The sequence below is a fragment of the Caulobacter sp. CCUG 60055 genome, assembly GCF_022750545.1.
Classification (GTDB): Bacteria; Pseudomonadota; Alphaproteobacteria; order Caulobacterales; family Caulobacteraceae; genus PUIC01.
Genome location: NZ_PUIC01000003.1, coordinates 276,171 through 386,084, shown reverse-complemented (window position 1 = coordinate 386,084; position 109,914 = coordinate 276,171). Strand labels below are relative to the sequence as shown.

Here is a 109,914-nt window from a genome sequence, read left to right as displayed (position 1 = left end):
GAAAGCCACGGCCAGGGCCACTTCTTCGCCGGCCCGCAGGAGATGATCCTGCTGCTGCTCACCGGGCCGATCACCGTCGTGCCGCTGGCGCTGTTCGCCTGGGCGGCGCGGCGACTGCCCCTGACCACCATCGGCTTCCTGCAGTTCATCGCCCCCACCCTGCAGTTCCTGTCGGGCCTGTTCCTGGGCGAGACCTTCACGCCGCTCCGGGGGGTCTCGTTCGCCTTCATCTGGGCCGGGGTGGCGGTGTTCGCCTGGGCGGCCTGGCGCAAGACCCGGGCGGTGCGCGCGGCCGCCGCCGCTTGAGCCCCTCCTTGGGCGGCGCCATGCTGGCGGCATGAGCGCCAATCAGAGGCTCCCTTGCGACCAGGGCCTGGCCCTCGGCGTGCGCCGGCCTTCGGCGGCGCCGCTGCTCACGGCCGCAGACAAGCGGCTGGCCCTGGCCGCCAGCATCGTCGGTTCGGGCATGGCCTTCATCGACGGCTCGGTGGTCAATGTCGCCCTGCCGGCGATCCAGAAGGCCTTCGCCGCCGACGCGGCCGCCGCCCAGTGGGTGATGAACGCCTACATGCTGCTGCTCGGCGCCCTGGTGCTGATCGGCGGGGCGGCCGGCGACCTCTATGGCCGGCGGCGGATGTTCCTGGCCGGCGTCGGCCTGTTCACCGCCGCCTCGTTAGGCTGCGCCGTCGCGCCGGGCGTCGGCTGGCTGATCGCCGCCCGCGCCGTCCAGGGGGCCGGGGCGGCCCTGCTGACCCCGGCCAGCCTCGCCCTCCTGGGCGCGGTGTTCGACGAGAAGGAGCGCGGCAAGGCCATCGGCGCCTGGGCCGGCTTCGCCTCGGTGACCGCCGCGGCCGGGCCGGTGATCGGCGGCTGGCTGACCGACGCGGCCTCGTGGCGCGCCATCTTCCTGATCAACGTCCCGCTGGCCATGGCCGCCGTCTGGCTGACCCTGCGCGCCGTGCCGGAAAGCCGCGACCCCGCGGCGCGGGCGCTGGACTGGCGCGGCGCGATCCTGGCCGCCGCCGGCCTGGCCCTGCTGACCTGGGCCCTGACCGAGGCCGCTCCGCGCGGGCTGAAGGACCCGCTGGTCGCCGGCGGCCTGGCCGCCGGGACGGCGTTGCTGGCGGCCTTCGTCCTGGTCCAGGCCCGCTCGCCCACGCCGATGATGCCGCTGGGCCTCTACCGGTCGGCCGATTTTTCGGGCGCCAACGGCCTGACCTTCCTGCTCTATTTCGCCCTCGGCGGCGCCTTCTTCTACCTGCCCTTCGCCCTCATCCGCCTGGACGGCTACAGCGCCGCGGCGGCCGGCGCCGCCCTGCTGCCGTTCTCGCTGGTCATGGGCCTGTTCTCCCCGGCCGCCGGCGCCGTCGCCGACCGGTTCGGCGCGCGCGGGCCGCTGACCGTCGGCCCGATCCTGGCCGGCCTCGGCTTTGGCCTGCTGGCCTCGGCCGAGCCGGGCGGCTCCTATTGGACCGGCGTGCTGCCCGGCCTGGCGGCGCTGTCGGCCGGCATGACCATCGCCGTCGCCCCGCTGACCGCCGTGGTGATGGGGGCCGCGGGTCCCGGCCGCGCCGGGGTCGCCTCGGGGATCAACAACGCCGTCGCCCGCGTCGCCGGCCTGCTGGCGGTCGCCGCCCTGGGGGCGGTGTTCGCCAAGGTCTTCGCCGGCGCCCTGCCCGCCGCGAGCCAGGCCGCCGCCGCTCGGACCCTGGGCCGGGCGATGGCGGGCGAAGCCGCAGACCCGGCCGCAAGGGCGGCCTTCGCCCACGCCTATCGCGCGGTGATGCTGATCGCCGCCGCCTGCGCCGTCGCGGCCGGCGGCGTCGGCTTTCTCAGCATCAGGACGCCGCGGCGCCCTCAGAGCGCGGCGTAGACCGCGTCGATCAGGCGGCGGGCGCGGAAGTCGCCGATCAGGTCGGCCGACTGCCGGTTCATGACATAGGCGCCGGAGACGCCCCGGTCCGGGTCGGCGAAGGCGCACGAGCCGCCCCAGCCGGAATGGCCGAAGCTGTTCGCGCCGGTTCCATAGATCATGTTCGGGACGTTGCGCATGAAACCCGCGCCCCAGCTGATCTCGTAGGGCAGCACCAGGTCGCGGCCGCGGACGCGCTCGGCCGAAGCCCCGGCGGCCATGCCCGGCGACAGCACCCGCGCGCCGTCGAGCCGGCCGTCGCAGGCCAGCGCGCCCATCAGCCGCGCCAGGGCCGGGGCTGTGGCGTGGCCGTTGGCCGAAGGGATCTCCGCCCGCCGCCACTCGGCCGCGCCGCGCCCGCCCGGCGCCGACCACTTGGTCAGGAAGGCGGCCCGGATCACCGGCGTGATCTCGCCGAAATCGGGCATGTTGGGCGGGCGCATCAGGTCGGCGGCCCGGCCATGCTCGGCGTCGGGCAGGCCGATCCACAGGTCGAGGCCGAACGGCTCGGCCAGGTCCTGCCGCAGGGCCGTCCCCATGGTGCGCCCGTCGACGCGGCGGAAGATCTCGCCGGCCAGGTAGCCGAAGGTGATCGGGTGATAGCCGCTGGCCGTCCCCGGCGGCCACATCGGGGCCATGGCCGCCAGCTTGGCGCAGACGGCGTCCCAGTCGAACCACAGGGCCGGGTCGATCTCGTCGGGAAAACCCGGCAGGCCCTCCTGGTGCGACATCACCTGCTCGACGGTGACCTGCGCCTTGCCGGCCTCAGCGAACTCGGGCCACACCTCGGCGACCGGCTGGTCGTAGGCCAGGCGCCCCTGGTCGACCAGCCGCGCGATCAGCAGCGCGGCGATCGCCTTGGTGGTCGAGAACACCGGCGTCAGGGTGTGCTGGTCGAACGGGCGCGTGCGCTGGCGGTCGGCGAACCCCGCCCAAAGGTCGACCACGACCTCGCCCTCGATCGCCAGGCTGAAGCGGGCGCCCAGTTCGCGGTCCTCGGCGAAGTTGGCGGCGAAGGCCTCGCGCACGGGCGCGAACTGCGGCGGGCAGACGCCGGAAATCTCGGCGGCGGAAACGGCGGCGGCGGTCATGGGCCGAAGGTGGCGAAGCCGAGGCCCCAGGGCAAGCCGCGATCGCGCGGCGCCGGGGCCTATCGCCCTTGCGGGGGTCCCGAAGGCCCGCTTGTGGGCGCGCGCCGCGCTGCTATCGTCCCGCGCGGAGGGGCTCCGACCAAGCCCCGGACGTCGGGGGCGGCCAGCCGCATCGCCGACGGAGCCGACGGGACGACTTCGCCATGACAGCCGACAACCGCATCGTCCTCTCCAGCGACCACGCCGCCATACAGCTCCGGCAGGTCGTCGCCGCCCATATCGCCATGCGAGGCTGGGCGGTGGTCGACATCGGGCCGACGACGCCGGAGAGCACCGACTATCCCAAGCATGGCGAAGCGGCGGCGCGGCTCGTCGCCTCCGGCGATTGCCGGTTCGGCGTCGTCCTATGCGGCACCGGCCAGGGCGTCATGATGGCGGCGAACAAGGTCAGGGGCGTCCGCTGCGGCGTCTGCGCCGACACGTTCTCGGCCCGCATGATCCGCCGGCACAACGACGCCAACATGCTGTCGATCGGCGCGCGCGTGGTGGGCGAGGGGCTGGCGCTCGACATCGTCGACGCCTTCCTGACCGCCGAGTTCGAGGGCGGCCGGCATGCGGCGCGGGTGGAGATGATCAGGGCGCTGGAGGAATAGCCTCGCCGCTCCGGACCGCCTTCCAGCCATCCGGCGGTGGCGTTGGACGAGCCGTCGGGGACGGCGCGTCGCGCGCTATGGACTTGGCCGAGCCGCCGATCAGGCCAGAGTGAGGATCAGCGGCCCCCGGCGGGTGGCGACGAGGGTGTGCTCGTACTGCACCGTGGGCTGATGGCGGGGCGGGCGGAGCGACCAGCCGTCGTGCTGTTCCTCCACCCAGTCCGCGCCGAGCGACAGGAAGGGCTCGATGGTGAAGACCAGGCCCTCGCCGATCGTGCGCCTGTCCCGCGGCTCGTACCAGGTCGGGATTTCGGAAGGCTCGTCGTGCAACGACCGCCCGACCCCGTGGCTCGCCAGATTGCGCACCAGGCTGTAGCCGTTCCTTCGGGCGAAGCCTTCGACGGAGCGGCCGACCTCGTTCAACCGGCCGCCGGGCTTCACCGCCCTGATCCCGGCCCACATCGCCCGCCGGCCGTCGCGACAGAGCCGTTCGATGCGAGGCCGGGCCGGCGGAACGGCGAAGCTCGCGCCGGTGTCGCCGAAATAGCCGTCCAGCTCGGCCGAGACGTCGATATTGATCAGGTCGCCCGCCTTCACCGCCTTGCCGTCCGGGACGCCGTGCGCGCAGTCGGGGCCCACCGAGATGCAGGTCGCCCCGGGAAAACCGTAGGTGAGCTCGGGCGCGGAGCGCGCGCCTTCCTTTTCCAGGAGGGCGCGGCCGAGGTCGTCCAGCTCCTTGGTGGTCATGCCGGGCTCCAGCGCCTCGCCCATGGCCGCCAGGGTGCGGGCGACCACCCTGCCGACGGTCCGCAGCTTGTCGAGCTGGTCCTCGTTTTCGATCGTCATCGGGCGCCTCCATCGGCCGCCGGCGCACGATGTCAGCGGCCGCGCGCCGCCGCAACGTCCGCGAACCGGATCGGGCCGCAACCATCCGGCGTTTTAACCGTTCGTAACCAATCCGAAACGGGCTGAGGGATCTGCGCCATGTCCACGTCGGAGTTCAGCGTCTACGGCCAAATGGCGGTTCTGTGGGCGCCCCGCGTCCTGGCCGCCCTCGTCATCCTCCTCGTCGCCTATCTGGCGGGCCGGGCCCTGAAATGGGCCCTGGCCAGCGGCATCAACCGCATCCCGGTGATCGCCCGACAGAACGCCGCCGCCGCGCCACGCGAGACGGTCGGCGGCCAGCTCGGCCAGCTCGGCTACTGGCTGGTGCTGCTGGTCGGCCTGATCGCCGCCCTCGGCGTCCTCGGGCTGCAGGGCGTGGTCGCCCCGCTCAACGCCCTGGTGGTCGGGGTGACGTCGTTCATCCCGCGCCTGATCGGGGCCGGGGTTATCTTCTTCGTCGGCCTGCTGCTGGCCGGCATCGCCCAGCGTTTCGTCGAATCGGCCCTGAGCGTCGCCCAGGTCGACCGGTGGCTGGAGAAGAGCGGGATCGGCAAGCTGACCGGCGCCGGCGGCCTGTCCAAGACCCTTGGGGTGCTGGTCTTCGTGCTGATCATCATCCCGGTCGCCGTGGCCGCCCTCGAACAGCTCGGCGTCAAGGCCATCTCCGAGCCGGCGGTGGCGGTGCTGAGCACCGTGCTCGACGCCCTGCCGCGCCTGATCGCCGCCGCCATCCTCCTGGCCCTCGCCTATCTGATCGGCCGCTGGGTGGCCGGGCTGATCGAGCAGATCCTGCCCTCGCTCGGCTTCGACCGCAGCATCCAGGCCCTGGGCCTGCGCGAGACGTCGAGCCCCGAAGCCGACGCCAAGACCGAAGCCGGGGCGCCCGCCCCGGCCGGCCTGGCGCCGTCCAAGATCGTCGCCAACCTGGCCCTGGTGGCCATCATCCTGTTCTCGGCCGTCGAGGCGGCGCGGCTGCTGCAGTTCGCCGCCGCCGCCCAGATGCTGGAGGAGGTGCTCAAGCTCGGCTCGCGGGTGGTGTTCGGCGGGGTGATCGTCACCGCCGGCGTGCTGCTCGGCGACCTGCTGGCCCGGATCATCGGCCGCTCGGTCGGCGGCGGCGACCGCTTCGCCGCCACCCTGGTGCGCTGGGCGACCATCGCCCTGGCCGCGGCCATGGGCCTGAGGTTCATGGGGCTGGCCGACGAGATCGTCATCCTGGCCTTCGGCCTGATCCTGGGATCGGCGGCGGTGGCGGCGGCCCTGGCCTTCGGGCTCGGCGGGCGCGAGGCGGCGCAGCGGCTGCTGCGGCGCTGGCTCGACAAACAGGACGGCTGAGGCGGCGGGATCAGCCCAGGCGCTCGACCTTGACCAGGGCCGAGGCCAGCTTCAGCCGGCTTCCCACGCCGACGATCGGCAGTTCCGGCGCGCTCCAGGCCTCGGCGGCGACCAGCGTCTCGACCAGGCCGCCGACGGCGCGGGCCAGGGCGTGGGCCGGCGGCTGGTCCTCGACCAGGGCGGCGGCGAACAGGGCGGTGAGCAGGTCGCCCGTGCCCTTGGGAACCGAGGCGAGGCGCGGGTGGACGGCCATCCAGGCCTCGCCGCCGCCGGCGTAGACCACGCCGATGTCGTCGCGGCGCGGTATCGACGAGACCAGCACCGGCTTGCCCAGGCGGCGCGCCGCCTCGACGGCGGAGGCGGCGTCCTCGACCGGCTCGCGGCTGAGCCAGGCCAGCTCCCAGGCGTTGGGCGCCACCAGGTCGGCGCGCGGGATCAGCTCGGCGGCGACGGCCTCGGCCACCTCGGGCTTCACATAGAGGCCGGAATCGGCGTCGCCGATCACCGGATCGACGACGACGCGCAGCGCGGGCGTGGCGGCGTTGGGATCGCGCTCGGCCTCGCGCGCGGCGTCGATGGCGGCGGCGGCGAGCCCGATCTGGTCGGCGTCGGCGAAATAGCCGGTGATCACCAGGTCGAGACGCGAAAAGTGGCCGTTGTCCTCGACGCCGTCGAGGACGCCCTGGAAGGTGTCGGCCGCGACGGCCGCGCCGCCGGGCGGTCCCCAGCCGGGATGGCGGCCGAACAGCACCGTGGGGACGAAGACCGGATCGATCTTGAATTGGCTGAGGGCCAGCGCCTGGGCGAACCCGCCGACGCGGCTCGACGCGACATGGCTGGAGAGAACCAGGGCGAGCGGCATGGGATCAGCATGCACCCGCCCCCGGATTCGCGCCAAGGGAGATTTCGCCCTGGCGCACCGCCACCCCGGACGACCTGAAGGCCGATCCGGGATGACGCCGGACAGACCTTAGTAGCGATAGTGGTCCGGCTTGAACGGGCCGGCCTGCGGCACGCCGATATAGTCGGCCTGGTCCTTGTTGAGCTGGGTCAGCTTGGCGCCCAGCTTGGCCAGGTGCAGGAAGGCGACCTTCTCGTCGAGGTGCTTGGGCAGGGTGTAGACCTCGTTCTTGTAGGCCGAACGGTTGGTCCACAGCTCGATCTGGGCCAGGGTCTGGTTGGTGAAGCTGGCCGACATCACGAAGCTGGGGTGGCCGGTGGCGTTGCCCAGGTTCACCAGGCGGCCTTCCGACAAGAGGATGATCTTCTTGCCGTCCGGGAACTCGACGTGGTGGACCTGCGGCTTGATCTCGTCCCACTTGAAGTTCTTCAGGCCGGCGACCTGAATTTCCGAGTCGAAGTGGCCGATGTTGCAGACGATGGCGTTGTTCTTCATCCGCCGCATGTGGTCGACGGTGATGACGTCCTTGTTGCCGGTCGCCGTGACGTAGATGTCGCCCGAGCCGGCGACGTCGTCCAGGGTCTGGACCTCGTAGCCTTCCATCGCCGCCTGCAGGGCGCAGATCGGGTCGATCTCGGTGACGATGACGCGGGCGCCGCCCTGGCGCAGGCTGGCGGCCGAGCCCTTGCCGACGTCGCCGTAGCCGCAGACCACCGCCACCTTGCCGGCCAGCATCACGTCGGTGCCGCGACGGATGGCGTCGACCAGGCTTTCACGGCAGCCGTACAGGTTGTCGAACTTCGACTTGGTGACGCTGTCGTTGACGTTGATGGCCGGGAACGGCAGCTCGCCGCGCTGGGCCATCTGATAGAGGCGGTGCACGCCCGTGGTGGTCTCTTCCGACACGCCGGTGACCGCGTCGCGGATGGCCGAATAGAAGCCCGGCTTCTCGGCCAGGTACTTCTTCATCACCGCGAACAGGGCTTCTTCTTCCTCGTTCGTGGGGTTGGCGATCACCGAGGGGTCCTTCTCGGCCTTGGGGCCGAGCACGCACAGCAGGGTGGCGTCGCCGCCGTCGTCGAGGATCAGGTTCGGATAGCCGCCGTCGCCCCACTCGAAGATCTTGTGGGCGTATTCCCAATACTCGATCAGGTTCTCGCCCTTGAAGGCGAACACCGGCGTGCCCTTGGCCGCGATGGCGGCCGCGGCGTGGTCCTGGGTCGAGAAGATGTTGCAAGAGGCCCAGCGCACGTCCGCGCCCAGGGCCTGCAGGGTCTCGATCAGCACCGCGGTCTGGATGGTCATGTGCAGCGAGCCGGCGATGCGCGCGCCCTTCAGCGGCTGGGCCGCGCCGTACTCCGCGCGCACGGCCATCAGGCCGGGCATCTCGGTCTCGGCGATGGCGATCTCCTTGCGGCCCCAATCGGCGAGCGTGATGTCCTTGACGATGTAGTCGGCCACGAGCGGCTCCTGTCGGTGGAATATCTTGCCCGACCTATAGCCGCCGCGCCGCCCGCGGGCAACCGGGATATAAAGATATCCTTATATAAGACTCAGCCGCCGCCCGGCGCCGCTACCAGAACGGTTCGGCCTTGGCCAACGCGTCGCACGCGGCCTGGGCCGCGGCCAGCAGGCGAGGTTCGTCCCCGGCCTTCGCCCCCGCCAGACGGCCGGCGGCGAAGGCGGCCTCGACTTCGCCGCCCTCCAGCGCGACGCCCTGGGCCAGGCCGGCGGAGAAGGCGAGGTCGTTGGCCGCGCCCAGGGCGTCCTGCACCGCCTTCACGGCGGCGACGAAGCGGCGGCGGCGTTTGGGATGGCTTGGAAACAGGCCGGCGAAGTCCTCGGCGGCGTAGCGCAGCTTCTTGGCGGCGATGCGCAGGCGGTGGCGAGCCTCGGCGTCGAGCCCGGCCAGATCGCGGCCGCGCCGGACCACGGCGTCGCGCCGACGCGTCAGCGCCTGGGCGGCGAAGACGGCGGCCGGCGCGTCGCGCTCCGCCGCCGACGGCGCGGCGGCGGCGGTCCAGGGCCCGACCTCCAGCCAGGCGGCCGCCTCCAGAAGCAGGGCGCGGAAACGGGCGGAAGAAACGGCCTCGGCCACCTGGACATAGGCGCGGGTCTGGGCGGCCAGCAACGCCCGGCCGAAGGCCGCCAGGCCGGCGCGGTCTTCCGGCGCTGCGACGCCGCGGCGCGCCTGCGGCGCCCAGACCTCGCCGATGAAGACATCCAGATTGCGCGCGGCGTCCAGTTCGCGCGCCAGCCATTTCAGCTCGTCCGCCACCGCCGCCCGGCCGGCGTCGCCGGCGACCGGCCTGAACAGGGACAGGGCGCTGCGCAGGCGGCGGGCGGCGACCCGCGCCTGGTGCACGCCTTCCGGGCCAGGCCGGACGCGCAGGCTCTCGGCGTTGGCGGCCAGGGCGGCGAGGCCGGCCCGGCCGACGGCCTGGAACGCCGCGCCGGCCGACATCGCCTCGGTCAGGACCGGCGCCGGCGCGGGCGCGCGGGGGGCGGGGGCCAGGCCGTCGAGCAGGGCGAAGCCCCGGTCGGCCTTGCTGGCGAAGGCCAGGGTCATGGGCGCGATTCGGGCCAGGTCGCGGGCCAGGTCGAACAGGGCCGCCGTCGGACCCGACCTGAGCTCGAGCTCCAGCTCGCACAGTCCGCCGCCGTGCGCGCCGGCCTCGACCGCGCCCTGGTCCAGGGCGGCCTCGATCGACGCGCCGCCGCGCTCGACGAGGCGGACGCGGCGCGAGACCTGGATGCGGAACCGCGGCGACGGCGCCGCCTCCCCCAGAAACGCGCCCGCCGGCGTGCCGGCGACGAAATCGGGATCGGGCGCGTCGCCGGCCGCCGGGGCCTCCCATTCGCCGCGGCCGAACACGCCCTCCAGCGGCGCCAGCGACTTGACCGTCTGCACTCCCTCGCGCAGGCGCAGGCTGAACCCCGCCCGGCGCAGCGCCTGGTCGTCGGTGTCGAAATAGGTGGAGACCAGCGTGCGCGCCGCCTTGTCCGTCCCCGGCGGCAGGGCGTCGAACAGCGCCCCGGCCGCCCCGGGATCGACCAAGAACTTCAATTCGGTCTCACGCGCCGCGGCGTCGGTCATTCGTCACGGTCCAGAACAAGAGCTCGTCAGACCATGCCGCAGACCGGCCGATCGGCCAAGCGAACGCCGCCGAAGCGCGAAGCCGGCTTGGCGCGGGCGCTTCCAGTTGCTACGCCGCGCACCGCAAGCAGGAGATCCGCGCCGATGACCGTTCGCGAAACCGCCGCCGCCGCCGTTCAGGACCGTTCCACCCCGCGTCACGACTGGACGCTGGCCGAGGTCGAGGCCCTGTTCGAGCTGCCCTTCGCCGAACTGGTGTTCCAGGCCGCCAGCGTGCACCGCCGCTGGTTCGACCCGTCCGAGGTGCAGATCTCGCAACTGCTGTCGGTCAAGACCGGCGGCTGCGCGGAGAACTGCGGCTATTGCAGCCAGTCGCAACACTTCAAGACCGGCGTCGGCGCCTCCAAGCTGATGGACGCCGAGGCGGTGATCGCCAAGGCGGCCGAGGCCAAGGCCGGCGGGGCCCAGCGCTTCTGCATGGGCGCGGCCTGGCGCGACCTCAAGGACCGCGACCTGCCCAAGGTGGCGGCGATGATCACGGGCGTGAAGGCCCTGGGGCTGGAGACCTGCGTCACCCTGGGCATGCTCAACGGCGAACAGGCCAAGGCGCTCAAGGCCGCCGGGCTCGACTACTACAATCACAACCTCGACACCGGTCCCGACTATTACGACAAGGTGGTCACCACCCGCACCTATCAGGACCGGCTCGACACCCTGGAATTGGTGCGCGAGGCCGGTCTCTCCACCTGCTGCGGCGGCATCGTCGGCATGGGCGAGACCCGGCGCGACCGCGCCGGCCTGCTTCAGCAGCTGGCCACCCTGCCCGCCCACCCCGACAGCCTGCCGATCAACGACCTGATGCCGATCCCCGGCACGCCGCTCGGCGGCTCGGCGCCGGTGGACGGGCTGGAGTTCGTGCGCATGATCGCCGTCGCCCGCCTGGTCTGCCCCAAGGCGGTGGTGCGGCTGTCGGCCGGGCGCGAGCACATGAGCCGCGAACTGCAGGCCCTGTGCTTCATGGCCGGCGCCAATTCGATCTTCGTCGGCGGCAAGCTCCTGACCACGCCCAATCCCGACCGGGACGACGACGCGGCCCTGCTGCGCGAGCTCGGGCTGCGGCCGATGGGCGTCGCCGCCCCGACGCCGGCCCCGGCGGTCATCGCCGCCGAATAGCCCGGCATTTCGCAAGTTCCCCGCGCGCGCCGGACGTGCTGTCCTGCACCGTCCGGTTGCGTCGAGGGGATCTCTCATGAAGCGTCTGTTGTCGTCGGCGGCGGTCGCCGCCGTGCTCGCCTGTTCCGTCGCCGGCCCCGCGCCGGCCGCGCCGCGGGCGTCCGAGCCGACGCCGGCGGCCCTGCCGGCGCTCGACATCCCCTATTCCAGGTTCGTGCTCGGCAACGGCCTGACCCTGATCGTGCACGAGGACCACAAGGCCCCGATCGTCGCGGTCAACATCTGGTACCACGTCGGCTCGCGCAACGAGCCGCCGGGCAAGACCGGCTTCGCCCACCTGTTCGAACACCTGATGTTCAACGGCTCGGCGCACGTCAACGACGACTGGTTCAAGGCGCTGGAGAAGCTCGGCGCCACCGACATGAACGGCACCACCAACGAAGACCGCACCAACTATTTCGAGAACGTGCCGGTCGGCGCCCTCGACCAGGTGCTGTGGCTGGAGAGCGACCGCATGGGCCATCTGGCCGAGGCGATCGACAAGGCCAAGCTCGACGAACAGCGGGGCGTCGTCCAGAACGAGAAGCGCCAGGACGAGAACCAGCCCTACGCGGCGGCCGGCGAGATCATCACCGAAAGCACCTATCACCGCGACCATCCCTACGGCCACACGGTGATCGGCTCGATGGCCGACCTGGACGCGGCCTCGCTGGAGGACGTCAAGGCCTGGTTCGCCAAGTACTACGGCCCGTCCAACGCCGTCGTCGTCCTGGCCGGCGACATCACGGCGGCGGAGGCCAAGGCCAAGGTCGAGAAGTATTTCGGCGACATCCCGCCGGGGCCGCCGCTGGCCCGCCAGACCGTCTGGCCGGCCAGGATGACCGGCGAGCACCGCGCCGTCATGCAGGACCGGGTGTCGCAACCGCGCCTCTACAAGGTCTGGAACGTCTCGGCCTACGGCGCGGCCGACACCGACTATCTGGACCTGCTCAGCGACGTGCTGTCCTCGGACAAGACCGCCCGTCTCTACGAGCGGCTGGTCTATCGCGACCAGATCGCCACCGAGGTCGGCGCGGCCGTCAGCGGCAACGAGATCGGCGGCCAGTTCGTCGTCACCCTGACCGGCAAGCCGGGCGTCGATCCGGCCCGGCTGGAGGCGGCCCTCGACGAGGAGATGGCCCGCCTGCTGCGCGACGGGCCGACGCCGGCCGAGGCGGCCAAGATCAAGACGGCGCGGCTGGCCGCCTTCGTGCGCGGGGCCGAGCGCATCGGCGGCTTCGGCGGCAAGTCCGACATCCTGGCCCAGAGCCAGGTGTTCGCCGGCTCGCCCGACGCCTACAAGCAGGGCCTGGAGCGGGTGCGGACGGCGACGCCGGAGCAGCTGCGCGACGCCGGCCGCCGCTGGCTGAGCGACGGCGCCTTCTCGCTGACGGTGACGCCCTTCCCCGACTACGCCCCGGCCGCCACGGGCGCCGACCGCTCCAAGCCGCCAGCGGCGGCCGAGATCGCCGCGCCGCGCTTCGACCCGGTGCGCCGCGCCACGCTATCCAACGGCATGGCCGTGCTGCTGGTCGAGCGCCACGCCACGCCGACGGTGCAGGTGTCGGTGTCGTTCGACACTGGGCGGCGCGACGTCGCCGCCGGCAAGGCCGGGCTCGCCGACCTGACCTTCGCCATGCTGGACGAGAGCGCCGGCGCCCGCGACGCCCTGGCCCTCAGCCGACGGCAGAGCGAGCTGGGCGCGGCGCTGAGCGCCGAGGCCGGCGCGTTCCGCTCGACGGTGTCGCTGGCCGCGCTGACCGCGCGCCTCGACCCCTCGCTCGACCTTCTGGCCGACGTCGCCCTCAGCCCCGCCTTCCGCCAGGACGACTTCGACCGGGTCAAGGCCCTGACCCTGGCCGACCTGAGGCGGCAGCGGGAAAGCCCGGAGAGCGTCGCCTTCCGCCTGGCCCCCGCCGTGGTCTTCGGCCAGTCCCACCCGCTGGGGCGCCTGGCCACGGAGGCGTCGGTGACCGGCCTGGAGCGCAAGGACGTCGAGGACTTCTACGCCGCCCACGTCAAGCCGCAGGAGGCCGCGATCCTGGTCGTCGGCGACACCACCCTGGAGGCCATGCTGCCCAAGCTGGAGGCCCGCTTCGGCGGCTGGCGGCCGCCGGCGCCGGCGGCCCGCCCGGCCGCCCCGGCGGCCGCGCCGTCGCGTCGCGTGGTCTATCTGGTCGACAAGCCCGGCGCCGAGCAGTCGGTGATCCTGGCGGTCAATCCGGCCCCGCCGCGCAACGAGGCCGACGAGCCGGCGATCGAGGCCTTCAACGACATCTTCGGCGGCGCCTTCGTCTCGCGCCTGAACATGAACCTGCGCGAGGCCAAGCACTGGTCCTACGGCGCCTCCAGCTTCACCCTCGGCTCGGCCGGGCCGCGCGGCTTCGGGGCCTATGCGCCGGTGCAGACCGACAAGACCGGCGAATCCCTGGCCGAGGTCCGCCGCGAGCTGGCCGACGTGGTCGGCGCGTCGCCGCCCACCGCCGACGAACTGCAAAAGGCCAAGGACGACCTGATCCGCACCCTGCCCGGCTATTGGGAGACCGCCGCCGCCGTGCGCGGATCGCTGGGCCAGATGGTGCTGCTGGGCCTGCCGGCCGACCACTACGACCGCTACCCGCAGGCGGTCCGGGCCCTGACCGTCGCCGACGTGGCGCGCGCGGCGCGGACGATGGTGAGGCCCGACGAGACGGCGTGGATCGTGGTCGGCGACCGGGCCAGGATCGAGAAGACGGTGCGCGGCCTGAACCTCGGCGAGGTCCGCGTCGTCGACGCCGACGGCGAGGCGGCGCGTTAGGCTGAGACCGCCCTCGCCGCTCCGTGAGAAGCGGTCAGCGTTCCTCGTCGAAGCGGGCCTCGACCAAGTCGGCCAGGGCGACCACCGCCTCGGACGCCTCGGGACCGACGGCCTCGATCTCGATGTCGCAGCCGGGACCGGCGGCCAGCATCATCAGGCCCATGATCGAACGGGCGTCGACGGTCTGGTCGTCGCGGGTGACGCTGACCTCGGCGTCGAAGCTGGCGGCCAGCTTGACGAACTTGGCGGAAGCCCGGGCGTGGAGGCCGCGTTCGTTGCAGATGTTGACGACGCGGCGCGCGCTCACTTTTCCCCCGCCAGGACGTAGGACGCCACCGAGATGTATTTGCGGCCCGCCTCCTGGGCGTGGGCGACGCAGGCCTGCAGGCTCTCGCGCTGGCGCACGCTGGCCAGCTTGATCAGCATCGGCAGATTCAGCCCGGCGATCACCTCGGCCTTGGTCTGGTCCATCACCGAGATGGCCAGGTTCGACGGCGTGCCGCCGAACATGTCGGTCAAGAGGATCACCCCCTGGCCGTCGTCGACCTCGGCGCAGGCCGCCAGGATGTCGCGGCGCCGCTGCTCCATGTCGTCCTCCGGACCGATGCACACCGCCCTCAAGGCGGTCTGCGGTCCGACGACATGCTCCATGGCGAAGACGAATTCCTCGGCCAGCCGCCCGTGCGTGACAATCACGAGCCCAATCATGCCCCAGCTACGCCTAACGTCATGCCTGCTTCTCTTCGACCCCCGTCGACCCCGCCCCGGGCGGGGCGCCGCCGCCGCCGGACGGCACGCTTGATACGCTTGTTAAGGGCGGACTCCAAGATGAGTCCGCGCTTTCGCCGGGAGGCCTCGCGCGCAAGATGCACGCATGGAGGGTTCCGATCAGGATATTCCCGCCAGACGATCAAAGGCCAGCGCGAGCTTGACCGGGGCCGACGGCTCCAACGGGGCCAGGCGGATCAACGGAACCTCTATGCCCAGCACGGTTTCGGTCTCGGGATCGGGCAGGCGTTCGGCCGGCTCGCAGCGCACCGCCAGGACGATCTCGCAGAACCGCACGGCCGGAGCCGGCAGCACCCCCAGGCCCCGCGCCTCGACCAGTCCGGCCAGGGCGTCGGGGGCCCGGCCGAACAGCCGCCCGCCGGAGCGCCACAGCAGCACCCTGTCGTCGGCCGCCAGGCGCAGGCCGTGGGCCGTGGCCCGCAGCGCCAGGTCGCTCTTGCCGGCGCCGGACGGCCCGAGGATCAGCGCCCCCCGCCAGGTTCCGCCGATGCGACGGGCCGACAATCCGGCGTGGACGATCATCCGCGATGCTCCGGCAGGCTGACCAGGAAACGGGCGCCGACCACGGCGCCGGTCTCGTCGGCGCGGTTCTCGGCGCGGATGCGGCCATCGTGCGCCTCGACGATCTGCCGGGCGATGGACAGGCCGAGGCCGGAATTGGCGCCGAACACCGCGCCCTTGGGCCGCGAGGTGTAGAACCGCTCGAACACCGTCTCCAGGTTCTCGGGCGGCACGCCCGGCCCGTCGTCCTCGACCGCCACCACCGCCTGGCCGTGCGAGCGGGCGAGGCTCACGCGCACCTCGGGCCTGTCGGCGCCGGTCGACAGCGGCGTGAACGAGCGGGCGTTGTCGATCAGGTTGCGGAACACCTGGCCGAGCGGCCCCTCGCGGCCCATGACCATCACCGGCTCCAGGCCCATCGGCTCGACGAAACGGATCGGCGGCTCGTTCGGCCGGGCCCCCGCGTCGTACATGCTGCAGATGTCGCCCAGGAGCTTGGCCAGGTCGAAGGCGCGCGGCCGCTCGCGCGACAGCTCGGCGTCGAGGCGCGAGGCGTTGGAAATGTCGGTGACCAGCCGGTCGAGCCGGCCGACGTCCTGGTTGAGGATGGCGATCAGGCGTTCGCGCTGGGCCGGCTCCTTGACGATGTCCAGGGTCTCGACCGCCGAGCGGATCGAGGTCAGCGGGTTCTTGATCTCGTGGGCCACGTCGGCGGCGAACCGTTCGATGGCGTCCATCCGCTCGGACAGCGAATGGGTCATGGTCTCCAGCGAGCGGGTCAGGTCGCCCAGCTCGTCGTCGCGGGCGGCGAGGTCGGGCAGCGAGATGGCCCTGGCCTGGGACAGGCGCACGCTGTCGGCGGCGCGGGCCAGCCGCAGCACCGGCCGGGCCACCACCCGCGTCAGCAGGAAGGACGAGGTCAGGGTCACGCCGATGGCGATCAGGATGAACGGCGTCAGCGCCCGGCGCTCGGCGGCGATGATCTCGTCGACGTCGCCGGCCTCGAGCGTCAGCACGCCCAGCACGGCCTGGACGTGCTGCAGCGGGATCGACACCGACACCACCCGGTCGCCGTTCTCGGCGATGCGCACCCCGGCCACGGCCTCGCCCTGCAACGCCCGGCGCACCTCGGCCTGCAGCGCCGCGCGGGCCTCGGGCAGGACCTTGGGCTTGGCGTCGGCGTCCTGGGGCTTCCAGCCGAAGCGCATTTCGCCGGGCTTGCGGACCGGCGGCAGAGGCTTCCACTCGACCCGGTCGGCGATGACGTAGCTGTCGGCGATCATGTCGCCCTTGGCGTTGAACAGCCGCGCCCGCTGCGAGCGCGGAATGAACAGCAGCTGCAGGGTGTCGGCGGCCCGGGTGGCCTCCAGCATCGGCTCAGGCTCGCCCTGGGTGGCGGCCTTGTCGATGACGTTGGCGATGAACTCGCCCTGGGTGGTCAGGCTGTCGATGCGCGAATTGATCAGGCCCCGGCGCAGCTCGTTCAGCACCAGGGCCCCGACGATCAGGATCGCCAGGCCGAGCAGCTGCAGCGCGATGATCAGCCGGCCGAGCCTCGAGCCCGGCAGCCGCCACCGGCCGCGCCGCGGCTTGCGCCCGGCCTCAGATTTCGCGGTAGCGGTAGCCGACGCCATAAAGGGTTTCGATCGCGTCGAACTCGGAGTCCACCTGGCGGAACTTCTTGCGCATCCGCTTGATGTGGCTGTCGATGGTGCGGTCGTCGACATAGACCTGATCGTCGTAGGCCGCGTCCATCAGGTTGTCGCGGCTCTTCACGAAGCCGGGCCGCTGGGCCAGCGACTGCAGCAGCAGGAACTCGGTGACCGTCAGCTTGACCGGCCGGCCGTCCCACAGGCAGTCGTGCCGGGCGGGGTCGAGGGTCAGCCGGCCGCGTTTGATCGCCTTGGCCGCCGCCGCCGCTCCGGCGGCCGGGGTCGCCTCCTCGCCGCCGGCGCGGGCGCGGCGCAGCACCGCCTTGACCCGCTCGATGAGCAGGCGCTGGCTGAACGGCTTGTGCATGTAGTCGTCGGCGCCGAGGTTGAAGCCGAGGATCTCGTCGATCTCCTCGTCCTTCGAGGTGAGGATGATCACCGGCAGGTCCGACGACTGGCGGAGGCGGCGCAGCACCTCCATGCCGTCCATGCGCGGCATCTTCACGTCGAGGATCGCCAGGTCCGGCGGGTCGCTCTCCAGGGCGGCCAAGCCCGAGGCGCCGTCGTAATAGGCCTTGACCGTATGGCCGTGGCTCTCGAGCGCCAGGGACACCGAGGCGACGATGTTCTCGTCGTCATCCACCAGGGTGATATTCGCCATCGTTCGTCCGTCGCGGTCCTTCTCAGCGGCATAGCTATGCGTTTTCGCGCGCGGTGGAAACCGATCCGCCGTCTGCATAACGCATCGCCGCGCCCTTGGATCAAGCCGTGAGGGCGAAACTGAGGCGGGAGCGGGGCCCGCGCCTCAACCGGCTCTTAAGTCCTATGGCTCAAGCTCGTCCGCCATGGACAAGGCCCAAGTGCATTACGAGGTGTTCGCGCGGCGCAAGGCCAACGCCGGCTGGACGCTGGAGATCGCGACCGAGAACCGCGCCCACGCCGTCGAGCAGGCCGAGGACATGCTGGCCGAGGGCCGCGCCGTCGGCGTGCGGGTGTCCAAGGAGACGCTGGACGAGGAAACGCGCGAGTTCCGCAGCCTGGTCATCCTCACCCTGGGCGCGGTCGACAAGGTCAAGGCCAAGAAGCCGCGCGACGACCAGCAGCCCCTGTGCGTGACCCCGTCGGACCTCTACAGCATCCACGCCCGCGAGCGCATCGGCCGCCTGCTGGATTCCTGGCTGACCCGCGAGCAGGCCACGCCGTTCGAGCTGCTGCACCGGCCCGACCTCATCGAGCGGCTCGACGCCTCGGGCATGGAGCTGCAGCACGCCATCCAGAAGATCGCCATCCCCGAGGCCCAGGAGCGCGGCGTCGGCGTCCACGAGGTGATCCGCACCTTCCAGCGGCTGATCAAGTCGGCCATCGAGCGGGTGCTGGGCGACGCCCGCAAGGGCAAGCTGCCCGACGTCGACCGCGACGGCTTCGCCCAGACCGCCGAACGCCTGACCCAGCAGCCCGACCGGGTCTACCTGCTGGGCGCAGGCGTCGCCGCCACCCTGTCGCGCGGCGACGGCTGGAGCGAGAAGGTCAACCGCCTGCTCGACCTCGCCGACGCCGCCCCGCAGTCGCCGGCGGCGCGGGCCCTGGCCTTCGAGGTGCTCGGGCAGCCCCTGGCCGAGATCCTGGGCTCGCGGGCCGGGCTGGCCGACCTGCTGGGCGGATCGCAGATGGACCTGGGCCAGACGCTGGCGGCCATGACCCGGCTGGCCGCCGCCGAGGAGGTCGAGCTGCTGATCGGCATCGAGCCGGCGGTGGCGCGGGTGATGCCGCCGCTGGAGGGCCCGGCCGCCCGGCTGGCCAACTGGCTGGACGGACCGCATTTCGAAGGCGTGCGCGGGGCCATCGCCAAGCGCGTCCTGGGCGAGCTGAACGGTCCGCGCCGCCTGCGCCCCGACGACGCCGAGGGCGAGATCCACGTCCTGCGCGCCCTGGCCATGGCCCTGACCGCGGCCTCCGGCCGGCTGACGCCGCTGGAGCTGGTGCAGGAAGCCTTCATCGAACGCTCGCGCATGCTGGTGCGCGGCGACTTCGTCGAGGCCTATCTGGGCGCCGGCCGCTCGGCCATCGGCGAGGTCGAGGCCCTGCTCTGGCTGGCCGAGAACGTCACCGGCGGCGCCAACAAGCGCGCGGCGGCCCGCTGGATCAGCGCCGTCATCGACGCCCTGCGCTTCGAGAAGGAGATGCGCTACGGCCCGGACTCGCCGGCCGCCAAGCTGGCGGCGCTGGCCGACCTGCAGATCGCGGTCAAGCGCGCCGGCTTCGTCGAGGAGGAGGCCGCCCCCATCCGCGAGAAGATCGGCCTGGTCGGCGGCCTGGTCGAGGCCGACGCCAAGCTGGTCGCCGCCGTGGTCAAGGCCGGCGCGCCGGTGCTGCACCGGCTGACCCTGCTGCTGCGGCTGGCGGCCGGCGAGGCCGCGCCGATCGGCCCCGCCGCCGACCGCGCCCGCGTCGAGGCGGTGCGGATGATGCGCTCGCCGATGGTCCGCGCCGAACTGGCCGCGACCCCGGACGCGGTCGAGCCGATCCGCGACCTGATGCAGACGGTCTGGCTGGCCGCCTGAGGCGGCCGACGATCCGGCCCCCGCCCCGGCCTAGTGGGCTTCGTCCCAGTTGGCGGCGGCCCGCGCCTCGACCACCAGCGGCACCGAGATCTGCACGGCCGGCTCGGCCGCCCGCTCCATCACCCGGCGGATCACGGCGGCGGCCGCCTCGGCCTCGGCCTGCGGCGCCTCGAACACCAGTTCGTCGTGCACCTGCAGCAGCATGCGCGTCGCCAGCCCGGCCTGGACCAGGGCGTCCGGCATGCGGATCATCGCCCGGCGCATGACGTCGGCGGCCGCGCCCTGGATCGGGGCGTTGATCGCCGCCCGCTCGGCGAACTGCCGCTGGCCGACCGACTTGGCGCGGATGTCGGGGATGTTGACCTTGCGGCCGAAGATGGTGGTGACGAAGCCCTGCTCGCGCACCAGGGCCTTGGTGCGGTCCATGTAGTCGCGGATGCCGGGGAAGCGTTCGAAATAGGTCTTGATGTAGGCCGCGGCCTCGCCCTGGTCGATAGACAGCTGGTTGGCCAGACCGAAGGCCGAGATGCCGTAGACGATGCCGAAGTTGATCGCCTTGGCCCGCCGCCGGATCATCGGGTCCATGCCCTCGACCGGCACGCCGAACATCTCCGACGCCGTCGAGGCGTGGATGTCGAGGCCGGCCTCGAAGGCCCGCTTGAGCTGGGGGATGTCGCCGATGTGGGCCAGCAGGCGCAGCTCGATCTGGCTGTAGTCGGCCGAGATCAGCACGTGGCCCGGCTCGGCGATGAAGGCCTGGCGGATCTTGCGGCCTTCCTCGGTGCGGATCGGGATGTTCTGCAGGTTGGGGTCGGACGAGGACAGCCGCCCGGTGGTCGTCGAGGCCAGGGCGAACGAGGTGTGCACCCGGCCGGTGCGCGGCGAGATCGCCGCCACCAGGTTCTCGGTGTAGGTGCCGCGCAGCTTGGACAGCTGGCGCCAGTCGAGCAGCACGCGCGGCAGGTCGTGACCCTGGGCCGCCAGCTCCTCCAGCACCGAGGCGTCGGTGCCCCAGGCCCCGGTGGCGGTCTTCTTGCCGCCGGGCAGGCCCAGCTCGCCGAACAGGATGTCGCCGATCTGCTTGGGGCTGCCGAGGTTGAACGGCCGGCCGACGATCTTCTGGGCCTCGGCCTCCAGCTCGGCCATGCGCAGGGAGAAGTCGTGGCTGAGCCGGCGCAGGCGCTCGGGGTCGACCTTGACGCCCGCCCGCTCCATGTCGGCCAGCACCGCCGGCATCGGCCGCTCCAGCGTCTCGTAGACGGTGAGCAGGTTCTCGCGCGGCAGGCGCGGGCGCAGGTGGCGGTGCAGCCGCAGGGTGACGTCGGCGTCCTCGGCGGCGTAGGCCGTGGCCGGCTCCAGCGGCACGTGCTTGAAGCTCTTCTGCGCCTTGCCGGTTCCGGTCACCGACTTGAAGGGGATCGGCTCATGGTCGAGCCACAGCCTGGACAGCTCGTCCATGCCGTGGCCGTGCAGGCCCGCCTCCAGCACGTAGGAGACCAGCATGGTGTCGTCGATCGGACCGACCTCGATCCCATAGCGGCCGAGGACGGCGATGTCGTACTTGGCGTTCTGCCCGACCTTGAGCACCGCCGGGTCCTCGAGCAGCGGCTTCAGCCGGGCGATGGCCGCCTCCAGCGGGATCTGGTCGATGGGCTGGACCGCCTCCAGCAGCAGGCCGCCCTCTTCCGGCGCATGGCCGACCGGAATGTAGCAGGCCTCGCCCGGCGCCGTCGCCAGCGAGACCCCGCACAGGTCGGCGTTGGCCGACGACAGGGCGTCGGTCTCGGTGTCGAAGGCGACGACGCCGGCGGCGCGGGCCTTGTCGATCCAGGCGTCGAGCGTGGCCAGGTCGCGCACGCAGACATAGGCGGCGGTGTCGACCTGGGCCGGCGCCGTCGGGGCCAGAACCGCCGTCTCGCCGCTCATCGGGCGGGGCTTTAGGGTCGGGGCGCTGAGCGGTCGGGGCGTCCCGGCCGCCTTGGCCTCGGCCGCCGCCGCCACGCCGCCCGACACCCGCCGGGCCAGCGACCGGAACTCCATCAGGTCGAGGAAGGCGCCCAGGGTCGGGCCGTCCGGGTCGGCGACGGCCAGGGCCCCGACCGGCTCGGGCAGCGGCGTCTCGCAGTCCAGCCGCACAAGCTCGCGCGACAGGCGGATCTGGTCGGCGAAGTCGATCAGGGTCTGGCGGCGCTTGTCCTGCTTGATCTCGGACGCCCGCGCCAGCAGCGTGTCGAGGTCGCCGTACTCGTTGATCAGCAGGGCGGCGGTCTTGATCCCGATGCCCGGCGCGCCCGGCACGTTGTCGACCGAATCGCCGCACAGGGCCTGGACGTCGACCACCTTGTCCGGCGTGACGCCGAACTTCTCGAACACCTGCTCGCGGCCGATCTTGAGGTTCTTCATGGTGTCGAGCATCGACACCCGGTCGCCGACCAGCTGCATCAGGTCCTTGTCGGACGAGACGATCACCGCCTCGCCGCCGGCGTCGCGGGCGGCGCAGGCGTAGGCGGCGATCAGGTCGTCGGCCTCGTAGCCGGCCAGTTCGATCGCCGGCACGCCGAACGCCCGGGTGGCGTCGCGCACCAGGCCGAACTGCGGGATCAGGTCCTCGGGCGGCGGCGGGCGGTGGGCCTTGTAGGCCGGATAGAGGGCGTTGCGGAACGTCTTCTCGGAATGGTCGAAGATCACCGCCAGGTGGGTCGGCCCCTCGGGGTCGGCGCGCATGTCGACCAGCAGCTTCCACAGCATGTTGCAGAAGCCCTGCACCGCCCCCACCGGCAGGCCGTCCGACTTGCGCGTCAGCGGCGGCAGGGCGTGGTAGGCGCGGAACAGGTAGCCCGAGCCGTCGACCAGATAGAGCCGAACGCGCGGCCCGTCCTGGGCGGTCTCGCGCGGGGTGTCGTCAAGGGCGGCGGAAGCGGCGGGCGCGAGGGCGTCGGTCATGGCGCGAAGATAGGCTCTCCGCCCGTCCCGGTCACCCGTCAGCGGGCGGTGAAAAGCGCGTTGTAGTCGAACGGCCCGCCGCCGGCCGCCGCCAGGACGTCGGAATCGCCGTCCGCCAGGAAGGCCGCCGCCGCCGCCCGCGTCGCCGCCAGGGCCGCCCGCGCCGGGCCGGTGGCCGCGCTGAGCCGGCGCACGCCCAGGTCCTTGAGCGCCGCCGCCGCCGGCAGGCCGCCGAGGGCCATGACGTTGACCGGCAGGGCGACGCCCTCGACCACCCGCCGGATCTCCTCCGGCGCCGCGATCCCGGGAACGAACAGGCCGTCGGCGCCGGCCTCGGCGTAACGGCGGCCGCGCGCGACGCTCTCGGCCGCCGCCGCCTCGCCCTGGGCCAGCCGGCGCAGATAGACGTCGGTGCGGGCGTTGACGAACAGGGCCACGCCCTTGCGGTCGGCGACGGCGCGCACCGCCTCGATCTTGGCGCACAGGAGGTCGGGCGCCTGGCCCTGGTCCTCCAGGTTGACGCCCACAGCGCCGGCGTCGATCAGCCGGCCAACGTTCTCGGCCGCCGCCCGGGGATCGTCGTCATAGCCGCCCTCGGCGTCGGCGGTGACGGGGACGTCGACCACCCGCACGATCTCGCGCACCGTCGCCGCCAGGGCCTCGATCGGCAGGGCGTGGCCGTCGGCGTAGCCGTGCGACCAGGCCACCGCCGCGCTGGAGGTGGCGATCGCCCGCGCCCCCAGCGAGGCGATCAGCCGGGCGCTGCCGGCGTCCCAGGCGTTGGCGAGGATCAGCGGGTCGGGCCCGGCGTGGAGAGCGCGGAAGGCTGCGGCTTGGGTCATGCCGACAAGATAGTGGGGGAACGGCGATACGCCAGCGCGCGGCGTCAAGCATCCTGCAAGGCTGCCGCCACCCGCGCCGCGAAGCGGCGGGGGGTCGGCCCGCCGGCGCGCCTAGTGCCCGCCGGCGCCTTCGTAGACGCCGGGGGCCAGTTCCTCGTTCTCGTGGCCGTCCGCGCCGTGCGCCAGCACGAAGCGGCGGTCGCAATAGGGGCACTCGACGAAGTCTTCCTCGCCCATCTCCAGCCACACGCGCGGGTGGCCGAGGGCGCCGCCGACGCCGTCGCAGGCCACGCGGCGCGAGCGCACCGCCACCACTTCGGGGGCGGCGGCCGGGGCCTGGGCCTGACCGTCGGTGATCAGCGCGCGGCGGGCGGGTGTTTCTTCGGGATCGAGCGGCATGAACGGGGCTCGCGTCTTGGCAAGGGGTTTCGCCGCGCATACCTATGCGCCGGGCCGGACAGCGTCAATTCGGCCGTCGGCGCGACGCGCTTCAGCAGGACGCCGCAGACCATCCGGATCGAGCCCTCATGGACCTTCCCGAATTCGCCATCGAAGCCAAGGGCCTCGTCAAGACCTATCCGGCCACCAAGACCATGCCGGCCAAGCAGGCGCTGAAGGGCGTCGACCTGCAGATCCCGCGCGGCTCGATCTTCGGCCTGCTGGGCCCCAACGGCGCCGGCAAGTCGACCTTCATCAACATCCTGGCCGGCCTGGTCCGCAAGACCTCGGGCGAGGTCAGGATCTGGGGCCGCGACATCGACCAGCGGCCGCGCGACGCCCGCGCCGCCATCGGCGTGGTGCCGCAGGAGCTGGCCGCCGACGTGTTCTTCACCCCGCGCGAATCGCTGGACGTGCAGGCCGGCCTCTATGGCGTGCCCAAGGGCGAGCGGCGCACCCAGGAACTGCTGGGCGCCCTGGGCCTGGGCGACAAGGCCGACGCCTATGTGCGCCAGCTGTCGGGCGGCATGAAACGGCGCCTGATGGTGGCCAAGGCCATGGTCCACCACCCGCCGGTGCTGATCCTCGACGAACCCACCGCCGGCGTCGACGTCGAGCTGCGCCGCCAGCTGTGGAACTATGTGGTCGGCCTGAACCACCAGGGCGTGACCGTGGTGCTGACCACCCACTATCTGGAAGAGGCCCAGGAGCTCTGCGACACCATCGCCATCGTCAACCGTGGCGAGGTGGTGGCGTGCGAGCCGACCGGCCAGCTCCTGCGCCGGCTCGACACCCGCACCGTGGTGGTCACGCCCCAGGAAAGCCTGGCGGTCGTGCCCAATCTCGGCCCGTTCGAGGGTCGGCTGCGCCACGACGGGCGCCTGGCGGTGTCGTTCAAGAGCGGCGACGCCAGCGTCGAGGCCGTGCTGCAGGCGGTGCGCGCCGCCGGCGTGTCGATCAAGGACCTGGCCACCGAGGACCCCGACCTGGAGGACGTGTTCCTGGCCCTGACCTACGACAATCCCGACGCCCTGGACCCGACCCGCGACTGACCGGCCCTCGCGCCCGCCGCCCCGCCGACAGGCCGGCGCGGCCCTGGCCCACGAAAGGCGCCGCGCCTTGATTGCGCCGGCGCGGCCTTTCCGCTAGAAGGCCTGCCTCCGCCTCGCGGCCATGCACCCGTAGCTCAGCTGGATAGAGCGTTGCCCTCCGAAGGCAAAGGTCACACGTTCGAATCGTGTCGGGTGCGCCATAACATCCTGAACCGGACTATTTCAGCTTCAACTCGACCCTCGACCGCCCGGCCTCGGGCGTCGCGGCCGTTTCGGTCAGCATGAACACCCGGGCGGGGTCGATGCTCCCGCTCTTGAGCAGGGCGTCGCGAATGGCGGCGGCGCGGGTCGCCCCCAGCGCAGTCAGTTCGGCCGAGGACGGGTTGAAGGCGATCCGCAATTCCGACCGCATCTGCAGGGCCTCCTGCAGCTTGCGGCGATCCTTGTCCTTCAGCTCGGGACCGCCCTCGGCGGTCGCCGGCGCGCCGGCCGCTTCCGGCGCCTTGAAGGCCGGCTTCCGTCCCAGCTTGGCCTTGTAGAGGTCCTTCAGGCGGTCGTAGCGCTCGTCGGGCTTCAAGGCGGCCGGATCGCCCGGGCCGCCCTTCTTGATCTCCTTGGCCATCAGCGCCGCGTCGATGCGGGCGTCCGCCATTGCGGTGGCGTCGTCCTTGGTTCCCGCGCCGGCCGGAATGTCGAGCTTGAGTTCCGGCCGGTCCGCCAGGGCCTTGCCCAGCGCGCCCAGCGCCTCGCCCGCCCCCGCCGGCAACGCCGCCGAGCCCGGCGCGAAGTCGACGTACTGGGCCTTCTCGGCCCCGGCCGCCAGCGAACCGATCAGGCGGAACGGCGCGGTGATCGCCCGCTCGACCAGATTGCCGACCACCTTCCAGATGATCGGCCAGACCCGGAACTTGGGATCGTCCAGCGAGCCGGTGATCGGAACATCGAGGTCGATGACCCCGTCCTTGTTCTTGAGCAGCGCCGTGGCCAGCCGGACCGGCAGCGGCACCTTGGCCTTGCTCTCGGTCGCCTCGCCCCACTGCAGCTGGTCGATGACCACGTGGTGGTCCGCCTTCAGCGCCCGGTTCTCGATCTTGTAGCTGAACTCGGTGCTCAGCTTGCCCTTGGCGATGGCGTAGCCGGCGTAGCGTCCCGAATAGGGGTTGAACACCGGCAGCTCGATATTGCGGAACGCCACCCGCATGTCGGTGTGGCGGTCATAGGCCAGAACGTTCATGTCGCCCTTGATGGCGACGGGCGAATACGGGTCGATCACCTGGCCGGCCAGATCGAGGGTCGCCGCTTCGCCGGGGACGTTCGAGATATTGGTGACCGTGCCATGCAGCGCGTCGATCCGGGCCTGGAAATTGGGCTCGATCGAACGGTCGGCGAAGTTCAGCGAGCCGCCTTCGATGTCGAGGCGATGCAGGCGCACCATCATCGCCGGCCCCGCCGACGGCCCGGACGCGACGCGGCGGGGCGACGCCTTGGCCGCTGCCTTGCCCCGCCGCAGGACGTTGTCGAGGATCGGCGTCGCGGCCTGCGGCGCGGCGGCCGTCACCGGCTGTTCGCCGTCGGGGCCGAGCAACGGCGCGAAGTTGAACCGCCCCGTGGGCAGCACGGCGACGCTGCCCTGGGGACCGATCAGGTCGCCGCGAGCGACATCGACCTTGCCGGAACGGTAGTCGAGGCCGGTCAGCCTGAAGGCGCGCCAGGCCACCAGCGAGCTGTTGGTCACGGTCTCGGTGACGTTGAGATCGTCGATCGCCGCCTGTCCCCGGAACCGCGCCGCCGACACGTCGCCCCCCTTGAGATGCAGCTGGCCGGCGGCGCTGAGGCTGCCCGACTGCAGATCGAGTTGCGGATGCGGCGGCAGGTAGGGCAGCCCGGCGCGCAGCGGCAGGCCGGCCGCCGCCACCTTCAGGTCGGCGACGCCGGTGGCCGGGGTCGCCACGCCTTCGCCCCGCACCGTGGCCTTGCCGTCGATGCGGGCGTCGAAGCGCAGATCGACCGCCTGGGTCAGGTCCGTGCCGAGATTGCTGGCCGAGATGTTGATCGGCGTGACCTCGAACCGCGCCGCCGGGGTCGTCGCGCGGTCGTCGAACCGCAGGCGCGCCGAGGTCAGCGAGAACTTGGCCAAGCGCACGCTCCAGGGCGGCCCGGCCTCCTGCTTCAGTGCTGGCTTCGGACCGGCAGCCGGCGGCGGCGCCAACTGCATCAGGTTGATCCGCCCGTCGCGCTCACGGCGGACCGGCAGTTCAGCCTTGTCGATGGTCAGGGCGCCGAGGGTCACCGCGCGGCCGTTCAGATCGAACTTGGCGTCCGTCAGCTCCACGGCTGAGGTTCCGATCGCCTCGCCCGCCGCCGCCCCGGCGGCCGTCAGCCGCAGGCCGCGCAGGGTCAGTCGCGGGGCGCTTCCCCGCATCCGCCGCACGGCGCCGCCCTCGCTGGCGAAATCGACATGGCTCTGGTCGAGGTCGATCTGCTCGACCTTGGCCGCGCCGCGGAACAGCCTCTTGCCGTCGAGGGCCAGCCCGGCCAGCGACAGCTTGGGAACGTCGAGGTTCAGGCGCAGGCCCTCGCGGCCGTAGGCGAAATCGTAGGTCGCGCCCAGGTCGACGCGGCCGCCGGTCAGCGCGACCGGCAGGTCCGCGCCCAGGAAGTTCTGGATCGTGTCGCTCTGCAGCCCGGCGACGGTCAGGCGGCCGCGCGAGGCGATCGGGGCCATCGATAGGCCGCCCGTCCAGGCCAGGCTCTCGCCGCGCTCGCTGCGGGCGTTGAAGGTGAACTCGCCGCCCTTGGCCTGGTTGGTCTGGAAGTCCTTCAGGGTGAAACTGATCGGGGCGAGGATCTTTTCCGGCTTCTGCGCCAGGCTCTGGTCGGCGTAGACGACCTTGCCGCGATCGACGGCCAGGGTGGCGATCTGGACGGTCGGGCTCGGCCCCTTCGACGGCTTGCGCGACTGCAGTTCGGCGAGGTTCAGCGTCCGGTCGGGGCGGACCACCGCATGGACGTAGGAGCGCTCGATCCGGACCTCGTCGAAATGATAGACGCCGCGCAGCAGCCACAGCGGCGCGAAGCGCACGTGCAGATGGCCGACCGCCACCATCGGCCGCCCGGATTCCGGCAAGGCGAGGTCGCCGATGTCCAGGGTGAAGCGGAACGGATTGAACCGCACCTCGCCGATGGCCAGCGACTTGTCGAGATTGGTCCGCACCCAGCCCTGGGCCTGCGAGCGGACAAGCTTGGGGACCAGATAGAACCCCGCCAGCGTATAGGCGCCGAACAGCCCGGCGACCACGAGCCCGGCCAATATCCATTTGCGATACGGCGGGGACATGGGCGGCCTCATCTCGACACGACTTGCGCTTCAGGCAAGGGACGAAACCGACCGACCCTTCCGCAACGGCGGGGCGCTGACCGCCCATGGTCGACGATTCGACCACCCGCCCACAAGGGCGTCGGCCGCGAGCGCCGCCCTAGGGCCCGGACTCAATTGAGCCAGTAGGCGACGGTGGCGACGATGACGCCAGCCCGATCATCCACCGCGCCCTGGCCGGCCTGGGCGCGGGAGCCTCTCACAGGCTGGGCTGGCTCGCGAAGGTCCGGCGGAACAGCTCGAGTTCCTTGAGGTCCATGTCGGAAACCGCCCAGAACTCCAGCCCGCCGGCCGTCCAGCGCACCAGGCTGTAGCCGTCGTGCTTGGCGGCGACGCCGACCGGGAGCGTCAGGGCGCCGGCGGGCCGCACGAACAGGTTGATGGCGTGCAGCCGCCGCTTATAGACGATCACCGCCACCTCGCGCCCGTCGACATAGTCCAGCCGCCCTCCGACAAGGGGAAAGCCGAACGCGGCCAGCTCGGGGACGGGCGGCGCGAAGTCGATCTTGCCGTTGAACCAGGGCTTGACGACATGGCGGTTGGATGTCGCGACATCGACGAGATGGCTGTCGAGCGAGAGCGAGCGGACATGGCTGGCGACGAACTGGTCTTCGCTGTCGATCCCGGTCGTCCGCGGCAGGACGAGGACCGCCGCGGCGCTGAGGGCGAGCCCGGCGACCAGGCCTCCGCCCCAGCTCCGGCCGAACGCCATCGCCCCGCCCGCGAGACCGGCCCCGCGTCGTCGCGGGCGCGGCGAGGCGGGCTCCGGCGCCTGGCGCGCGGCGGCTTCACGCGCCGCCTCGGCGTCGATCATCGCTTCGATCCGCTCACGCAACGCCTCCGGCGCGGGGTGATCGAGTTCGGGGGCGGCGAGCAGGGCGCGCAGCGCGTCGATCCGGGCCAGCTCTTCGGCGCAGGCCGCGCACGACCGCAGGTGCGCCTCGAGCGCCAGCGCGTTGGCGGCGTCGAGTTCGCCGTCGGCGTGGGCCTGCAGCAGCAGCGACTTGTCGGGACATGCGGTCATGACTGGGCCTCCCACCGGTCTGCGCTCGACGGGAGCAGAAGCGCGCCCAGCATGGCGCGGGCGCGGGCGAGGCGCGACATCACCGTGCCGATCGGAACCTCGGTGATCGCGGCGATCTCCTTGTAGCTCAGCTCTTCCAGCTCCCGCAGGATCAGCGTCTCGCGGAACGGCTCGGGCAGGTCCTCTATCGTCTGTCGCAACATGGCGGCGTCCTGCCGTCTCGCCACCCCGTCCTCCAGCGACTCGGCCTGCGACATGGCCGCGGCGCAGTCGTCGGCCGCTTCGATCGGTTCGGCGCCGCGCAGCGGATCGCGGCGGCCGCCGACCATTTCGAGATGGCAGTTGCGCACGATCGCCAACAGCCAGGCCTTGGGATTGTCGCCGCGCCAGCGGTCGAACCCGCGAATGGCCCGCACGAAGGCGTTCTGCGCGATGTCCTCGGCGGCGGCGGCGTCGCGCGACAGATAGCGCGCGTAGCTGTAGGCGGCGTCCATGTGCGGAAGCATGATCCGCCGAAACTGATCGGCCTGGGTCCGGGCCTGGATCGGCTCGTCGCCGCGCGGACCCTCGCGCGAGCCGGACACCAGGCGGGGGCGGAAGAATCCGCGGCCGCTCATCGGGGTCCAACCTCGCGCTTCCACATCGTGGTCAACCTGCCTTGACGACGATCTTGCCGGTCATGTGCGGATGAAGCGAGCAGAAATAGGCGTACTCGCCGGGCTTGGTGAAGGTGAAGGTGAACTTGTCGTCGGTGTCCAGCGCCGCCGAGTGGAAGCTCTTGTCGTTGGCGGTCACCGTGTGGGGGTCTTCGTCGACGTTGGTCCAGGTCACCGTCGTCCCAGGCGCGACCGTCACCACCTGCGGCGTGAAGGCGAAGCCCTTGATCGCCACGGCCTGGACCTTGGCCGGCGTCGCGGCCTCGATCTTGGCCGTGGTGAACGCAACAGCGGGAACCGTCAGCGCCGCGACGAGGGCGGCGCGGCGCAGGATTGAGAACTTGAGGCGCATGGGCGGCTCCTGAGGAAAATGGGGGTCAGGCGAAGGCCTGGTCGATCAGGGCGATCGGCTCGCCGCCGCGCACGAAGCGGGCGGTGCGGATGCCGAGCATTGAAGGAAGCTGCTCGGCGGGCACCTTGAGCGGGCCCGGCGAGGGCGCCGCGCCCGGCGCGGGCTGGGGATAGGCGGTGGACCGCGCCGAGTGGAAGGAGACATTGCCTTCCACCTTCTGGATGACCTGGTGGATGTGGCCGTTCAGGACGGTGACCGAGCCGAAGCGCCGCAGCAGCGCCAGCGCTTGCGCGCTGTCGTCGGTGCCCCAGCCCCAGGCCTCGTAGACGGTCCAGAGCGGGATATGGCCGAACACCACGATCGGCGTGCTGGAGGCCTGGCCCGCCAGGTCGCTTTTCAGCCAGGCCAGCTGCTCCTCGCCGAGATGGGCCATGCCGCCGGGCTTCAGGTTGGCGACGTTGTTCAGCGCGACGAAGTGCACGCCGTCGTGGTCGAAGCTGTACCAGCCGGTTCCGTGCGCGCCCTTGCCGTAGCGCGCCAGGAAGGCCTTGCCCTGGCCCTCGTCGAGGAAATCGTGCTCGCCCGGCACATAGAAGACCGGCGCGCCGAGGCCGGACAGGATCTGCGCGGCGTCGTCGAACTGGGCGTCGGTCGACAGATGGGTGATGTCGCCGGTGTGGATGATCAGGTCGGGCTTGTCGGCCAGCGCCTTGATCTTCTCCACCGCCTCGATGGCGGTTCCCCGCGCGTTGGGGTTGGCGGCCTTGTCGAAGCCGATATGGGTGTCGCTGATCTGAAGGAAGGTGAACGGCCTGGCGCCGCCGGCTCGCTTGGGCGCGGCCAGCGCCGCGTCGAGGCTGATCGACGAAGCGACCCCGCCGGTCATGGTGTAAAGCGCCCCGGCCCCGGCCCAGCCGGCGCAACGGCCCAGCAGGCGGCGGCGGCTCATCCCGTCATCAAGATCGTCGGTCATCGGCTCGTTCCCCATAAACATGGCGTCCAAAGAGAAAGATCGGCCGCGGCGGCGGGCTATTCCCGAAAACGGCGAATTTATTTGCGAAGGGGTCGCCGGCCGGCCGGAAGCATCGTTCCCAGCACGCCGTCGCGCAGGACCAGGCCGTGGAACAGCGCGGCGCAGGCGTGCAGCCCCACAAGGATCAGCAGCACCGTAGCGCTCGCCTCGTGGACCGCATGAAACAGGTGCGACAAATCCTTGTCGCGGGCCATGACGGCGGGGACGGAAAGGCCGAGCAGCGGGAAAGGCTTGCCGCGCGCGACGCTCTGCACGAACCCGGTGACGGGCTGGACCGCCAGCAGCAGATAGAGCGCGTATTCGTTGGCGCGCGCGGCCCATCGCTGCATGCGCGGCGTCGACGACGGCAGGGCCGGCGTCCGGCCGCCCCTCACCTTCCAGGCGAGGCGCGCGAGCGTGACGGCCCAGACCAGCGCGCCGGCCGAACGGTGGATGGTCAGCAACGCCAGGGCGGCGTCGCCGTCGCTGGCCCGTTCCCGCGCCCAGATCGCTCCGAACAGCACGATCAGCAGGCCCAGGGTCAGCCAATGCAGCGCCATCGACAGGCCGTCATAGCGCGGCGCCCCCGAGGCGACGAGCGGGGCTCGGGGCGTTTCGGCATGGTCCATCGCGTCCTCCGGCTGAAGCGCGGACGTCCGCATCTGGGGCGAAGCGGCCATCCCACCGCCTTCAGGACCGTATCGAGCGGATTTTTATTCCCGCCGTCGCGCCCGATCGCCTGCCTGATCGGGCTCATGCCCGCCAGCCTCTTCGGGTCGCTTCAGCCGTACGCCAGGGCCCGCCGCATCATCCGCCATCTGAAAGATGACGCCGGCGGCCTCAAGCGCGCGGCGCACGGCCTCGACGTTGTCGACCGAGCTGCGGCCCGGCCCCACGGCGCTTTCCATTCGTCGGATCGTCGGCAGCGACAGACCAGCCGCTTCCGCCAGCCGTGGTCCGCTCCAGTCGACGAGGGCGCGCGCAGCCCGGATTTGAGCGGCCGTCAGCACGGAATGTTACTATTAGTAAAGTTCACGATATTTTTCGCTTGCCTAATAGTGTCGTGGATGATACTAAAGGAATAATACATGCTCTGGATCATAAGTCATGAGCTCACGTCGCAAGGCGGGGGATGCTGTTGCGCGCACGTCGCAGCCATCAAGACGCGCCGTATTTGTTGGCGGTTCGGCGATACCTGCGTTTGCAGTCAGCGCTGGCGCCGATCTCTCCATCGCCATCTGCCGTCGGTGGCTCATCGTCGAGGTTGAGCAGCGGCGTCTCCAGGCGGAATGGAGCAACCACGAAGCATGGCTGATAAAGCGGCGACGCTGGTTCCAACTGTCAAAGTCCGAACAGGCCACATTACCTGATGGCGCGAGACTCGCCGAGATCGATGCTCGGCTCGATGTGCTGGAAGCAGAAAGCCAAGCCCTGCTGAAGGCCATGCCGCCCACGCCCGCGGCCAGCTTCGAGGCGATCATCGCCAACCTGTCGGTCGCGGCCAAGCTGGTGTTCGAAGAAGACCACCCCCAAGCCCATGGCCTGATCACCCGCGCGGTCCGCGATCTCGCTGTCCTTTCCGGTCGGACGTGACTTGTCCTCCTGCGCGGACGGAGCGCTACAGGCGCGCGGGCAGGTCGGCGTCCGCGCCGGTGACCGCGACGGTCACGCCGTCCGCGTCGCGCGAGAGGAAGGTCAGGGTCCGCCCGTAGATCGGCACGGCGCGCGGAAAGTCGTGGTCGCCGATGGAGATGGCCGGCAGGCACCCCCGGCCGACGGCCTTGTCCCCCCAGATGTTGCGGTTGTCCGGCTGGAGCACGCACAGCTCGAACCGGCTGACCCCGGTCAGTTCGGCCCGGTTGCGGTAGAACAGGACCATGCTCACCGGCTCGCCGCCTGCCGGCGCGGTCGAGGCCGAGGCCGGCGACAGCGACAGCGGGCCGATGGCGCGGTCCTTGGAGCGCGGCTGGCGGAAGGCGGAGAACAGGAAGGGGTTGGCGTGGTTGAGATCGAAGAAGGTCTCGAACCGGCCGTCGCCGTCCTTGTCCTCGACGCAGCCGATCAGATAGCCGCCGCGCGGCCGTTCGAGCTCGCACGCCAGGCCGGGGCGGCCGGCCATGCCGACCATCCGCGTCCCCGCCGCCAGCAGCGTCTTGCCCTTGGCGGCGTCGACGGCGGGGCTGTCCAGCACGAACACCGTTTCGGGGCGGAAGCGGACCACGGGCGCCCATCGTCCTTCCGCGATGCGCGTCTCCTTGCCCGCCGGCTCGGCGACGGCGACCCAGGCCGCGAAATAGTTCGGCTTGTCCTGGGCGGTCGCGACGGCGGGGACCGCCGCCGCCCAGGCCAGGACGGCCATGAGCGCCGCGAGCCCCGAGCCGCGCGGGCCCCGAACCCCTCGCCGATCCGCAGGACGCCTCGAAAAGCCCATGCCTACCCCCTGAAATCCTGGCTTCGCTTCGGACAAGCGCCCCAGCCGCCGTCCGGAGATGCAGAGCAGCCTCCGGCGACCAGCCCGGCCATGCCCCCACGTCGCCGCCTTGCGCCCAGGCGCAACCTATCTTCCCGCCGGGGCGGCGGAAAGACGCGAACCGCGAAGGGGCCCTTGGAAGAAGCGCCCCGCCGCTCAAACGGACCTACCCAACCTGTCCCCCAGCGAGATGGGGCGATCGGCGATGAGACCCAGCAGACGTCCTACCGCCGCCGGACGGCGTCGATCTCGGCGGGGATCGCCTTGATGAAGTCGGGGTGGGGCTTGACGAAGCGGGGGTCTGGGCACGCCTGCTTGGCGATGGGGTCGTAGACCTTGTTCTGGTCGGCCAACTTGCCGCTGAACGCCCCGTAGCGGGTGTAGACGAAGCCGGTCGAGCCCAGCGCCAGATCGCCCTTCACGCCGCCGGGAAAGGGACGCACCCCCGGGGACGTCCTGCCTCTTATCGGCCGCGTCAGCACGGCGTTGAGGTTGCGGATCGCCTGGTCGATCTGGAGGACGAGCCCGGCGAGCTCCACAGGGGTGTTGGGATAGATGACGCAGGCCTTGCCCGCCGCGCCGTCGCCATGCCCGGGGCTGATGAGCTGGTAGGCGGCGTAGCCGGCGCTCTGCTTGTTGTAGGTGTCGACCGGCGCGAACTTGTGCGCCACGGTCTTGAGCAGCGGGCTGAGCGCCACGAACAGGCCCTCGATCTCGCCCGGCTGCACGCAGACATGCAGTTTCCAGCCCTGGACGTCATGCTTGGTGTCGCGGAATTCCCCGGGGATCTCTCCCTCCGCCCAGCCGGGGCCGCCGCCGTCGTCCGGGAAGATCGACTTTGCGGGCATGTCGGCGCCCATCCAGAACCACCAGCCCATCGCTTCATAATAGCCGAGCGGCGTCATCGCATCGCCTCCTTCCCTCGCCGCCTTCGCGCCGCGCAGACGGCGGGCGGCCAAAGCCATCGGAAAAACAGACGCGTCCCGCCCGGACATCGAACGCACGTCCGAGCTGGCGCCGCATGGCGGGCCGCCGGATCGACGGGACGTCTTGCAACCTATGGGACCCGCCGCCGGGTTTCCAGCCCACGGGACGCACGAGCTCTCCAGCGCGGACCTGCGCATTTGATTTTCCGATAGGCGAATCACCGTGCGCGGCCTCGTCCCGGGACGGCGGCGGCGACGGGATCGCGGGCCGCCCGGATATCGTTGGCGAAACGGGTTGCGGCGGGCCCGACGGCGACCGCGGCGGCGCCGCCGCGCCGCGACGCATGTTTCGTATGGTCCCATCTGGCCTATAATGGCCTGGTCGTCCCGACCGGACGGCGTCGAAGATGGACCGGGAATGCCCAGCAAGACCAAAGGATCGGCCGCGAACCTCGCCGACGAGGCGACCGAGAGCCCGCACCTGCGGCGCCTGGGCGACGCGCTGAAGCAGCTGCGCAAGCGCAACGGCTGGACCCTGGCCGAGATCTCCCGCAGATCCGGCCTGTCGATCTCGGCCCTGTCCAAGGTGCAGAACGGCCAGATGTCGCTGACCTACGACAAGCTGGTCGCCCTCAGCGCCGGCCTCGGCGTCGACGTCACCTACTTCTTCTCGCCCGAAGCCGCCGAGGCCGCCGCCGAGCCGGGGGGGCGGTCGATGGTGACGGGCCGCCGCAGCGTCCACCGCGAGGGCGACGGCGCCCGGGTCTCCACCCCGGTCTACGACCACACCTACCTGGCCTCGGAGCTGTCGCACAAGCTGATGGCCCCGATCCTGGTCGACCTCAAGGCGCGCACTCTCGAGGAGTTCGGGCCGCTGATGCGCCACCCGGGCGAGGAATTCACCGTGGTCATGGAGGGCCGCGTCGAGGTGTGCACCGAGTTCTACGCCCCGGTGGTGCTGGAGAAGGGCGACGGCATCTATATCGACAGCACCATGGCCCACGCCTACCTGGCGGCGGACGAGGGCCGCTGCCGCGTCCTGTCGGTCTGCACCTCGTCCGAGACCGAGATGAAGGAGGCGCTGATAACCCATGGCGACGACGCTCCCGGGCCGCGGGTGACGCGGGCGCCCCAGAACGCCGGCTAGGCTTTCCGCCGCCCGGCGCGCAGGATCGCGCCCGCTGGCGCAAGGGCTCAATCTTTCCTTCAAGGCTTGACGGGAGGATCGCCGAAGGGCCGAAAGCGAAGGGCGTTCCATGGCGGCTGCAATTCCGACGGGCCGTGACGGACCGGTGTGGTGGCGCAGCATCCTCGCATCGGCGCGCGACGTGCTGGCCGTCTCGCCCAGGCAGGCGCGCGGCCTGGGCGCGCGGCTGATGTTCTCCGGCGTGGTGTTCGCCGCCGCGCTTCCCTACGTGCCCTGGCCCATCCCGTGCGGCTGGATGGCGGTGATGGCCGCCCTCGCCGTCGCCGAACGCGGCGGCGGCCGGCCCGGCCTGTTCGCCTGGCTGCAGAGCGCCGGCTACGCCGTCGCCGGCTTCTACATCACCTTGGTCGAGACCGGCGCGGCCCAGACCTTCGGCGTCACGCTCTACGGCGTGGTGATGTTCGAGATCCTGGCCCACGACTATGTCCGGCCCAGGCGGCTGGTCACCAACCTGACGCCGATGCTGATCTCGATGGCGCTGATCCAGTCGGCCGCCTGCGTGTTCATGCTCGAGCGCCGCCAGCCCTGGCAGATCGTCACCGTGCTGGCCAACTCCTATCTGGTGTTCCGGGCCTTCCGCTCGGTGCAGATCGACCTGCTCCAGTCGCGCGACGGCATGGTCGAGGCCTCGGCCCGCGCCCTGGCCGACGCCCGCAGGATCCGCGAGGCCCACCGCGTCGCCCTGATGGCCGAGACCATGGCCGGGGTCGGCCACTGGCGCGTCGACATGGCCAGCGGCGTCATCACCTGGTCCGAAGGCGTCTATCGCATCTACGGCCTGGAGCCGGCGGCCGAGGCCCCCAGCCTCGACGACCAGCTCGCCCACTACGACCCGCCGGAACGCCGCGAACTGCGGGCCCGGCTGAAGGCGGCCGCGACGACGGGCGAGCCCTTCGAGCTGGAAGGCCGGCTGAGGCGGGCCGACGGCGCGGTGCGCCACGTCATCTGCCACGGCGCCGCCGAGCTGGGCGCGAGCGGCCAGGTGGAGACCATGTTCGGGGCCTTCATGGACGTGACCGAGGCCCACGCCCGCGAGGAGGCCTTGCTGGACGCCAAGCTGCGGGCCGAGGCCGCCGCCGAGGCCAAGGCCGAGTTCCTGGCCAATATGAGCCATGAGATCCGCACGCCGCTCACCGCGATCAACGGCTTCTCCAGCCTGCTCAGCGACATGGACGGCCTGCCGCCGCCGGCCGACGTCTATGTCCGGCGGGTGAACGCCGCCGGCCTGACCCTGCTGGCGGTGGTGAACGACATCCTCGACTTCTCCAAGCTCGAGGCCGGGCATGTCGCGCTCGATCCCAAGCCGTTCGCCCTGGCGCCGTTCTTCGACGACCTTGTCGCCATGTTCGCCGAACAGGCGCGGGCCAAGGGGATCGCCCTGCGGCTGGACATCGCCCCGGAGACCCCCGCCGTCCTCGCCGCCGACGCCGACCGGCTGCGGCAGGTGATCGTCAATCTGGTCGGCAACGCCGTCAAGTTCACCGACCACGGCGAAATCCGGGTGGCGGCCTCCTATCGCCCCGGGCAGGACCGGCTGGACGTCGCCGTCTCCGACACCGGCGTCGGCGTGCCGCCGGACAAGCAGGCCCGGCTGTTCCAGCGGTTCTCGCAGGTGGACGGCTCGGTCAGCCGCCGCCACGGCGGCACCGGCCTGGGCCTGTCGATCTGCAAGGGCCTGGTCGAGCTGATGGGCGGCGACATCGAGATGGCGCCCTCGCCCGGCGGCGGCTCGACGTTCCGCTTCCATGTCCTGGCCCCCCCGGCCGCGCTGGAGCCGTCGGCCGACGCCGCCGGCGCGGAGGCCGAGGCGCGGACGGACGTCGCGCGGGTGCTGGTGGTGGACGACCTCGCCGTGAACCGCGAACTGGTCCGCGCCATGCTCCAGGCGGTCGGCCACGAGGTCTTTGAGGCCGACAGCGGCGCGGAGGCCCTGCGCCTCGCCGCGGAACGGCGGTTCGACCTGATCCTCATGGACCTGCAGATGCCCGGCATGGACGGCTTCGCCGCCGCCCGGGCGATCCGCGGCCTGGCCGGCGGCAACCGGCGCACGCCGATCATCGCCCTGAGCGCCGACGTGCTGCCCGAACACATCCTCGCCGCCGGCGACGCCGGCATGAACGGCCATATCTGCAAGCCGATCTCCGTCGCCGAGCTGATCGGCGTCGTCGACCGATGGTCGCGGACCCGTCTCGACGACGACGCGGCGGCGACGGCCTGAGGCCGCGACGCGGCGACCGTCAGGCGGCCCGGGCCCTGGCCGAGCCGATCAGGCGCGCCAGGCCGAGCGTCATCAGCGGCAGGACGAAGACGGCCAGGAACAGATAGGCCAGCCAGCGATAGCCGTCGGCGATCAGGGCGACGAGGCCGATGCGCTCGGCCACGAAGATCGAGCCGATCAGGATGGCGGCGGTGACCGCCAGCCGGACGCGCCGGGACAACGGCGCCCGTCCGCCCGCCCGGCGGGCCTGGTCGATGCGCTCGTTGATGGCGTGCACCTGGCCCGCTCCGCTCTCCAGCAGGGCGGCGAAGATCATCAGCTGGAAGATCAGCCTGAACACCGGCGCGTGCAGTTGTTCGAGCAGGAAATCCGACGGCAGGGCGTGGTCGGATATGCCCGGATAGAAGGCGGTCATCGCCAGGAAGAACAGCACGGCCGGGGCCATGGCCAGCGGACCGGCCAGGACGCCGGCGACGACGGCGTCCCTGGGTCCGCGCATGTGGCGGACCACCGGCAGGATCACGGCGGCGCCGACGATGTTGTAGCCGGCGTAGGTCAGTCCCCCCGTCAGCCAGCCGTCGGAAGGGGCGGGAGCGGCCAGCGCGGCGGCGATCCTGTCGCCGAAGCGGGTCAGGGACAGGACCAGGAACACGCCGTAGGTGGCGTAGAGGAAGATCGAGACGTACTTGAACAACCCCTCGACCGACTCGTTGCCGAAGGTCGCCACGGCGGTGATCATGCCGATCAGGATCAGCGAGCCGACCAGGCTCGGCCAGTGGAACAGCGCCGCGCCGATCGCCCCCGCGGCGGCGGCGAACACCGCCAGGATGACGATCATCGCCAGGATGTAGGCGCCCTCGAACACCGGCCAGAAACGGCCGAGCAGATGGCTGAAGAAGGTCCGGTAATCCCGGCTCCCGGTCTTGAGCGCGAAGAGGAAGGCGACGGCGCACACCACGCTCCAGACCACCGTCGCCGTGGCCATGCCGGCCAGGCCGCCGAGCGGCCCGCTGGGCATGAAGAACGAGACCAGCTCGCGGCCGGTGGCGTAGCCGCCGCCGATCACCACCGCCTTGAACGCGAAGCCGGGCAGCAGCCAGCGGCGGAACCAGTCCGATCCCGAACCCGAACGCGAACCCATGCGCATTTCCCCCAAGGGCGCGACGCGGGCGCCGCCCCGCAAGGCCTCGCGCCCAGGTCTGTTCTTGTTATTTCCCAACATCCTTAGCGCGAGATTTTATCATTAGAAAGCGATTTTATTATCAGACAATCCCGGCGATGGATCGCCTCGGCGCTCTCCCCGTCGGCCGCTCCGACCCCTGACATCGAGGCGGTCTTTTCCCTTGCAGGCAAGGCGCGGCCGGCGACCGGACCCATTCGGAAGCTTGTTCGGAATCTCGCCTGGAAAACGGAAGATTCTTCCAGAACCGGCGCCTGGGCCGCGGGATAAGCCGGTTGTGCGCCGGCCGATTTACACCAGATGGAAAGATGCGGGGAAGGGCGAGGCGCCGCCGGGGCGGCGGCCGAACCTGCCCTGACACGGCCATCTCGCGGGCCCCTAATATTTACCCGGGTAATATTGACAGACGCGCCGCCTGGTCCGATAAGCCCCGCCCTGTCCAAGGAGCCCGCCATGACCAGCCTGCCGCCGGAGAAACGCGCCGCCGTCGCGCGCGGCCTGACCGCCGCCTTCGGCCCGGGGGCCGAGATCGACGGCCTGGTCCCGGTCGGCGGCGGCCTGTCGCGGGCCGACATCTTCCGCATCCGGGTCGGCGGCGTCGCCTACCTGCTGCGCATCGAGGCCGAGCGGACCCATTTCGGCGATCCCGCCCGGGGCTACGCCTGCATGCGCATCGCCGCCGACGCCTTGCTGGCGCCGCGCGTCCGCTACGCCTGCGCCGAGGACGGCGTGGCCATCCTCGACTTCATCCCCGAGCGGTCGCTGCTCCTCGACTACGCCGGAACCCGCGCCGACCTGATCGCCGAACTGGCCCAGGCCGCGCGCCTGCTGCACGCCGCCCCCGCCTTCCCGCCGCTGATCGACTTCCTGGACGGCATGGACGTCCTGATCGCCCAGCAGCGCGCCGCCAGCGTGCTGGACGACGCCGAGCTCGACGCGCCGCTGTCGCTCTACGCCGAACTGGCCCGGATCTACCGGGGCCTGGAGCCGGCGCCGGTCTCCAGCCACAACGACCTCAACCCGCGCAACATCCTTTATGACGGGCGGCGGCTGTGGCTGGTCGACTGGGAGGCGGCGTTCCTGGCCGACCGCTATTTCGACCTCGCCGCCCTGGCCAACTTCTTCACCGCCACGCCGGAGGAGGAGGTCCTGCTGCAGGCGACATACTGGAGCGCCCCGCCCCGGGAGGCCCAGGCCGCGCGCCTCTATCTCGCCCGACAGGTCAACCACCTCTACTACGCCCTGGCCTTCCTGAACCTCGCGGCGGCCGAACGCCCGGGACTGGCCGTGCGCGACGCCGGGCCGCCGCCGGTGCTGGCCGACCTTCACGCCGTCATGCGGGCCGGCGAACCCGTGCTCGGCTCCGCCGAAGGGCGGCTGGCCTACGGCCGGGCGAGGCTGGGCGCGGCCCTGGACGGCCTCCGCGATCCGCGCTTCGACGAGGCCGCCCGGCTGGCGCGCTGAACCCGGCGGTCCGAAGGGCGCCCCGGCTTCGCCGCGATCCGCCGGCAGACTGGGGCCCGGCCAGGACCTGTGAACCATGACGCCGCCGCCTCTCCCGCCGCCCGTGCGGCTGTTGCCGGCCCCCGCCGCCGTCAACCATGGCGGCGGCCTCCTGGGCCTTGGCGGCGAGGGCCTGCTGGCCTGCTGGTGGTCGGGCGCCAGCGAGGCCGGCCGCGACGTGGCCATCCTTTGCAGCCGCAGCGACGACGCCGGCCGCGACTGGAGCCCGGCCGCCCCGGCCTCGACGCCGGGGGCCCGGGCGGCCGGCGCCGGCGCGGCGGCCAAGAGCGTCGGCAACGTCGTCCTGGCCCGCGACGCGACCGGACGGGTGGTGATGATCTCGGGCGAGGTGCAGAGCCGCCGCCTGCTGGGCCTCGAGACCTGCCGCAGCTGGCGGTGCGGGCGGGTCGACTTCCGCGTCTCCGCCGACGACGGGCGCAGCTGGTCGCCGCCGACCCGCCTGGACGACCGGCCGGGGGCGCTGCCGCGCAGCCGGCCCCTGCACGTCGACGGCGTCGGCGACCTGCTGCCGGTCTATCGCGAAAGCGGAAGGCCGGCGGTGCTGGTCCTCGACCTGGCCGCCCTGGCCCCCGGCGCGCCGCCGGCCATGCGGGCCCTGCCCATTCCGACCCACGGCCCCCTGCTGCAGCCCAGCCTGGCCCCCCTGGGCGACGGCCGGGTGCTGGCGGCGATGCGCGACCGCCGGCGGCGGTGGGTGCATGTCTCGACATGGTCGCCGGGACGGCCGGCCTGGTCGGCGGCGGCGGCGACCAACCTCGCCAATCCCGGCTCGGCGGTGGAGGCCTTCAGCGACCGGCCGGGCCGCATCGTCCTGATCTATAATCCCGGACGACGGGATCGCCGGACTCTCAGCCTCGCCTTCTCGCTGGACGGAATGCGCTTCGCCAGGGGCTGCGACCTCGCCGGGGAGGGACGCTGGGGCCAGGCGGCCTACCCGGCCGTGGCCGAGATCGGCCCCGGGCGCTGGGGCGTGCTGTTCTCGGTCGAGGGCAAGCGCGAGATGGCCTTCGCCGTTCTCGACCGGGCCTTTCTCGACGCCTGCGCCGGCGACGCCGGCCTGCCTGGCATTTCACCCGGATGATTATTGCAGCCCCGACGCGCCGGGGCTAGAACGGGCCATGACCGACCCCTCCCGACCCTGCGTCGCCTATTGCGGCGCGCGGCGCATCGCCGCCGGCGGCATGGCCGAGGTGGCGCAGGCCGCCCGCCGCGCCCTGGCCGAAACCGGCGACCCGGTGCTGATGTTCGACGCCGTCACCGGCGAGCAGCTGGACGTCGAGACCCAGCCCGACGCGGCCGTCCCGCCGCCGGCGCGGGGACGCGGCCGTCCGCGCCTGGGCGTGGCCGCGCGGGAGGTGACGCTGTTGCCCCGGCACTGGGACTGGCTGGCGGCCCAGCCGGGCGGCGCCTCGGCCGCCCTGCGCCGCCTGGTCGAGGCCGCCTCGCGGGTCGACGACCCCAGGACCCGCCTGCGGCGGACGCAGGAGGCGGCCTATAGGTTCATGACGGTGATGGCCGGGAACCTGGAGGGCTTCGAGGAGGCGCTGCGGGCCCTCTACGCCGGCGACCGCGCCGCCTTCCTGGAGCGCAGCGACGGCTGGCCGACCGACATCCGCGACCAGGCGCGAGCCATGGCGGACCACGCCTTCGCTCCGTCGCCTTCCACGCGCGCCCTAGGCGGCGAGGCCGGAGGCGACGAAGCGGGACCCGCCTAAAAAAGCGGACCTCGGCATAGCCGAGATCCGCAGGAGATAGCCGGAGAGGGGATGGGCCGTCGCTGGGACGAAGCGGCCCGGGTATCCGACGAAACAATCTTAGCGCGAAAACGCGGATTCGCACAACGCGGCTTGCGTCATATCGGCGAGATTTGCAGCTTGCGCGCGCAGGCCGCCCTGCCATTGTCGCCGGATCGAAGGCGGAGGGGGCCGGCCATGACCCGATTCAACGCGATCCTGGCGGCCCTCGCCGCCTGGCTGATCGCGGCCCTGCCGGCGACGGCGGCCCCCCCGCCGGTGACCGTGTTCGCGGCCGCTTCGCTGCAGAACGCGCTGACCGACGCCGGCCAAGCCTACACCGCCAAGACCGGCGTTCCGATCCGCTTCAGCTTCGCCGGCTCGTCCGCCATCGCCCGCCAGATCGAGCAGGGCGCGCCGGCTGACCTGTTCATCTCGGCCGACGTCGAATGGATGGACTACCTGGCCCAGCGGCGACTGATCGTCGCCGCATCGCGCCGCGACCTGCTGTCGAACGACCTGGTGCTGATCGCCCCCAAGGACGCGCGCGCCACGCTGAGGATCGCCAAGGGCTTCCCCCTGGCCAAGGCCCTGGGGCCGGGCCGGCTGGCCCTGGCCGACCCGGCGACGGTCCCCGCCGGCAAGTACGCCAAGGCCTCGCTGACCGCGCTGGGCGTGTGGGATCAGGTCTCGGGCCGCATGGCGTCGGCCGAGAACGTCCGCGCCGCCCTGGCCTATGTCGCCCGGGGCGAGGCGCCGTTCGGGATCGTCTACGCCACCGACGCCGCCGTGGAGCCCAAGGTGCGGACGGTGGGAACCTTCCCCGAGGCCAGCCACCCGCGCATCGTCTATCCGGGCGCGCTCACCGCCGCCTCGCGCAATCCGGCGGCGGCGGGGTTCCTGGGCTTTCTGCAGGGGCCGGAGGCGACGGCGGTGTTCCGTCGCTACGGGTTCAATATCCTGGCGCGGCCGGGCTGAGCGGGCCCGGCGACTTTCCCGGCCAGACCAGATTGCCGTTGGGCGCGTAGGGCGTCGGCCACACGCGGCCGTATCCGCTCCAGCCGTAGGGGCCGTAAGGGCCGGCGCCCTGGTCGCCGTAGCCGGCCTCGTAGGCGTAGGCCCCGCCGCCGTAGCCGGGACGGCCCCACGGGCCGACCGCCGTCGAGGGATAGGGGCGGCCCTGGCCCCGGTCGGGACAGCCGACGCGGGCCCATTCGTCGCGGGCGGGAACCACCACGTGGGCGTAGCATTCGCCGGGACGCGCCCCCGCCGGCGGGGCGAAGCCCGGATCGACGGCGACGGGCGGCGGCCCCGGGGGGTAGGCCGGCGCCGGCTGCGGATAATAGGCCGTCTCCTGCGGCGGCGGCGTCGAGGCGCAGGCGCCGAGGGCGGCGACAAACGGAGCGAGCAGGGCCAGGCGGCGGATCATGGGCGTGCCTCATCGCGATCCGGCGAACAGCGCGGACGCCGGAAAGGCCCAGTCTAGCCCGCCCTGGCCGCGCCGCCGCCTCGTTCTCCTCAGGCGCGAACCGGAAAGGCCCCGCGCCCGGCGTCAGGCGAATCATCGGCGCGGCGGCCTTGCGAGTCCAGACGCCCCTCTCTAGAGCACGGTCCAGGCGCGCGCCGACGAGAACAGCGCGACAAAATCAGCGCGACGGGGAGACGCGAATGGCGATCGAGGCCGTGATCTGGGACTTCGGCGGCGTGTTCACCACCTCGCCGTTCGAGGCGTTCAACCGCTACGAGGCCGAGCGCGGCCTGCCGCGCGACTTCATCCGCACGGTCAACGCCGCCGATCCCGACGCCAACGCCTGGGCGCTGTTCGAACGGGCCGAGATCGACGCCGCGGCCTTCGACGCCCGCTTCCTGGCCGAAACGACCGCCCTGGGCCATCCGGTGCGCGGGGCCGAGGTGCTGCCGCTGCTGTCGGGCGACGTCCGCCCCGCCGTGGTCGCGGCCCTCAGGGCCTGCAAGGCGGCGGGCCTCAAGACCGGCTGCATCACCAACAACGTCCAGACCGGCCACGGCGCCGGCATGGCGGGCGATCCGGACAAGGCCCTGGCCGTGGCCGCGATCATGGGCCTGTTCGACGCGGTGATCGAAAGCTCCAAGGCCGGGGTGCGCAAGCCCGACCCCAGGATCTACGCCATGATGTGCGACCTGCTGGGGACGGCGCCCGCCGCGTGCGTCTATCTCGACGACCTCGGAATCAACTGCAAGCCGGCCGCCGCCATGGGCATGACCGCCATCAAGGTGTCGAGCGAGGCCCAGTTGCTCGCCGACCTGTCCCGCGCCGTCGGCCTCGACCTGGCCGACTGAGAAAACCGGAGAACCGCCCATGACCGCCCCCGCCAAGATCGGCGCCGCCGCCGCCTTGTCCCGCCTGCCGGGCTGGGAGGCCCTGCCCGGCGACCGCGACGCCGTCCGCAAGACCTTCGTCTTCGCCGATTTCAACGCCGCCTTCGGCTTCATGACCCGCGTGGCCATCGCCGCCGACAAGGCCGACCACCACCCCGAATGGTTCAACGTCTACAACCGGGTCGAGGTGGTGCTGACCACCCACGACTGCGACGGCGTCAGCGAGCGCGACGTACGGCTTGCCAAGTTCATGGACGTCGTTGCATCCTCTCATTCAAACTAGCGTTTGAATTCAGGGAGGCGCGCATGGGCGGCAAGACGGGCCGGGTCGCCGGCAAGAAGGCTTTCATCACCGGCGCGGCCCAGGGCCTGGGCGCGGCCATGGCGCGGCGGCTGGCCGAGGAAGGCGCCAAGGTCGCCCTGGCCGACATCAACATCGACGGGGCCAGGGCCGTCGCCGCCGAGATCAACGCCGCACACGGCGAGGGAACCGCCTTCGCCTTCCCGCTCGACGTCACCCAGGAAGACCAGTGGATCTACGCGCTGGAAGAGGCCGACGCGGCCATGGGCGGCATCTCGGTGCTGGTCAACAACGCCGGCATCTCGCGCGGCGGCGACATCGAGGCGCTGTCGTTCGAGAACTGGAAGCTGGTGATGTCGGTCAATGTCGACAGCGTCTTCCTGGGGACCAAGCACGCCCTGAAGTACATGCGCGATCACCAGCCGGGCTCGATCGTCAACATCTCGTCGATCGCCGGCCTGATCGCCGCCCACAACTCGCCCGCCTACAACGCTTCCAAGGCCGGGGTGTGGCTGCTGTCCAAGGGCATCGCCCTGCACTGCGCCAAGCAGGGCCTCGACATCCGCTCGAACTCGGTCCACCCGACCTTCATCGACACGCCGATCCTCGACCCGCTGCGCCAGATGCTCGGCAAGGAGGTCGCCGAGTCCAAGCTGGCCCGGCAGATCCCGCTCGGCCACATCGGCGAGCCGGCCGACATCGCCAACGCCGTGCTCTATCTGGCCTCGGACGAGAGCAAGTTCATGACGGGCGCCGAACTCAAGCTGGACGGCGGCATCTCGGCCATGTGAGCCGGCGCGGCTCAGTTCGACAGGATCGAGCCGAGCAGCAGCCGCGCCCCCGGGCGGCCCAGCACCTGGTCGGTCTGACGCTGCAGGGCGTCGCCGATCTGGTCGGGACTGGGCGGCGCGGCCGGCGGCAAGCCGGCGGCGTAGACTTGCAAAGCCTGGGCGTAGGCGGCGCGCAGCCGGGGGATCGAGGCCTGGGCCCTTGCCCGCAGGCGGTCGTCCTTGATGTCCAGCCCCGCCTCGACGGTCATCACGCCGCGGCCGCCGCTGGGCCGCACGATGGTCGCGGTCAGGGTCGGGATCTGAACGAACGCGGCGCCGCCGCCCTTCTTGCGGTCGCCGGGCTCGGAATCGGCGCGCGCGGCCGGGGCGGCGGCCGAAGCGAGGACGGACAGGACGAGCAGGCGGCGGTCGAGCATGGCCGTTTGTCCCCCGGCGAGGGTTTCCGCCCCATTGACGCCGCCCCGCATTGAACGGGGCCGCCCCCTGGCCGATATTGCGGCCTCATCCATCGAAAGGCGCCTGTCCACATGTCCGAACGGCATGGCCTTCTGCTTGGCCTGAAACGCGGCGCGGCGCGGCGCTGTCCCAACTGCGGCGCCGGCCGGCTGTTCCGCGGCTATCTCAAGATCGAGCCGACCTGCGCCGCCTGCGGCCACGACAACGGCCGCTATCCCTCCGACGACGCCCCGCCCTATTTCACCATTCTCATCGTCGGCCACCTGTTCGTGGCCCCGCTGCTGGCCATACCGGGCCTGTGGGCCCTGCCGACGGCGGTCCTACTGGGCGCCACCGTGCCGGCCATGGGCGTGGCCACCCTGGTCCTGCTGCCGTTCGTCAAGGGCGCCGTGGTCGGGGCGCAATGGGGCGTCGCGAGGAATGACGCACGGGATGACGGGTAATACCCGAAGGCATACTTCATCATATAAGCATCACCTCGACGCCGCTGGCGGCTATACCAAGATGCGCTCCATGCATGACTGATTTGTCGAAATACAGTTTTCGATGAATTCTCATATTTAAGGCCACATAAACCTTTTAAGCATAACCGGTACGAGACGGCGAAAAGCCGCCGTCGCATCGCGTCGGGGGCTGGCGCAGCGCATCGGCCAGGGGGGTCATGGGTTCGCATCCGCGAGCCGGCGCTGAGGGTCGGCCCCGACCAGAAACAGGGGCCGGGATTCCATGTCGCTAAAGAACGTAGCCATATCTCGAAAGCTTGTGATCGCCTTCGCCGTGGTGCTCAGCGCCGTGTTCGCGATGAGCGTCACGATGTTTTTCGCCATCCACGACCTCGTCCAGGCGCAGGACCTGAACAACCGCTCCTCCGATCTGGTCAGCTCGGTCAACGACGCCAAGTCAGCGATGCTGGAACAGTCGACCAACGTGCGGAAGTACGTGATCTCGGGCGCGCAGCAGTCGCTGGACAACGTCCGGCGCAACGAGGGCCTCTATACCGACGCCATGGTCGCCGCCCGCAAGAAGGCCGCCGGCCAGACCGAGATCCTGGGCATGCTCGACGAGCTGGACCAGGCCGCCGCCAGCTGGCGCACCCAGACCCGCGACCCCGAGATCGAACTGGCCGGAAACCCGGCGACCCACGACCAGGCCATCGCCAAGGTCGTCGACCCGGCCGACCGCGCCTCGATGGACGTGGTGCGCACCGCCGCCGCCAAGGTGGTCAAGGCCTCGAACACCTGGTCGGAGGCCGAGATGGTGGTCGCCGACGGCAAGATCGCCACGATCCGCACCACCCTGCTGCTCGGCGGAGCCGCCGCCATGCTGCTGGCCGGCCTGATGGGCTGGATCCTGTCGCGGGCCATCGCCACCCCGGTGCAGGCCATGACCCGGGCCATGAACAAGCTGGCCGCCGGCGACAACTCGGTCGCCATCCCGGCCATCGGCCAGAAGGACGAGCTGGGCCAGATGGCCGCCGCCGTCCAGGCCTTCAAGGACGCCGCCATCGAGAAGCAGCGCATCGAGGCCGATGCCGCCGACGCCCGCCGGCGCGCCGACGAGGAGCGTCAGGCCCGCGAACGCGAAAAGGCCCTGGAAGCCGAACAGGACGCCGTGGCCATCGGCTCGCTGGCCGAGGCGCTCGACCGCCTGGCCTCGGGCGACCTGACCCACCGCATCACCGCCACCTTCGCGCCCAAGGCCGAGAAGCTGAAGAGCGACTTCAACGCCGCCCTGGTCGTGCTTGAAGAGAGCATGGGCACCATCCTCGCCGCCGCCGGCGGCATCCACAACGGCGCCGGCGAGATCAGCGCCGCCGCCGACGACCTGTCGCGCCGCACCGAGCAGCAGGCCGCCAGCCTGGAAGAGACCGCCGCCGCCCTCGACGAGATCACCGCCACGGTGAAGAAGACCGCCGAAGGCGCCGGCCACGCCCGCGTCGTGGTCTCCAACGCCGCCGCCGACGCCAACCGCGGCGGCGAGGTGGTCGGCCAGGCCATCGCCGCCATGGGCCAGATCGAGGCCTCGGCCAGGCAGATCAGCCAGATCATCGGCGTCATCGACGAGATCGCCTTCCAGACCAATCTCCTGGCCCTGAACGCGGGCGTCGAAGCGGCGCGGGCCGGCGACGCCGGCAAGGGCTTCGCGGTGGTCGCCTCGGAAGTGCGGGCCCTGGCCCAGCGCTCGGCCGAGGCCGCCAAGGAGATCAAGTCGCTGATCTCGACCTCGACCCAGCAGGTGGGCGCCGGCGTCGACCTGGTCGGCCAGACCGGCCAGGCCCTGGAACGGCTGGTCGGCCAGGTGGCCGAGATCAACGGCGTCGTCTCCGAGATCGCCGCCTCGGCGCACGAGCAGGCCACCGGGCTCAACGAGGTCAACACCGCCGTCAACCAGATGGACCAGGTCACCCAGCAGAACGCGGCCATGGTCGAGCAGTCGACCGCAGCCAGCCACTCGCTGGCCCGCGAGGCCGAAGAGCTGAGCCGGATGATGGGCCGCTTCCGCGTGGCCTCGTCCGCCGGCCCGCGCGCCGCCGCGCCGCCCGCCAAGGCCGCTTCCGGCCGGCCGGCCCAGGCGCCGGCCTCGCCCCGGCGCGGCTACGCCGGCGGCCACGGCGCGGCCACGGCGCGCAAGCTGCAGACCGCTCTGGCGGAAGAAAGCTGGGAGGAGTTCTGAGCCATGACCTCGATCCTTGACGACGCCTCGCAACTGATCTCGGTCCGCATCGGCGAGCAGGAATTCGCCATCGACATCATGTCGGTGCGCGAGATCCGCGGCTGGACCGCCTCGACGCCGCTGCCGCACGCGCCGCACTATGTGCGCGGCATGATCAACCTGCGCGGCGCGGTGCTGCCCGTGGTCGACCTGGGCGAACGCCTGGGCCTGGCCCGCACCGAGCCTGACAAGTCCTCGGTCATCGTGGTGGCCCAGATCGGCGCGCGGATGATCGGCCTGCTGGTCGACGCGGTCTGCGACATCCTCGCGGCCGGCGACGGCCAGCTGCAGCCGCCCCCCGAGGTCGGCGGCGAGGACACCCGCGACTTCGTGCGCGGCGTGATGATCCTGGACGGGCGCATCATCAGCCTGATCTCGCTGGACGCCATCCTCACCGACGAACTCGAACAGGCCGCCTGAGCGGCCCCGGCCGGCGCGTCCTCCCGCCTGGGGGACGCGCCGCGACCGCCGGGAGACCGACCGGCCAGGATCAGCCGGCGCTGTTCTTCAGCAGGGCGCGGATGTCCTTGGGCCTGGCGATGGCCGCCCCGGCCGGGCTGGCGTAGGTCTTGAGCACGCCGCCGGTCCACAGGCCGACCTCCAGCGCCCCCTGGGCCGGGTCGATCAGCAGGTAGGCCATTTCACGCCCGCCCTCGTGCACCTTGTTGCCCGAGACATAGAGCACGCCCCCCTCCTGCTGCAGCGGGCTTTGCACCTGCATGTCGGTCTTGAACGCCGCCAGGCGGTCGCCGAGCAGCGCCTTCAGGTCCGACGCGATCGGGCCGGTCTCGAACAGGCCGCTGTCGGACGGATACTTGCCGACCAGGCCGTCGAGCGGCGGCCAGCGCAGCGGCGTCGACGCCGGCGGTCCAGACGCTGGGCCGGGCGCGGGGCCAGGCGCGGTGGGCGACGAGGCGGGCGTCGAGGCCGGCGTGACGGTCGCGGCGGGAGCAGGCTGGGCGCCGGCCGGCGGCTTGGCCGCCTTGTCGCCGCACGCGGCCAGCAACACCATCGCGAGACCGAAAGGAAGGATCGACCGCATCGTCGTCCGGTTCATGTCTGCAAGCTCCTTGTCCGCGCCCTGGCCACCCCTCGCCAATGCGGAACCGCCCCGGAGGGTTCCGGCGGCGGGCCGCACGCGACCGGGCTCTAGCGCCGTCCCGGCTCCGTTTCACGCCGATCGGGCCTCGCCGCCCGCATGAACCGCCGCCGGAGAACCAGCTGAAACACCAGAAACACCGCGAACACGAACGGCGCGTCCTTCAGCAGCAGATGAGGATGAAGCCAGACGTTCCCGCCCTCGCGCGGAACAAGCTACGCAAGAAACGGCGTCGCAAGCAGCATGGCCGCCGGCGTGAAGATGAAGAGCGGGCTCACCGCCCGGGCGCCGAGCATGACCTTGAACCGCCGCCTGTTGCGCCGCCACGGTTCATAGGCCAGGGCGAGCAGCGTCAAGACCGCGACCAGCCAGGCCCCGATCGCCAACAGATCTCCGGCCTGCATCGAACCTCCCGAGCAAACGGTGAACTTTCGCGCCGAAGCCCTTCGCACGGCGGGGACGCCCAAGCGCCATCTTCATCAGGGATTGGAAATCCTCTGGTGGAGCCGAGGGGAGTCGAACCCCTGACCTCCTCATTGCGAACGAGGCGCTCTACCAACTGAGCTACGGCCCCCTGAGACATGCGCCCAGAGTGGTGCGGGGACATACGGGACCGGGGCGTGCCCGTCAAGCTGGCTTGCGGGCCGACTTGCGGGACCGGCTCGCGGGGCGCGAACGGCGGCGTCCTTGTCAGCGCCGCGCCCGTTCGGCTAGAAGCCGGAGGCACAGTCTGGGGAGCCTCATGGGCAGCGCCATCCTTTTCGTTCTGAGCGCCCTTCTCGGCCTGGCCGAGCTGGCCCTGGTGCTCAACGCCGTCCTCAGCTGGCTGGTGGCGTTCGACGTCATCAACCTGCGCAACCGGGCGGTCTACAACATCGCCCACATGCTCGACCGGATCACCCGGCCGATGCTGGCGCCGTTCCAGCGCGTCATCCCGCCGCTGGGCGGCATCGACATCACCCCGGTGATCGCCATCATCATCATCGAGGCGGTGCGCAAGTTCCTGCTGCCCTGGCTGTTCTTCTCGTTCGTCACCCCCTACATCGGCTGACGCCTTGCGGCTGGCCGTGCGCCTGACGCCGCGCGGCGGGCGCGACGCAATCGACGGCTGGGCGGTCGGCGAGGACGGCCGGCCCCATCTCAAGGTCCGGGTCGGCGCGCCGCCGGTCGAGGGCGAGGCCAACGCCGCCCTGGAGGCCCTGGTCGCCAAGGCCCTCAAGCGGCCGCGTTCGGCGGTGACGGTGGCCTCGGGCGCGACCGCGCGGCTGAAGATCCTGGAGATCGAGGGCGTCGACGCGGTCGACCTGGCCCGCGCCTTCGGCCCGCCGCCGGGCGCTTCCTGAACGGCCCGCCGGGCCCTCAGAACATCCGCCGCGCCCGGGCCAGGCGCTCGATCCCGGCGTCGAGGGTCTCGTCCTTCTTGGCGAAGCACAGGCGCACCACCGAGCGCACCGGGTTCTCGGCGTAGAAGCTCGACACCGGAATGGCGGCCACCCCCGCCTCCTTGACCGCCTGCAGGCAGAAGGTCTCGTCGTCCATGTCGACGCCGCTGGCGGCCAGGTCGATCGACAGGAAATAGGTGCCCTCGCTGGGCAGCACGGCGTAGCCCTCGGCGCGCAGGCCCTCGGTCAGGCGGTCGCGCGAGCGGGCGAAGTCGCGCCGCATGCCCTCGAAATAGGCCGCGTCCTTGGAAAGGCCGTAGGCGACGGCGGCCTGCAGGTTGGGCGGGGTGGTGAAGGTCAGGAACTGGTGGGCCTTGGCCACCGCCGAGATCAGCTGCGGCGCGGCGCAGACCAGGCCGACCTTCCAGCCGGTGAGCGAGAAGATCTTGCCGGCCGAACCGATCTTGACCGTGCGGTCGCGCATGCCGGGCAGGGCGATCAGCGGCGTATGGGCGCGGCCGTCGAACACCACGTGCTCCCAGACCTCGTCGCAGATGGCGACGGCGTCGCGGGCGACGCAGAACTCGGCCAGCAGGGCCAGCTCCTCGCCGTCGAACACCCGCGCGGCCGGATTGAGCGGGTTGTTGAACACCACCAGCCGCGTGCGCTCGGTGAAGGCGGCGGCCAGGGCCTCGCGGGTGATGCGCCAGCCGGGCGGCTCCAGCCGCAGCAGGCGCGGAACGCCCCCCGCCCGGCGGATCAGCGGCAGGTAGGCGTCATAGAGCGGCTGGAACAGCAGCACCTCGTCGCCCAGCGCGATCAGGCCGAACAGCGACGCGGCCAGGGCCTCGGTGGCGCCGGAGGTGACGATCACCTCGGTCGCCGGGTCGAGGGCCAGGCCCTGGTGCCGGGCGTAGTGCTCGGCGGCGGCCTCGCGCAGCACGGGCAGGCCGGCCATCGGCGGATACTGGTTGGAGCCGTTCAGCACCGCCTCGGCGGCGGCGCGGCGCACGTCCTCCGGCCCGGCGGAATCGGGAAACCCCTGGCCCAGATTGACCGCGCCGAGCTCGCGCGCCAGGCCGGACATGACCTCGAAGATGGTGGTGGGCAGGGCGGCGAAGGTCGGGTTCACGCAAGGGACTCCATGCTCGGCGAAGCGCCAGCAAAGCCGTTCGCGGCCGCCGGGGAAAGAGGGCGCGCGCGCCGGCCTTTATGCGGCCTTTATGCGCCGCGCGAACCTTCGGCTTGGAAGGCTGACGGCGGCCGGGCGTAGCACTGTGCGGCGGCTCCCTCGGAGCCGCGCTCAAATGCGAGCGGCGGCGCGCCTGGGCGGGGGCTGGTTCACGACCCCCGCGCAGGCGCGCCCTGCTCGTCGCAGCCGATGGAGACTGGCCGATGGCCGACCTGATCGTCCTGGCGTTGGGGGGCGGGCTGTTCGGCCTGCTGTGCCTCTACGCCTATGTCCTGCGCAAGGTGTGACCGTGATCGTCGCCCTCATCTACGCCGCCGCCGCGGTCGGGATCGGCATCTACATGATCGCCGCCCTGCTGCGCCCCGACCGGTTCTGACCGGCGCCCTTCCGACGGATATCCGACAATGACATGGCAAGGTTGGGCCGAGATCGCCTTCGTGATCGGCCTCACCCTGGCGCTTTCCTGGCCGCTGGGGATCTACATCGCGAACGTCTGGCGGGGAAAGGTCCGCTGGCTTTCCGCGCTTGAACGCGTGTTCTACGGCGCCTCCGGCGTCGACGGGAGCAAGGGTCAGGGCTGGCTGGTCTACGCCATCGGCCTGCTGGCGGTCGACGCCGCCGGCTTCTTCCTGCTCTACGGCATCCTGCGCCTGCAGGACCACCTGCCGCTGAACCCGCAGGGCTTCGGCCCGCTGTCGCCGCACCTGGCGTTCAACACCGCGATCAGCTTCGTCACCAACACCAACTGGCAGTCCTACGGCGGCGAGCAGACCATGAGCCATCTGTCGCAGATGGCCGGGCTGACGGTGCAGAACTTCGTCTCGGCCGGCGTCGGCATGGCCGCCGCCGCCGCCCTGGCCCGCGCCTTCGCCGCCAATCGCGGCGACACCATCGGCAACGTCTGGTCCGACATCGTGCGCAACGTGATCTACGTGCTGGCGCCGATGTCGATCGTGGTCGCCCTGGTCCTGGTCGCCCTGGGCGTGCCGCAGACCCTGGCCGCCCACGCCGACGCCGTCACCCTGGAAGGCGCCAAGCAGACCATCGCCCTGGGCCCCGTGGCCAGCCAGGAGGCGATCAAGATGCTGGGCACCAACGGCGGCGGCTTCTTCAACGCCAACTCGGCCCATCCGTTCGAAAACCCCACCCCGTTCACCAACCTGATCGAGATGGTGGCGATGAACGTCATCGGCTTCGCCTGCGTCATCGCCTTCGGCATCGTCGCCGGGGCGCGCAAGGCGGCCATGGCCCTGTTCGGCGCCATGGCCATCCTGTTGTCGGGCGCGGCCGCCTCGATCTATGTCGCCGAAAGCCAGCCGACCCCGGCCGTGCACGCCGTCGGCGCCAGCCAGACCGCCAACATGGAGGGCAAGGAGGTCCGCTTCGGGACCGCCGCCACGGCGGTGTTCGCGGCCATGACCACCGGCGCCTCCTGCGGCGCGGTCAACGGCATGCACGAAAGCTTCACGCCGCTCGGCGGCGGGGTGGCGATGTTCATGATCCAGCTGGGCGAGATGCTGCCCGGCGGCGTCGGCTCGGGCCTCTACGGCATCGTGGTCATGGCCATACTGGCGGTGTTCGTCGCCGGCCTGATGGTCGGACGCACGCCGGAATACCTGGGCAAGAAGATCGAGGCGCGCGAGGTCAAGTTCGCGGTGCTGGCGGTGCTGGTGCTGCCCGTGGTGCTGCTCGGCTTCTCGGCCGTCGCCCTGGTGCTGCCCATCGCCCTGCAGGGCCAGCTCAGCACCGGCGTCCACGGCCTGTCGGAGATCCTCTACGCCTACACCTCGGCGGTGGGGAACAACGGCTCGGCCTTCGCCGGCCTGACCGCCAACAGCTGGTGGTGGAACACCACCCTGGGGATCGCCATGGCGCTGGGCCGCTTCGCCTACGTCGTGCCCGTGCTGGCCATCGCCGGCGCCGTCGCGGCCAAGCCCAAGCTGGCCCCCACCGCCGGCACCCTGCCGGTCGACAACGGCCTGTTCGTCGCCCTGCTGGTCGGGATCATCCTGATCCTCGGCGGCCTGCAATACTTCCCCGCCCTCGCCCTTGGCCCGATCGTCGAGCACTTCCAGATGCTCGCGGCCGTGGCCCGCTAATCGGAAAAGGAAAGGCACGAAGATGCCCTCCGCAATCACGGCGGTCGGATCGCAAGGCGCGATCCTGTCCCGCGCCTGGCGCGACGCCTTCGTCAAGCTCGACCCGCGCAAGCTCACCGGCAATCCGGTGATCCTGGCGACCGAGGTGGTGGCCGCCCTGGCCACCGTCTCGTCCGTCGCCGCCGTCGTCGGCGGCCAGAACCCCTGGTTCGCAATCCAGATCGCCCTGTGGCTGTGGGCCACGGTGCTGTTCGCCAACTTCGCCGAGAGCGTGGCCGAGGGCCGCGGCAAGGCGGCGGCCGACAGCCTGCGCGCCGCCCGCGTCGACACCAAGGCCAAGCTGATCATCGACCCGCAGACCGGCTCGGTGGTCCCGACCTCGGCCTACAAGCTGGCGGTCGGCGACGTGGTGCTGGTCGAGGCCGGCGACATGATCCCGGCCGACGGCGAGATCATCGAGGGCCTGGCCAGCGTCAACGAGGCCGCCATCACCGGCGAGTCGGCTCCGGTCATCCGCGAAAGCGGCGGCGACCGCTCGGCGGTGACCGGCGGCACCACGGTGGTCTCGGACTGGATCAAGGTCCGCGTCACCGCCGCCCAGGGATCGAGCTTCCTCGACCGCATGATCGCCATGGTCGAGGGCGCCGACCGCCGCAAGACCCCGAACGAGATCGCCCTGGCCGTGCTGCTGGCCGGCCTGACCCTGGTGTTCCTGATCGTGGTCGTCACCCTGGTGGGCCTGGGCCAGTATTCCGGCGTCAAGCTCGACCCGATGGTGCTGGGGGCGCTGTTTGTCACCCTGATCCCGACCACCATCGGCGGCCTTCTGTCGGCCGTAGGCATCGCCGGCATGGACCGGCTGCTCAAGCACAACGTCCTGGCCACCTCCGGCCGGGCGGTCGAGGCCGCCGGCGACATCGACACCCTGCTGCTCGACAAGACCGGCACCATCACCTTCGGCAACCGCATGGCGGTCGAGGTGATTCCCGCCCCCGGCGTTCCCGAGCAGGCGGCCCTGCGCGCCGCCCTGATGGCCTCGCTGGCCGACGAGACGCCCGAGGGCCGCTCGATCGTCGCCCTGGCCCGCGACAACGGCCTGGACGCCGAAACCCCCAAGGGCGCCGTCGCCATCCCGTTCAGCGCCCAGACCCGCGCCTCGGGCCTGGACGCCGACGGAACCCACTGGCGCAAGGGCGCGGTGGACGCGATCTACCGCTCGCTGGGCCTCGAGGCCGCCCAGGCGCCGGCCGAGCTGAACGCCGCCGTCGACCGCATCGCCCGCGCCGGCGGCACGCCGCTGGCCTGTTCCGAGAACGGCCGGCTGGTCGGGGTCATCCACCTGAAGGACGTGGTCAAGCCAGGGGTCAAGGAGCGCTTCGCCGACCTGCGCCGCATGGGCGTCAAGACGGTGATGATCACCGGCGACAACCCGGTGACCGCCGCCTCGATCGCCTCCGAGGCCGGGGTCGACGACTTCCTGGCCGAGGCCACGCCCGAGGACAAGCTGGTGATGATCCGCACCGAGCAGGCCAAGGGCCGGCTGGTGGCCATGTGCGGCGACGGGGCCAACGACGCCCCGGCGCTGGCCCAGGCCGACGTCGGCGTCGCCATGCAGACCGGCACCCAGGCCGCCCGCGAGGCCGGCAACATGGTCGACCTGGACTCCGACCCGACCAAGCTCATCGAGATCGTCGAGGTCGGCAAGCAGATGCTGATCACCCGCGGCGCCCTGACCACCTTCTCGATCGCCAACGACGTGGCCAAGTACTTCGCCATCATCCCGGCGATGTTCGTCACCTCGCTGCCGGCCCTGGGGGCGATCAACATCATGGGGCTGCACTCGCCGCACAGCGCCATCCTGTCGGCGGTGATCTTCAACGCCCTGGTCATCGTCGCCCTGATCCCGCTGGCCCTGCGGGGCGTGCGCTACCGGGCGATCGGCGCGGCGCGGCTGTTGTCGCGCAACCTTCTGCTCTACGGCCTGGGCGGGGTGATCGCGCCGTTCATCGGCATCAAGATCATCGACGTGATCGTGTCCCTCATCGGACTGGCCTGAGGAGAGGCCGACATGCTGAAACTCTTTCGCGCATCCTTCGTCATGATGGCCCTGTTCATCGCCTTGTGCGGCCTGGCCTATCCCTTCGCCATCACCGGGATCGCCAAGCTGCTGTTCCCGGCCCAGGCCGCCGGCGGCCTGGTCGAGCGGTCCGGCCACGTGGTCGGCTCGCGGCTGATCGCCCAGGGGTTCTCCCGGCCCGAATACCTGCACCCGCGCCCCTCGGCGGCCGGCAACGGTTATGACGCGGTCAATTCGTCCGGCTCGAACTTCGGCCCGATGGACAAGAAGTTGATCGACCGGGTCGCCGGCGACGCCGCCAAGATCCGCGCCGACAACCCGGACGCCGTCCGGGCCGGCGCGGTCCTGCCGGCCGACGCCGTCACCGCCTCGGGCAGCGGGCTCGACCCCGACATCTCGCCCGGATACGCGGCGCTGCAGGCCCCGCGCATCGCCAAGGCGCGCGGCCTGTCGCCGTCCGAGGTCGAGAAGGTCCTGGCCGACGCCACGCGCGAGCCGACCCTGGGCGTGCTCGGCGAGCGGCGAGTCAACGTGCTTGAGGCCAATCTGGCACTCGACGCCTTGCAGCCCAGGGCTCACCCTGGGGCGCGATGAACCCGGACGATCCGACCAGACCCGACCCCGACGCCCTGCTGGCCGCCGCCAAGCGCGCCTCGCGAGGCAAGCTCAAGGTGTTCCTCGGCATGGCGCCGGGGGTCGGCAAGACCTACGAAATGCTCCGCGCCGCCCGCAAACGCAAAGCGGACGGCGCGGACGTCGTCATCGGCGTGGTCGAGACCCACGGCCGGCGCGAGACCGAATCGCTGCTGCGCGGCCTCGAGGTCCTGCCCCGGCGGCCGCTGGAGCACCGCGGCCGCTCGTACATGGAATTCGACATCGACGGGGCGCTGGCCCGGCGGCCCAAGCTGCTGCTGGTCGACGAATACGCCCACTCCAACGCCCCCGGCTCGCGCCATCCCAAGCGTTGGCAGGACGTCGAGGAGCTGCTCGTCGCTGGGCTCGACGTCTGGACGACGCTCAACGTCCAGCACCTGGAGAGCCTGGTCGACGTCGTCCAGCGCATCACCGGCGTGCGCCAGCGCGAGACCGTGCCCGACAGCGCCCTGTCGCGGGCCGACGACATCGAGCTGATCGACATCACGCCGGAAGAGCTGCGCGAGCGGCTGGCCGACGGCAAGGTCTACCTGCCCGACACCGCCCGCCTGGCGGCCGACAACTACTTCAAGCCCGAGAACCTGGTCGCCCTGCGCGAACTGGCCCTGCGCCGCGCCGCCCAGACCGTCGACGACCAGCTGGTCGGGGTGATGCGCGACAAGGGCATCGAAGGCCCGTGGGCGGCCGGCGAACGCATCCTGGTCCTGGTCGGGGGCGACGCCGTGGCCAGTTCGCTGGTCCGCGCCGGCCGCCGGCTGTCCGACACCATGGACGCTCCCTGGACCGTGGCCCACGTCGAGCGGCCCGACCGGCCGCCGCCCGGCGCCCTGGCCGCCCAGCGGCTCAACGAGGCGCTCAAGCTGACCGAGCAGCTCGGCGGCGCCACCGTGGTCCTGACCGGCGAGGACCTGCCCCAGACCATCCTCAGCTACGCCCGGCGCAACAACGTCACCCAGATCGTCATCGGCCAGTCGCCGCCCGGCTGGCGCGAGCGCTTCGGCCGCTCCCTGGCCCAGGCCCTGCTCAAGCGCGCCGCCGGGACCGCCCTGCACATCGTCACCGACGCGCCGGCCCAGAGCGCGCCCGAGCCGCCGCCCAGGCCCGCCTTCGCCTTCCGCCGCGAGATCAGCGGCTACATCATCGGCGCGGCCTTCGTCGCCGCCGCCAGCGGCGTGGCCTTCCTGCTCGACCGCATGTTCGAGAACGCCAATCTCGGCATGATCTATCTGAGCGCCGTGCTGGCGGCCGGCGTGCTCTACGGCCTGCGCCCCGCCCTGGCGGCGGCCACCGTCGCCTTCCTGGTCTACAACTTCTTCTTCCTGCAGCCGCGCTACAGCTTCGCCATCGGGTCGCCCACCGACATCCTGACCCTGATCGTGTTCTGGGCGGTGGCCCTGGCGGTTGGCGGCCTGGCCGGGCGGGTCCGCGACCAGGCGCGGGCCACCTCGCAGCGCGCCTCGGCCATCGCCGCCCTGCTCGCCGCCAGCCGGCGGCTGTCGGCCGCCGCCGGCAAGGAGGCCGCCGCCCTGGTGCTGGCCGAGCAGACCGCCGCCGCCATCGGCGGCAAGGCGGTGGTGCTGCTGCCCGACGGAACCGACGTCAAGCCGGCGGCCGGCGCCCCCGATCCCGACATCGCCGCCGCGCTCAGCGCCGCCGACATGGGCGCGGCCCGCTGGGCCTGGGAGAAGGGCGAGCCGGCCGGGGCCGGCACCGGCACCCTGCCGCAGGCGGCCTGGACCTTCCATCCGCTGCAGGGCCTGAAGGCCCGCGCCGGCGTGGCCGGGGTCGAGGCGCGGGGCGACATCGACGAACGCTACCTGCTGGCCCTGCTCGACCAGGGCGCCGTGGCCCTGGAGCGCGCCGAACTGGCCGCCGAGGCGGCCGACGCCGAGGCCCTGCGCCGCTCCGACCGGCTGCGCACCGCCCTGCTCAACTCGATCAGCCACGACCTGCGCACGCCCCTGGCCACGGTGATGGGCGCGGCCACCACCCTGCTGTCGTTCGGCGAGAAGATGGAAAAGCCGGTGCGCCGCGACCTGCTGTCCTCGATCAGCGAGGAGGCCGACCGTCTCAACCGCTATGTCGGCGACCTGCTGGACATGAGCCGCCTGGAGGGCGGGGCCCTCAAGACCCGCAGCGAATGGACCGACGTGCGCGACGTGCTGGACGCGGCCGCCACCCGCGTCTCGCGGCGCCTGGGCCGGCGCGTCCTGGTCCGCGACGTCCCGGCCGAACTGGCCTCGGTCAAGCTCGACGCCAGCCTGCTCGAACAAGCGGTGGTCAACATCCTGGAGAACGCCGTGGCCTACGGCCCGGACGGCTCGCGCATCGAGGTCTCGGCCTATGAGGACCTCGGCAACGTGGTCATCAGCGTCGACGACGAGGGCCCCGGCATCCCCAAGGCCGAGCTCGACAAGGTGTTCGACAAGTTCCGCCGCCTCGAGGAATCCACCGACCGGGTCCGCGGGCCGGGCCAGGGCGTCGGTCTCGGCCTGTCCATCGCCAAGGGCTTCGTCGAGGCCATGGGCGGGCGCATCGTCGCCGTCAGCCCGCTGCTGGACGGCAAGGGCACGCGCGTGCTGATCAGCCTGCCGAAGACCGTCCGCACCCATCCCAGTCTGCTATAGGCCGCGCCGATGACCGCCTTTCGCCCGCGCATCCTCGTCATCGACGACGAACCGCAGATCCATCGCTTCCTCGGCCCCGCCCTCGACGCCGCCGGCTACGAGCCGCTGCGCGCCGACACCGCCGGCGAGGGCCTGGCCCTGATCGCCCGCTCGGCCCCCGACGCCGTGGTCCTCGACCTCGGCCTGCCCGACCTCGACGGCAAGGAGGCCCTGCGCAAGGCGCGCGCCTTCTACGAGGGGCCGATCCTGATCCTGTCGGCCCGCGACCGCGAGACCGAAAAGATCGACGCCCTCGACGCCGGGGCCGACGACTACATCGAAAAGCCCTTCGGCGTCGGCGAACTGCTGGCCCGGCTGCGCGTCGCCCTGCGCCATCGGATTGTGCAGAACGGGGCCCAGCCGGTCTTCCGCGCGGCGGGGGGGCTGGAGATCGACCTGGTCAAGCGCCGCGTCACCCGGGGGGGCGAGGGCGTGCGGCTGTCGCCCAAGGAGTACGACCTCCTGGCCCGGCTGGCCGAGGGCGGCGGCAAGGTGCTGACCCACCGCCAGCTGCTCACGGCGGTCTGGGGGCCCGCCCACACCGAGGACGTCCAGTACCTGCGCGTCTTCGTCGGCCAGCTGCGCCAGAAGCTGGAGGCCGACCCGGCCATGCCCCGGGTGATCCTCACCGAGGCCGGCGTCGGCTACCGTTTCGCCGCGGAATAGGCCGCCGCCGGGACGCGCCGCCGTCCGGGACAGATTGACACCCCTGTAGAAACAGGGCGAGATTTCGCCGGAGAGTTGAAGCAGCCGCAAGGCCAGCTTCACGCAGTCAGGGCGGAAACCAAGCATGCGGTCGACGAAAACATAGATCACGCGAGGCGGCGGCGGGTCTTCGGGCGCGCGTTCGCGCCGCCATGAGCAGACGACAAGTCGTTCGCCGGCCACGCCGGCGAAGTCGAGGTTTTGTGCGCTTACGGGTGCATGGAGGAGCTGTCGCGCGTCTGGGAAGGACGCGGCGAGTTCCACCCATTCGCCAGCGTTCAGTCAGGCCGATGCACCCATGATCCGATTGCGCCAAGTCGAGAAGGCCTACAGGACGGCCGACCGGTCGGTTCCCGTTTTGCGCGAGGTGTCCTTCGACGTCGCCGCCGGCCAGTTCTGCGCCGTCACCGGGCCGTCCGGCTCGGGCAAGAGCACCCTGCTCAACCTCGTCGGCCTGCTCGACCGGCCGACCGCCGGGTCGATCGCCCTCGACGGCCAGGAGGTGGCGACCGCCTCGGCCGACCGCTGCGCCGAGATCCGCAACCGCGCCCTCGGCTTCGTGTTCCAGGCCTTCCACCTGCTGCCCCGGCTGACCGCCTGGGAGAACGTCGCCCTGCCCCTGCTCTATCGCGGCGTGCCGCGCGCGCGCCGACGCCCCCTGGCTCTGGCCATGCTCGAGACCGTGGGCCTGGCCGACCGCGCCGACCACCGCCCGTCCCAGATGTCCGGCGGCCAGTGCCAGCGCGTGGCCGTGGCGCGCGCCCTGATCGGCGAGCCGCGGCTGATACTGGCCGACGAGCCGACCGGCAGCCTCGACAGCGTCACCGCCGGCGAGATCATGGAGCTCCTGAGGGACCTCAACCGCCGGCTCGGCGTCACCGTGCTGATGGTCACCCACGACCGCGACCTGGCCGGCGCCTGCCAGCGGCGGATCGAGATGCTGGACGGCCGCGTGGTGGCCGACACGGCGGCGGCATGACCGCGATCGCGCACGACCGCGCCGCCGCCTCGTTCGGCGAGTCCGTCGCCGAGGCCTTCGCCAACCTGGCGGCCCAGCGGCAGCGTTCGGCCCTGGCCCTGCTGGGCGTGCTGATCGGCACCGCCTCGATCGTGGCCATGCTCACCGTCGGCCACATGGCCCAGCGCGAGACCCTGCGGCTGTTCGCCGACATGGGCGTCGACATCGTGCAGATCCAGGGCGCGCCGATCGGCGAGGCGCCGGCGGCCCTCGACCGCGCGACCATCGAGGCCATGCCCCGGCTCGACCCGGCGGTGATCGCCTCGGCCCCGCTGGCGCTCGGCCGGCTTCCCGTCGGCGGCGGCGGCAAGAGCGCCGACCTGGGCGTGGCCGCCAGCACGCCGGCCCTGGTCGACCTGACCGGGCTGCGGGTGGCGACGGGGCGGTTCCTGACGCCGATGGACGAGGGCGGCCTGGTGGCCGTGGTCGGGGCCGGGGCGGCCGACAAGCTGTCCGACGTCGGCGCGCCCTTCACCGTCGGCGGCAAGCTGCGCATCCGCGACTACGTGTTCACCGCTGTCGGCGTGCTGAAGCCCATAGGCTTCACCGCCCTCGACCCGATGGACTTCAACGACGCCGTGATCATCCCGCTGGCCAGCGCCCGCCGGGCCATCGACGCCCCCGAGCCCAATACCGCCATGCTCAAGCTGCGGCCCGAGGCCGACGCCAAGGCGGTCGGCGACCGGGCCATCGCCCGGCTGGCCACCCCGACCGCCCAGCTGCGGGCCCAGAGCGCCCGCGACATGATCAAGACCATGAACGCCCAGAAGGCGGTGCATTCGCGCCTGCTGACCGCCATCGGCGCCATCTCGCTGCTGGTCGGCGGCATCGGGGTGATGAACGTCATGCTGATGGGGGTGATGGAACGCCGGCGCGAGATCGGCCTGCGCATGGCCATCGGCGCCACGGCCCGCGACGTGCAGCTGATGTTCCTGGTCGAGGCCGCCGCCCTGGCCCTGGTCGGCGGAGCGGCGGGGCTGGCCTTCGGCCTCGTCGCCGCCCTGGTGTTCGCCAAGACCTCGGGCTGGGCCTTCAGCCTGCCGCTCTACGTCCTGCCGCTGGGGCCGGGCATGGCCGCCCTGGTCGGCATGGCCTTCGGGCTCTATCCGGCCGTCAAGGCTTCGCGCCTGGATCCGATCGAGGCGCTTCGTGCGGAATAGGGACCGCATAGGCGCCGATCGGCGCGGCCGGAACCGGGCCGACGAAGCGGGGCGCGGACGGCCCGCGCTTGAGTTGCGAGGGGGTGGCGCAGCCGGCGACCAGAAGCGCCAGGGTCGCGACGGCGGCGAGGCCGATCGCGGTCGCGGCTCCGGACATGGGCCTTGGCGTGGGCATCGGCGGGTCGCTCCCCTGGCGGCGGCGCTGGCCGCCGTCCTCGCCCTAGTAAGCGGCCTGCCGGCCGATCCGGCAACCGCCCAGACGCGGGGGCCGAGCTCGCCGGTGGCCTCGCCGCCGCCCCCCACCCCCGCCCCGACCGGCGCGCCGGTGAAGCTCACCCTCGCCGAGGCGGTGGCCCTGGGCCTGAGGGACAACCGCGCGATCCGCTCGGCCTATCTGTCGCGCATCGCCCAGAAGTTCGACCTCGTCGTCGCCGAGAGCCGGTTCCAGCCCAAGCTGGTGCTGTCGGCCGGGATCAACCGCGATCGCGGCGGCGGCGACGTCGTCACCACCTCGACCCTGGCGCCGACGGCGACCTGGCTGACGCCGACCGGCGCGGCCCTGCGCTTCTCCTGGGCCAGGACCGAGACCCGCGACAAGACCGGCCGCGTGCGCGACGAGACCGCCAACGCCGCCATCTCCCAGCCGCTGCTGCGCGGGGCGGGGATCGCGGTCAACATGGCCCCCGTGCGCATCGCCCGCCTGCAGGAGCAGATCAACCGCCTGCAGCTCAAGTCCTCGGTCTCGGACACCGTCACCGCGATCATCGTCGCCTACCGCAGCCTCGCCCAGGCCCAGCAGCAGGTCCGGCTGGCCCAGGCCTCGCTGGAGCGCACCCAGGACCTGCTGGCCACCAACCGGGCGCTGATCGACGCCGGACGCATGGCCGCCGCCGACATCGTGCAGACCGAGTCGGGCGTCGCCAACCAGCAGGTCGCCGTGCTGCAGGCCGAGCAGCAGCGCAACAGCGCCCAGCTGGCCCTGCTGCGGCTGCTGGCCGTCGACCTGCGCACCGACGTCGTGGCGGCCGACGACATGACCGCGCCGCGCGTCGACATCGACCTGGACAAGGTCATCGCCCTCGGCCTCGACGGCCGCATGGACGTGCTGGCCCAGCGCAAGTCGGTCGAGCAGAGCCGCCTGGGCCTGCTGCAGGCCAGGAACAACCGCCTCTGGGACCTGTCGCTGACGGCGGGGGTGTCGCGGCGCAGCCTGTCGACCGGCCAGCCCGCCGGCGGGCCGGACCCCGGATCGGCGAGCACGGTGGGCGTTCAGCTCAACATCCCCATCGGCGACTACAGCCTGCGCCAGGGCGAGATCCAGGCCGACATCGGCCTGCGGCAGGCCGAGCTGCAGTTCGACGACCTGAAGCAGTCGGCCGAGGCCCAGATCCGCGACGCGGTGCAGAGCGTCGACGCCGCCTGGCGCCAGCTCGACGCCGCCAAGCGCGCGCGCGACCTGTCGGCGCGGGCGCTCGACCTGCAGCGCGAGAAGCTCAAGGCCGGCCGGGCCTCGAACTTCGAAGTGCTTTCCTTCCAGAGCGACCTGCGCGCGGCCGACACCCAGGCCCTGTCGGCGACGATCGCCTACCTCAACGCGCTGACCACGCTCGACCAACAGCTCGGGACCACGTTGGACACATGGCGGATCGATTTGAACGACTGAGGCCGCGGACCTGGCGCGGATGGGCCGGCGCGGCGGCGGGCCTGGCCGTGGTCGCGGCTGTCGGCGTCTTGGCGACGGGCCGCGGCGGCAAGGCCGGCGGCGGCGACCAGCCGGCCGAGCAGAGCCTGACCCTGGCCCCGCGCCCGTTCGAGGCCACGGTCGGCCTGGCCGGGACCGTGGTCGCGGGCGAGCGGATCGACATCATCGCCCCGTTCGACGGCGGCGTGCGCAAGCTCGGCTTCGAGTACGGCGCGCCGGTGACCCAGGGCCAGGTCCTGGCCGAACTGGACGCCGGCGAGACCGCCCAGCGCCGCAACGAGGCCGAGTCGGCCTACCTCAAGGCCGTCGACGCCGAGACCGACGCGGCCTCGCCCGGCGGCGGCCCCGACGTGACCCGCGCCCGCCGCGCCCTGGCCGGGGCCGAGCTGAGCCAGAAGGACGTCGACCGCCGGATGCAGGAGACCAAGGGCCTGCTCGACAAGGGGCTGGTCGCCCGCACCGAGTACGACACCCTGGCCCAGCAGCAGCAGCTCCAGGCCATGGCCGTCGACGCCGCCCGCGACGACCTGGCCCAGGCCATCCGCAAGTCACGCGGGTCGGGCCGGCGGGTCGCGGCCCTCGACCTGCAGAACGCCGGGACGCGGCTGAACGACCTCAACACCCGCCTGCAGGGCGCGGTGATCCGCGCGCCGGAGGCCGGGATCGTCGTCCGCCCCCCGTCCGACAAGGCCGACGCCAACGCCGGCGTCCATGTCGGCAGCACCCTCGCCAAGGGGCAGCTGATCGGCTCCATCGCCCGCCCCGACCGGCTGGCCGTGGCCTTCAAGCTGGACGAGGCCGACGCCAACCGGGTGCGCCCGGGACAGGCCGTGCGCGTCACCGGCCCGGGCTTCAACGGCGCGGTGCTATCCGGCCATGTGGCCAGCGTCGCCGGCGAGGCCGCGCCGTCCGGTCCGCTGGGGGCGGCCAAGGCCACCTTCTCGGCCCGGGTCCAGATCGACGGCATGACCCCCGAGCAGGCCGCCGTCATCCGCATCGGCATGAGCGCCGAGGTGACGATCATCCTGCACCGCAGCGACGCCGCCCTGGTGCTGCCGCCGGCGGCGGTGCAGGGGGTGCTGACCGCCGCCGCCGTCAAGGTCCGCGACCGGTCGGGGGTGCGGCAGGTCCCGGTCAGGCTGGGCTTCGCGGCGCCCGACGGCATCGAGGTGCTTGGCGGGCTGAAGCCCGGCGACACCGTGGTCTGGACCCCGCCCGCGCCGCCGCCGACCCCGGGGGCGCCGTCATGACCGGCGTGACGGGACGGGCGCGGGACGATCATCCGGGCTGCGCGTTTCGTCGCAGCCCCCCTCATCTGCGTTTTCATGCGTCTACAAGGTTAAGGACGCCCGTCCTGGCCCGCGACGCGAACGGGAAGGCGCCCGACGATGGATGACTCTGTCCCGAAGGGGCGCCCGATGGCCAATGTGTCGGATCAAGCCTTGGAGGCCACGCCGCCCCCAGGCGCGACCCGCGACCTGACCGCCTGGATGTCGGCCTATGGGCCCGGCCTGCGCCGCTTCTTCAAGCGCCGGGCCAACCCGTCCGACGTCGACGATCTGGTGCAGGACGTGTTCGTGCGGCTGCACTCGGCCCAGCTGCGCGAGCCGATCGAGAACGTCGAGGGCTATCTGTTCACCGTCGCCCGCCACGTGCTGGTCAGCCGCCACCGGGCCGAGGCCGCCCGCGGCTGGCCGCAGGGCGGCGGCCTGGAGAACGCCGCCGACCTGTCCGACGAGCTGTCGCCCGAGCGCATCACCGCCGCGCGGCAGGACTACGCCCGCGCCATCCAGGCCATCCTCAACCTGCCGCCGCGCGCACGCGCCGCATTCCAGTTTCACCGATTCGAGAACATGACGTATGGAGCCATCGCCAAGCGGATGGGCATCTCCAAGGAGTCGGTGAAGGAGCTCATGCATCGGGCCATCGTCCGGATCGCCGAACAGCTGGAGCAGGATCGATGAGCGCCCTGCGGTTCAGCGACTGCCTCGACCCCCGCTCCCAGGCCGCCTACTGGCTGAGCCAGAGGCGCTCGGGCGACATGTCGGCCTATGACCTGCGCGCCTTCCAGGTGTGGTTCGAGCGCGACGCCGCCAACCGCGACGCCTATCGCCGGCTGGAGCAGCACTGGGAGCTGCTGGCCGGGGTGGCCCAGGACCCCGAGATCATGGCCGCGCGCGAGCACGACGCCGCCGCCTTCGACCGGCCCTCGCACCTGCGCACGGCCTGCTCAGCGGCGGCGGGGCTGGTGCTGGCGGTGACGGCCGGCTGGACCCTGTTCACTTCGGGCCTCTTGACGCCGCGACCGCCCGCCCCGCCGCCGGAGCGGCCGATGCAGGCGTTCAGCACCAATATCGGCCAGAGCGCCCTGCTCACCCTGCCCGACGGCTCGCTGGTCACCCTCGACACCGACTCGGCCCTGCGCCTGCGCGAGACGCCGAGCCAGCGGCTGGTGTTCCTCGACAAGGGCCGCGCCTATTTCAAGGTGGCCAAGGACCCGAACCGGCCGTTCATCGTCGCCGTCGGCGACAAGACCGTCCGCGCCACCGGCACCGCCTTCGACGTGCGGCGCGACCCGGGCGAGATCACCGTCACCCTGGTCGAGGGCAAGGTGCGGGTCGAACAGCCCGCCGCCGGGACGCGGACCGCCCGGCGCACCGACATGTCCGCCGGCGGACAGCTGGTGGCCGGCGACGCGCGCGACTGGTCGCTGACCGAGGTCGACCTGCAAAAGGAGATGGGCTGGCTGAACGGCCGGCTGAACTTTTTCCACGAGCCGCTCTCCCACGCCGTCGACGAGGTGAACCGCTATTCGGTGCGCAAGGTGGTGTTCCGCGGCGGCCGCATCCCCGACAAGCACATCGTCGGGGTGTTCCGCGCCGGCGACACCGAGAGCTTCGCCAAGGCGGTCGAGATGTACCACCTGGCCCGCATCACCGCGATCACCGACGACCGCATCGAGCTGTCCGTCCAGAGATAGGCCGATCGCCGGCCCGGGCCGCGACCCGCCGCCGCCCCACGATCGCTGCGCCTCGCGCGATCACGCAACCCATCCGGTAATTCCAGAGAAAATCCCCGAAAAGCTGTCCTCACCTCCCCCTGGCGAAGGCGGCGGCGCGTCTATCTGGACGGGGCCGCGCGGTTCAGCCCGAGCCGCGACGTCGCCCCGCGCATGACAGGGAAAGACGCCATGAAGACCTCGAACGTCCTGTGCCTCGCCGCCGCCTGCGCGGCCCTGGCCGGCGCCGCCTCGGCGGCGACCATCTCCCCGACGGGAACGAACTTCACCGCCAGGGGGGCCCTTTCGGCCCACATCGGAACCGGCGTCCTGGGCTGCACGCTCACCGTGGCCGGGGTTGTCGCCGCCGACGGCTCGCACGCCACCATCAACAGCGCCGCCTTCTCGGGCGGAAGCATCTGTGCGGTATGGAGCACAAGCGGCCTGCCCTGGACCGCCACCCCGACATCACCAACCGCCATGACGATCTCCGGCATGAGCATCGTTGCGGCCCCCCTTACCTGCACAGGCTCGGTCAGCGGCTCCTGGGACAACACCCTATCGAGATTCACCGCGGTCAATCAGCCGCTCGGCGACTGCACCATCTCCATGATCCTTCCCACGACGCCCGCGCTCAGCATCGCGCCCTGACCCCCAGCCCGCGCAAAAAAACGTCGGGGCGATCCCCCCTCCCCGCGCGCAAGGGGCGTCTATTCCCGTGTGGGGTGTTTCGCACCCCCTGAAGGGCGAAAACAGCCCACGTCAAACACAAGAGGAAATCGTCATGAAGGCTCTGCAAGTTCTCTGCCTGGCGGCCGCCGCGTCCGTGGCCTTCGCCAGCGCTGCTTCCGCCGCCACGGTGACGCCGGCCGGCGGATCGTTCACCGCCACGGGCACCACCCAGCTGATCAAGAACGGCGTCAAACTCAACTGTAACGCGGTCTTCACCGGCACCGTCGATGCGAGCGGCACGTTCGCCACCGTCACCAGCGCCACGTTCTCTGGCGACCCGCTCGGCTTCTGCGCCCTTGTGACCTCGACCGTGCCGTGGACCATTACAGCTCCGAGCACGACCTCGGTCACTGTCGCTAACGTGGCCGTCACCACGCCGATCGGCAACTGCGGCCCCACCAACCTGACCGCCGGCTGGGCCAACGGCTCGCCGTCAGTCCTGACTTTCGTGAACCAACCGCTGTCCGGCAGCTGCTCGGTCAGCGGCAAGCTGAATGTCCCGGGCCTCACGCTGGTTCCCTGATCAGCGAGTCCTGAATCCAATCGCGACGAACGGGCCGCCGGGTCACGAGGCCGCGTAGAGTTCTGTCGCCAACTTCGGCCCCCGATGGCGCAAGCCGCCGTCGGGGGCTTCTTCTTTAGCCACCACCATCACGGATGGCCCGGTTCGCTCACCCCCCGATTGCAAACGCGGCGCGTCTATTCTCTTAGAGGTGGCGTCCGCCATCTCGCAATGAAGCGAGGAAACCGTCATGAGGGCTTACAAGATCGCCTGTCTGGCCGCCGTCTCGTCCATCGCTTACGCCGCCAGTGCATCCGCCGCGACACTTTCTCCACGCAACGCCCCGTTCACGGGCAGTGGCCCCTTTACTCTGGTTAAGGGTGGGTCATCGATAAGCTGTACGATGACAGTCAATGGAAAGATAAACGTCGATGGAAGCAGTGCGAGTATCACCTCAGCCATATTTTCTGGTGGCATGCTGGGAATATGCCCGACCATTATGGCGGCTAGTTTACCCTGGACTATGACAGCGCCAGATACGACGCATGTATTCATCTCGGGTTTTGCCATCAACACCCCGATCGGTGATTGTGGACCAGGCACACTGAGCGTAAGTTGGCAGAATGGTTCCCCATCGATCGCGAGCTTCACAAATCAATTGCTTGCTCCCGATTGCAACATCGGCGCCAAATTGACATTCCCTGGTGTTATTCTTCTGCCTTAGCCGATAAGCTGAGAATACATTCGTTATATTGCTGATCGCGTTTGCTTCGACGGCGAATTGCACCGTCGGAAGCAGGTTGATGTCGCGTTCCGACAAAGCCGTCCGACATCCTTTCAAAAATCTTTCCATCGCCATCCCCCCGCCTTCGACGGCGCGACGTCTGACAAAACGAGAGGGCGAGGCCCTCCGCAAAGAAAACGGGATAAATCCCGGACCAATAGGAGGAAACCAGTCATGGGTTTCGGTGCTCGTCTTGACGCCCGCCTGCTGTGCGGCGCGGCGTTGCTGGCTTTGACCGCGTTCGGATCGGCCGCCCACGCTGCCGACAACGCTTATAACATTCCGGCCCAGCCGCTGGACCGCGCCCTGCGCGCCTTCGGCGATCAGAGCGGCGTGACCATCCTGGCCGACACCGACCTGACGGCGGGCAAGCGTACGCGCGGCTACGCCGCCTCGGCCAGCCCCGAGACCGCGCTCAAGGCCCTGCTGAACGGCACCGGCCTGAAGTACAAGCGCGACGGCAACGTCTTCGTGGTGACCAAGATCAGCGCGGAGGGCCGGCCCGCTTCCCCCCAGTTCGCCGCCGCGGCCCCGCCGGCCCAGGGCCAGGCGACGGGCGCGGCGGCGGTCGATGAGCTGATCGTCACAGCGCAGAAGAAGGAAGAGCGCATCCAGAGCGTGCCGATCGCCATCTCGGCGTTCACCGGCAAGGCCCTGGACCAGCAGAAGATCGAGGGCGGCCCCGACCTGCTCAAGGCCATTCCCAACGTCACCTTCTCCAAGAACAATTTCAGCAGCTACAACCTGCAGATCCGCGGCGTCGGCACCAAGGCGGTGTCGGTGACCACCGACCCGGCGGTGGCCATCAGCTTCAACAACACGCCGATGATCCGCAACCGCCTGTTCGAGCAGGAATATTTCGACATCGAGCGGGTGGAGGTGCTGCGCGGGCCGCAGGGCACCCTCTATGGCCGCAACGCCACCGGCGGCGTGGTCAACGTCATCACCGCCAAGCCGACCGACAATTTCGAAGGCCAGCTCAAGGCCGAGGTCGGCAATTACGACACCCGCCGCCTGAGCGGCTTCGTCAACGTGCCGCTGGGCGACACGTTCGCCATGCGCATCGCCGGCGCCTCGACCCAGCGCAACGGCTTCGACCACAACACCATCACCGGCAACGACGTCAACGGCCGCGACCTGTGGTCCGGCCGGGTCAGCCTGCAATGGAAGCCGGTCGACCGCTTCCGGGCCAATTTCGTCTGGGAGCATTTCAACGAAAACGACAACCGCTCACGGACCGGCAAGCAACTCTGCACGCGCGATCCGGGACCGAGCTCCATCGCCGGCTTCGGGCAGATCAACGCCGCCGCCTTTCCGTTCTCCGCCGATCCAAACGCGACCACGAATCAGATCCGCGGGATACTGAGCCAGGGCTGTCTTCCAGGATCGCTATTCAACACCGCCTCCTACGGTACGCCCAATGGCAATAGTCTTCCTCTGGTAATTGCTGCTCAATCCGTAGCAGTGCTCGGCTTTGATGCGCTCGGCAACCAAGTGCCACTGCTTAGGCCAGGCGTAGATCCTTACGGAAATCAGATGCAGTCGCCTGATCTTCGCACGATCGCATCGAAATTCGATCCACGATTCAGGGCGAAGAACGACGTCTATCAACTTAATTTGGATTTTGATCTCACTAATAGTTTAAAACTGTTCTCGCAAACACTGTATACGCAAGACAGATATTACTCCTCTCAAGATTATAATAGATTCAACACTCAACCTGTGTTCAATAATTCGAGCGGGCTATACGATCTCTTTGGCACGCCGCTCACCAATCCTGGCATCACGCCGGGCGGCATATACACCGATCCGCAACTTGGTCCGTCCAGCACCATCGTCGGCATGGACGTCAACCAGGCCCGCAGCAAGCAATGGTCTCAGGAGTTCCGCCTGCAGTCGTCCTTCGACGGCCCGGTGAATTTCAGCGTCGGCGCCAACTATCTGCGCTACGAGACCAAGGAAGACTATTATGTGATGTTCAACATCGCCTCGGCCATCGCCCAGAGCTTCCTTAATGGCGGCGCCGACCCTGGCGTACCCTGCCCGACCACGCCGACGGAAAGCTGCGTCTATGTAGACCCCAACCCGATCAACAAGATCAATGGCCAGGGCCATAACTATTTCCGCAGCGCCAACCCCTATGTCGTCAATTCGACGGCGGTGTTCGGCGAGGTCTATTGGCAACTGGCCAATGACGTGAAGATCACCGCGGGCCTACGCTATACCGACGACCACAAGCGCTTCACCCCGACCCCCAGCCAGCTGCTGCTGGCGCCGGGCCCGGTCGCCGGCGGCTATGTCAGCAGCGGCTATCCCACCCTGCCCGACATCAAGCAGAGCTGGGGCGAATTCACCGGCCGCCTGGGCGTCGACTGGAAGCCGCAGCTGTCGTTCACCGACCAGACCCTGGTCTACGCCTTCTATTCGCGCGGCTACAAGGGCGGCGGCGCCAACCCGCCGGGCATCGGCTCCAATCCCCAGGTGCTGAACTTCGCGCCGCAGCCGACCACCTTCCGGCCGGAGTTCATCAACGCCTTCGAGGTCGGGACCAAGAACACCCTGATGCACGGGGCCCTGACCCTCAACGCCTCGGCCTTCTATTACGACTACACCGACTACCAGGTGTCCAAGATCGTCGACCGCACCGCCGCCAACGAGAACTTCGACGCCACCATGTGGGGCGTCGAGTTGGAATCGGTGTGGCGACCGACTCGCAACCTGCAGATCAACGCCAACCTCGGCTATCTCAACACCGAACTGGCCAGCGGCTCCAAGTCCATCGACCTGATGAACCGCACCCAGGGCAACCCGGACTGGACCCTCGTCCGGCCCTGGCTGCAGCTGGCCTCGAACTGCATCGCGCCGACCAGTCTCGTCTCGAAGATTCTGACCTTTGGCGACACCGCGCCCGTCCTGCTGACCGCCCTGTGCGGCGGCAGCTATCTGGGCAACTATAAGGACCCGACCAGCGTTCCTTCGCTTATCACCGGTATCCACTACGATCCGGCCACCCAGGCGCCCAACGGCGGGGCGGGCTTCTACGCCGACGTCGGCGGCAACGAGCTGCCCAACTCGCCGCACTGGACCTTCAACATCGGCGCCCAGTACACCTGGGACCTGCCGGCCGGCTGGAACGCGGTGCTGCGCGGCGACTTCTACCAGCAGAGCAGCAGCTACGCCCGGGTCTACAACACCTCGTACGACCGCCTGAAGAGCTGGAACAACGCCAACCTGTCGCTGACCGTCGCCCGGCCGCAGGCGGGCCTGGTCTTCCAGGTCTACGCCAAGAACCTGTTCGACAAGACGCCGATCACCGACTCGTTCACCAACAGCGACGACACCGGCCTGACCACCAACGTCTTCACCCTCGATCCGCGTCTGATCGGGGTGTCGGTCAGCAAGACCTTCTAGCTTTCTTCCCGGTGACTCACGGCGCGGCGGCCTCCGCCGCGCCGGCTTTTCTTCTCAGACCAGGAAGCTGGGCAGCAGCTGGGCGACGATCGCCCGGGTGGCGTCGGGCGCGCGGCCCAGCATGCCCCGCAGCGGCGCGCCGATCACCGCGTCGCCGAACGCCGACAGGGCGATGAACAGCACCACCGAGGTGATCCGCTCCACCGCCGTCTCGTCGTCGGCCAGGTCGGCGAACTTGTCCTTGATGGCCAGGACCAGGCTGCGCACCGTCTCGCGCACGGGGTCGAGCTGCGAGAGGTCCCCCGACAGGGCGATCCAGGCGGCCAGATAGCCCGCCCCGCCCTGCGAGAAGGCGTCGAACACCATGTCGACCAGCCGGCGGAACGCCGCGTCGTCCGAGCGCACATGATCGACGGCCTCGGTCAGGGCGTCGGCTAGGTCGCGCACCATCGCCCCCATCAGCGCCGACTGCAGCCCCGCCGCCGAGCCGAAATGGTGGATGACGTTGGCGTGGCTCATGCCGATGGCCTCGCCGACCGCCTTCAGCGTCACCGCGTTCGGGCCGCCCTCCAGCAACAGGGCCCGCGCCGCGGCCAGCGCCTCCAGGCGCGCCGCCTCGGGCGTGCGCTTGCGGCGCTTGGCCGGGCCCAGATCCTCGTTCGCCATCGCTGTCGCAACCCCCCGCGCCGGCCCCGCGAACGCGCCGACCCCGGATATTTACATCGAAGTTCACGACGGCGTCATCCCCGCCAATATTTACATTGACATCAATGTCAATATTGAGCTATCTCGTCGTAACGGATGGATGGAGGCCCGCATGAGCGACCAGACCAAGACCCCGACCGATCTGACGATCCGCCCCCGCGACGCGAAGTTCCGCCCCGCCGAGGACCATCCTCATTGGTGGGTGGGCGGCGACCTCGCCGCCACGGCGGTGTTCAACGCCCTGTCGGCGACCTTTCCGCACGGCGAGCGTTTCTTCATGGACGCGGTGCGCCGCTACGCCCATGTGGCGACCTCGTCCCTGCGCGAGCAGGTCGCCGCCTTCCTGCACCAGGAAGCCGTGCACAGCCGCGAACATGTCGCCTTCAACCAGATGGCCGAACGCAGCGGCTACGACATCGAGCCCCTGATCGAGCGCGCCAAGCGGATGATCGACTTCGCCCGCAAGCGCGAGCCGATCGAACAGCTGGCCGGCACCTGCGCGCTGGAGCACTTCACGGCCATCCTGGCCCACGAGCTGCTGGCCGATCCCCGCTACCTGGCCGGGGCCCCGGCCGAGGCCCGCGACCTGTGGCGCTGGCACGCCATGGAGGAGATCGAGCACAAGGCCGTCGCCTTCGACGTGCTCACCGCCGCCACCGCCGACTGGACGCCGCTGCAACGCTGGCGGCTGCGCTGCCGCGCGATGATCATGGCCACCGTGCTGCTGTTCCGGGCCATCGGCGCCAACATCGCCGACCTGTTCCGCCAGGACGGCGCCAACCGGCCGTCCTCCTGGCTGCAGTTGTTCGGCTTCCTCATCGTCTCGCCCGGCCTGCTGCGGCGGGTGATGGCCGACTACTTCACCTATTACCGCCCCGGCTTCCACCCGTGGGACCATGACGACCGCGAGCTGCTCGCCGAAGCCGAGCGCGACCTCGGCTACGCGCCGGCCGGACAGGCGGCCTGAAGATGCTGAGGACGATCGCGGCGGCGGCCGCCTTTTCCTGCGTCGCGGTCGCCGCGCAGGCTTCCGAACTGGACGGGCTCTGGACCACGCCGACCGACGGCGGCGTGGTCGAGATCTTCGACTGCGGCGGCGGGGTCTGCGCCCGCGTGGTCGACGCCGGCCCCCTGCGCGGCCAGCCGGGCCTGACCGACATCCGCAACAAGGACCACGCCCTGCGCGGCCGTCCGCTGAAGGGCCTGCTGGTGCTCCAGGGCTTCCGCGGCGGCCCCAAGACCTGGGCGGGGGGCAAGGCCTACGACCCCGCCACCGGCGACGCCGCCCAGACCGCCACCCTCACGCTGGTCTCGGGCCAGGTTCTTCACGTCAAGGGCTGCGTCGGCCCCTTCTGCCGCACCCAGGTCTGGCGCCGGAAGGCCGACGCCGCGCTCTGACGGCCGCTTGCCTAGCGCGCGCGAACCGGTCAGGGAAGGGAGGATGCGGACGCCGCCGGCGTTCGTCCTGCCGGGAGTCCCTTCCTTGGAGCCAAGCCCCGCGCCGAGGCGCGCGCGCGACCTGTCGGTCCTGAAACGGACAGCCCTGCGCGTATTGCCCGTGGCGCTGATCGTCGCCGCCGGCTGGGTGTTGTGGCGCCAGTTCCACAAGATCTCCGTCACCGACCTGCTCGGCTTCATCGAGGGATGGGGCGCCGGCCGCCTGGCGCTCGCCCTGTTCTGCTGCGTGGCCAGCTTCGCCCTGGTCGGGCTGGTCGAATGGCGCGCCCTGCGCTGGACCGGCGCGCGCGTGCCGCTGGGCGAGGCCCTGACCGGCTCGTTCGTCGCCAACGCCTTCGGCCACGCCCTCGGCGCCAACCTGCTGGTCTCGGCCGCCGTCCGCGCCCGGGTCTACGCCCGCCGCCAGGTCGGTCTGATGCAGGTGACCAGCGCCACGCTTTATCAGGGCGTGTCGTTCATACTCGGCCTCGGCAGCCTGACCGGGCTCGGCCTGGTGACCGGCGCGGTCCGCTCGCCGGTGGCCTTCGGCGCCCATGTCGCCGGCGCCGCCATCCTGGCCGCCGTCGGCGCCTACATCCTGGCCTGCGCCACGTTCCGCAAGCCGCTGGTGCTGTTCTCGAAACGCATTCCGCTGCCCACCGTCGGCGACGCCCTGCTGCAGCTCGGCCTCGGCGTGGTCGACATGGCCCTGGCGGTGGCGATCATCTGGCTGCTGCTGCCGCCCGGGGCCGGCTACCTGCAGTTCGTCATCGCCTATACCGGCGCCTATCTGGTCGGCCTGGGCTCGGGCGTGCCGGGCGGCGCGGGCGTGTTCGAAGGCGCCCTGCTGCAACTGCTGCCCGACCTCGACAGGGCCGGGCTGGCGGCCGCGTTCCTCGGCTACCGGGCGATCTACTATCTGTTGCCGCTGGCGCTGGGCGCGCTGGTGCTGGCCTTCGGCTGGCTGGGGCCGCCGGCCAAGACGCCCGGCGAAGGCGCCGCAGCCGACCGCGATCCCGCACCGGCCGATCTGGAGCCGTCCTAGACCGTCGGCGCCGCCCGCCCGGCCAGGAAGACGTCGGCGGCTTCGCGCAGGGCCCGGTGGTCGGCGTAGCCCCGCCGCTCATACAGCAGCGGGCCGGGATGCGGCCGCTCGCCCGTCCGGCCGGGCGCCAGCCTCTGGAAGCAGAAGCCCCGCATGGCGAAACGGGCGAACATGTGCGGCCACAGGGTCGACCACACCGGGGCCTGCGACGGAAAGAAGCGCACCGCCGTCGCATAGCGCCACCAGTCCCCGGCCGACACCGGCAGCGTCTCCGCCGGGCCGTTCTCGGTCAGCAGCGCCGCGCCGAACAGCGGACCGGCCCAGCCCAGGCCGTTATAGAGCCCGAACTGGATCGGCGGCGGGCCGCCATGGGCGGCGGCCAGCGCCGTCGCCAGCACGGCGCACATGTCGTGGTCGACATGGCCGCCTTCCCAGGCCGGCGTCACCACCTGCTCGACCGGCGCCGCGCCCTCCAGGGCCTGGCCGATCGCCGACCAGGCCGCGTCGAGGCGGCGGAACAGCTGGCGATCGGGGATGGCGCGGTCGCGGCCGACGTGGACGACAGCCTCGGCCCGGACGCCGGCGTCGCGCAGCAGGGCCTCGGTCTCGGCCCGTCGCGTCGAACCGGCCGCGCCGCGATCGGGTTCGGTCAGATAGAAGAACCGCTGGTCCCTGCCCGCCCGCGCGAACGACCAGATCAGCGGCAGGGCCCCGTACTCGTCGTCGTAATGGCCCAGCAGGTGGACGACCGTCATCGCCGATCCCGCATCTCAGGGCCGTGGGGTGACGAAGGCCACATTGCGGGTCAGGTCGTGATAGAGCCCCGTCAGCCGCTCGAACACGGCGTCCCAGGCGTACCGCTCGACCGCGCGGCGGCGGGCCTGCTGGCCCAGGGCGTGGACGTCGCGGCGGAACAGGGCCTCGATCGCCTCGGCCATCGCCTGGGAGGTCGGCCGATCGGCCAGCTGGCCGAAGGTTTCGTCGACCGTCTCGCCCACCCCGCCCGCGGCCACCCCGACCACCGGCAGGCCGCAGGCCATGGCCTCCAGCACCACCAGCCCGAGGCTCTCATAGGGGTTGGCGTGGACCAGCGCGTCGCAGCTGGCGAACAGCCGGGCCAGCTTGGCCGAATCCTGCTGGAACGGCAGGGAGATCACCCGGTCCGAGCGGGGAACGCCCGCCCCGGCCCCGGCCCCGATCAGCACCAGCCGGTAGCCCTCGCCCAGGCGCTCGACCGCCTCGATCAGCACGTCGATGCGCTTTTCCAGGGCCGGCCGGCCGGCGAACACCAGCAGCCGGTCGCTCTCGGGCACGCCCAGGGTCTTGCATAGCTTCGCCCGGTCGGCGGCGGCGGGATTGAAGACGTCGACGTCGACGCCCAGGGGCATGGCCTGGGCCTTGTGCACGCCGGCGTCGCGAAGGATGTCGGCCAGGTATTCGCTGGGCGCCAGCACGGCGTCGAAGCGGGCGCAGCGGCGCGCCCACAGGCGGCGCGCGGTCTTGGCCGCCCAGCCGTCGTTGCGTCCCGGCGCCAGGGCGGCGACGTCGCTGTGGCAGAAGCCGACCACCGGCACGCCCAGGGCCTGTCCGGCGCGCAGGGCGGCCAGGCCCGGCACGTAGGGGTCCTCCGCCTCGATCAACGAGGGCGCGCAGCGAATCAGCCGGTCGGTCCAGGCGCGGGCGCTCATCGGCCAGCGATAGCCGCGGCCGAAGGGCAGGGCGGCGGCCTGGATCAGGCTCAACTCCTGGCCGTCGCGGTTGCGCGCGCCGGGCAGGACCAGGCTGTGCTTGACCAGCGGCCGGTGCCGCACCAGCCAGCGACGCTTGGCCGACAGGTATCGTTTCACGCCGCCGCTGGCGGGCGCGTAGAGCATGGTGGTGTCGACGAGGCGCGCCGGGCGCTGGCTGGGCAGGGCGTGACCGATGTTGGCCGGCGGCGCGGCGACGTCAGCGCAACCCTCGACCTCCTCTATCAGCATAGTCACCCCGAAGCTCTCGGCCGCAAACTGATGATGGCGCCGCGACAATGCGCGGGACGACGCAGAACCGTCCATAGCCGGGCATAGCGCAGGTTCTGGCGGTCACGCCACCCCGACGTGTGAAGGATATTGTGCCGGATCGACGCAAAACAAAACGCCGGGGTCGCATGAACAGCCCCGACAGGCGTCGAAAAGCCGGGAGGCGGGTATTCAGGACACGGTCGAATCGCGGCGAAAACGCCAACCCGGTTCAGGAATCGGCGCGATCCCGCAGCCGCAGGACCGGGCGCTCGACCGCCGCCCACAACAGGAAGGCCGCCGCGAAGGCGACGGCGAAATAGGCCAGGGCGCCGGTCCAGCCATGCAGCCCCGCGCCCAGGCCGAGATTGCGCATCGCCGCCCAGACCAGCTTGTGGGTCAGATAGAGGCTGTAGGACAGCGTGGCGATCAAGCCGACCAGGGCGGGGGTGAAGCGCCGCAACGTCGCGTCGACGTCCAGGCTGGCCGACAGGCACAGGGCGCAGCCGAGGCTGAACAGCGGATAGCCCAGGACGGCGGCCGGCCCGCTCAGCACCGCTCCCTGGCCGCCGATCAGCAGCACGGCGAAGGTCAGGACCGCCGCGCCCGCCGCCGCCGCCCGCCCCGGCGGCAGCCACCGCGCGGCCGCCTGCGGCCGGAACAGCCGCAGGGCCGCCAGCAGCACGCCGAACGACAGTCCGTCGAGGCGACAATAGGTCGGGTAGTAGATCTCGCGGATGAACGCGGGGCCGGCCGGGCCGTGGGGGCCGTCCAGCAGGTGATAGAGGCCCGCCCGGAGCAGCGCCCCGCCGATCAGGACCGCGGCGGCGACAGCCAGCGCCGGCCGCGCGTCGCGGCTGCGACGCAGGGCCAGGACCAACAGCGGCAGGACGAGGTAGAAATGCTCCTCGACGCACAGCGACCAGGCCGAGGTGAAGGTTCCGGCCCGCCCGTAGTCCAGGCCGAAGTTCATGGTGAAGGTCAGAAACCGCCAGAGCGGCGCCATGCCCCGCGCCTCATGGACGAACGGCAACGCCGCATAGGCCGCGAGCACCACGAGATAGGCGGGAAGGATGCGCAGGGCCCGGCGGCGGTAGAAGTCGGGCAGGTCGATTCCGCCGTCCCTCGCCGCCGCCGCCAGAAGCTGGCGGCCGATCAGGTAGCCGCTGAGCACGAAGAAGACATCGACGCCCAGCCAGCCATAGGGCTGGAGCATCGCCAGCGGACCGGCCCGCGCCGCCTTCGGCAGGTGCCAGGCCATGACCAGCAGCACGGCCGCCGCCCGCAGGATGTCCGGCCCGGCGGCGCGGCCGGCCGGCGACGCCGGCTCGGCGGCCGTGTCCGCCCCGCGACCACGCGCCGTCGCCGAAACCCCCCGCCAGTCGAACAGCCGTGCTATGCGGCTCAGGGGGGCGGCGTTCCCGCAGGTCTGTGAACTCATGCCTATCTCAGTCACGCGCCCAGGCTCCGCCGGTCTGGCGTTCTGTCTTCTGCTGCTGGCCGCCGCGCCCGCCGCCGCCGGCGCCCTCGAGGACGACGTGTTCGAGACGCTGAACTTCGTCCGCGCCCATCCCGGCGACTATGCGCGGGAGCTCCGCCGCGACGCCGGCGGCCTGCCCGGCCAGGACGCCGAAGCCGTCGAGGAGGCGATCGCGGCCCTGTCGCGGCAGCCGCCCCTGCCGCCGCTGCTGCGCGACGACCGGCTGGACGCCGCCGCCGAGGGCCACGCGGCGCAGCAGTCCGCCCGCGGCGGCGTCGGCCACGTCGGGGCCGGCGGCGAGACCCTGGGCCAGCGCCTGCGCCGCCAGGGCGTCTGGGCCGGCCTCACGGCCGAGGACATCTCCTACGGCTACGACAACCCCCGCGCGGTGGTCGCCCAGCTGGTCATCGACAGCGGCGTCCAGAGCCGGGGCCATCGCAAGAACATCCTCAACCCGGCCTACCAGCGGGCCGGCGTCGGCTGCGGGCCGCACCGCACCCAGGGGGCCATGTGCGTGATCGACTTCGCCGGCGTGCTGGTCGAGCGGTGACGGCGCGGCCAAGGGCCGGAGCCCGGGTCTAGCCGACATCGGCGAGGCCTTCCGGCGGCGCGGGGGCGACGGCGACCGCGCGCGAGACGGCCTGGATCAGGGCCTGGGGCTCCAGCGGCTTGGCCACCACCTCGGCGAAGCCGGCGTCCAGCAGCTCGGCGTGCAGGGCCACGGCGTCGGCGCTGAACGCCAGCACCGGCGTGGCGCGGTTGGGCCCGTCGCCCTGACGAAGGGCGGCCAGGGCCTGCGCGCCGCTCATGCCGGGCATGCGCAGGTCCATGAGGATGACGTCGAACACGACGGCGTCCGCCTGGGCCAGGGCGTCGGGGCCGCCCTCGGCCTCGGACACCTCGGCGCCGGCGGCCCCGAGGAACAGCCGGGCCAGCTCGCGGTTGGCGCGATGGTCGTCGACCACCAGCACGCGCAGGCCGCCGGTCGCCCCGCCCGGCGCTTCCGGCGCGGCGTCGGCCGGCGTCTCGGCGGTGACCGGGGCGGCGATCTCGAACCAGAAGGTGCTGCCGCCCCCGGGCGGGCTGACCATGCCGACGCCGCCGCCCATGGCCTCGGCCAGGCCCCGGCAGATGGCCAGGCCCAGCCCCGTGCCGCCATGGGCGCGCGCCAGGTCGCCGTCGACCTGGGCGAAACGCTGGAACAGCTGGTCGCGCCGCTCGCGCGGCACGCCGGGACCGGTGTCGGTGACGGCCACGTGCAGCCGCCCGCCGCCGGCGTCGTGCTCGACCCGCAGCGCGACGCCGCCGTCCGCGGTGAACTTCACCGCGTTGCCGAGCAGGTTGAGCAGGATCTGGCGGACCCGGTCGGGGTCGATCCTCACCACCAGGTCGGCGGGCGCGCGGAAATCCAGCGTCAGGGCCAGGTCCTTGGCCCCGGCCTGGGGCAGGAACAGGTCGAGCGCCGACTGGCACAGCGGCCGCAGCGCCGTCGGGACCGGCGAGATGGTCACCTGCCCCGCCTCGAGCTTGGAGAAGTCGAGGATGTCGTTGACGGCGCACAGCAGGGCGCGGCTGGCGTCCTCCACCTTTTCGACGCAGCGGCGGGCCGCCTCGGGCAGGCCGGGCTGGCCGATCGCCAGCCGGGTGAAGCCGACGATGCTGGTCAGCGGCGTGCGCAGCTCGTGGCTCATATTGGCCAGGAACTCGGCCTTGGCCCCGGCGGCGGCCTCGGCGGCGGCCCGCGCCTGGCGCAGTTCGGCCTCGGCGGCCTTGCGCACGCTGACGTCGCGGCCGACGTCGACGAATTCGACCGGCTCGCCGGCCGCGTCGACCACCAGCCGCGGCGAGGCCTCGATCCAGACATAGCCGCCGTCCTTGCGGCGCAGGCGGTATTCCACCCGCAACGGCCCGGCGGCGCCCTTCGAGGCGATCAGCCGCTGATAGGCCTGCCGGACCCGCGCCTGGTCCTCGGGATGCATGAGGTCGAGCGCGCGGCGGCCCACCAGTTCGTCCGGCCGGTAGCCGGACAGGGAGAAGGCCGCCGGCGACAGGTAGAGCAGTTCGCTGTCCAGCCTCGTGCGGGCGATGGCGTCGGTGGCGTTCTCGGCCAGCAGCCGGTAGAGCCCCTCGCTTTCGGCCATGCGGCGCTCGGCCTCGCGCGCCCGCGCCGCGCTCAGTTCGGCCTTGGCCTGGGCGCGCCGGCGCTGGGCGTGGATGGCGCCGGCCTGGAAGCCCAGGGCCGAGGTGATGACCACGAACAGCTGCATCAGGATCAGCCGCTCGGACCAGCCGCCATGGATCAGCATGAACGGGCCGTGTCCGGCGAAGGTGAAGCCGATGGCGGCCGCGGCGCTGAACAGCGCCGCCACGGCCGCGCCCAGCGCCTCCTGCGTCACCCCGACCATCAGCATCGCCACGGGAATCAGGAACAGCAGCGGATAGCGGTCCTGCATGAAGACGCCGACGCAGACGACGGCGAAGAAGGCCAGGGCCTTGGCCCCGTCCGCCGTCAGCGGGCGCTCGCGCAGGTGGGCGCGCAGGCCCAGCAGCACCCATATGGCCGGCGTCAGCATCATCAGGCCCAGGGCGTCGGCCAGGGCCCAGACCGCGAAGTTGACCAGGAAATTGGGCCCGTCGAGCAGGCCGAGATAGATCGAGGCCAGCAGGGCCGAGCCGGCGGCGCAGGCCAGGGCGGCGTTGCGCAAGGTCTTCAGGTGCTCGGGCTGGCGCACGTCCAGCCGCCCGCCCAGCCGCGAGCGCAACAGCCAGGCGCAGACGGCGACCTCCAGCGCGTTGCACAGCGACAGGCCGAAGGCGATGGCGAAGTCGTCGCGGGCCATCAGGTCGCCGGCCAGGTTGCCGAGGAAGCCGGCCGCCAGGAAGGCCCGCCAGCGGCCGGGCGCGCGCAGGACGCAGATCAGCACCACGGCGTTGGCCGGCCAGATCGGCGCCACCCGGCCCAGGTCGCGGGGCGCGGCCAGGCTGACGCTGACCAGCAATCCGGTCAGCAGCGCCAGCGCCGCCAGCCGGACGGCCAGACGCGCCCCAGTCAGGTTTTCAGCTGGAATTCGGGCGGGCGTCGACATGCGCCCACTATGCGCCGTCTGTCCTCAGCAACCGTTAAGGGGACGGGCCTTCGCGAGACGGGGCCGGTTTCCCGGCCCCGTCCCCGCCGATACGGGCGTCAGTCGGATTTTCGGCCGAACAGCCCCAGCACGAACAGCAGGATCGCCGCGCCGACGATGGCCACGCCCAGACTGGGCAGCCAGCCGGAATAGGCCACGCCCACCAGGCCCAGCAGCCACTTGCCGATCAAGGCGCCGACCAGGCCGACGATGATGTTGATGAAGATATTGTGGTGCTTGTTCAACACCATGCCGGCGATCCACCCGGCGAGACCGCCGATGATGATCGCCGCGAACCAACCCACTCCGTGCATCGCGTAGCCCTCCGCTTGCCGCGCACCTTAGAATGCGTCGCCGCGCCCACGGTTCCGGCGACGGCCGGCTTAAGGCGGGCCGACGCAGGTCGTCCACGGGTTGAGGCTGAGGCCGTCCGCGCCGCCGGTCAACAGGGTTGACGACGGCTCAGACGCGCAGGTCGGCGATGACCCCGGTCTTCTTCCTGGAGGTCTCCTTCTCGACCTCCGTCTTGATCATCTCGCGGACCTGGTTCTCGACCGCCTTGCGCTGCTCGCTGCTCATGGCCTTCAACTGGTCCTCGGTGACGCCGAGCCGTTGCAGCATGGCCGCGCGCATGCGCTGGGCCAGGGTCTGCTTGGCGTATTTCATGAAGTCGTTCTGGGCGCTCGACCCGCCCGAGGCCGCGTCGGCCCCCGTGGCGGAATCGGCGCCGGCGGCCGCATCGACGCCGGCGGCGGCGGCGGGCGCGGGACGGACGCCGCCGGCGGCGGCGTGGCCAAGACCGGCGCCGTAGCCGATCGGAGATCCGGAAGGCAGGATGGTCATCGCAATCGCTCTCTCACGCTGAGGGTGCGGGGGCGGCTTTGCAAAATGCACGCCAGAATGGCGGCCGGGCCCTATGCGTCATTGGCGCGAGGCCGCCGCCCGCGAGCCCCGGCAATCCTTGCCCGGTGCGGCAAAAACTCGCGGGCCCGCCCCCTTCCCCCGCCCACGTCGCCGCGCGGGCTAGTCGTCGCCGGCGGCGGCGCGGATGAGGCGCAGGACGGAGCGGCGGACGGCGGGGCTCCCGGCGCAAGCGCTCGGTCCGATCCGTGCTAGGATCGGGTGGATTCGGATTCTATGTGCTCAAGAATGCGCACGCTGAACCGACATTGTCAACACACTGTATGCGAGAGCGCTGTTTCTGTGTCGATAATCACGCCGTTGCAAATGAAGTTGGCCAGAACTGCGCTGGGCCTTGGCGTGAGGGAGCTGGCGGCGGCGGCCGATGTTGCGCCATCCACTGTTCAACGGTTCGAATCCGGCAAGGGCGACATGCACTCGCGGACCCTGGACAAAGTCCAGCGCACCCTAGAGGACGGCGGCGTCATCTTCATCGGACCAGACGCCGACGGCGGCCCCGGCGTGCGGTTGAAGGCGTAGGCCGTCGCCCCGGGCGAAAGACTATCGTCCACGGCTCGGCGACGATGAAGGGCCTAAGGGCAGGTTTACGGGTGTCTTGTTGCGACGGAGCATCGGCATTTGAAAAGCGAAGGAACGATCAGCACCGTCGATCCGATTGAGGCGCGACGGCATCGCGAAACTCTCGATCGAGCCTCACGGTCTTCCGCGCTCATGCTCGCAATCGGGCTGGTGGTTATTTTCCTCGGAGGCGTGCTCGAACTCCGTTCCATCTACGGATTCGCCGAGTTCGCCGGGCACGGCGATGAACCGCCAGCGGCGATCTTCATGCAGATCGTCGGCCTGCCGGCGATCATCCTCGGCTTTTTTCTGAGCACGGGCGGCGCGCGCCGCTACACGGGCAAATTGGCATCGTTCCCGGTGGTGGGACCGGGGACCGTGTTGTTCGCTGGATTTGCGATAGGTGCATGGTGGGGATGGTCTGTCCTCAACGACCCGAACATCGTGTTGTCACTCGTGCCGATCGCTCTTACGGCGCTGGCTCTCCTCGCCGTCGTGCTGGGCGCCCGCAAGCGCAGCCGTCAACGGGCTCGCCGTGAGGTTCTCGCCTCACTCGTCGTGTCGGGCCAGGTTGTCCCCGGTATCATCACCGACATCCCCGAGATCGGACCGGAATCGGGCGGGCTGATTGGCGTGGTCACAGTGAAATTCACCGATACCGCCGGCGTCGATCGCTGGGTGCGCAAGACAGGCCAGTGGAAACGGGCCGAGCTGCCGAAGTCCGGCGATCTCGCGGCGGTGCTCTTCGACCCCGAGGACCCCGGCGACATCAATCGGATCTGGGTCGGCCCGGCAGGGTCTGCCACAGTAGCGGATTTCCGTCTCTGGTTCGCATAGCCCAAACGGTGAGTTGATCGAGATTGTCAGCCGACGGCCGAGAGGACGGGAGAGGCAAATGTTCGGTAACAAAAAGACGATTGCCGACCTAATGGGTCAGCTGAGACCGGACTTGTCTCGAGAATCACTCGGCGTCGGGCCCGACTTCCCTGGCGTGGCGCCGAATCCCTTGCTGAGCAAAGAGGCTCGGAAACGCAACGCGGAGCTGCGCGTCGGCGTACTGGCGGTCGGCGCCCTCGTGGATTGGCGAGAAGTGAACAGCAACCCCCGCGTCGTTCTGATGCTTGATGTGGAGACAGCCGACGCCGGCGCCTTCCGAGGGATCGCAGACGAGAGCCTGACCATCACCCAATTAACCCGGCTCGCTCCAGGACAGATGATGGCGGTTCGCTACCGGCCGGCTATCATGGACCACTACGTCGCGCTCGCCCGGGACGTTTCCCCTGAACAACTGCAGCAGCTCATCGAGCACATCGCAAAGCGCCGGCACGGCTGACGCCTTGAGTGCGACCCACAGTCCGGAAATCCGGTTCGCCGTCGATCTGGCAGGCATGCCTGCGCTCGAAAGTTGGCCAAAACTCGACTTCGGACCTTCGCGGCGGCTGAACGGGCGGGATCGATCCCGTGGCGGCCCTTGCGGGCGTCCGCTTTCGACGCGGCCGCCCGCCTTAGCGGCCCACGCTCGCGCCGGGGGTGGCGAGAAGCTCGTCCAATTGGTCGAACATCTCGTCGCCGAACCCGCTCGAAGCGCCGGAGGCGACAGCGTCGTCGAGAGCTTCTTTCGAAGGGTAGAGCTCGTGAACGACGACGAGCGTCTGGCCGCCCCTTTCCTCGAAGGTCACCGTGGTGACCTGCCCGCCTTCGCCGGCTTCCTCGTTGGTCCAGACGAGGCGGGAGGGCGGCGTCACCTCGACGTACCGGCCGAAGAACGCCATGGGCTGCTCGAAGTCCGGGTGGCTGAACACGAAACGGTAGGCGCCCCCCGCGCGAACATCGGCCTCGCAGGAAACGAAGGACATTCCGTAGGACTTCGGCGCCCACCACCGCTTGAGCAGCTCGGGCCTGGTCCAGGCCTCGAATACGATGCGCGCCGGCGCGTCGAAGGTCCGCGTGACGACGACCTCCCGGTCGGTCGTCCGTTCCGCCGCCGTGCGGTTCTTGCCGGAGGCGGGATCACTCTCGACCTTTGCGCCCATCGACCTCTTCCTTCTGTTTCAATTCCTCGACGATCTCGTCCAACGCGTCGAAGCGCGCGGCCCAAAGCTGGCGGTAGGCCTCGATCCACGCCGTCTCTTCCGCCAGCTGGCGCGGGCCGAGCTTGCAGGTCCTTACGCGGCCGACCTTTTCCGTGGCGACGAGCCCGGCCTGCTCCAGGACGTGGACGTGCTTCTTCATGCCCGTGAGGGTCATGTGGAACTTGTCGGCCAGCTCCGTGATCGAAGCGTCCGCGCGTCCGAGCTGCTCCAGGACGCCGCGCCGGGTGGCATCCGAGAGCGCGGCGAACGAGGCGTCGATGCGGGCCGTTTCATACTGAACCATTTGGTTCAGTATTATCGCGAAGGCTGGCGGCTTGCAAGAGGCGCCTGCGGGCGCGGCGCCGGCCGCCCCTGTCCGCATGCCGATCGGTCGAAAATGTCGCTTTCCACGCCGCCCGGCGGTTCACGAGGCCTGCCTTGGCGTGAAAGCCTGGGACCGCGAGGAGGGCCGAGGCGCGCCGGCGATCGGCGTCGACGGCCCACGGCCCTTCATTGCGCCGGCTTGAGCCGCACGTCGCGGTCTGGTCGATCGGGCGCGGCGGCGGCCAGCAGGGCTTCGGCCTCCCGGACCAGGTCGGACCGATGGTTCGCCTGCAAGGGGGCGAAGGGCGTGAGTTCGACGCTGGCGGCGCGCTTTGCGACGATGAGCTTCCAGACGCCGGCGACGCGGCCGTCGATCAGGATCAGCGGATGGAAGATGCCGTTGACGGTGGCGATATGACGGCGGTGCGCGTCATCGAGGAACCGGCTGCGATCGGCGAAACCCAGGATCAGGCCGTCGAATCCGCCCAGCAGGCGAACCGGCGCCGGCGTGTCCGGCTCCGGTCTTGGGGCGTGCGGCAAGTCGAACAGCTCAACCCCGGCCTCGTTCTTGAACACACGCAGTCTCGGCCTCAAGGCCTCGACCACTTCCGAAATCCCGGCGAGGCCCGACCAGGCGCGGATATCGGCGACGCTGGCGGGGCCGAAGGCCGCCAGATAGCGCATCACCAGCGGCCCCGGCTCGACCTCGTCGCCGAGGGGCTCATCCAGCCATTCGGACATAAGCGTCACCCGGACGCGGGCGCCGCCTCCCCACAAGGCTGGCGGGGCCTGGACCAGGGCCTCGACATTTCGGGCGGCGTTGGCCAGCACGTCGCCGCCGCGGTCGGGCCAGCGCATGCGCAGGCGCTCGCCCAGTTCCTGGTAGGTCAGCGGCCGTTCGGCCAGGATTTCTCTGGTCGCGGCCGCCACCTCGGCCAGATTCAGTCCAGCCAGGCGAGGCCCGTGGGCGGCTGCGAGGGCGCGATCCTGCACCGGCTGCAAGACCGGCCGCAGCCTGAGAGCGTCGCGGCTGGTGACCAGGTGAAGCGTGCTGCGCAACAGCGCGCAACGGACAACGTCCTTTTGCAGGACGAGGCGGTCCAGGTCCTGAAAGGCGAAGTTGGCGAGCCGCGTCCAAAGACCGAAATAAGGCTGATCGGTCGCCTGGGCCTGCAGACCGACCAGATGCTCCAAGGCGGCGGCGACAGACATGTCGTGACGTCGCAACAGCCATTGCCGCTCCAGCGTCGCCCGGGCCAAGGCGCGTTGTCCAAGCGTATCGCCGCCGCCGCGCGCCGCTCTAGACATCGGCCACGGGATGAGCCTCGAGCACCTCCAACACGCGCTGGACAATCCGCTGCGCCTGCAGCAGGTCCGCTTCGCCGATGCGCGCGCCAAGGGCGTTGGCCCAGACCGCCTGTTTGGCCTGGATGTCCGCCAGGGTCTTTTCGCCAGCGGGGGTGAGCGTCAGCAGTTTTGCGCGCTGATGGGCCGGGTTGTCCTCGTAACGGGCCAGGCCATCGGCCTCGAGCAGGTCGGCCAGTCGCTGAACCGCCTGGCGGCTCAGACCCAGAACCCGGGCGATCTGGGCGACGGAGAGCGGCGCATTGGCCGCCGCGGCCAGCACCTGCCATCGCGCGCTGGTCTGACCGAACGGCTTGGACAGGGCGTCGCCCGCCTGGGTCAGATAGCCGGCCACCCGAAGCACGCCGATCGCCAGTCCTGACAAGGCGTCTCCCTCAGCCGTGCGCGGCCGCCACGCAGGCCCATTGACAACATGTTGTCGTTGTTTTATCCCTTCGACCATGACAACATGTTGTCACATGGCCGGGCGTCGCGCAAGCGGTCGCCGCCAATCGGAACGGCCCAGCATCGTAACCGTCGGAGGACCAAACCATGAAGCAGACTTACAGCGGCAGCTGCCATTGCCGTAAGGTGACGTTCGAGGCGGACCTGGACCTGCAAGCCGGAACAGGCAAGTGCAACTGCTCGATTTGCGCCAAGAACCGCGCTTGGGGCACGCTCGCCAAACCTGCGGATTTCCGGCTGCTGAGCGGCGAGGATGAACTGTCCGACTATCAGTTCGGCAGCTTCTCCAACCATCACCTGTTTTGCCGAACCTGCGGCGTGCGCTGCTTCGGGCGTGGGCATTTGGAGGTGTTGGGCGGCGACTACGTCTCGATCAACATCGCCGCCCTGGACAATGTCGCGCCGCAGGAATTGGCCAGCCTTCCAGTCCGCTACTCCGATGGGCTTCATGACAACTGGATGTCGCCGCCTGAAGTGGTGCGACATCTGTGAGGCGCCGCCGTTCCCTTCCGCCTCCCGACCGGCGGCTCATGGCCGGTTTGGGCGCGGAGACGACCTGAACCACCGTTCACGCTGACGACCGGAATCCACCCTGCCCGGCGGTTCACGAAGTCTGCCTTGGCGTGAAAGCCTGGGACCGCGTCGCGCTACAAACGGACCTTGCGGGCGGCTCCGGAAACCGGACGCCCGCATTGCGTCGGACGTGGCGCCGCGCGTGCTCAGGTTTTCTGCAGCCAGCCGGCGACCGCCAGGATCGGCGGGGTGAAAGACAGGCCCGCGATCAACAGTTGGGCCAGAACGATGGATCCCGCCCCCCAGGCATAGGCTGGATGGACCCGCCCACGGGCGGCCTTGTCGTAGAGCATGGCGACAACGACGTAGACCAGCAGGCCGCCGCTCACCGCCCAGGTCGACCAGGGGCCCAGCAGCGGCAGCGGCAACAGCCGGCCGAGGGCGGGCGACATGACCATGATGGTTCCGCACAGCATCAGCCGCTTGTGCCAGGCCGCGTCACGGCGAAGGACGACGGCCGCATAGGTCAAGCCGGCGAAGATCAGCACCGCCGTCACATCGACGACGAGGAAGACGCTCGGTGGAAAGAAAGGCGGCACGCGATGAAGCTTGACCGCCAGGACGGTCGTGACGACCCCCAGGACCAGCATCGCCGCCGTCAGGACGACCCCGAAGATTCCCAGCGCGCGGTGCGACGCGATCGAGCCGCGCGTCACCAGGATGTTCTGGACGAGATAGAAGAGGATCCACAGCATGAAGACGGTGCCATGGACATGGACATAGAGCGGCGCGCTCGCGAAGGCGATCTGCGGCCGGGCGATGTCGATCCCGAAGCCCGCGACGACGGTGATCGTGATGGCCGTGCTCATCGCCAGGAAGAAGGATCGATCGGATGGGTTCGATCGCCTCGACGTGTCGCGTTCCAAGACCGCTGTCATGATTTCAGCCTCCTGCTGGCGCGCAAGGCTGAGCTGTCGGCGAGCCTCCCGAAAGGACCGCAACCTGTCGGAAACCTGATTTCTTCCTGACCGGCGGCGCGTAGTAAGGTGCGGCCACTTGAATGCACGGGGGCGGCATGACGGGGGGACTCGCCGATCGACAGGAACTGAGCCTCGGCGCCGCGATCCTGCGACCGGCGACCTGCGAACTGATTGTCTTGGGTCGCGGCGTCACCCTTGAGCCTCAGGTCATGCGCGCCCTGCTGGCCCTGGCCGAGCGTCAGGGACAGGTGGTGTCGCGTTCGACCCTGATCGAGGCGGCCTGGGGCGGCCGGGCGGTCAGCGAGGACGCCATCAATCGCGTCATCTCCCGGCTGCGGAAACTCGCGACGGATACCGGGGCTTTTCAACTCACCACGCACCGCAAGGTCGGCTATCGGCTGACGGCGACCACCTCCGAAGCGCTCGCGGCCGAGACGGAGCCCTCGGTGCGGACGCCTCGTCGTCGAAACGCTCGACGCCTCGTCCTCGCCGCTCTCGCCATCTTCGCCGTCGCTGTGGCCGCATTCGCCATCTGGCGCTTCACGGCGCCGTCGACGCCGGACATCGCCAGCCTGGCCGTCGCGCCGATCCGTCCCGCCGAGCCAAGCCTGGCCCCGGAGGCGGCCAGTCTGACGACGGACCTGCAGGCCACCTTGTCGCGCATGAAGGGGTTGCGGCTCGTGGACGCCGCCGCGCCGGTCGGCCAAGGCCCGGCCCTGCTGCTCACCGGCGCGGTCTCGCCAGGAGCCCCCCAATCCACCGTCACGCTGATCCTCACCGACCAGCACAGCCATGCGCGTGTTTGGAGCGCGGCCTTCGACTCTCGCGGCGTCACGGATCCGACGGTGCGCGAGCGCGCGCTTTCGGCCGCCGCCCGCTATCTGGCGATCTGGCTGGGGGACCGCACGCGCGGCGAGCCCGCGGCCCACGAACCGGCCGATCCCGAGATCACCCGGATGATCGCCGACGCGCGCCAGGTGCTGTCGGCCGCCCATCAGGCCCGGCACAATCGCGACTGGGCCACGTTCGCCCGCCTCGAGCGCCAGACCAAAGCCGTGCAGGCCAAGGTGCTGGCCAAGGACCCCAACTCCCCGCAAGGCCTGATGCTGGGCTATCAGCTCGCGACGATTCCGGAATTCCCCCGGCCCGACGAGACCCAAGCCGACTACGAGGCGCGACGGCTGCAGGCCGCCCAGTACCTGGCCCGCGCTCTGGCGGCCGATCCGGACGACACCGACGCGCTCGCCGCCACCGCCCGCGAATACACCCGGACCATGCGCTGGGCGGAGGCCGACAAGCTTCTGGAGCGGGCGGTGGCGATCGATCCCAACTCGCCGGACGCCAACACCTGGTACGCCTACAGCCTGGCCACCTCGGGACGCTGCGAGGCGGCCTTGCGGCACGCCCGGATATCCGCCGGGCTGATGCCCCAGGACAGCTGGCGACAGATGGCGGTTCCGCGGATGCTCCACTGCGCCGGTCGAACGGAGGAGGCCGCCAAGGCCTATCGCGACCTTCTGAGCCGCGATCCCGGCAACGCGTTCGTCCTGCATGACCTCTATCTGATGCAGCTCGGCGCGCGGGACGCCGCCCATCTCCGGACGACCGCCACGGAAATCGAAGCCAAGCTCTGGCGGGGCAGGCCGCCAGCCGACATCGCCCAACTGCTGGCGCGGATGCGCATGGCGGCGGACGCCCTGAACGGCCGCCCCGCCCCCTTCTTGAGCGTCCTGGAGGCGGAAGACCGCGCGATCGGCGGTCCCGATCCACGGCCAGGGAGCGGCGTGACCAAGTTCGGCAGCACCTGGGGGGATCAAGCCTTCATGCTGGCTTTTGAATATGCCGAGGCCGGGAATGCCGAACGCGCGCTGGATCTCCTGCGCCAAGCGGTGAACGCCGGGTCCGTGTACCTGCCCTGGGCCTTGCCCGACGGCCCCCACGAGTTCCCGCCGGCTGTCCGCGCCGACCCCGCCTATGCTGCGATCTGGAAGTCCTCGCCGGGCGTGGCGGCGCTTATCGAACGGCGCCGACAGGCTGGGAAGCCGCAGGATGCGCGGCCCGACTAAGGATCGCACCCCGCAGACGCCGCTCTGCGGTTTTCGCCGCCGCCTGCGACAAGGGCGCCCGAGGGACGGCTCCTCTTTGGCGAGCCTATGGCGCGGCGCCTGTCGGACGCGCGCCGAGCGCTCCAAATCTCACTGAAAAATGGTGCCGCCTAGGTGACTCGAACACCTGACCTACGCATTACGAATGCGCCGCTCTACCGGCTGAGCTAAGGCGGCCCGCTTTGGGGCGTGCCGGCGGCGGGCGGGCCCGACGCCGGAGGCGGGTCTATTTAGCGGCGCGCGGCCCGCTTGCCAAGCGTCGGCGTGCGCCAGTGGCGCGGCGGGCGGGCGGGGGCTCCGGCTCCGGCGGGGCGGCGGCCTGGAGGGCGTCGCCATAGGGGCCCGGATCGTCGGGGATCAGCAGCAGGTCGGCGCCGATCTCTTCGGCGCTGACGAAGCGGGCGGAATCCTCGTAGGACACCGGCAGTTCGGGCAGCTCGGTCATCACCCGCTCGCGCCGCTCGAAGCGCGGATGGATCAGCTCGCCGGTCTCGGCGTAGGTCGAGACCAGCCGCGCCCAGTCGGCCGGGGCGTAGGCGAAGGCCTGGCCCTCGGGGTCGAGGTCGGACCAGTCGGCCTCCTGCGGGGCGCCGACGGCGCGCACCATCCAGGCGCGGGCCTCGTCGGCCTGGCCCAGGGCGTAGGCCAGCCGGGCCATCAGGCCGCACAGCCGCGCGGTCGGCGGCTCCTGCGTCAGGGCGCCGGCGGCCAGCCGGGCCTGGGCGGCCTCGCCGGCGATCAGCGCCTGCTCGACCGACAGGATGCGGCTTTCGCGGGCGCCGGGATTGAGGGCGGCCAGGGCCTGCAGCCGGCGGGCGCGGTCCTTCTTGGTCTCGTTGGTCTTGAGGTCGCGATAGGCCAGCCACAGGGCCGGGTGCGGCGCCTCCTTCCAGGCGCCCTCGATCAGGGCCGAGGCCTTGGCGGTCTTGCCGTCGGCCTGGAGCAGGCGGGCGGCCATGACCACGCCGGGGGCGAAGCCGGGCTTGAGCTTGGCCGACTGGGCGGCGAACTCCAGCGCCTGGGCGCGTTCGCGCGGGTCGGCGCTGGTCTCCAGGCTGGCGGCCGAGGCGGCGAGCAGGGCGGCGCGGGCCCGTTCGGCGACGATGGGCGAGACGATCTTGCGCTCGAGCGCGCTCTGCACCAGGTCGAGCGCCGCCGACCAGTCGCCCTCCTCCAGCCGGGCCTCGAGCAGGGCCCGCCAGGCCCAGCGCGCGGTCTTGGTCAGGCCATAGGCGGCCTGGGCGTGGCGCACGGCCTCGGCGCGGTCGTTGTCGGCCAGGGCAGTCTGCATCAGGCCCTTGTGGCCGGCCAGGCGCATGTCGGGAAAGCCCAGCATGGCGTTGTAGGCGGCCTTGGCGGCGGGCAGGTCGCCGGCGGCCTCGGCTGCCTGGGCGGCGAGAACGCGCACCAGGGCCGGCGTCTCCTCGACCAGTTCGGCGGCCTTCTGCGCCAGGCGGCGCGCCTCGGACCCGTCGCCGGCGGCGGCGGCCAGGAAGCCGCGCGTCAGGGCCTCGTTCCCCTGGCGGCGGCGGTTTTCGGCCTTCTTGCGGGCGTTGCGGCGCGGGATCTCGATCACCCACAGGGCGATACGCCAGAACACGGTGGCCAGCAGGGCTGCCAGCAGCACGATCAGCACGGCGGCGGCGGCGGTCATGTCGATGCGCCAGCCCAGCCAGACCAGGCTGGCCCGCCCGGGATCGCCGGTCATGGCCAGCACGACCACGGCCACGGCCGCGATCAGGAACAGCAGGATGGAGGCGCGGGTCATGAGGCGGCCCGATCGTCGGACGTCAGCAGAATCTCGTGCAGGGCGGCGGCGCGGACGCCGGCCACCCGGCGGTCGATCTCGATGCGCCGCTGGGCCTTGGCCCGCCAGCCGGCGGCCGCGTCCCGGGCCCCGGCGGGCAGGCGGTCCAGCTCGGCGACGCCGCCTTCCAGGTCGCCGTCGTCGATGTCGCGCTCGGCCCGCGCCAGCACGGCGTCGAGGCTGTCGCCGCTGGTGCGGTCGACCCGGCGGATGGTGAAGATCGCCGCCAGGGTCTGGGTGACGCGGGCCAACCATTCCGAGCCCTGGGCCGGGGCGCGGGCGGCGACGGCGGCGCGGGCGGCGACGTCGCCGAACTCGGCGGCCAGGGCGGCGCGGGTCGGGGCGCCGGTCTCGGCCAGGGCGCGCAGGGCGCGCACGTCGGCGGAATCGGGCAGCAGCCGGTCGAGCGCCGACAGCTCGTCGACGAAGGGCCGCGAGGTCTGGGCCCCCTGCGACAGGGCGGCGGCGGCCAGCGAGGCGGCGGCGGCGTTCACCGCGCGCCTCTGGCCGGTCTCCATGCGGTCGACCCGGGCGCTCAGCGCCGCCAGGCCGGCGGAATCGGCGAAGGCCGGCGTCGGGACCGGCGGCGCGGGGGCCGCCAAGGCCGCCGCGGCGGGGGCGGGCCCGGTCGGCGCCGGGGCCGGGGCCGGCGCGGCGGGCGCGGCGACGGGCTTGATCGGGAACAGGGTCGGGCCGTAGCGGCCGATCACCACGCCGGCGGCGACGCAGATCAGCCCGAAGACGATGAACAGCCAGAAGACCACGCCGAAGCCACGGCGGCGGCGGGCCCCCGGCGCGTCGACTTGGGCCGCATCGACTGGCGGCGCGCCGATCGGGGGCGGGGCGGACGGGGCGTTGGCGTTCGGCGCGTCGGTCATGGTTCTCGCTGCGGCGTTCAGCGTGTCAGGGCTCTCTTTCCACGAGTTTAAGGAGCGCCGCCTCGTTGGGAAACGGCGCCGCGGCCACAAGTTTGAAATTAAACGCGCGCAGGGGCGCGGCGGCGGCCTCGGAGATGGCCAGGGCGAGGCGTCCCGACAGGTCGCGGCCGGCGAGGCGGCGGGCCACCGCCAGGGCGGCCCTGGGCGAATGGACCAGCACCGCGTCCCAGGCCTCGGGCGTCGCCAGGCTGGTCCAGACGGTCTCGTAGATCGGGCAGGCGCGGGCGGCGACGCCGCGGGCGGAAAGGTCGCCGATCAGGTCGCCGGCCGGCTCTCGCGCGCCCAGATGCACCACCGCGCCCTCAGGCGGCGGCCGGCCCGCGATCAGGACCGCCAGGGCGCGGACATCGCCGTCGGCCGAAACCACCTCGGGGAAACCCGCCGCGCGGGCGGCCTCGGCGGTGGCGTCGCCGACGGCGAAGACGGGCAGATGGCGCTCGTTGGTCAGGGCGGCGAAGGCGGCGACGCCGTTGCGGCTGGTGAAGGCCAGGGCGCCGGCGTCGGCGAGGTCGAGCCGCGCCGGCAGGGCCCGCGTCTGCAGCACCGGGGCGACCACCGCCTCGCGGCCGAGCGCCCGCACCCGGCGGGCGGTCTCGTCGGCGCCCGGCTGGGCCCGGGCGATCCAGATGCGCTGAAGCCTGTTCGGCAAGACGGCCTCCTTCAGGTCTCCGGGAGCAGCAGCCGGTCCCCGCCTTCCTCGCGGATCTCGCCGCCGAGGGCGAGGCCGAGCTGGCGGGCGCGCGCCTCGTCGCCCTCGCCGGCCAGGGCCAGGCTCGCCTCGCGGCGGAACCGTTCGCGGCCGTCGGGGGTCAGGGCCTCGACCACCAGGCGCAGCCCGTCCTGGTCGACCTGGGCGTAGGCGCCGATGGCCGTGCGGCACGAGCCTTCCAGGGCCACCAGGGCCCCGCGCTCGGCGGCGACTGCCAGGGCGGTGGGGTGGTGATGGATGGCCGCCAGCCAGGCGGCGCCGGCGAGGTCGGCCCGGGTCTCGATGGCCAGGGCCCCCTGGCCCGGAGCCGGCGGGCAGGCGACGGGATCGAGGATCTCGCGCGGCAGGTGGCCGAGACCGAGCCGCTTCAGGCCCGACAGCGCCAGGAGAATGGCGTCGGCCTCGCCCCGCTCCAGCTTGGCCAGGCGTGTGTCGACATTGCCGCGGGTCATGACGATGTCGAGGTCCGGCCGCCGGGCCAGGGCCTGGGCCTGGCGGCGCAGGCTGGCCGTGCCCAGGCGCGCGCCCGGCGGCAGGGCGTCGAAGCCGGCGTGGTTCACGCTCATGAACGCGTCGCGCGGGTCCTCGCGCTCGGGCGTGGCGGCGATGACCAGGCCCGGCGGCAGCTCGCCCGGCATGTCCTTCAGCGAATGCACCGCGCAATCGATGCGGCCGTCGAGCAGGGCCTCCTCGATCTCCTTGGTGAACAGGCCCTTGCCGCCGATCTCCAGCAGGCGGCGATCCTGGATGCGGTCGCCCGAGGTGGTGATGACCACGATCGGCGCCACGGCGTCGGCGTCCTCCGGCGACGCGCCCAGGGCCAGGGCGATCCGCGCCTGGACCTGGCGGGTCTGGGCCAGGGACAGCTTGGAGCCTCGGGCGCCGATGCGGACCTTGGGGCGGGCGACAGGTTGCTTTGCCACGGGCGGAACGTTACCTCGGAGCGATGGATAAGGCGTACCCGCCTGCTACAGGACCGGCCCCGGCGCCGCAACTTATGACCGAACCGACCGGCCCGCTCACCGTACTCGGCGTCGAGACCAGCTGCGACGAGACCGCCGCCGCCGTGGTCCGCCGCGGCGCGGACGGCCGCGTCGAGGTGCTGTCCTCGGTGATCGCCAGCCAGATCGCCGCCCACGCGCCCTTCGGCGGCGTGGTCCCCGAGATCGCCGCTCGCGCCCATGTCGAGATCATCGACGACATCATCCGCCGGGCGATGGCCGAGGCCGGCCTCGACTTCGGCGGCCTGTCGGGGGTGGCGGCCACCGCCGGCCCCGGCCTGGTCGGCGGGGTGATGGTCGGCCTGTCGGCGGGCAAGGCCATCGCCCTGGCGCGGGGCCTGCCGCTGGTGGCGGTCAACCACCTGGAGGGCCACGCCGTCTCGGCCCGGCTCGGGGCCGACATCGCCTATCCGTTCCTGCTGCTGCTGGTCAGCGGCGGCCATTGCCAGTTGCTCGCCGTCGAGGGCGTCGGCGCCTGCCGCCGGCTGGGCTCGACCATCGACGACGCGGCCGGCGAGGCCTTCGACAAGATCGCCAAGGCCATGGGCCTGCCCTATCCGGGCGGCCCGGCCCTGGAGGCCCTGGCCCAGGGCGGCGACGGCGCGCGCTTTCCCCTGCCCCGCGCCCTGCTCGGCCGCGACGGCTGCGACTTCTCGTTCTCGGGCCTCAAGACCGCCGCCGCCCGCCTCGCCGCCGGCCTGACCGGCGAGCAGGACCGCCGCGACCTCGCCGACGCCGTGCAGGCGGCCATCGCCCGCCAGCTGGCCGACCGCTCGGAGCGGGCGATGGCCGCCTACGCCAGGGCGCGGGAAGGCCAGGACCTGCGCTTCGTGGTCGCCGGCGGCGTCGCCGCCAACAGGACCGTGCGCCGGGTGCTGGAGGAGACCGCCGCCCGGCGGGGCTTCTCGTTCTCGGCCCCGCCGCTGGCCTATTGCACCGACAACGCCGCCATGATCGCCCTGGCCGGGGCCGAACGGCTGGCCGCCGGCCTCACCGACGGCCTCGACGCCGTCGCCCGGCCGCGCTGGCCGCTCGACGAGGCGGCGGCCAAGGCCAATCCCGTCCACATCCCCGGCCGCAAGGGCGCCAAGGCATGAGCCACACCATCACCACCGCCGGCGTCATCGGCGGCGGCGCCTGGGGCACGGCCCTGGCCCAGGTCTGCGCCCGCGCCGGCCTCGCCGTCACCCTGCAGGCGCGCGAGGCCGAGGTGGTCGAGGCCGTCAACGCCCGGCGCGAGAACCCCCTCTTCCTGGCCGGCGTGACGCTGGAGCCGACCGTCCGCGCCACGGCCGACCTGGCCGACCTGGGCTCTTGCGACATCGTCCTGGCCGTGTCGCCGGCCCAGCACCTGCGGGCCGCCCTGACCGCCTTCGCCCCGCACGTCCGCCCCGGCCTGCCGGTCCTGCTCTGCTCCAAGGGCGTCGAGCAGGGCTCGTTGAAGCTGATGACCGAGGTGCTGGCCGAAACCGCGCCCCAGGCCGTCGGCGCGGTGCTGTCGGGGCCGAGCTTCGCCGCCGAGGTGGCCCGGGGCCTGCCGACGGCGGTGACCCTGGCCTGCCCCGACCCGATGCTGGCCCAGGCCCTGGCCGAGGCCGTGGCCACCCCGACCTTCCGCCCCTATCTGGCCGACGACGTCGTCGGGGCCGAGGCCGGCGGCGCGGTCAAGAACGTCCTGGCCATCGCCTGCGGCATCGTCGAGGGCCGCGGCCTGGGCCGCAGCGCTCACGCCGCCGTCATCACCCGCGGCTTCGCCGAAATGACCCGCCTCGCCGTCGCCCTGGGCGGCCGGGCCGAGACGGTGGCCGGCCTGTGCGGCCTGGGCGATCTGGTGCTGACCTGCTCCAGCCCGCAGTCGCGCAACATGAGCGTCGGCCTGGCGCTCGGCCGCGGCGAGACCCTGGAGGCGGCCCTGGCCGGCAAGCTGTCGGTGGCCGAAGGCGTCGCCTCGGCCCCGGCCGTGCGCCAGCTGGCCGGACGGCTCGGCGTCGAGGCGCCGATCTGCGAGGCCGTGGCCGCCACCCTGGCCGGAGAGACCACCGTCGACCAGGCCATCGCCGGCCTGCTGTCGCGGCCCCTGCGCCCTGAACGCTGAACAGAACGCTGAACCGGAGCTCCCATGGCCGCCTTCGCCGTGATCTGCATCGACAAGGAAAACAGCCTGACGCTGCGCGCGGACACGCGCGAGACCCACCTGGCCTATCTGCGCGCCCGGCCCGAGGTCGTGCGGCTGGCCGGGCCGTTCATGGACGCGGCGGGCCAGTCGGTCGGCTCGCTGCTGTTGATCGAGGTCGAGGACCAGGCCGCCGCCGAGGCCTTCGCCGCCGCCGACCCCTACGCCCAGGCCGGCCTGTTCGCCAGCGTCGAGGTCAAGCCGTGGCGGGCGGTGATCGGCCAGCTGCCGTGAATCCCGCCCGGCCCCTGCCCGGCGCCCTTCTCTGCCAGCTGGACGAGATCGCCGAGCCCGGCGCCAAGCCGTTCTACTTCCGCGAGGGCGAGGCGCTGTTCCTCGGCTTCGTCGTCCGCCAGGACGGCCGGGTGCTCGGCTATGTCGACCATTGCCCGCATACCGGCCTGCCCCTGGCCGGGATCACCGGCCGCTACCTGACCCGCGAGCAGGACATGCTGCTGTGCGGCGTGCACGGGGCGCTGTTCCGCATCGCGGACGGCGAATGCCTGGCCGGCCCCTGCGCCGGCCAGAGGCTGACCCCCTGGCCGGTCGAGGTGCGCGAGGCGGCGGTCTACGTCGCCTGAGCCGGGGGCCGGGTCAGGCCGTGCGCGCGAACCGGCCCCGGCCGTACATGCGGTCGCGATCCTCGGGGGTGGCTTCGGCCATGTCGGCGGCTCCGATCGGCGCCAGTTCGGCCATCCTGGCGGCCAGCCGCCCGGCCGCCGGCCGGGCGCGGATCGCCTCGACCCATCGGGCGACGTTCGGCCGGTCCAGCGGCAGCTTCATCGGCGCCAGGTTGTTGAACCAGGGGAAGGTGGCGATGTCGGCGATCCCGTAGTCGTCGCCGCCAAGAAAGGCCTGCCGCGACAGGCGTTGCTCGACGAGGTCGATCAGCCGGATGGCCTCGCTGGTGTAGCGCGCCGTGGCGTAGGCGCTGACCTCGGGCTCGAAGCGGGTGAAGTGGACGTACTGGCCGAACATCGGCCCGACCCCGGTGAGCTGGATCATCAGCCATTGCAGCGCCTCGTACCGGCCGGCCCCCGCCGCCGGCAGGAAGCGGCCGGACTTCTCGGCCAGATAGATGAGGATCGCCCCGGATTCGAACACCGTCAGCGACCCGCCCGGCCCGTCCGGATCGACGATGACCGGGGTTTTGCCGTTGGGATTGATGCGCAGGAACCCGGGCTCGTGCTGCTGACCGCTCCAGACCTTGACGAAATGGAAGCGGTAGTCCGCCTCCAGCTCCTCCAGCATCAGCACGATCTTCAGCACGTTGGGGCTGCCCATGCCGTAAAGGTCGATCATCGCTCCGGTCTCCTGTCGCTCGCCGGTTCAAGCCGGCGCAGCGACAGAGTGGCGCCAAATTCCCGCAGTTCAAGATTATTGAACTGTTGCGCGTCGAACTTTTTCGGACGATCTATGACGCATGAGGCCTTTCGTTCATCCCAAGCGCGACGACGTCACCTTGGCCGGCGTGCTGCACGCCCTGGCCGACCCGGCCCGCATGGGCGTCTTCCGCACCATCGCCGCCCAGACCGACGCCCCGGTCAGCTGCAAGGCCGCGACCCCGTACGACATGCCGCGCAGCACCCGCACGCACCACCTGAGGGTGCTGCGCGAGGCCGGCCTGATCTGTTCGGAAAAGAAGGGCGCGGAGGTGCTGAGCACCGCGCGCCTGGAGGACATCGAGATCCGCTTCCCGGGCCTGCTCGCCGCCATCATGCGGGCGGCGAACAGGTAAGGCGGGAAAGGCTCAGCCGCCCAGATAGGGCGCGACGGCCGGCTCGGCGCCGAAGGCGGCGACTTCTTCGATCAGGCCCTTGGCGGCCAGGGCGACCAGTTCGCCGCCCTTTTCCGGCGTCGCCTGGATCGGATCGGAGCCCATGCGGCCGTCGGCGAAGCGGGCGCGGAAATCCGACGCCTCGCGGATCGGGCCGGTGGGGGCGATCTGCGGCGCGTAATTCGCCGTCTTGATCGCGTCGGGATAGGCCCATTGGGTCACGGCGATCTCGGACGGGGTGGCGTGGCTGCCGTGGCCGGTCGGGAACTGGCGGCGGGCCAGGGCGTCGACGCCGGGCAGGTCCCACCAGTTGCGCAGCTTCAGCGCGTAGCCCAGCGGGCGGCGGGCGAAGCTGGCCTCGGCGTAGAGCTCGGAGAACGCCGCCTCGATGGTGGCGACGTTGCCGCCGTGGCCGTTGAGGAAATAGATCTTCTCGAAGCCGTGGGCCGCCAGCGAGCGGGCCCAGTCGCCGATGGCGGCGATGAAGGTCGAGGGCCGCAGGCTGATGGTGCCGGGAAAGCCCAGATGGTGCTGGGCCATGCCGATGTTGAAGGTCGGCGCGATCAGGATGTCGGCCTCTTTCTGGGCGTGGTGGGCGATGATCTCCGGGCACAGCCAGTCGGTGCCGAGCAGACCCGTCGGGCCGTGCTGCTCGTTGGAGCCGATCGGCACCACCACCGTCTTGGAACGGCCGAGGAAGGCCTCGATTTCGGGCCAGGTGGACAGGTGCAGCAGCATGACTGGAAGCTCCGGCAGAAAACTTGAGCGGAGAGGGCGCGTCGCGCGCTTTCCTCCCGCCAAGCGGCCATACTATTTTCGCGCCGGGCCGATAAGAGAAACATCCACTCAAGCGCAGGAGAGCTCCCCATGGCGCTGCAGTTGAACGACCTCGCTCCCGATTTCACCCAGGATTCCACCGAGGGACCGCTGAACTTCTACGACTGGGCCGGCGACAGCTGGGTGGTGCTGTTCTCGCACCCCAAGGACTTCACCCCCGTCTGCACCACCGAACTGGGCGCGGCGGCCAAGCTGAAACCTGAATTCGACAGGCGCGGCGTCAAGATCATCGGCCTGTCGGTCGACGCCAGCGACAGCCACGCCGGCTGGTCCCGCGACATCGAGGAGACCCAGGGCGCGCGGCTGAACTTTCCGCTGATCGCCGACCACGACCGCAAGGTCTCCGACCTCTATGGCATGATCCACCCCAAGGCGTCCGACACCTTCACCGTCCGCTCGGTGTTCGTCATCGACCCGGCCCGCAAGGTGCGCCTGACCCTGACCTATCCGGCCTCGACCGGGCGCAACTTCGACGAGATCCTCCGCGTCGTCGACTCCATCCAGCTGACCGACAAGCACAAGGTGGCGACGCCGGTGAACTGGAAGCACGGCGAGGACGTCATCATCGTCCCGTCGGTGTCGAACGAGGCGGCCAAGGCGCTGTTCCCCGCCGGCTGGGACGAGAAGAAGCCCTATCTGCGCTACGTCAAGCAGCCGGGCTGACGCCGACGGCGCGCCGGCCCGGCGTCGGCGCGCACTTTCCCGATTGGTCTTCTTGCGCCGCAGGCCCGGCTTCGCATACTCCCGCCGACAAAGAGAGGCGGGAGGTCGATATGAGCCAAGAGAACGAGGTGTTTCCGGTTCCCGAGGCCTGGGCCGCGCGGGCGCACATGAACGCCGCCGGCTACGAGGCCGCCGTCGCCCGCGTCGAGGCCGACCCGGACGGCTACTGGCGCGACCTCGCCGGCCGCCTCGACTGGATCAAGCCGTTCTCGGCGGTCAAGGACGTCTCGTTCGACCGCGAGGACTTCCGCATCCGCTGGTACGCCGACGGCGTGCTGAACGCCTCGGCCAACTGCCTGGACCGCCACCTGCCGCACCGGGCGAACGACGTGGCGATCATCTGGGAGGGCGACGACCCGTCCCAGTCGCGCAGGATCACCTACGCCGAGGCCCACGCCGAGACCTGCCGCATGGCCAACGTGCTCAAGGCGCGCGGGGTCCGGAAAGGCGACCGGGTGACCATCTACCTGCCGATGATCCCCGAGGCGGCCTACGCCATGCTGGCCTGCGCCCGCATCGGCGCGGTGCATTCGGTGGTGTTCGGCGGCTTCGCCCCGGACTCCATCGCCGGCCGGGTGCAGGATTGCGGCTCGCGGTTCGTCATCACCGCCGACGAGGGCCTGCGCGGCGGCAAGATCGTCCCGCTGAAGGCCAATGTCGACGAGGCGATGAAGCAGTGCCCGGACGTCGAGACCGTGCTGGTCGTCCGCCGCACCGGCGCGGCCGTGCCGATGACCCCCGGTCGCGACGTCGCCTATGACGAGGCCCGCGCCCAGGTCCCGGCCGACTGCCCGCCCGAACCCATGGGGGCCGAGGACCCGCTGTTCATCCTCTACACCTCCGGCTCGACCGGAAAGCCCAAGGGCGTGCTGCACACCACCGGCGGCTATCTGGCCTGGGCGGCCTGGACGCACGAGACGGTGTTCGACTACCGCGCCGGCGAGGTGTTCTGGTGCACGGCCGACGTCGGCTGGGTCACCGGCCACAGCTATATCGTCTATGGCCCGCTGGCCAACGGCGCCACCACCCTGATCTTCGAGGGCGTGCCCAACTATCCGACCACCTCGCGGTTCTGGGAGGTGATCGACAAGCACCGGGTCGAGATCTTCTACACCGCCCCCACCGCCCTGCGGGCCCTGATGCGCGAGGGCGACGCGCCGGTGAAGACGACCTCGCGCGCGTCGCTGCGCCTGCTGGGCAGCGTCGGCGAGCCGATCAATCCCGAGGCCTGGCTGTGGTACCACCGGGTCGTCGGCGACGGCCGCTGCCCGATCGTCGACACCTGGTGGCAGACCGAGACCGGCGGGGCGCTGATGACGCCCCTGCCCGGCGCCCACGCCCTCAAGCCCGGTTCGGCCGCCATGCCCCTGCCCGGCGTCAAGCCGCAGATCGTCGACGCCGAGGGCCGGCCGCTGGAGGGCGCCGCCGAGGGCAACCTGTGCCTGACCGACAGCTGGCCGGGCCAGATGCGCACGGTCTATGGCGACCACGAGCGCTTCGTGACCACCTACTTCACCACCTACCCCGGCAAGTACTTCACCGGCGACGGCTGCCGCCGCGACGCCGACGGCTATTACTGGATCACCGGCCGGGTCGACGACGTCATCAACGTCTCCGGCCACCGCCTGGGCACCGCCGAGATCGAGAGCGCCCTGGTCGCCCACCACGCCGTGGCCGAGGCCGCCGTGGTCGGCTTCCCGCACGACATCAAGGGCCAGGGCATCTACGCCTATGTCACCCTCAAGGCCGACCAGACCCCCAGCGACGCCCTGCGCGCCGAGCTGATCAAATGGGTGCGGGCCGAGATCGGCCCGTTCGCCGCGCCGGACGTCATCCAGTGGGCGCCGGGCCTGCCCAAGACCCGCTCGGGCAAGATCATGCGCCGCATCCTGCGCAAGGTGGCCGAGAACGAGCTGTCCAGCCTGGGCGACACCTCGACCCTGGCCGACCCCTCGGTGGTCGACGACCTGGTGAGGAACCGCGCCTCGGCCTGAGGCGGCGTGAAGCCTGGCGGGCCTAGCCGGCCAGGCAGACCACCTGGGCCACCCGCAGGTCGCGACGCAGGCCGTCGGCGACGCGGCCGTAATTGTCGGTGGTGATCGCCTCGCCGACCGCGAAGGGCGCGGCCTTGGCCTTGGCGGCGGCCAGGGCCTCGGTCAGGGCGGCGGGCGTGGTGGTGTAGATGCGGCCGCGACGGGGCGACTCGGCGATGGTCACCCCCACCACCCGGCCGCCGGCGTCCAGGGCCGGGGCGCCGCTGAGGCCTGCCAGCCCGCCTTCCAGCCGGTCGGTGCGGCCGACCTCGGCCCAGGCCAGCACGGGCTGGGCCCGCGCTCCGCGGCCGCGCGCCCGCAAGGTGGTCTCGCCCAGCAGGCGCGAGGCCGCCTCGCCCGGACCGCCCTGGGGAAAGCCGGGATGGAAAGCCCGGTCTCCCCGCCGCGGACCGGGGCCGCCGGCCAGCGGCAGGGCGGCCGACCCGCCCTCGGTGGCCAGGATGGCGACGTCGCCGCGCACGGCGGTCGAGACCTTGACCCGGGCCGCCACCCCGCGCCCGTCGGCGACGATGATGGCGGTGCGCGCGCAGCCGTCGATCACGTGCCGTGCGGTCAGCCACAGGCCGTGCTCGCCCAGGGAGAACGCCGTCCCGGCGTTGGTCTCCACCTGGCCGGGAACCTCCAGCACCTTGGCCGGCGCGAACGGCGAGCCGGGCGAGATCGGCACGTCCTTCTCCCCCGGCACCGGCGGCGGGGCCGGCGGGGCGTCGGCCCGCTCCTGCCGGCCGCTGGCGGCGATCCACAGGGCGGCGACCACCGCCGCATAGACCGACCAGTCGGGGAGCTTGGGGAACTGCATGCGCCGATCCCCCGCGCCCGCCCTCAGCCGGCCACGGCGGCGGCCAGGATCACCGCCACGGCCAGCTTGGCCGCGACCAGCAGGGCGGCGGCGGCGACCTCGCCCTCGCGGATGCGCTGGGGCAGGCCGCGCAGCAGCATGTCGGTGAGCCGGTAGGTCAGCAGCTGCAGGACGATGGTCGCCGCGCCCCAGACGGTGATCTCGACCACCGTGGTCGAGGCGGCCAGCGACATCGCCAAGGGGATGGCCAACCCGACCATGACCCCGCCGAACGACACCGCCGCGGCGGCGTTGCCCTCGCGGATGTGCTGGATCTCCTTGTGCGGCGTCAGAAGGGCGTAGGCCGTCACCCCGACGAACAGCATGAACACGGTGACCACCACGTGCAGCAGGGTGATCGGGAAGCCGTGGGCGAAGGCCTGGACCTCGGGCGAGGCGATCGCCTGGACTTGGGAAGGCATCTCGGGTCTCGCCGTACGGTTAAGGGAGCTGGCGTCCGGTTTATCGCCACCGCGCCGACGCCGCGCAAGCGGCTGTCTCGCGATCAGGCCGGCGCGGACGCGGCCTGGTCGGCCTTGCGCCGGGCGCTGGCGCGGATCTTCTCGCTCTCGGACTTGAGCTGGCCGCAGGCGGCCAGGATGTCGCGGCCGCGCGGGGTGCGGATCGGGCTGGCGTAACCGGCCTTGTTCACCACCGCCGCGAACGCCTCGATGGTCGCCCAGTCCGAGCACTCGTAAGGGCTGCCCGGCCACGGATTGAACGGGATCAGGTTGATCTTGGCCGGCACGCCCTTGACCAGGTTGACCAGGGCGCGGGCGTCGGCCGGGCTGTCGTTGACGCCCTTGAGCATGACGTATTCGAACGTCACCCGCCGGGCGTTGGACAGGCCTGGATAGGCCTTGATGCCCGCCATCAGCTCGGCGATCGGGTATTTCCTGTTCAACGGCACCAGCTTGTCGCGCAGCGCGTCGTTGGTGGCGTGCAGCGAGATAGCCAGCATGGCCTGGGTGCGCTCGCCCAGGGCCTTCAGCTCCGGCACGACGCCGCTGGTCGAGACGGTGATCCGCCGCCGCGACAGGGCGACGCCCTCGTTGTCGGAGATGATGTCCATGGCGTCGGCCACGGCGTCGAGATTGTACAGCGGCTCGCCCATGCCCATGAACACGACGTTCGACAGGCGGCGGTCCTCGCGGTCGGACGGCCATTCGCCCAGATCGTCCTTGGCGACCTGCACCTGGGCGACGATCTCGGCGGCGGTCAGGTTGCGCACCAGGGGCTGGGTGCCGGTGTGGCAGAAGGTGCAGTTGAGCGTGCAGCCGACCTGGCTCGACACGCACAGCGCCCCGGCCCGGCCGACGTCGGGGATGTAGACCGTCTCGACCTCGACCCCCGGGGCCATGCGGATCAGCCACTTGCGGGTGCCGTCGCGGCTGACCTGGCGCTCGACCACTTCGGGCCGGGCGACCACGAACTGTTCGGCCAGCCTGGCGCGGGTGTCCTTGGCCACGTCGGTCATGCCGTCGAAGGTCGTCACCCCGGCATGGTGGATCCAGCGCCAGATCTGGCTGGTGCGCATCCGCGCCTTTTCGGGCGGACAGGCGCCGCTGTCGACCAGGGCCGCCTGCAGCTTGGCGCGGGTCAGGCCGGCCAGGTTCTGCAGCGGCGCGGGCGCCGGCGCTGCGTCCGAAGCCGCGCGCGAAAGATCGAGGGTGACGCCCAAGACCGGGTTTCCTTAAGGAGCGTGAAGGCTGTGCTCATAGCAGATATGGGCGGCCTCCGCAAAAAGGCGCCAAGAAAGCCGCCGCCCGCGTCCCCTCTCCCGTGGGGAGAGGGGTTTCTAGAACGCCTCCGACACGATGGTCCCGTCGGCCAGCAGGGCCGCGCGCTTCATGCCTTGCGAGACGAACGGCATGGCGACATCGCCATCGACGTCGACCGCGATCAGGCCGCCGTCGCCGCCCAGGGCGGCGATCTCGTCCAGCGGCCCCTGCGCCGCCTCGGCCAGGGCCTGGCCGCCCCAACGCATGCGGTGGGCCACCTGCACGGCGGCGGCGACGCGGATGAAGTATTCGCCCTGGCCGGTGCAGGACACGGCGCAGCGGCCGTCGGCCCAGGCGCCGGCGGCGATGATCGGACTGTCGCCCACCCGGCCGGGCAGCTTGAAGAACACCCCGCCGGTCGAGGTGGCCGCCGCCAGGCGTCCCTGGTCGTCGCGCACCACGCAGCCGACGGTGCCGTGGGCCAGCATGCCCGGCGGCAGGTTGGATTCGCCCTGGCCGGCGTGGGTGAACCAGGCCGCGTCGTCCTGGATCGGGGCCATGCCGTGGGCCTGGGCGAAGGCGGCGGCGCCGTCGCCCGCCAGCATGACGTGCGGCGTGCGCTCCATCACCGCGCGGGCGACGGCGATCGGGCTCTGATACCCCTGCAGGGCGGCGACCGAACCGGCCTTGCCGCTGGCCCCGTCCATCAGGCAGGCGTCCAGCTCGTAGCGGCCGACGGTGTTGGGCGAGGCGCCCCGCCCGGCGACATAGAGGCCCGACAACTCCAAGGCCGCCACCGTCTCGACCGCCACCTCCAGGGCCGGAGCGCCGGCGCGCAGCCGCTCGCGCCCCGCCTCGATCAGCGTGCGCATATGGGCGATCTCGCGGCCGTAGTCGCGGCCGCGCTTGGCTCCGGCGCCGCCGTGCAGCGCCATGGCGACAGTTTTCGCGGTCATGCTCCAACCTCGTCTTTTCGCGGGCGAGCGCTTGGGCTAGCGTCGCTTTCGAACAATCGTTTGGAAAAGGAAACGTCCATGAAGGCCGTGCTCAGCAAAAGCGTCGGGGGCCCGGAAACCCTCGCGGTCGAGGATCGCCCCGATCCGGCGCCGGGCGCCGGCGAGGTGCTGCTGTCGGTGAAGGCCTGCGGCGTCAACTATCCCGACGTCCTCATGATCCAGGACCTGTATCAGTTCAAGCCCGAGCGGCCGTTTTCGCCGGGCGGCGAGGTCTCGGGCGTGGTCGAGGCCCTGGGCGAGGGCGTCACCCACCTGAAGGTCGGCCAGCGGGTGATCGGCTCGACCGGCTGGGGCGGCATGGCCGAGAAGCTCAACGTCGCCGCCGCCCGGGTGATCCCCATTCCCGACCAGATGCCGTTCGACGAGGCCGCCGCCTTCATCATGACCTACGGCACCTCGCACTATGCGCTGAAGCAGCGGGCGGCGCTGAAGCCGGGCGAGACCCTCTTGGTGCTAGGCGCGGCCGGCGGCGTCGGCCTGGCGGCGGTGGAGCTGGGCAAGGCCGCCGGCGCGCGGGTGATCGCCGCCGCCTCAACCCAGGAGAAGGTCGACCTGGCGATCAGGCACGGCGCCGACGCCGGCGTGGTCTATCCGGCCGGCCCGTTCGACAAGGACGGGGCCAAGGCCCTGGCCGGCCTGTTCAAGGAGGCCTGCGGCCCCGACGGCGCCGACGTGATCTACGACGCGGTCGGCGGCGACTACGCCGAGGCGGCCCTGCGCTCGATCGCCTGGGAAGGCCGTTTCCTGGTCATCGGCTTCCCGGCCGGCATCCCGAAGATCCCGCTGAACCTGACCCTGCTCAAGGGCTGCCAGATCGTCGGCGTGTTCTGGGGCGCCTTCACCGCCCGCGACCCCAAGGCCAACCAGGAGAACATCCGCGAGCTGATGGAGCTCTATGTCGCCGGCAAGATCCGCCCGCACGTCTCCGAACGCTTCCCGCTGGCCAAGGCCGGCGACGCCATCGCCTGGCTCGGCAGCCGCAAGGCCATGGGCAAGGTCGTGGTGACGATGGACTGAATGCAAAAACCCTCCCCCTCGATGGGGGAGGGTTGGGCGGGGGTGCGCGCGGGACGGCTCGGAGAAAGCCCACGGAGGCGTCGCCGGTCTTCAAACGCGGAAGAGCGCTTTGCGCTCACCCCCATCCCCGACCCTTCCCCCATCGAGGGGGAAGGGACAACGCGGGATCAGCCTTCCGCTAGGTCGTCCGGCAGGCCGATCATGTGGAAGCCGGCGTCGACGTGGACGATCTCGCCCGTGGTCGAGCGGCCGAGGTCCGACAGCAGCCACAGCGCCGCGCCGGCGACGCCTTCCATCGAGGTGTCTTCCTTCAGGGCGCTGAACGCGCGGCCCTGGGCGATCATGCCGCGGCCGCCGGAGATGCCGGCCAGCGACAGGGTGCGCATGGCCCCGGCCGAGATGGCGTTGACCCGGATGCCGCGCGGGCCGAGGTCGCGGGCGACGTAGCGGGTCGCCGCCTCCAGCGCCGCCTTGGCCACGCCCATGGTGTTGTAGTTGGGGATCACCCGCTCGGAGCCGAGATAGGTCATCGAGATCATCGAGCCGCCGTTGGGCATCAGCCTGGCCGATCGGCGAGCCACGTCGACGAAGCTGTAGGCCGAGATGTTCATGGCCAGCAGGAAGCTGTCGCGGCTGGTGTTGTCGACGAACGAGCCCTTGAGCTCGTCCTTGTTGGCGAAGGCGATCGAGTGGACCACGAAATCGAGCGTGCCCAGGGACTTCTCGATTTCGGCGAAGGCGGCGTCCATCGAGGCGTCGTCGGTGACGTCGGCCGGGATCAGCGTCTTGACGCCGATGGCCTCGGCCAGCGGCCGCACCCGGCGCTCCAGCGCCTCGCCCTGGTAGGTGAAGGCCATCTCGGCGCCCTGGGCCGCCAGTTGCGAGGCGATGCCGTAGGCGATGGAGTGATGGTTGGCGACGCCCATGACGAGGCCCTTCTTGCCCCGCATCAGGTCGCCCTTCGGAAACGCGCTTTCGTCGGCCATGTGTCGCCGGCTCCCCTTGGTGGGTTCGTGGTTGTCTTCCCAGACCTTGTGACCGGCGGCGGGGCGCAGGGCAACCCCGGCCGCCGTTCCGCCGGGCGGCCTCAGCCG

General features: G+C 71.3%; 108 protein-coding genes and 3 tRNA genes (2 of these 111 running past the window's edge). 57 read left to right on the top strand and 54 right to left on the bottom strand.

The window, feature by feature from the left end; all coding sequences use genetic code 11:
• Window positions 1–306: the end of an EamA family transporter RarD gene (rarD, locus tag C5708_RS06980; RefSeq protein WP_242919283.1), read on the top strand. The gene continues 603 nt to the left of window position 1, outside the view; 306 of the gene's 909 nt are visible here — the last part of the coding sequence; its start codon lies beyond the left edge, outside the window; it ends in the stop codon at window positions 304–306.
• A 31-nt stretch (window positions 307–337) separates the two neighbouring features.
• Entirely contained in the window at window positions 338–1,873 is a 1,536-nt protein-coding gene (locus tag C5708_RS06975; RefSeq protein WP_242919282.1) for an MFS transporter, read from the top strand.
• Here C5708_RS06975 and C5708_RS06970 read toward each other — a convergent pair.
• Entirely contained in the window at window positions 1,858–3,003 is a 1,146-nt protein-coding gene (locus tag C5708_RS06970) for a serine hydrolase domain-containing protein (protein ID WP_242919280.1), read from the bottom strand. The genes C5708_RS06975 and C5708_RS06970 overlap by 16 nt on opposite strands.
• 203 nt (window positions 3,004–3,206) lie before the next feature.
• Between C5708_RS06970 and rpiB the strand changes: the two genes are divergently transcribed.
• Window positions 3,207–3,656 (top strand): ribose 5-phosphate isomerase B, encoded by a 450-nt coding sequence (gene rpiB, locus C5708_RS06965; protein WP_242919278.1) that lies wholly within the window; start codon window positions 3,207–3,209, stop codon window positions 3,654–3,656.
• Between the two features lie 99 nt (window positions 3,657–3,755).
• On the opposite strand, the gene map is transcribed toward rpiB, so the two are convergent.
• Entirely contained in the window at window positions 3,756–4,502 is a 747-nt protein-coding gene (map, locus tag C5708_RS06960; RefSeq protein ID WP_242919276.1) for a type I methionyl aminopeptidase, read from the bottom strand.
• A 138-nt stretch (window positions 4,503–4,640) separates the two neighbouring features.
• On the opposite strand from map, the gene C5708_RS06955 reads away from it, so the two are divergent.
• A complete protein-coding gene (locus C5708_RS06955) occupies window positions 4,641–5,876 on the top strand; it encodes a mechanosensitive ion channel (RefSeq protein WP_242919273.1) in 1,236 nt (411 codons plus the stop codon).
• 10 nt (window positions 5,877–5,886) lie between these two features.
• On the opposite strand, the gene C5708_RS06950 is transcribed toward C5708_RS06955, so the two are convergent.
• From C5708_RS06950 to C5708_RS06940, 3 genes are all read right to left on the bottom strand, one after another.
• The gene (locus C5708_RS06950) at window positions 5,887–6,738 is read right to left on the bottom strand and encodes a PfkB family carbohydrate kinase (RefSeq protein ID WP_242919271.1); all 852 of its coding nucleotides are present in this window, start codon (window positions 6,736–6,738) and stop codon (window positions 5,887–5,889) included.
• A gap of 108 nt (window positions 6,739–6,846) precedes the next feature.
• The gene (ahcY, locus tag C5708_RS06945) at window positions 6,847–8,238 is read right to left on the bottom strand and encodes an adenosylhomocysteinase (RefSeq protein ID WP_242919269.1); all 1,392 of its coding nucleotides are present in this window, start codon (window positions 8,236–8,238) and stop codon (window positions 6,847–6,849) included.
• A 112-nt stretch (window positions 8,239–8,350) separates the two neighbouring features.
• On the bottom strand, window positions 8,351–9,874 hold the full coding sequence (locus C5708_RS06940; protein ID WP_242919267.1) for a CYTH and CHAD domain-containing protein: 1,524 nt from the start codon (window positions 9,872–9,874) through the stop codon (window positions 8,351–8,353).
• Window positions 9,875–10,018: 144 nt separating this feature from the next.
• Between C5708_RS06940 and bioB the strand changes: the two genes are divergently transcribed.
• Complete coding sequence (gene bioB / locus C5708_RS06935; RefSeq protein ID WP_242919265.1) at window positions 10,019–11,047, top strand: biotin synthase BioB; 1,029 nt, start codon at window positions 10,019–10,021, stop codon at window positions 11,045–11,047.
• A gap of 76 nt (window positions 11,048–11,123) precedes the next feature.
• Window positions 11,124–13,883 carry a pitrilysin family protein gene (locus C5708_RS06930; protein WP_242919263.1) on the top strand — a complete coding sequence of 920 codons (2,760 nt, stop codon included), beginning with the start codon at window positions 11,124–11,126 and terminating at the stop codon, window positions 13,881–13,883.
• A gap of 34 nt (window positions 13,884–13,917) precedes the next feature.
• Here the strand turns inward: C5708_RS06930 and C5708_RS06925 are convergent, their stop codons facing one another.
• The 5 genes from C5708_RS06925 to C5708_RS06905 form a co-directional block, all read right to left on the bottom strand.
• Window positions 13,918–14,190, bottom strand: coding sequence for an HPr family phosphocarrier protein (locus C5708_RS06925; protein ID WP_242919261.1), 273 nt, complete (start codon window positions 14,188–14,190; stop codon window positions 13,918–13,920).
• Window positions 14,187–14,591 carry a PTS sugar transporter subunit IIA gene (locus C5708_RS06920; protein ID WP_242919259.1) on the bottom strand — a complete coding sequence of 135 codons (405 nt, stop codon included), beginning with the start codon at window positions 14,589–14,591 and terminating at the stop codon, window positions 14,187–14,189. Before C5708_RS06920 ends, C5708_RS06925 begins: the two co-directional genes overlap by 4 nt.
• 180 nt (window positions 14,592–14,771) lie before the next feature.
• A complete protein-coding gene (locus C5708_RS06915; protein WP_242919257.1) occupies window positions 14,772–15,194 on the bottom strand; it encodes an HPr kinase/phosphorylase in 423 nt (140 codons plus the stop codon).
• Entirely contained in the window at window positions 15,191–16,807 is a 1,617-nt protein-coding gene (locus C5708_RS06910; RefSeq protein ID WP_242919255.1) for a stimulus-sensing domain-containing protein, read from the bottom strand. The genes C5708_RS06915 and C5708_RS06910 overlap by 4 nt, the downstream gene beginning before the upstream one ends.
• On the bottom strand, window positions 16,776–17,486 hold the full coding sequence (locus tag C5708_RS06905; protein WP_242919253.1) for a response regulator transcription factor: 711 nt from the start codon (window positions 17,484–17,486) through the stop codon (window positions 16,776–16,778). Before C5708_RS06905 ends, C5708_RS06910 begins: the two co-directional genes overlap by 32 nt.
• A 184-nt stretch (window positions 17,487–17,670) precedes the next feature.
• Between C5708_RS06905 and C5708_RS06900 the strand changes: the two genes are divergently transcribed.
• Complete coding sequence (locus C5708_RS06900) at window positions 17,671–19,386, top strand: hypothetical protein (protein ID WP_242919251.1); 1,716 nt, start codon at window positions 17,671–17,673, stop codon at window positions 19,384–19,386.
• A 30-nt stretch (window positions 19,387–19,416) separates the two neighbouring features.
• Here the strand turns inward: C5708_RS06900 and polA are convergent, their stop codons facing one another.
• The 3 genes from polA to C5708_RS06885 form a co-directional block, all read right to left on the bottom strand.
• Window positions 19,417–22,329 carry a DNA polymerase I gene (polA, locus tag C5708_RS06895; protein ID WP_242919249.1) on the bottom strand — a complete coding sequence of 971 codons (2,913 nt, stop codon included), beginning with the start codon at window positions 22,327–22,329 and terminating at the stop codon, window positions 19,417–19,419.
• Window positions 22,330–22,367: 38 nt separating this feature from the next.
• Window positions 22,368–23,171, bottom strand: a complete 804-nt coding sequence (locus C5708_RS06890) for an isocitrate lyase/phosphoenolpyruvate mutase family protein (protein WP_242919247.1) — start codon at window positions 23,169–23,171, stop codon at window positions 22,368–22,370.
• A 111-nt stretch (window positions 23,172–23,282) separates the two neighbouring features.
• Window positions 23,283–23,570, bottom strand: a complete 288-nt coding sequence (locus C5708_RS06885; RefSeq protein ID WP_242919246.1) for a zinc-finger domain-containing protein — start codon at window positions 23,568–23,570, stop codon at window positions 23,283–23,285.
• Between the two features lie 128 nt (window positions 23,571–23,698).
• Here C5708_RS06885 and C5708_RS06880 point away from each other — a divergent pair, with 128 nt between their 5' ends.
• Together C5708_RS06880 and C5708_RS06875 are read left to right on the top strand one after the other, a co-directional pair.
• Window positions 23,699–24,661, top strand: coding sequence for an ABC transporter ATP-binding protein (locus tag C5708_RS06880; RefSeq protein WP_242919244.1), 963 nt, complete (start codon window positions 23,699–23,701; stop codon window positions 24,659–24,661).
• Window positions 24,662–24,784: 123 nt separating this feature from the next.
• Window positions 24,785–24,861: transfer RNA gene (locus C5708_RS06875), tRNA-Arg, on the top strand.
• A 17-nt stretch (window positions 24,862–24,878) separates the two neighbouring features.
• On the opposite strand, the gene C5708_RS06870 is transcribed toward C5708_RS06875, so the two are convergent.
• The 7 genes from C5708_RS06870 to C5708_RS06840 form a co-directional block, all read right to left on the bottom strand.
• Window positions 24,879–27,998: a DUF748 domain-containing protein gene (locus tag C5708_RS06870; RefSeq protein WP_242919242.1), complete on the bottom strand. Its 3,120-nt coding sequence runs from the start codon at window positions 27,996–27,998 to the stop codon at window positions 24,879–24,881.
• 238 nt (window positions 27,999–28,236) lie between these two features.
• The gene (locus tag C5708_RS06865) at window positions 28,237–29,061 is read right to left on the bottom strand and encodes an anti-sigma factor (RefSeq protein WP_242919240.1); all 825 of its coding nucleotides are present in this window, start codon (window positions 29,059–29,061) and stop codon (window positions 28,237–28,239) included.
• Window positions 29,058–29,678: a sigma-70 family RNA polymerase sigma factor gene (locus C5708_RS06860; protein WP_242919238.1), complete on the bottom strand. Its 621-nt coding sequence runs from the start codon at window positions 29,676–29,678 to the stop codon at window positions 29,058–29,060. Before C5708_RS06860 ends, C5708_RS06865 begins: the two co-directional genes overlap by 4 nt.
• Window positions 29,679–29,709: 31 nt before the next feature.
• A complete protein-coding gene (locus C5708_RS06855; RefSeq protein ID WP_242919236.1) occupies window positions 29,710–30,069 on the bottom strand; it encodes a cupredoxin family copper-binding protein in 360 nt (119 codons plus the stop codon).
• Window positions 30,070–30,094: 25 nt separating this feature from the next.
• Window positions 30,095–31,042, bottom strand: coding sequence for a metallophosphoesterase (locus C5708_RS06850; protein WP_242919234.1), 948 nt, complete (start codon window positions 31,040–31,042; stop codon window positions 30,095–30,097).
• A 77-nt stretch (window positions 31,043–31,119) separates the two neighbouring features.
• Window positions 31,120–31,710, bottom strand: coding sequence for a cytochrome b (locus C5708_RS06845; protein WP_242919232.1), 591 nt, complete (start codon window positions 31,708–31,710; stop codon window positions 31,120–31,122).
• 84 nt (window positions 31,711–31,794) lie between these two features.
• On the bottom strand, window positions 31,795–32,091 hold the full coding sequence (locus tag C5708_RS06840) for a helix-turn-helix transcriptional regulator (protein WP_242919230.1): 297 nt from the start codon (window positions 32,089–32,091) through the stop codon (window positions 31,795–31,797).
• Between the two features lie 97 nt (window positions 32,092–32,188).
• Here C5708_RS06840 and C5708_RS06835 point away from each other — a divergent pair, with 97 nt between their 5' ends.
• Window positions 32,189–32,674, top strand: coding sequence for a hypothetical protein (locus C5708_RS06835; protein WP_242919228.1), 486 nt, complete (start codon window positions 32,189–32,191; stop codon window positions 32,672–32,674).
• A 25-nt stretch (window positions 32,675–32,699) separates the two neighbouring features.
• Here C5708_RS06835 and C5708_RS06830 read toward each other — a convergent pair whose 3' ends face one another.
• Window positions 32,700–33,440, bottom strand: a complete 741-nt coding sequence (locus C5708_RS06830; protein WP_242919226.1) for a hypothetical protein — start codon at window positions 33,438–33,440, stop codon at window positions 32,700–32,702.
• Window positions 33,441–33,775: 335 nt separating this feature from the next.
• Window positions 33,776–34,456 (bottom strand): hypothetical protein, encoded by a 681-nt coding sequence (locus tag C5708_RS06825; protein ID WP_242919224.1) that lies wholly within the window; start codon window positions 34,454–34,456, stop codon window positions 33,776–33,778.
• Between the two features lie 439 nt (window positions 34,457–34,895).
• Here C5708_RS06825 and C5708_RS06820 point away from each other — a divergent pair, with 439 nt between their 5' ends.
• Window positions 34,896–35,624 (top strand): XRE family transcriptional regulator, encoded by a 729-nt coding sequence (locus tag C5708_RS06820; RefSeq protein WP_242919222.1) that lies wholly within the window; start codon window positions 34,896–34,898, stop codon window positions 35,622–35,624.
• Window positions 35,625–35,733: 109 nt separating this feature from the next.
• Complete coding sequence (locus tag C5708_RS06815) at window positions 35,734–37,902, top strand: ATP-binding protein (RefSeq protein WP_242919220.1); 2,169 nt, start codon at window positions 35,734–35,736, stop codon at window positions 37,900–37,902.
• Between the two features lie 19 nt (window positions 37,903–37,921).
• Here the strand turns inward: C5708_RS06815 and C5708_RS06810 are convergent, their stop codons facing one another.
• On the bottom strand, window positions 37,922–39,043 hold the full coding sequence (locus C5708_RS06810; RefSeq protein WP_242919218.1) for a hypothetical protein: 1,122 nt from the start codon (window positions 39,041–39,043) through the stop codon (window positions 37,922–37,924).
• A 492-nt stretch (window positions 39,044–39,535) separates the two neighbouring features.
• On the opposite strand from C5708_RS06810, the gene C5708_RS06805 reads away from it, so the two are divergent.
• From C5708_RS06805 to modA, 4 genes are all read left to right on the top strand, one after another.
• Window positions 39,536–40,546, top strand: a complete 1,011-nt coding sequence (locus C5708_RS06805; RefSeq protein ID WP_242919216.1) for a phosphotransferase — start codon at window positions 39,536–39,538, stop codon at window positions 40,544–40,546.
• 76 nt (window positions 40,547–40,622) lie between these two features.
• Entirely contained in the window at window positions 40,623–41,687 is a 1,065-nt protein-coding gene (locus C5708_RS06800) for an exo-alpha-sialidase (RefSeq protein WP_242919214.1), read from the top strand.
• Between the two features lie 37 nt (window positions 41,688–41,724).
• On the top strand, window positions 41,725–42,321 hold the full coding sequence (locus tag C5708_RS06795; protein ID WP_242919212.1) for a DUF2239 family protein: 597 nt from the start codon (window positions 41,725–41,727) through the stop codon (window positions 42,319–42,321).
• 216 nt (window positions 42,322–42,537) lie between these two features.
• Window positions 42,538–43,317 carry a molybdate ABC transporter substrate-binding protein gene (modA, locus tag C5708_RS06790; protein ID WP_242919210.1) on the top strand — a complete coding sequence of 260 codons (780 nt, stop codon included), beginning with the start codon at window positions 42,538–42,540 and terminating at the stop codon, window positions 43,315–43,317.
• Here modA and C5708_RS06785 read toward each other — a convergent pair.
• Window positions 43,292–43,768 carry a hypothetical protein gene (locus C5708_RS06785; RefSeq protein ID WP_242919208.1) on the bottom strand — a complete coding sequence of 159 codons (477 nt, stop codon included), beginning with the start codon at window positions 43,766–43,768 and terminating at the stop codon, window positions 43,292–43,294. The genes modA and C5708_RS06785 overlap by 26 nt on opposite strands.
• A 239-nt stretch (window positions 43,769–44,007) precedes the next feature.
• Between C5708_RS06785 and C5708_RS06780 the strand changes: the two genes are divergently transcribed.
• The 3 genes from C5708_RS06780 to C5708_RS06770 are packed head-to-tail and all read left to right on the top strand — an operon-like array spanning window position 44,008 to window position 45,789.
• Window positions 44,008–44,658 (top strand): HAD-IA family hydrolase, encoded by a 651-nt coding sequence (locus tag C5708_RS06780; RefSeq protein WP_242919206.1) that lies wholly within the window; start codon window positions 44,008–44,010, stop codon window positions 44,656–44,658.
• A 19-nt stretch (window positions 44,659–44,677) separates the two neighbouring features.
• Window positions 44,678–44,980: a 4a-hydroxytetrahydrobiopterin dehydratase gene (locus tag C5708_RS06775; RefSeq protein ID WP_242919205.1), complete on the top strand. Its 303-nt coding sequence runs from the start codon at window positions 44,678–44,680 to the stop codon at window positions 44,978–44,980.
• Window positions 44,981–45,003: 23 nt separating this feature from the next.
• Complete coding sequence (locus C5708_RS06770) at window positions 45,004–45,789, top strand: SDR family oxidoreductase (protein ID WP_242919203.1); 786 nt, start codon at window positions 45,004–45,006, stop codon at window positions 45,787–45,789.
• Window positions 45,790–45,800: 11 nt separating this feature from the next.
• Here C5708_RS06770 and C5708_RS06765 read toward each other — a convergent pair whose 3' ends face one another.
• Window positions 45,801–46,205: a hypothetical protein gene (locus C5708_RS06765; RefSeq protein ID WP_242919201.1), complete on the bottom strand. Its 405-nt coding sequence runs from the start codon at window positions 46,203–46,205 to the stop codon at window positions 45,801–45,803.
• A 111-nt stretch (window positions 46,206–46,316) separates the two neighbouring features.
• Here C5708_RS06765 and C5708_RS06760 point away from each other — a divergent pair, with 111 nt between their 5' ends.
• The 3 genes from C5708_RS06760 (at window position 46,317) to C5708_RS06750 (ending at window position 49,377) form a co-directional block, all read left to right on the top strand.
• The gene (locus tag C5708_RS06760) at window positions 46,317–46,688 is read left to right on the top strand and encodes a DUF983 domain-containing protein (protein WP_242919199.1); all 372 of its coding nucleotides are present in this window, start codon (window positions 46,317–46,319) and stop codon (window positions 46,686–46,688) included.
• 319 nt (window positions 46,689–47,007) lie between these two features.
• On the top strand, window positions 47,008–48,918 hold the full coding sequence (locus tag C5708_RS06755; protein ID WP_347567000.1) for a methyl-accepting chemotaxis protein: 1,911 nt from the start codon (window positions 47,008–47,010) through the stop codon (window positions 48,916–48,918).
• Between the two features lie 3 nt (window positions 48,919–48,921).
• Complete coding sequence (locus C5708_RS06750; RefSeq protein WP_242919195.1) at window positions 48,922–49,377, top strand: chemotaxis protein CheW; 456 nt, start codon at window positions 48,922–48,924, stop codon at window positions 49,375–49,377.
• A gap of 70 nt (window positions 49,378–49,447) precedes the next feature.
• Here C5708_RS06750 and C5708_RS06745 read toward each other — a convergent pair whose 3' ends face one another.
• The 3 genes from C5708_RS06745 to C5708_RS06735 form a co-directional block, all read right to left on the bottom strand.
• A complete protein-coding gene (locus tag C5708_RS06745; RefSeq protein ID WP_242919193.1) occupies window positions 49,448–50,014 on the bottom strand; it encodes a hypothetical protein in 567 nt (188 codons plus the stop codon).
• A gap of 257 nt (window positions 50,015–50,271) precedes the next feature.
• The gene (locus C5708_RS06740; protein WP_242919191.1) at window positions 50,272–50,460 is read right to left on the bottom strand and encodes a hypothetical protein; all 189 of its coding nucleotides are present in this window, start codon (window positions 50,458–50,460) and stop codon (window positions 50,272–50,274) included.
• 94 nt (window positions 50,461–50,554) lie between these two features.
• A tRNA-Ala gene (locus C5708_RS06735) sits at window positions 50,555–50,630 on the bottom strand.
• A gap of 168 nt (window positions 50,631–50,798) precedes the next feature.
• On the opposite strand from C5708_RS06735, the gene C5708_RS06730 reads away from it, so the two are divergent.
• Together C5708_RS06730 and C5708_RS06725 are read left to right on the top strand one after the other, a co-directional pair.
• Window positions 50,799–51,107 (top strand): YggT family protein, encoded by a 309-nt coding sequence (locus tag C5708_RS06730; protein WP_242919189.1) that lies wholly within the window; start codon window positions 50,799–50,801, stop codon window positions 51,105–51,107.
• A gap of 4 nt (window positions 51,108–51,111) precedes the next feature.
• A complete protein-coding gene (locus C5708_RS06725) occupies window positions 51,112–51,399 on the top strand; it encodes a DUF167 family protein (protein ID WP_242919188.1) in 288 nt (95 codons plus the stop codon).
• 16 nt (window positions 51,400–51,415) lie between these two features.
• Here the strand turns inward: C5708_RS06725 and C5708_RS06720 are convergent, their stop codons facing one another.
• Window positions 51,416–52,570 (bottom strand): aminotransferase, encoded by a 1,155-nt coding sequence (locus C5708_RS06720; protein ID WP_347566999.1) that lies wholly within the window; start codon window positions 52,568–52,570, stop codon window positions 51,416–51,418.
• A gap of 343 nt (window positions 52,571–52,913) precedes the next feature.
• Here C5708_RS06720 and C5708_RS06715 point away from each other — a divergent pair, with 343 nt between their 5' ends.
• From C5708_RS06715 to C5708_RS06640, 16 genes are all read left to right on the top strand, one after another.
• The gene (locus C5708_RS06715) at window positions 52,914–53,006 is read left to right on the top strand and encodes a potassium-transporting ATPase subunit F (protein ID WP_242919186.1); all 93 of its coding nucleotides are present in this window, start codon (window positions 52,914–52,916) and stop codon (window positions 53,004–53,006) included.
• 28 nt (window positions 53,007–53,034) lie between these two features.
• Complete coding sequence (gene kdpA / locus C5708_RS06710) at window positions 53,035–54,729, top strand: potassium-transporting ATPase subunit KdpA (RefSeq protein ID WP_242919184.1); 1,695 nt, start codon at window positions 53,035–53,037, stop codon at window positions 54,727–54,729.
• A gap of 22 nt (window positions 54,730–54,751) precedes the next feature.
• Window positions 54,752–56,785 (top strand): potassium-transporting ATPase subunit KdpB, encoded by a 2,034-nt coding sequence (gene kdpB, locus C5708_RS06705; protein WP_242919182.1) that lies wholly within the window; start codon window positions 54,752–54,754, stop codon window positions 56,783–56,785.
• Window positions 56,786–56,797: 12 nt separating this feature from the next.
• Complete coding sequence (kdpC, locus tag C5708_RS06700) at window positions 56,798–57,400, top strand: potassium-transporting ATPase subunit KdpC (protein ID WP_242919180.1); 603 nt, start codon at window positions 56,798–56,800, stop codon at window positions 57,398–57,400.
• On the top strand, window positions 57,397–60,087 hold the full coding sequence (locus C5708_RS06695; RefSeq protein WP_242919178.1) for a sensor histidine kinase KdpD: 2,691 nt from the start codon (window positions 57,397–57,399) through the stop codon (window positions 60,085–60,087). Before kdpC ends, C5708_RS06695 begins: the two co-directional genes overlap by 4 nt.
• Before the next feature lie 9 nt (window positions 60,088–60,096).
• A complete protein-coding gene (locus tag C5708_RS06690; RefSeq protein WP_242919176.1) occupies window positions 60,097–60,792 on the top strand; it encodes a response regulator in 696 nt (231 codons plus the stop codon).
• A 337-nt stretch (window positions 60,793–61,129) separates the two neighbouring features.
• A complete protein-coding gene (locus tag C5708_RS06685) occupies window positions 61,130–61,810 on the top strand; it encodes an ABC transporter ATP-binding protein (protein ID WP_242919174.1) in 681 nt (226 codons plus the stop codon).
• Window positions 61,807–63,009, top strand: coding sequence for an ABC transporter permease (locus C5708_RS06680; protein ID WP_242919172.1), 1,203 nt, complete (start codon window positions 61,807–61,809; stop codon window positions 63,007–63,009). The genes C5708_RS06685 and C5708_RS06680 overlap by 4 nt, the downstream gene beginning before the upstream one ends.
• Window positions 63,010–63,289: 280 nt before the next feature.
• The gene (locus C5708_RS06675; RefSeq protein ID WP_242919170.1) at window positions 63,290–64,672 is read left to right on the top strand and encodes a TolC family protein; all 1,383 of its coding nucleotides are present in this window, start codon (window positions 63,290–63,292) and stop codon (window positions 64,670–64,672) included.
• On the top strand, window positions 64,648–65,961 hold the full coding sequence (locus tag C5708_RS06670; protein ID WP_242919168.1) for an HlyD family efflux transporter periplasmic adaptor subunit: 1,314 nt from the start codon (window positions 64,648–64,650) through the stop codon (window positions 65,959–65,961). Before C5708_RS06675 ends, C5708_RS06670 begins: the two co-directional genes overlap by 25 nt.
• Window positions 65,962–66,129: 168 nt before the next feature.
• A complete protein-coding gene (locus C5708_RS06665; RefSeq protein ID WP_242919166.1) occupies window positions 66,130–66,675 on the top strand; it encodes an RNA polymerase sigma factor in 546 nt (181 codons plus the stop codon).
• On the top strand, window positions 66,672–67,691 hold the full coding sequence (locus tag C5708_RS06660) for a FecR domain-containing protein (RefSeq protein WP_242919164.1): 1,020 nt from the start codon (window positions 66,672–66,674) through the stop codon (window positions 67,689–67,691). Before C5708_RS06665 ends, C5708_RS06660 begins: the two co-directional genes overlap by 4 nt.
• Window positions 67,692–67,901: 210 nt before the next feature.
• Complete coding sequence (locus tag C5708_RS06655) at window positions 67,902–68,360, top strand: hypothetical protein (RefSeq protein WP_242919162.1); 459 nt, start codon at window positions 67,902–67,904, stop codon at window positions 68,358–68,360.
• A 133-nt stretch (window positions 68,361–68,493) separates the two neighbouring features.
• Complete coding sequence (locus C5708_RS06650) at window positions 68,494–68,964, top strand: hypothetical protein (RefSeq protein WP_242919160.1); 471 nt, start codon at window positions 68,494–68,496, stop codon at window positions 68,962–68,964.
• A gap of 229 nt (window positions 68,965–69,193) precedes the next feature.
• Complete coding sequence (locus C5708_RS06645; protein WP_242919158.1) at window positions 69,194–69,667, top strand: hypothetical protein; 474 nt, start codon at window positions 69,194–69,196, stop codon at window positions 69,665–69,667.
• A gap of 234 nt (window positions 69,668–69,901) precedes the next feature.
• Window positions 69,902–73,138: a TonB-dependent receptor gene (locus tag C5708_RS06640; protein WP_242919156.1), complete on the top strand. Its 3,237-nt coding sequence runs from the start codon at window positions 69,902–69,904 to the stop codon at window positions 73,136–73,138.
• Window positions 73,139–73,192: 54 nt separating this feature from the next.
• Here C5708_RS06640 and C5708_RS06635 read toward each other — a convergent pair whose 3' ends face one another.
• Window positions 73,193–73,804, bottom strand: coding sequence for a TetR/AcrR family transcriptional regulator (locus C5708_RS06635; RefSeq protein WP_242919154.1), 612 nt, complete (start codon window positions 73,802–73,804; stop codon window positions 73,193–73,195).
• Between the two features lie 151 nt (window positions 73,805–73,955).
• Between C5708_RS06635 and C5708_RS06630 the strand changes: the two genes are divergently transcribed.
• The 3 genes from C5708_RS06630 to C5708_RS06620 all read left to right on the top strand — a co-directional run bounded on the left by C5708_RS06630 (window position 73,956) and on the right by C5708_RS06620 (window position 76,325).
• Entirely contained in the window at window positions 73,956–74,810 is an 855-nt protein-coding gene (locus tag C5708_RS06630; protein ID WP_242919152.1) for a metal-dependent hydrolase, read from the top strand.
• A gap of 2 nt (window positions 74,811–74,812) precedes the next feature.
• The gene (locus C5708_RS06625) at window positions 74,813–75,241 is read left to right on the top strand and encodes a DUF2147 domain-containing protein (RefSeq protein WP_242919150.1); all 429 of its coding nucleotides are present in this window, start codon (window positions 74,813–74,815) and stop codon (window positions 75,239–75,241) included.
• Between the two features lie 85 nt (window positions 75,242–75,326).
• A complete protein-coding gene (locus tag C5708_RS06620) occupies window positions 75,327–76,325 on the top strand; it encodes a lysylphosphatidylglycerol synthase domain-containing protein (protein ID WP_242919148.1) in 999 nt (332 codons plus the stop codon).
• Here C5708_RS06620 and C5708_RS06615 read toward each other — a convergent pair.
• The 3 genes from C5708_RS06615 to C5708_RS06605 form a co-directional block, all read right to left on the bottom strand.
• Entirely contained in the window at window positions 76,322–77,080 is a 759-nt protein-coding gene (locus C5708_RS06615; protein ID WP_242919146.1) for a PIG-L family deacetylase, read from the bottom strand. The two genes, C5708_RS06620 and C5708_RS06615, sit on opposite strands and share 4 nt — an antisense overlap.
• Before the next feature lie 15 nt (window positions 77,081–77,095).
• Window positions 77,096–78,304: a glycosyltransferase gene (locus tag C5708_RS06610; protein WP_242919657.1), complete on the bottom strand. Its 1,209-nt coding sequence runs from the start codon at window positions 78,302–78,304 to the stop codon at window positions 77,096–77,098.
• A gap of 250 nt (window positions 78,305–78,554) precedes the next feature.
• Window positions 78,555–79,763, bottom strand: coding sequence for an acyltransferase (locus C5708_RS06605; protein ID WP_242919144.1), 1,209 nt, complete (start codon window positions 79,761–79,763; stop codon window positions 78,555–78,557).
• On the opposite strand from C5708_RS06605, the gene C5708_RS06600 reads away from it, so the two are divergent.
• Window positions 79,762–80,352 (top strand): CAP domain-containing protein, encoded by a 591-nt coding sequence (locus C5708_RS06600; protein ID WP_242919142.1) that lies wholly within the window; start codon window positions 79,762–79,764, stop codon window positions 80,350–80,352. The two genes, C5708_RS06605 and C5708_RS06600, sit on opposite strands and share 2 nt — an antisense overlap.
• Before the next feature lie 28 nt (window positions 80,353–80,380).
• Here the strand turns inward: C5708_RS06600 and C5708_RS06595 are convergent, their stop codons facing one another.
• From C5708_RS06595 to C5708_RS06585, 3 genes are all read right to left on the bottom strand, one after another.
• On the bottom strand, window positions 80,381–82,888 hold the full coding sequence (locus C5708_RS06595; RefSeq protein WP_242919140.1) for an ATP-binding protein: 2,508 nt from the start codon (window positions 82,886–82,888) through the stop codon (window positions 80,381–80,383).
• Between the two features lie 98 nt (window positions 82,889–82,986).
• Window positions 82,987–83,241, bottom strand: a complete 255-nt coding sequence (locus C5708_RS06590; protein ID WP_242919138.1) for a GlsB/YeaQ/YmgE family stress response membrane protein — start codon at window positions 83,239–83,241, stop codon at window positions 82,987–82,989.
• Between the two features lie 148 nt (window positions 83,242–83,389).
• Window positions 83,390–83,770 (bottom strand): hypothetical protein, encoded by a 381-nt coding sequence (locus C5708_RS06585; RefSeq protein WP_242919136.1) that lies wholly within the window; start codon window positions 83,768–83,770, stop codon window positions 83,390–83,392.
• Between the two features lie 306 nt (window positions 83,771–84,076).
• Here C5708_RS06585 and C5708_RS06580 point away from each other — a divergent pair, with 306 nt between their 5' ends.
• From C5708_RS06580 to C5708_RS06570, 3 genes are all read left to right on the top strand, one after another.
• The gene (locus C5708_RS06580) at window positions 84,077–84,367 is read left to right on the top strand and encodes a helix-turn-helix transcriptional regulator (protein WP_242919134.1); all 291 of its coding nucleotides are present in this window, start codon (window positions 84,077–84,079) and stop codon (window positions 84,365–84,367) included.
• Between the two features lie 99 nt (window positions 84,368–84,466).
• Window positions 84,467–85,243: a hypothetical protein gene (locus C5708_RS06575; RefSeq protein ID WP_242919132.1), complete on the top strand. Its 777-nt coding sequence runs from the start codon at window positions 84,467–84,469 to the stop codon at window positions 85,241–85,243.
• A gap of 58 nt (window positions 85,244–85,301) precedes the next feature.
• The gene (locus C5708_RS06570; protein ID WP_242919130.1) at window positions 85,302–85,739 is read left to right on the top strand and encodes a hypothetical protein; all 438 of its coding nucleotides are present in this window, start codon (window positions 85,302–85,304) and stop codon (window positions 85,737–85,739) included.
• A 172-nt stretch (window positions 85,740–85,911) separates the two neighbouring features.
• Here C5708_RS06570 and C5708_RS06565 read toward each other — a convergent pair whose 3' ends face one another.
• The 4 genes from C5708_RS06565 to C5708_RS06550 form a co-directional block, all read right to left on the bottom strand.
• Complete coding sequence (locus C5708_RS06565) at window positions 85,912–86,439, bottom strand: SRPBCC family protein (protein ID WP_242919128.1); 528 nt, start codon at window positions 86,437–86,439, stop codon at window positions 85,912–85,914.
• Complete coding sequence (locus C5708_RS06560) at window positions 86,417–86,782, bottom strand: metalloregulator ArsR/SmtB family transcription factor (protein WP_242919656.1); 366 nt, start codon at window positions 86,780–86,782, stop codon at window positions 86,417–86,419. The genes C5708_RS06565 and C5708_RS06560 overlap by 23 nt, the downstream gene beginning before the upstream one ends.
• A gap of 206 nt (window positions 86,783–86,988) precedes the next feature.
• Window positions 86,989–88,014, bottom strand: a complete 1,026-nt coding sequence (locus C5708_RS06555) for a winged helix DNA-binding domain-containing protein (RefSeq protein ID WP_242919126.1) — start codon at window positions 88,012–88,014, stop codon at window positions 86,989–86,991.
• A gap of 88 nt (window positions 88,015–88,102) precedes the next feature.
• Window positions 88,103–88,531 (bottom strand): MarR family transcriptional regulator, encoded by a 429-nt coding sequence (locus C5708_RS06550; protein ID WP_242919124.1) that lies wholly within the window; start codon window positions 88,529–88,531, stop codon window positions 88,103–88,105.
• Window positions 88,532–88,698: 167 nt separating this feature from the next.
• On the opposite strand from C5708_RS06550, the gene C5708_RS06545 reads away from it, so the two are divergent.
• Entirely contained in the window at window positions 88,699–89,103 is a 405-nt protein-coding gene (locus C5708_RS06545; protein ID WP_242919123.1) for a GFA family protein, read from the top strand.
• Between the two features lie 227 nt (window positions 89,104–89,330).
• Here C5708_RS06545 and C5708_RS06540 read toward each other — a convergent pair whose 3' ends face one another.
• Window positions 89,331–90,050 carry a hypothetical protein gene (locus C5708_RS06540; protein ID WP_242919121.1) on the bottom strand — a complete coding sequence of 240 codons (720 nt, stop codon included), beginning with the start codon at window positions 90,048–90,050 and terminating at the stop codon, window positions 89,331–89,333.
• Window positions 90,051–90,184: 134 nt separating this feature from the next.
• On the opposite strand from C5708_RS06540, the gene C5708_RS06535 reads away from it, so the two are divergent.
• The gene (locus tag C5708_RS06535) at window positions 90,185–92,170 is read left to right on the top strand and encodes a winged helix-turn-helix transcriptional regulator (protein ID WP_242919119.1); all 1,986 of its coding nucleotides are present in this window, start codon (window positions 90,185–90,187) and stop codon (window positions 92,168–92,170) included.
• A gap of 140 nt (window positions 92,171–92,310) precedes the next feature.
• On the opposite strand, the gene C5708_RS06530 is transcribed toward C5708_RS06535, so the two are convergent.
• The 5 genes from C5708_RS06530 to hemC form a co-directional block, all read right to left on the bottom strand.
• Window positions 92,311–92,386, bottom strand: a tRNA-Thr gene (locus C5708_RS06530).
• A gap of 49 nt (window positions 92,387–92,435) precedes the next feature.
• Window positions 92,436–93,977 carry a heme biosynthesis HemY N-terminal domain-containing protein gene (locus C5708_RS06525; RefSeq protein WP_242919117.1) on the bottom strand — a complete coding sequence of 514 codons (1,542 nt, stop codon included), beginning with the start codon at window positions 93,975–93,977 and terminating at the stop codon, window positions 92,436–92,438.
• The gene (locus C5708_RS06520; protein WP_242919115.1) at window positions 93,974–94,894 is read right to left on the bottom strand and encodes a mitofilin family membrane protein; all 921 of its coding nucleotides are present in this window, start codon (window positions 94,892–94,894) and stop codon (window positions 93,974–93,976) included. Before C5708_RS06520 ends, C5708_RS06525 begins: the two co-directional genes overlap by 4 nt.
• Before the next feature lie 25 nt (window positions 94,895–94,919).
• Window positions 94,920–95,603 (bottom strand): uroporphyrinogen-III synthase, encoded by a 684-nt coding sequence (locus C5708_RS06515; RefSeq protein WP_242919113.1) that lies wholly within the window; start codon window positions 95,601–95,603, stop codon window positions 94,920–94,922.
• Between the two features lie 11 nt (window positions 95,604–95,614).
• Window positions 95,615–96,586, bottom strand: coding sequence for a hydroxymethylbilane synthase (gene hemC, locus C5708_RS06510; RefSeq protein ID WP_242919111.1), 972 nt, complete (start codon window positions 96,584–96,586; stop codon window positions 95,615–95,617).
• A gap of 74 nt (window positions 96,587–96,660) precedes the next feature.
• Between hemC and tsaD the strand changes: the two genes are divergently transcribed.
• Genes tsaD through C5708_RS06490 form a run of 4 tightly spaced genes read left to right on the top strand, consistent with a single transcriptional unit; the run spans window position 96,661 to window position 99,418 of the window.
• On the top strand, window positions 96,661–97,761 hold the full coding sequence (gene tsaD, locus C5708_RS06505) for a tRNA (adenosine(37)-N6)-threonylcarbamoyltransferase complex transferase subunit TsaD (RefSeq protein WP_242919109.1): 1,101 nt from the start codon (window positions 96,661–96,663) through the stop codon (window positions 97,759–97,761).
• On the top strand, window positions 97,758–98,759 hold the full coding sequence (locus C5708_RS06500) for an NAD(P)H-dependent glycerol-3-phosphate dehydrogenase (RefSeq protein ID WP_242919107.1): 1,002 nt from the start codon (window positions 97,758–97,760) through the stop codon (window positions 98,757–98,759). Before tsaD ends, C5708_RS06500 begins: the two co-directional genes overlap by 4 nt.
• Window positions 98,760–98,783: 24 nt before the next feature.
• Window positions 98,784–99,071 carry a YciI family protein gene (locus C5708_RS06495; protein WP_242919105.1) on the top strand — a complete coding sequence of 96 codons (288 nt, stop codon included), beginning with the start codon at window positions 98,784–98,786 and terminating at the stop codon, window positions 99,069–99,071.
• Entirely contained in the window at window positions 99,068–99,418 is a 351-nt protein-coding gene (locus tag C5708_RS06490) for a Rieske (2Fe-2S) protein (protein ID WP_242919103.1), read from the top strand. Before C5708_RS06495 ends, C5708_RS06490 begins: the two co-directional genes overlap by 4 nt.
• Before the next feature lie 13 nt (window positions 99,419–99,431).
• Here the strand turns inward: C5708_RS06490 and C5708_RS06485 are convergent, their stop codons facing one another.
• Window positions 99,432–100,139: a glutathione S-transferase C-terminal domain-containing protein gene (locus C5708_RS06485; RefSeq protein WP_242919102.1), complete on the bottom strand. Its 708-nt coding sequence runs from the start codon at window positions 100,137–100,139 to the stop codon at window positions 99,432–99,434.
• 121 nt (window positions 100,140–100,260) lie between these two features.
• On the opposite strand from C5708_RS06485, the gene C5708_RS06480 reads away from it, so the two are divergent.
• Window positions 100,261–100,575 carry a helix-turn-helix domain-containing protein gene (locus C5708_RS06480; protein WP_242919100.1) on the top strand — a complete coding sequence of 105 codons (315 nt, stop codon included), beginning with the start codon at window positions 100,261–100,263 and terminating at the stop codon, window positions 100,573–100,575.
• Between the two features lie 12 nt (window positions 100,576–100,587).
• Here the strand turns inward: C5708_RS06480 and C5708_RS06475 are convergent, their stop codons facing one another.
• The gene (locus C5708_RS06475) at window positions 100,588–101,352 is read right to left on the bottom strand and encodes a creatininase family protein (RefSeq protein WP_242919098.1); all 765 of its coding nucleotides are present in this window, start codon (window positions 101,350–101,352) and stop codon (window positions 100,588–100,590) included.
• A 129-nt stretch (window positions 101,353–101,481) separates the two neighbouring features.
• Between C5708_RS06475 and C5708_RS06470 the strand changes: the two genes are divergently transcribed.
• On the top strand, window positions 101,482–102,114 hold the full coding sequence (locus C5708_RS06470; RefSeq protein WP_242919096.1) for a peroxiredoxin: 633 nt from the start codon (window positions 101,482–101,484) through the stop codon (window positions 102,112–102,114).
• Window positions 102,115–102,224: 110 nt separating this feature from the next.
• On the top strand, window positions 102,225–104,168 hold the full coding sequence (gene acs, locus C5708_RS06465; protein ID WP_242919094.1) for an acetate--CoA ligase: 1,944 nt from the start codon (window positions 102,225–102,227) through the stop codon (window positions 104,166–104,168).
• A gap of 22 nt (window positions 104,169–104,190) precedes the next feature.
• On the opposite strand, the gene C5708_RS06460 is transcribed toward acs, so the two are convergent.
• The 4 genes from C5708_RS06460 to C5708_RS06445 all read right to left on the bottom strand — a co-directional run bounded on the left by C5708_RS06460 (window position 104,191) and on the right by C5708_RS06445 (window position 107,743).
• On the bottom strand, window positions 104,191–105,027 hold the full coding sequence (locus C5708_RS06460; protein WP_242919092.1) for a serine protease: 837 nt from the start codon (window positions 105,025–105,027) through the stop codon (window positions 104,191–104,193).
• A 23-nt stretch (window positions 105,028–105,050) separates the two neighbouring features.
• The gene (locus tag C5708_RS06455; protein WP_242919090.1) at window positions 105,051–105,488 is read right to left on the bottom strand and encodes a DUF350 domain-containing protein; all 438 of its coding nucleotides are present in this window, start codon (window positions 105,486–105,488) and stop codon (window positions 105,051–105,053) included.
• An 83-nt stretch (window positions 105,489–105,571) separates the two neighbouring features.
• Window positions 105,572–106,747 (bottom strand): 23S rRNA (adenine(2503)-C(2))-methyltransferase RlmN, encoded by a 1,176-nt coding sequence (rlmN, locus tag C5708_RS06450; RefSeq protein ID WP_242919088.1) that lies wholly within the window; start codon window positions 106,745–106,747, stop codon window positions 105,572–105,574.
• A 117-nt stretch (window positions 106,748–106,864) separates the two neighbouring features.
• Window positions 106,865–107,743 carry an isoaspartyl peptidase/L-asparaginase gene (locus C5708_RS06445; RefSeq protein ID WP_242919086.1) on the bottom strand — a complete coding sequence of 293 codons (879 nt, stop codon included), beginning with the start codon at window positions 107,741–107,743 and terminating at the stop codon, window positions 106,865–106,867.
• A gap of 78 nt (window positions 107,744–107,821) precedes the next feature.
• On the opposite strand from C5708_RS06445, the gene C5708_RS06440 reads away from it, so the two are divergent.
• The gene (locus tag C5708_RS06440) at window positions 107,822–108,820 is read left to right on the top strand and encodes an NADPH:quinone oxidoreductase family protein (RefSeq protein ID WP_242919084.1); all 999 of its coding nucleotides are present in this window, start codon (window positions 107,822–107,824) and stop codon (window positions 108,818–108,820) included.
• Window positions 108,821–108,987: 167 nt separating this feature from the next.
• Here C5708_RS06440 and C5708_RS06435 read toward each other — a convergent pair whose 3' ends face one another.
• Window positions 108,988–109,806: an enoyl-ACP reductase gene (locus C5708_RS06435; RefSeq protein WP_242919082.1), complete on the bottom strand. Its 819-nt coding sequence runs from the start codon at window positions 109,804–109,806 to the stop codon at window positions 108,988–108,990.
• Between the two features lie 101 nt (window positions 109,807–109,907).
• Window positions 109,908–109,914 carry the 3' end of a beta-ketoacyl-ACP synthase I gene (gene fabB / locus C5708_RS06430; RefSeq protein ID WP_242919080.1) on the bottom strand. 1,208 nt of this gene lie beyond the right edge of the window, so the window shows 7 of its 1,215 coding nt (coding positions 1,209–1,215); the start codon falls outside the window, past its right edge; the stop codon is at window positions 109,908–109,910.

What these genes read in the sequence shown, in the direction of transcription:
- C5708_RS06975 (WP_242919282.1), top strand. Translation starts at nt 338, where the DNA reads ATGAGCGCCAATCAGAGGCTCCCTTGCGACCAGGGCCTGGCCCTCGGC.
- C5708_RS06970 (WP_242919280.1), bottom strand. Translation starts at nt 3,003, where the DNA reads ATGACCGCCGCCGCCGTTTCCGCCGCCGAGATTTCCGGCGTCTGCCCG.
- rpiB (WP_242919278.1), top strand. Translation starts at nt 3,207, where the DNA reads ATGACAGCCGACAACCGCATCGTCCTCTCCAGCGACCACGCCGCCATA.
- map (WP_242919276.1), bottom strand. Translation starts at nt 4,502, where the DNA reads ATGACGATCGAAAACGAGGACCAGCTCGACAAGCTGCGGACCGTCGGC.
- C5708_RS06955 (WP_242919273.1), top strand. Translation starts at nt 4,641, where the DNA reads ATGTCCACGTCGGAGTTCAGCGTCTACGGCCAAATGGCGGTTCTGTGG.
- C5708_RS06950 (WP_242919271.1), bottom strand. Translation starts at nt 6,738, where the DNA reads ATGCCGCTCGCCCTGGTTCTCTCCAGCCATGTCGCGTCGAGCCGCGTC.
- C5708_RS06940 (WP_242919267.1), bottom strand. Translation starts at nt 9,874, where the DNA reads ATGACCGACGCCGCGGCGCGTGAGACCGAATTGAAGTTCTTGGTCGAT.
- bioB (WP_242919265.1), top strand. Translation starts at nt 10,019, where the DNA reads ATGACCGTTCGCGAAACCGCCGCCGCCGCCGTTCAGGACCGTTCCACC.
- C5708_RS06930 (WP_242919263.1), top strand. Translation starts at nt 11,124, where the DNA reads ATGAAGCGTCTGTTGTCGTCGGCGGCGGTCGCCGCCGTGCTCGCCTGT.
- C5708_RS06920 (WP_242919259.1), bottom strand. Translation starts at nt 14,591, where the DNA reads ATGATTGGGCTCGTGATTGTCACGCACGGGCGGCTGGCCGAGGAATTC.
- C5708_RS06915 (WP_242919257.1), bottom strand. Translation starts at nt 15,194, where the DNA reads ATGATCGTCCACGCCGGATTGTCGGCCCGTCGCATCGGCGGAACCTGG.
- C5708_RS06910 (WP_242919255.1), bottom strand. Translation starts at nt 16,807, where the DNA reads ATGGCGTCGGCTACCGCTACCGCGAAATCTGAGGCCGGGCGCAAGCCG.
- C5708_RS06905 (WP_242919253.1), bottom strand. Translation starts at nt 17,486, where the DNA reads ATGGCGAATATCACCCTGGTGGATGACGACGAGAACATCGTCGCCTCG.
- C5708_RS06900 (WP_242919251.1), top strand. Translation starts at nt 17,671, where the DNA reads ATGGACAAGGCCCAAGTGCATTACGAGGTGTTCGCGCGGCGCAAGGCC.
- polA (WP_242919249.1), bottom strand. Translation starts at nt 22,329, where the DNA reads ATGACCGACGCCCTCGCGCCCGCCGCTTCCGCCGCCCTTGACGACACC.
- C5708_RS06890 (WP_242919247.1), bottom strand. Translation starts at nt 23,171, where the DNA reads ATGACCCAAGCCGCAGCCTTCCGCGCTCTCCACGCCGGGCCCGACCCG.
- C5708_RS06885 (WP_242919246.1), bottom strand. Translation starts at nt 23,570, where the DNA reads ATGCCGCTCGATCCCGAAGAAACACCCGCCCGCCGCGCGCTGATCACC.
- C5708_RS06880 (WP_242919244.1), top strand. Translation starts at nt 23,699, where the DNA reads ATGGACCTTCCCGAATTCGCCATCGAAGCCAAGGGCCTCGTCAAGACC.
- C5708_RS06870 (WP_242919242.1), bottom strand. Translation starts at nt 27,998, where the DNA reads ATGTCCCCGCCGTATCGCAAATGGATATTGGCCGGGCTCGTGGTCGCC.
- C5708_RS06865 (WP_242919240.1), bottom strand. Translation starts at nt 29,061, where the DNA reads ATGACCGCATGTCCCGACAAGTCGCTGCTGCTGCAGGCCCACGCCGAC.
- C5708_RS06860 (WP_242919238.1), bottom strand. Translation starts at nt 29,678, where the DNA reads ATGAGCGGCCGCGGATTCTTCCGCCCCCGCCTGGTGTCCGGCTCGCGC.
- C5708_RS06855 (WP_242919236.1), bottom strand. Translation starts at nt 30,069, where the DNA reads ATGCGCCTCAAGTTCTCAATCCTGCGCCGCGCCGCCCTCGTCGCGGCG.
- C5708_RS06850 (WP_242919234.1), bottom strand. Translation starts at nt 31,042, where the DNA reads ATGACCGACGATCTTGATGACGGGATGAGCCGCCGCCGCCTGCTGGGC.
- C5708_RS06845 (WP_242919232.1), bottom strand. Translation starts at nt 31,710, where the DNA reads ATGGACCATGCCGAAACGCCCCGAGCCCCGCTCGTCGCCTCGGGGGCG.
- C5708_RS06835 (WP_242919228.1), top strand. Translation starts at nt 32,189, where the DNA reads ATGAGCTCACGTCGCAAGGCGGGGGATGCTGTTGCGCGCACGTCGCAG.
- C5708_RS06830 (WP_242919226.1), bottom strand. Translation starts at nt 33,440, where the DNA reads ATGGCCGTCCTGGCCTGGGCGGCGGCGGTCCCCGCCGTCGCGACCGCC.
- C5708_RS06825 (WP_242919224.1), bottom strand. Translation starts at nt 34,456, where the DNA reads ATGACGCCGCTCGGCTATTATGAAGCGATGGGCTGGTGGTTCTGGATG.
- C5708_RS06820 (WP_242919222.1), top strand. Translation starts at nt 34,896, where the DNA reads ATGCCCAGCAAGACCAAAGGATCGGCCGCGAACCTCGCCGACGAGGCG.
- C5708_RS06815 (WP_242919220.1), top strand. Translation starts at nt 35,734, where the DNA reads ATGGCGGCTGCAATTCCGACGGGCCGTGACGGACCGGTGTGGTGGCGC.
- C5708_RS06810 (WP_242919218.1), bottom strand. Translation starts at nt 39,043, where the DNA reads ATGGGTTCGCGTTCGGGTTCGGGATCGGACTGGTTCCGCCGCTGGCTG.
- C5708_RS06805 (WP_242919216.1), top strand. Translation starts at nt 39,536, where the DNA reads ATGACCAGCCTGCCGCCGGAGAAACGCGCCGCCGTCGCGCGCGGCCTG.
- C5708_RS06800 (WP_242919214.1), top strand. Translation starts at nt 40,623, where the DNA reads ATGACGCCGCCGCCTCTCCCGCCGCCCGTGCGGCTGTTGCCGGCCCCC.
- C5708_RS06795 (WP_242919212.1), top strand. Translation starts at nt 41,725, where the DNA reads ATGACCGACCCCTCCCGACCCTGCGTCGCCTATTGCGGCGCGCGGCGC.
- modA (WP_242919210.1), top strand. Translation starts at nt 42,538, where the DNA reads ATGACCCGATTCAACGCGATCCTGGCGGCCCTCGCCGCCTGGCTGATC.
- C5708_RS06785 (WP_242919208.1), bottom strand. Translation starts at nt 43,768, where the DNA reads ATGATCCGCCGCCTGGCCCTGCTCGCTCCGTTTGTCGCCGCCCTCGGC.
- C5708_RS06780 (WP_242919206.1), top strand. Translation starts at nt 44,008, where the DNA reads ATGGCGATCGAGGCCGTGATCTGGGACTTCGGCGGCGTGTTCACCACC.
- C5708_RS06775 (WP_242919205.1), top strand. Translation starts at nt 44,678, where the DNA reads ATGACCGCCCCCGCCAAGATCGGCGCCGCCGCCGCCTTGTCCCGCCTG.
- C5708_RS06770 (WP_242919203.1), top strand. Translation starts at nt 45,004, where the DNA reads ATGGGCGGCAAGACGGGCCGGGTCGCCGGCAAGAAGGCTTTCATCACC.
- C5708_RS06765 (WP_242919201.1), bottom strand. Translation starts at nt 46,205, where the DNA reads ATGCTCGACCGCCGCCTGCTCGTCCTGTCCGTCCTCGCTTCGGCCGCC.
- C5708_RS06760 (WP_242919199.1), top strand. Translation starts at nt 46,317, where the DNA reads ATGTCCGAACGGCATGGCCTTCTGCTTGGCCTGAAACGCGGCGCGGCG.
- C5708_RS06750 (WP_242919195.1), top strand. Translation starts at nt 48,922, where the DNA reads ATGACCTCGATCCTTGACGACGCCTCGCAACTGATCTCGGTCCGCATC.
- C5708_RS06745 (WP_242919193.1), bottom strand. Translation starts at nt 50,014, where the DNA reads ATGAACCGGACGACGATGCGGTCGATCCTTCCTTTCGGTCTCGCGATG.
- C5708_RS06740 (WP_242919191.1), bottom strand. Translation starts at nt 50,460, where the DNA reads ATGCAGGCCGGAGATCTGTTGGCGATCGGGGCCTGGCTGGTCGCGGTC.
- C5708_RS06730 (WP_242919189.1), top strand. Translation starts at nt 50,799, where the DNA reads ATGGGCAGCGCCATCCTTTTCGTTCTGAGCGCCCTTCTCGGCCTGGCC.
- kdpA (WP_242919184.1), top strand. Translation starts at nt 53,035, where the DNA reads ATGACATGGCAAGGTTGGGCCGAGATCGCCTTCGTGATCGGCCTCACC.
- kdpB (WP_242919182.1), top strand. Translation starts at nt 54,752, where the DNA reads ATGCCCTCCGCAATCACGGCGGTCGGATCGCAAGGCGCGATCCTGTCC.
- kdpC (WP_242919180.1), top strand. Translation starts at nt 56,798, where the DNA reads ATGCTGAAACTCTTTCGCGCATCCTTCGTCATGATGGCCCTGTTCATC.
- C5708_RS06695 (WP_242919178.1), top strand. Translation starts at nt 57,397, where the DNA reads ATGAACCCGGACGATCCGACCAGACCCGACCCCGACGCCCTGCTGGCC.
- C5708_RS06690 (WP_242919176.1), top strand. Translation starts at nt 60,097, where the DNA reads ATGACCGCCTTTCGCCCGCGCATCCTCGTCATCGACGACGAACCGCAG.
- C5708_RS06685 (WP_242919174.1), top strand. Translation starts at nt 61,130, where the DNA reads ATGATCCGATTGCGCCAAGTCGAGAAGGCCTACAGGACGGCCGACCGG.
- C5708_RS06680 (WP_242919172.1), top strand. Translation starts at nt 61,807, where the DNA reads ATGACCGCGATCGCGCACGACCGCGCCGCCGCCTCGTTCGGCGAGTCC.
- C5708_RS06670 (WP_242919168.1), top strand. Translation starts at nt 64,648, where the DNA reads ATGGCGGATCGATTTGAACGACTGAGGCCGCGGACCTGGCGCGGATGG.
- C5708_RS06665 (WP_242919166.1), top strand. Translation starts at nt 66,130, where the DNA reads ATGGCCAATGTGTCGGATCAAGCCTTGGAGGCCACGCCGCCCCCAGGC.
- C5708_RS06660 (WP_242919164.1), top strand. Translation starts at nt 66,672, where the DNA reads ATGAGCGCCCTGCGGTTCAGCGACTGCCTCGACCCCCGCTCCCAGGCC.
- C5708_RS06655 (WP_242919162.1), top strand. Translation starts at nt 67,902, where the DNA reads ATGAAGACCTCGAACGTCCTGTGCCTCGCCGCCGCCTGCGCGGCCCTG.
- C5708_RS06650 (WP_242919160.1), top strand. Translation starts at nt 68,494, where the DNA reads ATGAAGGCTCTGCAAGTTCTCTGCCTGGCGGCCGCCGCGTCCGTGGCC.
- C5708_RS06645 (WP_242919158.1), top strand. Translation starts at nt 69,194, where the DNA reads ATGAGGGCTTACAAGATCGCCTGTCTGGCCGCCGTCTCGTCCATCGCT.
- C5708_RS06640 (WP_242919156.1), top strand. Translation starts at nt 69,902, where the DNA reads ATGGGTTTCGGTGCTCGTCTTGACGCCCGCCTGCTGTGCGGCGCGGCG.
- C5708_RS06635 (WP_242919154.1), bottom strand. Translation starts at nt 73,804, where the DNA reads ATGGCGAACGAGGATCTGGGCCCGGCCAAGCGCCGCAAGCGCACGCCC.
- C5708_RS06630 (WP_242919152.1), top strand. Translation starts at nt 73,956, where the DNA reads ATGAGCGACCAGACCAAGACCCCGACCGATCTGACGATCCGCCCCCGC.
- C5708_RS06625 (WP_242919150.1), top strand. Translation starts at nt 74,813, where the DNA reads ATGCTGAGGACGATCGCGGCGGCGGCCGCCTTTTCCTGCGTCGCGGTC.
- C5708_RS06615 (WP_242919146.1), bottom strand. Translation starts at nt 77,080, where the DNA reads ATGACGGTCGTCCACCTGCTGGGCCATTACGACGACGAGTACGGGGCC.
- C5708_RS06610 (WP_242919657.1), bottom strand. Translation starts at nt 78,304, where the DNA reads ATGCTGATAGAGGAGGTCGAGGGTTGCGCTGACGTCGCCGCGCCGCCG.
- C5708_RS06600 (WP_242919142.1), top strand. Translation starts at nt 79,762, where the DNA reads ATGCCTATCTCAGTCACGCGCCCAGGCTCCGCCGGTCTGGCGTTCTGT.
- C5708_RS06605 (WP_242919144.1), bottom strand. Translation starts at nt 79,763, where the DNA reads ATGAGTTCACAGACCTGCGGGAACGCCGCCCCCCTGAGCCGCATAGCA.
- C5708_RS06595 (WP_242919140.1), bottom strand. Translation starts at nt 82,888, where the DNA reads ATGTCGACGCCCGCCCGAATTCCAGCTGAAAACCTGACTGGGGCGCGT.
- C5708_RS06590 (WP_242919138.1), bottom strand. Translation starts at nt 83,241, where the DNA reads ATGCACGGAGTGGGTTGGTTCGCGGCGATCATCATCGGCGGTCTCGCC.
- C5708_RS06585 (WP_242919136.1), bottom strand. Translation starts at nt 83,770, where the DNA reads ATGACCATCCTGCCTTCCGGATCTCCGATCGGCTACGGCGCCGGTCTT.
- C5708_RS06580 (WP_242919134.1), top strand. Translation starts at nt 84,077, where the DNA reads ATGCGCACGCTGAACCGACATTGTCAACACACTGTATGCGAGAGCGCT.
- C5708_RS06570 (WP_242919130.1), top strand. Translation starts at nt 85,302, where the DNA reads ATGTTCGGTAACAAAAAGACGATTGCCGACCTAATGGGTCAGCTGAGA.
- C5708_RS06565 (WP_242919128.1), bottom strand. Translation starts at nt 86,439, where the DNA reads ATGGGCGCAAAGGTCGAGAGTGATCCCGCCTCCGGCAAGAACCGCACG.
- C5708_RS06560 (WP_242919656.1), bottom strand. Translation starts at nt 86,782, where the DNA reads ATGGTTCAGTATGAAACGGCCCGCATCGACGCCTCGTTCGCCGCGCTC.
- C5708_RS06555 (WP_242919126.1), bottom strand. Translation starts at nt 88,014, where the DNA reads ATGTCTGTCGCCGCCGCCTTGGAGCATCTGGTCGGTCTGCAGGCCCAG.
- C5708_RS06545 (WP_242919123.1), top strand. Translation starts at nt 88,699, where the DNA reads ATGAAGCAGACTTACAGCGGCAGCTGCCATTGCCGTAAGGTGACGTTC.
- C5708_RS06535 (WP_242919119.1), top strand. Translation starts at nt 90,185, where the DNA reads ATGCACGGGGGCGGCATGACGGGGGGACTCGCCGATCGACAGGAACTG.
- C5708_RS06525 (WP_242919117.1), bottom strand. Translation starts at nt 93,977, where the DNA reads ATGACCCGCGCCTCCATCCTGCTGTTCCTGATCGCGGCCGTGGCCGTG.
- C5708_RS06520 (WP_242919115.1), bottom strand. Translation starts at nt 94,894, where the DNA reads ATGACCGACGCGCCGAACGCCAACGCCCCGTCCGCCCCGCCCCCGATC.
- tsaD (WP_242919109.1), top strand. Translation starts at nt 96,661, where the DNA reads ATGACCGAACCGACCGGCCCGCTCACCGTACTCGGCGTCGAGACCAGC.
- C5708_RS06500 (WP_242919107.1), top strand. Translation starts at nt 97,758, where the DNA reads ATGAGCCACACCATCACCACCGCCGGCGTCATCGGCGGCGGCGCCTGG.
- C5708_RS06495 (WP_242919105.1), top strand. Translation starts at nt 98,784, where the DNA reads ATGGCCGCCTTCGCCGTGATCTGCATCGACAAGGAAAACAGCCTGACG.
- C5708_RS06485 (WP_242919102.1), bottom strand. Translation starts at nt 100,139, where the DNA reads ATGATCGACCTTTACGGCATGGGCAGCCCCAACGTGCTGAAGATCGTG.
- C5708_RS06480 (WP_242919100.1), top strand. Translation starts at nt 100,261, where the DNA reads ATGAGGCCTTTCGTTCATCCCAAGCGCGACGACGTCACCTTGGCCGGC.
- C5708_RS06475 (WP_242919098.1), bottom strand. Translation starts at nt 101,352, where the DNA reads ATGCTGCTGCACCTGTCCACCTGGCCCGAAATCGAGGCCTTCCTCGGC.
- C5708_RS06470 (WP_242919096.1), top strand. Translation starts at nt 101,482, where the DNA reads ATGGCGCTGCAGTTGAACGACCTCGCTCCCGATTTCACCCAGGATTCC.
- acs (WP_242919094.1), top strand. Translation starts at nt 102,225, where the DNA reads ATGAGCCAAGAGAACGAGGTGTTTCCGGTTCCCGAGGCCTGGGCCGCG.
- C5708_RS06460 (WP_242919092.1), bottom strand. Translation starts at nt 105,027, where the DNA reads ATGCAGTTCCCCAAGCTCCCCGACTGGTCGGTCTATGCGGCGGTGGTC.
- C5708_RS06455 (WP_242919090.1), bottom strand. Translation starts at nt 105,488, where the DNA reads ATGCCTTCCCAAGTCCAGGCGATCGCCTCGCCCGAGGTCCAGGCCTTC.
- C5708_RS06445 (WP_242919086.1), bottom strand. Translation starts at nt 107,743, where the DNA reads ATGACCGCGAAAACTGTCGCCATGGCGCTGCACGGCGGCGCCGGAGCC.
- C5708_RS06440 (WP_242919084.1), top strand. Translation starts at nt 107,822, where the DNA reads ATGAAGGCCGTGCTCAGCAAAAGCGTCGGGGGCCCGGAAACCCTCGCG.
- C5708_RS06435 (WP_242919082.1), bottom strand. Translation starts at nt 109,806, where the DNA reads ATGGCCGACGAAAGCGCGTTTCCGAAGGGCGACCTGATGCGGGGCAAG.